The sequence below is a fragment of the Streptomyces sp. NBC_00016 genome, assembly GCF_045040885.1.
In the GTDB taxonomy this organism is placed as follows: domain Bacteria; phylum Actinomycetota; class Actinomycetes; order Streptomycetales; family Streptomycetaceae; genus Streptomyces; species Streptomyces coriariae.
Window position 1 is genome coordinate 7325442 of the sequence record NZ_CP108304.1, and the last position, 114140, is coordinate 7439581.

Annotated in this window: 103 protein-coding genes and 1 tRNA gene (2 of these 104 cut by a window edge); 65 read left to right on the forward strand and 39 right to left on the reverse strand. The window is 71.1% G+C overall.

Annotation, left to right across the window (positions count from 1 at the left end; all coding sequences use genetic code 11):
* A protein-coding gene (locus OG933_RS32340; RefSeq protein WP_405630367.1) for an ATP-binding protein crosses the window boundary here: on the reverse strand, positions 1 to 213 show its 5' end (the start). Its footprint begins 759 nt before the window's first position; the window shows 213 of its 972 coding nt (coding positions 1–213); the start codon lies at positions 211 to 213; its stop codon lies off the left edge, out of view.
* A 267-nt stretch (positions 214 to 480) separates the two neighbouring features.
* Between OG933_RS32340 and OG933_RS32345 the strand changes: the two genes are divergently transcribed.
* The 3 genes from OG933_RS32345 (at position 481) to OG933_RS32355 (ending at position 2566) form a co-directional block, all read left to right on the forward strand.
* On the forward strand, positions 481 to 1341 hold the full coding sequence (locus OG933_RS32345; RefSeq protein ID WP_362520426.1) for a helix-turn-helix transcriptional regulator: 861 nt from the start codon (positions 481 to 483) through the stop codon (positions 1339 to 1341).
* A complete protein-coding gene (locus tag OG933_RS32350; protein WP_020131864.1) occupies positions 1342 to 1617 on the forward strand; it encodes a DUF397 domain-containing protein in 276 nt (91 codons plus the stop codon).
* A gap of 136 nt (positions 1618 to 1753) precedes the next feature.
* Positions 1754 to 2566 carry an SAM-dependent methyltransferase gene (locus tag OG933_RS32355; RefSeq protein ID WP_405630369.1) on the forward strand — a complete coding sequence of 271 codons (813 nt, stop codon included), beginning with the start codon at positions 1754 to 1756 and terminating at the stop codon, positions 2564 to 2566.
* A gap of 75 nt (positions 2567 to 2641) precedes the next feature.
* Here the strand turns inward: OG933_RS32355 and OG933_RS32360 are convergent, their stop codons facing one another.
* Positions 2642 to 4087 carry a PLP-dependent aminotransferase family protein gene (locus tag OG933_RS32360; protein WP_405630371.1) on the reverse strand — a complete coding sequence of 482 codons (1446 nt, stop codon included), beginning with the start codon at positions 4085 to 4087 and terminating at the stop codon, positions 2642 to 2644.
* A 59-nt stretch (positions 4088 to 4146) separates the two neighbouring features.
* Between OG933_RS32360 and OG933_RS32365 the strand changes: the two genes are divergently transcribed.
* Positions 4147 to 4653 (forward strand): carboxymuconolactone decarboxylase family protein, encoded by a 507-nt coding sequence (locus OG933_RS32365; RefSeq protein ID WP_362520931.1) that lies wholly within the window; start codon positions 4147 to 4149, stop codon positions 4651 to 4653.
* 65 nt (positions 4654 to 4718) lie between these two features.
* Here the strand turns inward: OG933_RS32365 and OG933_RS32370 are convergent, their stop codons facing one another.
* From OG933_RS32370 to OG933_RS32380, 3 genes are all read right to left on the reverse strand, one after another.
* Positions 4719 to 6206 carry a glutamate synthase subunit beta gene (locus tag OG933_RS32370; protein ID WP_362520934.1) on the reverse strand — a complete coding sequence of 496 codons (1488 nt, stop codon included), beginning with the start codon at positions 6204 to 6206 and terminating at the stop codon, positions 4719 to 4721.
* Positions 6207 to 6357: 151 nt separating this feature from the next.
* On the reverse strand, positions 6358 to 6837 hold the full coding sequence (locus OG933_RS32375; RefSeq protein WP_362520435.1) for an anthrone oxygenase family protein: 480 nt from the start codon (positions 6835 to 6837) through the stop codon (positions 6358 to 6360).
* 142 nt (positions 6838 to 6979) lie between these two features.
* Complete coding sequence (locus OG933_RS32380; RefSeq protein ID WP_362520438.1) at positions 6980 to 7693, reverse strand: DUF2293 domain-containing protein; 714 nt, start codon at positions 7691 to 7693, stop codon at positions 6980 to 6982.
* Between the two features lie 124 nt (positions 7694 to 7817).
* Between OG933_RS32380 and OG933_RS32385 the strand changes: the two genes are divergently transcribed.
* Both OG933_RS32385 and OG933_RS32390 read left to right on the forward strand, forming a co-directional pair.
* Positions 7818 to 8459 (forward strand): uridine kinase, encoded by a 642-nt coding sequence (locus OG933_RS32385; protein ID WP_362520441.1) that lies wholly within the window; start codon positions 7818 to 7820, stop codon positions 8457 to 8459.
* A 203-nt stretch (positions 8460 to 8662) separates the two neighbouring features.
* Complete coding sequence (locus OG933_RS32390) at positions 8663 to 9082, forward strand: CBS domain-containing protein (protein ID WP_020131872.1); 420 nt, start codon at positions 8663 to 8665, stop codon at positions 9080 to 9082.
* Between the two features lie 40 nt (positions 9083 to 9122).
* Here the strand turns inward: OG933_RS32390 and OG933_RS32395 are convergent, their stop codons facing one another.
* Positions 9123 to 10250: a magnesium and cobalt transport protein CorA gene (locus OG933_RS32395; protein ID WP_362520445.1), complete on the reverse strand. Its 1128-nt coding sequence runs from the start codon at positions 10248 to 10250 to the stop codon at positions 9123 to 9125.
* Positions 10251 to 10533: 283 nt separating this feature from the next.
* Here OG933_RS32395 and OG933_RS32400 point away from each other — a divergent pair, with 283 nt between their 5' ends.
* Positions 10534 to 11328, forward strand: a complete 795-nt coding sequence (locus OG933_RS32400; protein ID WP_405630375.1) for a methyltransferase — start codon at positions 10534 to 10536, stop codon at positions 11326 to 11328.
* Between the two features lie 188 nt (positions 11329 to 11516).
* Here the strand turns inward: OG933_RS32400 and OG933_RS32405 are convergent, their stop codons facing one another.
* Together OG933_RS32405 and OG933_RS32410 are read right to left on the reverse strand one after the other, a co-directional pair.
* Positions 11517 to 12665, reverse strand: a complete 1149-nt coding sequence (locus tag OG933_RS32405) for a carbohydrate kinase family protein (protein ID WP_405630377.1) — start codon at positions 12663 to 12665, stop codon at positions 11517 to 11519.
* The gene (locus OG933_RS32410) at positions 12662 to 13570 is read right to left on the reverse strand and encodes a pseudouridine-5'-phosphate glycosidase (RefSeq protein ID WP_405630378.1); all 909 of its coding nucleotides are present in this window, start codon (positions 13568 to 13570) and stop codon (positions 12662 to 12664) included. The genes OG933_RS32405 and OG933_RS32410 overlap by 4 nt, the downstream gene beginning before the upstream one ends.
* 99 nt (positions 13571 to 13669) lie before the next feature.
* Between OG933_RS32410 and OG933_RS32415 the strand changes: the two genes are divergently transcribed.
* A complete protein-coding gene (locus tag OG933_RS32415; protein WP_362520451.1) occupies positions 13670 to 14098 on the forward strand; it encodes a VOC family protein in 429 nt (142 codons plus the stop codon).
* A gap of 44 nt (positions 14099 to 14142) precedes the next feature.
* On the opposite strand, the gene OG933_RS32420 is transcribed toward OG933_RS32415, so the two are convergent.
* From OG933_RS32420 to OG933_RS32430, 3 genes are all read right to left on the reverse strand, one after another.
* Positions 14143 to 15489 carry an MFS transporter gene (locus OG933_RS32420; RefSeq protein WP_405630381.1) on the reverse strand — a complete coding sequence of 449 codons (1347 nt, stop codon included), beginning with the start codon at positions 15487 to 15489 and terminating at the stop codon, positions 14143 to 14145.
* 68 nt (positions 15490 to 15557) lie between these two features.
* Positions 15558 to 16112, reverse strand: coding sequence for a methylated-DNA--[protein]-cysteine S-methyltransferase (locus OG933_RS32425; RefSeq protein ID WP_405630383.1), 555 nt, complete (start codon positions 16110 to 16112; stop codon positions 15558 to 15560).
* Between the two features lie 84 nt (positions 16113 to 16196).
* Positions 16197 to 17069 carry a glycerophosphodiester phosphodiesterase family protein gene (locus tag OG933_RS32430; RefSeq protein WP_362520460.1) on the reverse strand — a complete coding sequence of 291 codons (873 nt, stop codon included), beginning with the start codon at positions 17067 to 17069 and terminating at the stop codon, positions 16197 to 16199.
* A 272-nt stretch (positions 17070 to 17341) separates the two neighbouring features.
* Between OG933_RS32430 and OG933_RS32435 the strand changes: the two genes are divergently transcribed.
* The 7 genes from OG933_RS32435 (at position 17342) to OG933_RS32465 (ending at position 26117) form a co-directional block, all read left to right on the forward strand.
* Complete coding sequence (locus OG933_RS32435; RefSeq protein ID WP_020131881.1) at positions 17342 to 18205, forward strand: MHYT domain-containing protein; 864 nt, start codon at positions 17342 to 17344, stop codon at positions 18203 to 18205.
* An 89-nt stretch (positions 18206 to 18294) separates the two neighbouring features.
* The gene (gene uvrB / locus OG933_RS32440) at positions 18295 to 20439 is read left to right on the forward strand and encodes an excinuclease ABC subunit UvrB (protein WP_362520464.1); all 2145 of its coding nucleotides are present in this window, start codon (positions 18295 to 18297) and stop codon (positions 20437 to 20439) included.
* Positions 20440 to 20599: 160 nt separating this feature from the next.
* Positions 20600 to 21178 carry a TerD family protein gene (locus OG933_RS32445; protein WP_020131883.1) on the forward strand — a complete coding sequence of 193 codons (579 nt, stop codon included), beginning with the start codon at positions 20600 to 20602 and terminating at the stop codon, positions 21176 to 21178.
* Between the two features lie 54 nt (positions 21179 to 21232).
* On the forward strand, positions 21233 to 23245 hold the full coding sequence (locus tag OG933_RS32450) for a TerD family protein (RefSeq protein WP_405630388.1): 2013 nt from the start codon (positions 21233 to 21235) through the stop codon (positions 23243 to 23245).
* A gap of 225 nt (positions 23246 to 23470) precedes the next feature.
* Positions 23471 to 24472 (forward strand): TerC family protein, encoded by a 1002-nt coding sequence (locus OG933_RS32455; RefSeq protein WP_362520470.1) that lies wholly within the window; start codon positions 23471 to 23473, stop codon positions 24470 to 24472.
* Between the two features lie 126 nt (positions 24473 to 24598).
* The gene (locus OG933_RS32460) at positions 24599 to 24913 is read left to right on the forward strand and encodes a hypothetical protein (protein ID WP_362520473.1); all 315 of its coding nucleotides are present in this window, start codon (positions 24599 to 24601) and stop codon (positions 24911 to 24913) included.
* 103 nt (positions 24914 to 25016) lie between these two features.
* The gene (locus tag OG933_RS32465) at positions 25017 to 26117 is read left to right on the forward strand and encodes an ionic transporter y4hA (RefSeq protein WP_362520476.1); all 1101 of its coding nucleotides are present in this window, start codon (positions 25017 to 25019) and stop codon (positions 26115 to 26117) included.
* Here the strand turns inward: OG933_RS32465 and OG933_RS32470 are convergent.
* Both OG933_RS32470 and OG933_RS32475 read right to left on the reverse strand, forming a co-directional pair.
* On the reverse strand, positions 26107 to 27411 hold the full coding sequence (locus OG933_RS32470) for an MFS transporter (protein WP_362520479.1): 1305 nt from the start codon (positions 27409 to 27411) through the stop codon (positions 26107 to 26109). The genes OG933_RS32465 and OG933_RS32470 overlap by 11 nt on opposite strands.
* Positions 27412 to 27482: 71 nt before the next feature.
* The gene (locus OG933_RS32475; RefSeq protein WP_405630392.1) at positions 27483 to 28529 is read right to left on the reverse strand and encodes a S66 peptidase family protein; all 1047 of its coding nucleotides are present in this window, start codon (positions 28527 to 28529) and stop codon (positions 27483 to 27485) included.
* A gap of 98 nt (positions 28530 to 28627) precedes the next feature.
* Between OG933_RS32475 and aroQ the strand changes: the two genes are divergently transcribed.
* Complete coding sequence (gene aroQ / locus OG933_RS32480; protein WP_405630394.1) at positions 28628 to 29101, forward strand: type II 3-dehydroquinate dehydratase; 474 nt, start codon at positions 28628 to 28630, stop codon at positions 29099 to 29101.
* Between the two features lie 37 nt (positions 29102 to 29138).
* Here the strand turns inward: aroQ and OG933_RS32485 are convergent, their stop codons facing one another.
* From OG933_RS32485 to OG933_RS32505, 5 genes are all read right to left on the reverse strand, one after another.
* Positions 29139 to 29867, reverse strand: a complete 729-nt coding sequence (locus tag OG933_RS32485; protein ID WP_323178973.1) for an amino acid ABC transporter ATP-binding protein — start codon at positions 29865 to 29867, stop codon at positions 29139 to 29141.
* Between the two features lie 65 nt (positions 29868 to 29932).
* Positions 29933 to 30892, reverse strand: coding sequence for an amino acid ABC transporter permease (locus OG933_RS32490; RefSeq protein ID WP_362520488.1), 960 nt, complete (start codon positions 30890 to 30892; stop codon positions 29933 to 29935).
* Positions 30889 to 31773 (reverse strand): ABC transporter substrate-binding protein, encoded by an 885-nt coding sequence (locus OG933_RS32495; protein WP_362520491.1) that lies wholly within the window; start codon positions 31771 to 31773, stop codon positions 30889 to 30891. The genes OG933_RS32490 and OG933_RS32495 overlap by 4 nt, the downstream gene beginning before the upstream one ends.
* 297 nt (positions 31774 to 32070) lie before the next feature.
* Positions 32071 to 32727, reverse strand: a complete 657-nt coding sequence (locus OG933_RS32500; RefSeq protein ID WP_362520494.1) for an MBL fold metallo-hydrolase — start codon at positions 32725 to 32727, stop codon at positions 32071 to 32073.
* 9 nt (positions 32728 to 32736) lie between these two features.
* The gene (locus tag OG933_RS32505) at positions 32737 to 33423 is read right to left on the reverse strand and encodes a maleylpyruvate isomerase family mycothiol-dependent enzyme (protein WP_405630397.1); all 687 of its coding nucleotides are present in this window, start codon (positions 33421 to 33423) and stop codon (positions 32737 to 32739) included.
* 223 nt (positions 33424 to 33646) lie between these two features.
* Between OG933_RS32505 and uvrA the strand changes: the two genes are divergently transcribed.
* Positions 33647 to 36712: an excinuclease ABC subunit UvrA gene (uvrA, locus tag OG933_RS32510; RefSeq protein WP_405630400.1), complete on the forward strand. Its 3066-nt coding sequence runs from the start codon at positions 33647 to 33649 to the stop codon at positions 36710 to 36712.
* Between the two features lie 128 nt (positions 36713 to 36840).
* Here uvrA and OG933_RS32515 read toward each other — a convergent pair whose 3' ends face one another.
* Both OG933_RS32515 and OG933_RS32520 read right to left on the reverse strand, forming a co-directional pair.
* A complete protein-coding gene (locus OG933_RS32515) occupies positions 36841 to 37764 on the reverse strand; it encodes a carbohydrate kinase (protein WP_405630403.1) in 924 nt (307 codons plus the stop codon).
* A 148-nt stretch (positions 37765 to 37912) separates the two neighbouring features.
* The gene (locus OG933_RS32520; protein ID WP_362520506.1) at positions 37913 to 38881 is read right to left on the reverse strand and encodes a hypothetical protein; all 969 of its coding nucleotides are present in this window, start codon (positions 38879 to 38881) and stop codon (positions 37913 to 37915) included.
* A gap of 307 nt (positions 38882 to 39188) precedes the next feature.
* Between OG933_RS32520 and uvrC the strand changes: the two genes are divergently transcribed.
* The 12 genes from uvrC to OG933_RS32580 all read left to right on the forward strand — a co-directional run bounded on the left by uvrC (position 39189) and on the right by OG933_RS32580 (position 54907).
* Positions 39189 to 41300, forward strand: a complete 2112-nt coding sequence (uvrC, locus tag OG933_RS32525) for an excinuclease ABC subunit UvrC (protein ID WP_405630406.1) — start codon at positions 39189 to 39191, stop codon at positions 41298 to 41300.
* Positions 41297 to 42370 (forward strand): RNase adapter RapZ, encoded by a 1074-nt coding sequence (rapZ, locus tag OG933_RS32530; protein WP_362267260.1) that lies wholly within the window; start codon positions 41297 to 41299, stop codon positions 42368 to 42370. The genes uvrC and rapZ overlap by 4 nt, the downstream gene beginning before the upstream one ends.
* Positions 42367 to 43434: a uridine diphosphate-N-acetylglucosamine-binding protein YvcK gene (gene yvcK / locus OG933_RS32535; protein WP_028807185.1), complete on the forward strand. Its 1068-nt coding sequence runs from the start codon at positions 42367 to 42369 to the stop codon at positions 43432 to 43434. Before rapZ ends, yvcK begins: the two co-directional genes overlap by 4 nt.
* Positions 43425 to 44414 carry a DNA-binding protein WhiA gene (gene whiA / locus OG933_RS32540; RefSeq protein ID WP_020131902.1) on the forward strand — a complete coding sequence of 330 codons (990 nt, stop codon included), beginning with the start codon at positions 43425 to 43427 and terminating at the stop codon, positions 44412 to 44414. The genes yvcK and whiA overlap by 10 nt, the downstream gene beginning before the upstream one ends.
* Positions 44415 to 44572: 158 nt before the next feature.
* Positions 44573 to 47527, forward strand: a complete 2955-nt coding sequence (locus OG933_RS32545) for a M14 family zinc carboxypeptidase (protein WP_405630410.1) — start codon at positions 44573 to 44575, stop codon at positions 47525 to 47527.
* Between the two features lie 229 nt (positions 47528 to 47756).
* Entirely contained in the window at positions 47757 to 48767 is a 1011-nt protein-coding gene (gap, locus tag OG933_RS32550; RefSeq protein WP_020131904.1) for a type I glyceraldehyde-3-phosphate dehydrogenase, read from the forward strand.
* A gap of 155 nt (positions 48768 to 48922) precedes the next feature.
* Entirely contained in the window at positions 48923 to 50134 is a 1212-nt protein-coding gene (locus tag OG933_RS32555; protein ID WP_362520514.1) for a phosphoglycerate kinase, read from the forward strand.
* A 6-nt stretch (positions 50135 to 50140) separates the two neighbouring features.
* Positions 50141 to 50917, forward strand: coding sequence for a triose-phosphate isomerase (tpiA, locus tag OG933_RS32560; protein ID WP_405630412.1), 777 nt, complete (start codon positions 50141 to 50143; stop codon positions 50915 to 50917).
* Positions 50918 to 51044: 127 nt separating this feature from the next.
* Positions 51045 to 51275: a preprotein translocase subunit SecG gene (gene secG / locus OG933_RS32565; RefSeq protein WP_020131907.1), complete on the forward strand. Its 231-nt coding sequence runs from the start codon at positions 51045 to 51047 to the stop codon at positions 51273 to 51275.
* 211 nt (positions 51276 to 51486) lie between these two features.
* Positions 51487 to 51822 carry an RNA polymerase-binding protein RbpA gene (locus OG933_RS32570; RefSeq protein ID WP_082412914.1) on the forward strand — a complete coding sequence of 112 codons (336 nt, stop codon included), beginning with the start codon at positions 51487 to 51489 and terminating at the stop codon, positions 51820 to 51822.
* A gap of 409 nt (positions 51823 to 52231) precedes the next feature.
* Positions 52232 to 53881 carry a glucose-6-phosphate isomerase gene (gene pgi, locus OG933_RS32575; protein ID WP_405630415.1) on the forward strand — a complete coding sequence of 550 codons (1650 nt, stop codon included), beginning with the start codon at positions 52232 to 52234 and terminating at the stop codon, positions 53879 to 53881.
* A 102-nt stretch (positions 53882 to 53983) separates the two neighbouring features.
* Positions 53984 to 54907, forward strand: a complete 924-nt coding sequence (locus tag OG933_RS32580) for a hypothetical protein (RefSeq protein ID WP_405630417.1) — start codon at positions 53984 to 53986, stop codon at positions 54905 to 54907.
* A 30-nt stretch (positions 54908 to 54937) separates the two neighbouring features.
* On the opposite strand, the gene pgl is transcribed toward OG933_RS32580, so the two are convergent.
* From pgl to tkt, 5 genes are read right to left on the reverse strand one after another with little or no spacing between them, the layout of a single operon-like run.
* Positions 54938 to 55720: a 6-phosphogluconolactonase gene (pgl, locus tag OG933_RS32585; protein WP_362520527.1), complete on the reverse strand. Its 783-nt coding sequence runs from the start codon at positions 55718 to 55720 to the stop codon at positions 54938 to 54940.
* Positions 55717 to 56850 carry a glucose-6-phosphate dehydrogenase assembly protein OpcA gene (gene opcA, locus OG933_RS32590; protein ID WP_362520530.1) on the reverse strand — a complete coding sequence of 378 codons (1134 nt, stop codon included), beginning with the start codon at positions 56848 to 56850 and terminating at the stop codon, positions 55717 to 55719. Before opcA ends, pgl begins: the two co-directional genes overlap by 4 nt.
* Positions 56847 to 58370 (reverse strand): glucose-6-phosphate dehydrogenase, encoded by a 1524-nt coding sequence (gene zwf / locus OG933_RS32595; RefSeq protein WP_267021054.1) that lies wholly within the window; start codon positions 58368 to 58370, stop codon positions 56847 to 56849. The genes opcA and zwf overlap by 4 nt, the downstream gene beginning before the upstream one ends.
* A 3-nt stretch (positions 58371 to 58373) precedes the next feature.
* On the reverse strand, positions 58374 to 59492 hold the full coding sequence (tal, locus tag OG933_RS32600; RefSeq protein ID WP_327182410.1) for a transaldolase: 1119 nt from the start codon (positions 59490 to 59492) through the stop codon (positions 58374 to 58376).
* 33 nt (positions 59493 to 59525) lie between these two features.
* The gene (gene tkt / locus OG933_RS32605; RefSeq protein WP_362520534.1) at positions 59526 to 61613 is read right to left on the reverse strand and encodes a transketolase; all 2088 of its coding nucleotides are present in this window, start codon (positions 61611 to 61613) and stop codon (positions 59526 to 59528) included.
* 391 nt (positions 61614 to 62004) lie between these two features.
* Between tkt and OG933_RS32610 the strand changes: the two genes are divergently transcribed.
* The 4 genes from OG933_RS32610 to OG933_RS32625 all read left to right on the forward strand — a co-directional run bounded on the left by OG933_RS32610 (position 62005) and on the right by OG933_RS32625 (position 65336).
* Positions 62005 to 62922 carry a heme o synthase gene (locus OG933_RS32610; RefSeq protein WP_362267542.1) on the forward strand — a complete coding sequence of 306 codons (918 nt, stop codon included), beginning with the start codon at positions 62005 to 62007 and terminating at the stop codon, positions 62920 to 62922.
* A 98-nt stretch (positions 62923 to 63020) separates the two neighbouring features.
* The gene (locus OG933_RS32615; protein ID WP_405630418.1) at positions 63021 to 63377 is read left to right on the forward strand and encodes a hypothetical protein; all 357 of its coding nucleotides are present in this window, start codon (positions 63021 to 63023) and stop codon (positions 63375 to 63377) included.
* A 75-nt stretch (positions 63378 to 63452) separates the two neighbouring features.
* On the forward strand, positions 63453 to 64559 hold the full coding sequence (locus tag OG933_RS32620) for an amidohydrolase family protein (RefSeq protein WP_054239138.1): 1107 nt from the start codon (positions 63453 to 63455) through the stop codon (positions 64557 to 64559).
* 18 nt (positions 64560 to 64577) lie between these two features.
* Entirely contained in the window at positions 64578 to 65336 is a 759-nt protein-coding gene (locus tag OG933_RS32625) for a nucleotidyltransferase (protein ID WP_405630421.1), read from the forward strand.
* Positions 65337 to 65348: 12 nt separating this feature from the next.
* On the opposite strand, the gene OG933_RS32630 is transcribed toward OG933_RS32625, so the two are convergent.
* From OG933_RS32630 to OG933_RS32645, 4 genes are all read right to left on the reverse strand, one after another.
* Positions 65349 to 66359: a COX15/CtaA family protein gene (locus OG933_RS32630; protein WP_362520543.1), complete on the reverse strand. Its 1011-nt coding sequence runs from the start codon at positions 66357 to 66359 to the stop codon at positions 65349 to 65351.
* A gap of 57 nt (positions 66360 to 66416) precedes the next feature.
* Positions 66417 to 67187, reverse strand: coding sequence for an ABC transporter permease (locus OG933_RS32635; protein ID WP_267020526.1), 771 nt, complete (start codon positions 67185 to 67187; stop codon positions 66417 to 66419).
* 91 nt (positions 67188 to 67278) lie between these two features.
* Positions 67279 to 68199, reverse strand: coding sequence for an ABC transporter ATP-binding protein (locus OG933_RS32640; protein WP_362267229.1), 921 nt, complete (start codon positions 68197 to 68199; stop codon positions 67279 to 67281).
* A gap of 98 nt (positions 68200 to 68297) precedes the next feature.
* A complete protein-coding gene (locus OG933_RS32645; protein WP_405630424.1) occupies positions 68298 to 69098 on the reverse strand; it encodes an aminoglycoside N(3)-acetyltransferase in 801 nt (266 codons plus the stop codon).
* 184 nt (positions 69099 to 69282) lie between these two features.
* On the opposite strand from OG933_RS32645, the gene OG933_RS32650 reads away from it, so the two are divergent.
* Genes OG933_RS32650 through OG933_RS32685 form a run of 8 tightly spaced genes read left to right on the forward strand, consistent with a single transcriptional unit; the run spans position 69283 to position 75842 of the window.
* Positions 69283 to 70026: a metalloregulator ArsR/SmtB family transcription factor gene (locus OG933_RS32650; protein WP_362520551.1), complete on the forward strand. Its 744-nt coding sequence runs from the start codon at positions 69283 to 69285 to the stop codon at positions 70024 to 70026.
* Positions 70023 to 71444, forward strand: a complete 1422-nt coding sequence (sufB, locus tag OG933_RS32655; protein ID WP_351764464.1) for a Fe-S cluster assembly protein SufB — start codon at positions 70023 to 70025, stop codon at positions 71442 to 71444. Before OG933_RS32650 ends, sufB begins: the two co-directional genes overlap by 4 nt.
* Before the next feature lie 59 nt (positions 71445 to 71503).
* Positions 71504 to 72685 (forward strand): Fe-S cluster assembly protein SufD, encoded by a 1182-nt coding sequence (gene sufD, locus OG933_RS32660; protein ID WP_054239146.1) that lies wholly within the window; start codon positions 71504 to 71506, stop codon positions 72683 to 72685.
* Positions 72685 to 73002, forward strand: a complete 318-nt coding sequence (locus OG933_RS32665) for a non-heme iron oxygenase ferredoxin subunit (protein ID WP_020130534.1) — start codon at positions 72685 to 72687, stop codon at positions 73000 to 73002. Before sufD ends, OG933_RS32665 begins: the two co-directional genes overlap by 1 nt.
* Before the next feature lie 7 nt (positions 73003 to 73009).
* The gene (gene sufC / locus OG933_RS32670) at positions 73010 to 73774 is read left to right on the forward strand and encodes a Fe-S cluster assembly ATPase SufC (RefSeq protein ID WP_020130533.1); all 765 of its coding nucleotides are present in this window, start codon (positions 73010 to 73012) and stop codon (positions 73772 to 73774) included.
* Positions 73771 to 75027 (forward strand): cysteine desulfurase, encoded by a 1257-nt coding sequence (locus OG933_RS32675; protein WP_020130532.1) that lies wholly within the window; start codon positions 73771 to 73773, stop codon positions 75025 to 75027. Before sufC ends, OG933_RS32675 begins: the two co-directional genes overlap by 4 nt.
* A gap of 18 nt (positions 75028 to 75045) precedes the next feature.
* A complete protein-coding gene (sufU, locus tag OG933_RS32680; protein ID WP_054239147.1) occupies positions 75046 to 75513 on the forward strand; it encodes a Fe-S cluster assembly sulfur transfer protein SufU in 468 nt (155 codons plus the stop codon).
* The gene (locus tag OG933_RS32685) at positions 75510 to 75842 is read left to right on the forward strand and encodes a metal-sulfur cluster assembly factor (protein WP_020130530.1); all 333 of its coding nucleotides are present in this window, start codon (positions 75510 to 75512) and stop codon (positions 75840 to 75842) included. The genes sufU and OG933_RS32685 overlap by 4 nt, the downstream gene beginning before the upstream one ends.
* 77 nt (positions 75843 to 75919) lie before the next feature.
* Here OG933_RS32685 and OG933_RS32690 read toward each other — a convergent pair whose 3' ends face one another.
* A complete protein-coding gene (locus tag OG933_RS32690; RefSeq protein ID WP_362520558.1) occupies positions 75920 to 76753 on the reverse strand; it encodes an AbfB domain-containing protein in 834 nt (277 codons plus the stop codon).
* A gap of 237 nt (positions 76754 to 76990) precedes the next feature.
* Here OG933_RS32690 and OG933_RS32695 point away from each other — a divergent pair, with 237 nt between their 5' ends.
* Together OG933_RS32695 and OG933_RS32700 are read left to right on the forward strand one after the other, a co-directional pair.
* Entirely contained in the window at positions 76991 to 77311 is a 321-nt protein-coding gene (locus OG933_RS32695; RefSeq protein ID WP_362520561.1) for a multidrug efflux SMR transporter, read from the forward strand.
* On the forward strand, positions 77311 to 77853 hold the full coding sequence (locus OG933_RS32700) for a TetR/AcrR family transcriptional regulator (RefSeq protein WP_405630431.1): 543 nt from the start codon (positions 77311 to 77313) through the stop codon (positions 77851 to 77853). Before OG933_RS32695 ends, OG933_RS32700 begins: the two co-directional genes overlap by 1 nt.
* A 185-nt stretch (positions 77854 to 78038) precedes the next feature.
* Here OG933_RS32700 and OG933_RS32705 read toward each other — a convergent pair whose 3' ends face one another.
* Entirely contained in the window at positions 78039 to 78932 is an 894-nt protein-coding gene (locus OG933_RS32705; RefSeq protein ID WP_362520564.1) for a winged helix-turn-helix transcriptional regulator, read from the reverse strand.
* A 145-nt stretch (positions 78933 to 79077) separates the two neighbouring features.
* Here OG933_RS32705 and dapD point away from each other — a divergent pair, with 145 nt between their 5' ends.
* A complete protein-coding gene (dapD, locus tag OG933_RS32710; protein ID WP_405630432.1) occupies positions 79078 to 80067 on the forward strand; it encodes a 2,3,4,5-tetrahydropyridine-2,6-dicarboxylate N-succinyltransferase in 990 nt (329 codons plus the stop codon).
* 153 nt (positions 80068 to 80220) lie between these two features.
* On the opposite strand, the gene OG933_RS32715 is transcribed toward dapD, so the two are convergent.
* On the reverse strand, positions 80221 to 80571 hold the full coding sequence (locus OG933_RS32715; RefSeq protein WP_405630434.1) for a hypothetical protein: 351 nt from the start codon (positions 80569 to 80571) through the stop codon (positions 80221 to 80223).
* A 221-nt stretch (positions 80572 to 80792) separates the two neighbouring features.
* On the opposite strand from OG933_RS32715, the gene OG933_RS32720 reads away from it, so the two are divergent.
* Positions 80793 to 81416 carry a DJ-1/PfpI family protein gene (locus tag OG933_RS32720; protein WP_362520572.1) on the forward strand — a complete coding sequence of 208 codons (624 nt, stop codon included), beginning with the start codon at positions 80793 to 80795 and terminating at the stop codon, positions 81414 to 81416.
* Between the two features lie 39 nt (positions 81417 to 81455).
* Here OG933_RS32720 and OG933_RS32725 read toward each other — a convergent pair whose 3' ends face one another.
* The gene (locus tag OG933_RS32725) at positions 81456 to 81959 is read right to left on the reverse strand and encodes a hypothetical protein (protein ID WP_362520575.1); all 504 of its coding nucleotides are present in this window, start codon (positions 81957 to 81959) and stop codon (positions 81456 to 81458) included.
* 139 nt (positions 81960 to 82098) lie between these two features.
* Here OG933_RS32725 and OG933_RS32730 point away from each other — a divergent pair, with 139 nt between their 5' ends.
* Positions 82099 to 82656: a SigE family RNA polymerase sigma factor gene (locus OG933_RS32730; RefSeq protein ID WP_362520940.1), complete on the forward strand. Its 558-nt coding sequence runs from the start codon at positions 82099 to 82101 to the stop codon at positions 82654 to 82656.
* Positions 82653 to 83873 carry a WD40 repeat domain-containing protein gene (locus OG933_RS32735; protein ID WP_362520578.1) on the forward strand — a complete coding sequence of 407 codons (1221 nt, stop codon included), beginning with the start codon at positions 82653 to 82655 and terminating at the stop codon, positions 83871 to 83873. Before OG933_RS32730 ends, OG933_RS32735 begins: the two co-directional genes overlap by 4 nt.
* A gap of 18 nt (positions 83874 to 83891) precedes the next feature.
* Here the strand turns inward: OG933_RS32735 and dapA are convergent, their stop codons facing one another.
* A complete protein-coding gene (dapA, locus tag OG933_RS32740) occupies positions 83892 to 84881 on the reverse strand; it encodes a 4-hydroxy-tetrahydrodipicolinate synthase (protein WP_362520580.1) in 990 nt (329 codons plus the stop codon).
* A 164-nt stretch (positions 84882 to 85045) separates the two neighbouring features.
* Between dapA and OG933_RS32745 the strand changes: the two genes are divergently transcribed.
* The 4 genes from OG933_RS32745 to OG933_RS32760 all read left to right on the forward strand — a co-directional run bounded on the left by OG933_RS32745 (position 85046) and on the right by OG933_RS32760 (position 88031).
* Positions 85046 to 85525 (forward strand): phage holin family protein, encoded by a 480-nt coding sequence (locus OG933_RS32745; RefSeq protein ID WP_362520583.1) that lies wholly within the window; start codon positions 85046 to 85048, stop codon positions 85523 to 85525.
* Positions 85522 to 86079, forward strand: a complete 558-nt coding sequence (locus OG933_RS32750; RefSeq protein ID WP_405630438.1) for a DUF3618 domain-containing protein — start codon at positions 85522 to 85524, stop codon at positions 86077 to 86079. The genes OG933_RS32745 and OG933_RS32750 overlap by 4 nt, the downstream gene beginning before the upstream one ends.
* Before the next feature lie 418 nt (positions 86080 to 86497).
* Complete coding sequence (locus tag OG933_RS32755; protein WP_405630440.1) at positions 86498 to 87274, forward strand: ArsR/SmtB family transcription factor; 777 nt, start codon at positions 86498 to 86500, stop codon at positions 87272 to 87274.
* 13 nt (positions 87275 to 87287) lie between these two features.
* Positions 87288 to 88031: an SRPBCC domain-containing protein gene (locus OG933_RS32760; RefSeq protein WP_362520591.1), complete on the forward strand. Its 744-nt coding sequence runs from the start codon at positions 87288 to 87290 to the stop codon at positions 88029 to 88031.
* Positions 88032 to 88046: 15 nt separating this feature from the next.
* Here the strand turns inward: OG933_RS32760 and OG933_RS32765 are convergent, their stop codons facing one another.
* Positions 88047 to 89873 (reverse strand): endonuclease/exonuclease/phosphatase family protein, encoded by a 1827-nt coding sequence (locus OG933_RS32765; protein ID WP_405633580.1) that lies wholly within the window; start codon positions 89871 to 89873, stop codon positions 88047 to 88049.
* Positions 89874 to 90233: 360 nt separating this feature from the next.
* Here OG933_RS32765 and OG933_RS32770 point away from each other — a divergent pair, with 360 nt between their 5' ends.
* The 4 genes from OG933_RS32770 (at position 90234) to OG933_RS32785 (ending at position 95398) form a co-directional block, all read left to right on the forward strand.
* On the forward strand, positions 90234 to 91661 hold the full coding sequence (locus OG933_RS32770; protein ID WP_362520597.1) for a hypothetical protein: 1428 nt from the start codon (positions 90234 to 90236) through the stop codon (positions 91659 to 91661).
* Between the two features lie 176 nt (positions 91662 to 91837).
* On the forward strand, positions 91838 to 93301 hold the full coding sequence (locus OG933_RS32775; RefSeq protein WP_362520600.1) for an alkaline phosphatase PhoX: 1464 nt from the start codon (positions 91838 to 91840) through the stop codon (positions 93299 to 93301).
* Positions 93302 to 93360: 59 nt separating this feature from the next.
* Positions 93361 to 93430: transfer RNA gene (locus tag OG933_RS32780), tRNA-Ile, on the forward strand.
* A gap of 375 nt (positions 93431 to 93805) precedes the next feature.
* Entirely contained in the window at positions 93806 to 95398 is a 1593-nt protein-coding gene (locus tag OG933_RS32785) for a TROVE domain-containing protein (RefSeq protein ID WP_362520603.1), read from the forward strand.
* A 13-nt stretch (positions 95399 to 95411) separates the two neighbouring features.
* Here the strand turns inward: OG933_RS32785 and OG933_RS32790 are convergent, their stop codons facing one another.
* The 3 genes from OG933_RS32790 to OG933_RS32800 form a co-directional block, all read right to left on the reverse strand.
* The gene (locus OG933_RS32790) at positions 95412 to 95786 is read right to left on the reverse strand and encodes an SgcJ/EcaC family oxidoreductase (RefSeq protein WP_362520607.1); all 375 of its coding nucleotides are present in this window, start codon (positions 95784 to 95786) and stop codon (positions 95412 to 95414) included.
* A 21-nt stretch (positions 95787 to 95807) separates the two neighbouring features.
* The gene (locus OG933_RS32795; RefSeq protein ID WP_405630442.1) at positions 95808 to 96521 is read right to left on the reverse strand and encodes an SDR family NAD(P)-dependent oxidoreductase; all 714 of its coding nucleotides are present in this window, start codon (positions 96519 to 96521) and stop codon (positions 95808 to 95810) included.
* 185 nt (positions 96522 to 96706) lie between these two features.
* The gene (locus tag OG933_RS32800; protein ID WP_405630445.1) at positions 96707 to 97687 is read right to left on the reverse strand and encodes a LysR family transcriptional regulator; all 981 of its coding nucleotides are present in this window, start codon (positions 97685 to 97687) and stop codon (positions 96707 to 96709) included.
* Positions 97688 to 97851: 164 nt separating this feature from the next.
* Between OG933_RS32800 and OG933_RS32805 the strand changes: the two genes are divergently transcribed.
* On the forward strand, positions 97852 to 98160 hold the full coding sequence (locus tag OG933_RS32805; RefSeq protein ID WP_054239167.1) for a muconolactone Delta-isomerase family protein: 309 nt from the start codon (positions 97852 to 97854) through the stop codon (positions 98158 to 98160).
* 88 nt (positions 98161 to 98248) lie between these two features.
* On the opposite strand, the gene OG933_RS32810 is transcribed toward OG933_RS32805, so the two are convergent.
* Positions 98249 to 98881, reverse strand: a complete 633-nt coding sequence (locus OG933_RS32810) for a TetR/AcrR family transcriptional regulator (protein WP_405630446.1) — start codon at positions 98879 to 98881, stop codon at positions 98249 to 98251.
* 87 nt (positions 98882 to 98968) lie between these two features.
* Here OG933_RS32810 and OG933_RS32815 point away from each other — a divergent pair, with 87 nt between their 5' ends.
* The 9 genes from OG933_RS32815 to OG933_RS32855 all read left to right on the forward strand — a co-directional run.
* Positions 98969 to 99622: a GntR family transcriptional regulator gene (locus OG933_RS32815; RefSeq protein WP_362520616.1), complete on the forward strand. Its 654-nt coding sequence runs from the start codon at positions 98969 to 98971 to the stop codon at positions 99620 to 99622.
* 96 nt (positions 99623 to 99718) lie between these two features.
* Positions 99719 to 100735 (forward strand): 1-aminocyclopropane-1-carboxylate deaminase, encoded by a 1017-nt coding sequence (locus OG933_RS32820; RefSeq protein WP_142269724.1) that lies wholly within the window; start codon positions 99719 to 99721, stop codon positions 100733 to 100735.
* 350 nt (positions 100736 to 101085) lie between these two features.
* Positions 101086 to 101241: a hypothetical protein gene (locus OG933_RS32825; protein WP_159051418.1), complete on the forward strand. Its 156-nt coding sequence runs from the start codon at positions 101086 to 101088 to the stop codon at positions 101239 to 101241.
* Positions 101242 to 101317: 76 nt separating this feature from the next.
* Positions 101318 to 101635 carry a hypothetical protein gene (locus tag OG933_RS32830; RefSeq protein WP_405630449.1) on the forward strand — a complete coding sequence of 106 codons (318 nt, stop codon included), beginning with the start codon at positions 101318 to 101320 and terminating at the stop codon, positions 101633 to 101635.
* 136 nt (positions 101636 to 101771) lie between these two features.
* On the forward strand, positions 101772 to 103301 hold the full coding sequence (locus tag OG933_RS32835) for an amino acid adenylation domain-containing protein (protein ID WP_405630450.1): 1530 nt from the start codon (positions 101772 to 101774) through the stop codon (positions 103299 to 103301).
* Positions 103298 to 103555 carry an acyl carrier protein gene (locus tag OG933_RS32840; protein WP_362520626.1) on the forward strand — a complete coding sequence of 86 codons (258 nt, stop codon included), beginning with the start codon at positions 103298 to 103300 and terminating at the stop codon, positions 103553 to 103555. The genes OG933_RS32835 and OG933_RS32840 overlap by 4 nt, the downstream gene beginning before the upstream one ends.
* A 5-nt stretch (positions 103556 to 103560) precedes the next feature.
* Positions 103561 to 104928, forward strand: coding sequence for an MFS transporter (locus OG933_RS32845; protein WP_159051420.1), 1368 nt, complete (start codon positions 103561 to 103563; stop codon positions 104926 to 104928).
* Positions 104929 to 105078: 150 nt separating this feature from the next.
* Positions 105079 to 111435 carry an amino acid adenylation domain-containing protein gene (locus tag OG933_RS32850; protein WP_405630454.1) on the forward strand — a complete coding sequence of 2119 codons (6357 nt, stop codon included), beginning with the start codon at positions 105079 to 105081 and terminating at the stop codon, positions 111433 to 111435.
* Positions 111436 to 111453: 18 nt separating this feature from the next.
* Positions 111454 to 114140: the 5' portion of an amino acid adenylation domain-containing protein gene (locus tag OG933_RS32855; protein WP_405630455.1), read on the forward strand. The gene runs 1264 nt beyond the window's last position; 2687 of the gene's 3951 nt are visible here — the first part of the coding sequence; it begins with the start codon at positions 111454 to 111456; its stop codon lies off the right edge, out of view.

Genomic DNA, 114140 nt, shown 5'->3' on the forward strand with positions numbered 1-114140 from the left:
GCAGGTGTCCTCGCACACCGACCAGCCGGTCAGCCGGGCCCTCGTCAGGCGTCTGGCCTGGGCGGGGGAACCCGGATGGGCGGCCAGTTCGAATCGGAACCGGCGCTCGGCAGCGGCCTGGTCTGGGCCTGCTCCCGCGCTGGCACCGAGACCCTGGGGGCGGCCTGCGGCGGCGTCTGTTCCTAAGGGCGCGGACGGAATCACGCTTGCCACTATCTCCCCGCCGTGAACACTTGGCAAGTGTCACTCTGAAAAATGCAGAGTGCTGTGTGACGCGGTGGGGGGCCGTGGCACACTGCTCGCAACAGCACGTTGAACGGCGCCAATTGGGATCGGTTGAAGATCCGTACGTATACGTACAGACCTTCGAATCGATCTTCGAGCGGCGCCGTAAGGCTGTCGGGATTCTTTTCGTGACCGGCCGGGTCGGGGCTCGTGCGGCCCCCCGCGTGACCGGCCGGCTCTTCGTGGAGGTGGAGCGTGAGCGAACCGCGGTCCGCGCCGACGGTCGGACAGGTCGTCCTCGGTCGGCGCCTGCTGGACCTGCGGGAACGCGCCGGGCTCAAGCGCGAGGAAGCCGCCCGCGTCCTGCGCGTCGCGCCCGCCACGGTCCGTCGTATGGAGATGGCCGAGGTCAGCCTCAAGATCCCGTACCTCCAGCTGCTGCTGAAGGCCTACGGGGTCACCGAGGAGGAGGCCGAGGGCTTCGTCCAGCTCGCCGAGGACGCGAACAAGCCGGGCTGGTGGCAGCGGTTCCACGACGTCCTGCCCGGCTGGTTCTCCATGCACGTCAGCCTCGAGGGCGCCGCAGCCCTGATCCGTCAGTACGAGCCGCACTTCGTGCCCGGCCTGCTCCAGACCAAGGACTACGCGCGCGGTGTCCTGAAGTCCGGAGCCATCGGCCAGACCCGCCCGGAGGACATCGAGCGCCTCGTCGACCTGCGCATGCAACGCCAGGATCTGCTCACCCGTCAGGACGCCCCCCGACTGTGGGTCGTGATGGACGAGACGGTGCTGCGTCGCCCGGTCGGCGGCCCGGAGGTGATGCGCGCGCAGATCGACACCCTGCTCGAGGCCGCGAAGCTGCCCAATGTGACGTTGCAGGTCGCCCCGTTCGAGAACGGGCCGCATCCGGGCACGTACGGGCCCTTCGTGCTGTTCCGATTCGCCATGCCGGAGCTTCCGGACATGGTCTACAGCGAGTACCTGACCGGCGCCGTCTATCTCGACGCCCGCACCGAGGTGGCGACCCACCTCGAGGTCATGGACCGCATGGCGGCGCAGGCCGCTACAGCACATCGCACGAAGGAGATCCTCCGGGATCTCCGCAAGGAGTTGTGAATGAATCACATCAGGACCCAGTCCAGGCCGAGGGTCCGCGCTCAGCGGATCTACAACGGCATGCCCGCCCGGGAACTGGGCAGCGAGGGCTGGCACAAGCCGTGGAGCGGCGGCAACGGAGGCAACTGCCTGGAAGCGATGAAGCTCGCCGACGGCCGGATCGCCGTCCGGCAGTCCACCGACCCCGACGGACCGGCGCTGATCTACACCTCCGACGAGATGACGGCGTTCATCGAGGGAGCCAAGGCGGGGGAGGCCGACTTCCTGCTGTCCTGAACGGACCCGTCCGGCACTTTTTTGCTCAGCTCACCCCCCACCCGTTTTCGCCCATCTGCCCCTTGCCTTCGCCTCAACTTCCTTAATTTGGTACTGACTTGAACACTATCCGCGTCACATGCTTACGGAGTGCCTCATGACCGGGCAGGACCCCACCGGAGCCGTCGAGATCGACACCAGCAAGCCCCATCCCGCACGGATGTACGACTGGTACCTCGGCGGGAAGGACAACTACCCCGTCGACGAGGCGATGGGCCGGCAGATGCTCGCCCTCGACCCGCGCGTGCCGGTGATGGCACGAGTCAACCGCGCCTTCATGCACCGCTCCACCCGCTGGCTGGCCACGAACGGCGTACGGCAGTTCCTGGACGTCGGCACGGGCATCCCGACCGAACCCAACCTGCACCAGGTCGCCCAGCAGATCGCGCCGGACGCCCGGGTGGTCTACTGCGACAACGACCCGATCGTCCTGGCCCACGCGGCCGCCCTGCTGCGCAGCACGTCGGAGGGCGCCACGGAGTACCTCCAGGCGGACGTCCGTGACCCGGACGCCGTCATCGCGGGGGCCGGGAAGATCCTGGACCTCAGCCGGCCGGTGGCGCTGTCACTGGTAGCGCTGCTGCACTTCGTCTCCGACGAGGACGGCGCGCACGAGCTGGTGGACCGGCTGCTCGCCGCACTGCCCTCCGGCAGCTACCTGATGATGACCCACGCCACCGCGGACTTCTCCCCGGAGGAGTCGGCGGCGGCCACGGCGAAACTGAAGGCGGCGGGCGTCACCCTCGCCCTGCGGTCCCGCGAGGAGTTCACCCGCTTCTTCGACGGACTCGACCTGGTCGAACCCGGCGTCGCGGTGGTGCCCGAGTGGCACCCCGAGCTCGGCGAACCGGTGCCGGGACAGGACGACGGCGTGATCCCGGGGTACGGGGCGGTGGGCCGCAAGCTCTGAGGCCGCCGCCGCATCCGGAGGCATGCGCGCCGTGGGACGCCCGTGGGACGCCCGTGGGACGTCTCGCGGCGCGCTTCATCCGGCGGCGGGGCCGTGCCGCCCGTCCGGCGGCGGCAGGATCCGGCACAGTGCGTCCAGGGCCGCCGCGTAGGCGTGCTCCGGCGGTGTCGCGTAGCCGACGACGAGCCCGTCCTGCGGCGCCATGTCGGTCGCCGGATGCCGGAAGGCGGCCAGGCCGTCCAGGGCGACGCCCTGCCAGGCGGCCGCCTTGAGCGCGGACCGCTCGGTGCCGGGCGGCAGCCGCAGCACCGCGTGCAGACCGGCCGCGACCCCGGTGACCTCGACGTGCGGTGCCTGCGCGCAGAGCGCCTCGACCAGCCGGTCCCGGCGAGCACGGTAACGCTGCCGCATGCGCCGTACATGACGGTCGTACGCCCCGGACGCGATGAGGTCGGCCAGACTCAGCTGATCCAGGGCGCTCGCCCAGGCCTCCCGCTCGCCCTTGGCCGCGAGGACGCCGTCGACATACCGCTCGGGCAGCACCATCCAGCCCAGCCGCAGCGCGGGCGACAGACTCTTGCTGACCGAGCCGAGGTAGATCACCCGCTCGGGATCGAGCCCCTGAACGGCGCCGACGGGCTTGCGGTCGTAGCGGAACTCCCCGTCGTAGTCGTCCTCGAGCAGGACCCCGCCACGCGCGCGTGTCCAGTCGATCACGGCCGCCCGGCGGCTCGCGTGCAGGGGGCCGCCGGTCGGGAACTGGTGCGCGGGGGTGAGCAGCACCGCCCGCTCGCGATCCAGCCGCTCCACGCGCGCCCCGTCCGCGTCCAGGGGCAGCGGAGTCGTCCGCACACCCGCCGCCGCCAGCAGCCCCCGGTGGAAGTCCAGGCCGTACGCCTCCACGGCCAGCGGACCGCGCGGGAGCCCGCTGCCCGGGCCGAACAGAAGCCGCAGCGCATGGGCGAAGCCCGAACAGATCACGATGCGCTCGGGCTCGGTGCGCACGCCACGCGCGCGTGCCAGGTACTCGGTGAGTGCCTCCCGCAGCTCCCGGCGGCCGGCCGGGTCACCGGGACCGAACACCTCGTTGGGCGCCTGCTGGAGGGCCCGCCGGTAGGAGGCCAGCCAGGCCGCGCGCGGGAACGACGAGGCGTCCGGGGTGCCCTGCCGCAGGTCGTGCCGGGGGCCACGCGCGCGTGGCGGTGCCTTGACGGGCGTGCGCCGCGCCGGCCGCAGGGGTTCGGTCCGGTCGGCGACCCGCGTCCCCGATCCCTGCCGGGCGGTCAGCCAGCCCTCCGCGACGAGCTCCGCGTACGCGTCGGCCACCGTGTTGCGGGCGACGCCGAGGTCGGCGGCGAGCGAACGGTACGGCGGCAGCCGGGTGCCCGGCGGCAGGCGCCCGCCGCGCACGGCCTCGCGCAGCGCCCGGATCAGGGCGGCCCGCCGACCGCCCGGCCCGGACAGCTCCACGTGCAGGTCGGCGCCGATCCGCTCCGCGGAATTGACCCACGAATCCACCATGGAAATGCACCCTACAGGGGGTCTTTCCGGCCCGTAGGTTGAGGGACATGACAAACGGCATGACGACGAACGACGCGGGTACCGGTGTGGCGGCGGCGGAGGCCGGAACGCCCGGACGGTCCCGCCTCGACTTCGGGAAGACCGCGGGCAAGGCGTTCCGCGCCCTCATCGGCTTCGACGCCGCCGCCCGCGAGGGCCTCGACCCGGCGCTGGTCGAACTGATCCAGATCCGCGCCTCGCACCTCAACCACTGCGCCTACTGCCTCCACATGCACACGAGCGACGCCCGCAAGGCCGGCGAGAGCGAGGAGCGGCTGCACATGGTCGCCGTCTGGCGCGAGGCCCGCCACTTCTTCACCGAGAAGGAGCAGGCGGCCCTGGCCCTCACGGAGGCCGTCACGCTGGTGGCCGACGGCGGCGTCCCGGACGACGTCTACGCCGAGGCCGCCGCCCGCTTCGACGAGCGGGAGCTGGCCCAGGTGCTGGCCCTGATCTGCACGATCAACACCTGGAACCGGGTGGCCCTGGCGACGGGCAAGGTGGCCGGGACGGACGAGCGCCGCTGAAACGATCCGGCCCCGTGCCGTCCGGGACGCCACGTACGCGGGGGCCCTGTCCTGGACGTCCCGGGCTAGCTGCTCATCGGGCGGTCGTACGGGCCGATCGGCGCCGGCAGCCGTGAACTCCCCGTCAGATGGCGGTCGACGGCCGACGCCACCGCCCGCCCCTCGGCGATGGCCCACACGATCAGCGACTGCCCGCGCGCCGCGTCCCCCGCGGCGAACACGCCGGGGACGTTCGTCGCGAAGTCGCCGTCCCGCGCGATCGTGCCGCGCGGCTCCAGCATCAGCCCCAGCTGCTCGACGAGCCCGTCCTCCCGGTCGGGCCCGGAGAAGCCGAGGGCCAGCAGCACGAGGTCGGCGGGGAGTGCCCGCGCGGTGCCCTCCACCGGCCTGCGCCGCGCGTCGACCTCGACGAGGTGCAGCGACCGTACGTGCCCGGTTTCGTCGCCGGTGAAGCGGAGCGTGGACGCCGCGAACAGGCGTGCGTCCGCGTCCGCCGCCGGCGCGGACTCCAGATCGCGCGCCTCCTCGTGCGCCGCCGAGAGCCGGTAGATCTTCGGATACGTCGGCCAGGGGTCGGTGTCCTCGTCGCGCTCAGGGCCGGGCTGCGCGTAGATGTCCAGCTGGGTCACGGACGCGGCGCCCTCGCGCACCGCCGTGCCCAGACAGTCGGCGCCCGTGTCGCCGCCGCCGACGATGACGACGTGCTTTCCGGCGGCGGACATCGGGGACGACTCCAGATCCCCCTCGCCCACCCGGTTGGCCAGCGGCAGATACTCCATCGCTTGCTGTATGCCGGTCAACTCGCGCCCCGGCACGTGCAGTTCACGCCACTCGGTCGCCCCGGTGGCGATCACCACGGCGTCGTAGCGGACCCGCAGATCCGCGGCCATGACGTCCCGGCCGATGGTGGTCGAGGTGCGGAACTTCGTGCCCTCGGCCCGCATCTGCTCGATCCGCCGCTCCAGGTGGTGCTTCTCCATCTTGAAGGAGGGGATCCCGTACCGCATCAGTCCGCCGATCCGGTCGTCCTTCTCGTAGACGGCGACCGTGTGCCCGGCCCGGGTCAACTGCTGGGCCGCGGCCAGCCCGGTGGGCCCGGAACCGATCACCGCGACCGTCTTGCCGGACAGCCGGTCCGGGGGACGCGGCGGCGTGAGACCGTCAGCCCAGGCCCGGTCGGCGATGGCGGCCTCGACGTTCTTGATGGTGACGGCAGGCTGGTTGATGGCGAGGACACATCCCGCCTCGCACGGCGCCGGGCACAACCGGCCGGTGAACTCGGGGAAGTTGTTCGTCGCGTGCAGCCGGTCGCTCGCCGCCCGCCAGTCCTCCCGGGACACCAGGTCGTTCCACTCGGGGATCAGGTTGCCGAGCGGACAGGCCTCGTGGCAGAACGGGACGCCGCAGTCCATACAGCGGTCGGCCTGCTTGCTGACGATGGGCAGCAGCGCCCCGGGGACGTACACCTCGTCCCAGTCCCGCACCCGCTCCTCGACCGGCCGCCGGGGCCAGTCCTCGCGGGGCGTGGTCATGAATCCCTTGGGATCGGCCATGGGCGTCTTCCTCGCGTACGCGTACGACAGGCCGAGCGTCATCGGGCGGCACTCTTTCGGCCACGATACGTCGCGTCGGCCACCCACGCAGAGTGGCGGACAGCGCTTTCGGCAGGGGGCGTCCGGGGCCCTGCCGAACGTCCGTGTCCGGTCAGGCCAGAGCCAGGACGTACACGACCGCCGAGGCCGCGGACGCGACCGCGCGCACGTGGTTCCACCGCGTCCACTGACGCAGGTAGACCGGCCAGTAGGTGACGGCCTCCGGCGTGCCCGGTTCCAGCCTCGCGAGGGCCTCGTTGCGCGGCACGTTGGCCGCCACGGTCACCCCGAACGCACCGCACAGGTACAGCGCGCTGCCCAGCAGCAGGTGGACCGTCCCGTCGTCCGGCCACAGCACGAAGGTCACCACGGCGATCACCGCGCACACCGCCGCCGCACCGAGGAACAGGACCATGAACGCCGGTGTCAGCGCCGAGGAGTTGATCGCGTTCATCGCCGCGACGCCCTGCGCGGGCGGCAGTGCGGCGAGACCCCGCATCACCAGGACCGAGAAGGCACAGAAGACCCCGGCCATCAGCCCCGTGGTCACCGTGCCCACCATCGCGAGCACCTCATAGGGTCCATCGATCATGACAACGTCAACTCCCACCCGTAGTGCGGAGATCTTGCCCGGGTCCGTCCCTCACCTCAAGTGAAATCCTGTTCATGATCGGTGACCATGGCCGAAACGCGCGGGGACATGCGTGGACGTCCACACCAGGCTGCCGTCCGCGCTACCGAACCATCTCGTCCGTCCCGCCGTCTCCCTCCCGCCACATCCGTATCCGGGCCTCCACATCCGCCGCGATCCGCCGGCGCGCCTCGTGCCGGGGCACGCCGCTCATCAGCAGCCGGTCGTACGGCGTGTCCAGATGCCGTACGGACGCCACGACCGCCGAGACCACGGCCCCCTCGGACAACGCCCGTCCGGCGGCGCTGCGTCCCACCCGGCCGCTGCCCCGCAGGGAGGCGTGTGCGGCGATCCCGCGCGCCCGGTCTCCCGGGCAGCCGGGAAGCAGCCGCAGGATCTCCGCCGCGAACGTCTGCGCGAAGCGCTCGTCCTGTGCCGCCCGGCGCCGCGCGTCCCGGGTCCGGCGCCGCTGCCGTGCCTCCGCGTCCGCCAGGCACCGCTCCTCGGCCCGGGTGAGCGCCGCCTCCTCGACCAGGACGCCCTGGCGTTCGTAACGCCCCTTGCGCCGGTTGAAACGGACCACCACCGCCCACAGCCCGCTCTCCTCCCGCGACCTGCGGGTCAGTGCCGCGTCCCCGCGCGGCAGGAACACCAGGTGCCCGAGATCGGCGCAGTCGAGGCAGCGCGGCGCGGCGTCCTCCAGGACCAGCATCGGCAGCGGCCCGCGACGGCACCCGGCGCAGTGCTTCCGCCGGACCGGCTGGACGACGAGAAACCCGGTGCGGGGCGCGGAAGCGGAGGGGGCTGCGACTGCCATAGGGCCTTCATGCCCCCTGGTGGACGCCTCGGCACCTGGTCGCCGGCCCGTGGGCGGGCGGGACGTCGGACGACGGGCCCGGGCCGCACCGGGGCGAGGCGGCCGGTCCGGCGCCTGACGCATCATGGGCCGTGTGCGACTCGAAGCGATCACCTGGGAACGGCTCGGCGACCTCCTCGCCGAGCGGCTGCTCGACCTGAAGCCCGACGACGGCATCCGTTGGCCACGCATCGCCTTCGACGGCGCACCGGCGGCCCGTCCCGGAGAGCTCGCCCAGCGGGTCGCCGAGGCCCTGCGCACCCGCGGCCGCCCCTCCAGGGTCGTGGACACGCACGGCTTCCTGCGCCCCGCCTCCCTCCGCCTGGAGTACGGCCATCACGACGTGGACGCCTACTACGACGGCTGGTTCGACACCGGCGCCCTGTGGCGCGAGGTGTTCGATCCCCTCGAACCCGGCGGCGACGGACGGATCCTGCCCGATCTGCGGGACCCCGTCAGCGACCGCGCCACGCGCAGCCCCTACGTCCCGCTCCCGCCCGGCGGCTTCCTGCTGCTGCACGGCCCCTTTCTGCTGCGGCACTGGTTCCCCTTCGACCTGACCGTCCACGTCCTCCTGTCCCCGCCGGCCCTGCGCCGGCACACCCCCGAAGCCGACCACTGGACGCTGCCCGCCTTCGAGCGATACGTCCAGGAGACCGACCCGGCCGCCGCGGCCGACGTGCTCGTCCGCGCGGACGACCCCCGCCATCCGGCCTGGGGCGGCTGATCCCGAGCCGGGCGCCCCTGAGGTGCCGTGGGGCGGAGTGCCGTGGGGCGGAGTGCCGTGGGGCGGACTCGGCTCGGCGGGCCGGGCTCGGCGTGCCGCGCTCCGGGTGCGGGCGTCACGTCACGCGGCAAGAATGTAGGGCGCCGGGACTAGCGGTGCCCCTCCCCGCGCCGCGCCGGCCGTCCGGCACCGGGAGGTACCTGATGACCACCGCCGGAGACATCATGCACCGGGGCGCCCAGTGGATCCCCGCCCACGAGACCCTCGACCGCGCCGCCCAGTTGATGCGTGAACTGAACGTCGGCGCGCTGCCCATCAGCGACGAGAACGAGCGGCTCTGCGGGATCCTCACCGACCGGGACATCGTCGTCGGCTGCGTGGCCATGGGGCACGACCCCGCCAAGGTCACCGCCGGCGAGATGGCCCAGGGCACACCGCGCTGGATCGACGCGGGTGCCGACGTCGGCGAGGTGCTCCACGAGATGCAGGAACACCGGATCCGCCGGCTGCCCGTCATCGAGAACAAGCGCCTGGTGGGCATGATCAGCGAGGCTGACCTCGCCCGGCACCTGCCCGAGGAGCAGATCGCCACCTGGGCCGAGACCGTCTACGCCAGGTCCTGACCCCTGCGGCGGCAGCGGTTGCCGGGGCCGGAGCGGTCGTTCAGAGCCAGCCGTTGCGCCGGAAGCCGCGGTACAGGACCCAGCAGGCGACCGATATCACGCCGACGACCAGGGGGTAGCCGAACCTCCAGTGCAGCTCCGGCATGTGGTCGAAGTTCATGCCGTACACGCCGCAGACCATCGTCGGCACGGCGATCACCGCGGCCCAGGCCGTGATCTTCCGCATGTCCTCGTTCTGCGCGACCGTCACCTGCGCCAGGTGCGCCTGCAGGATCGAGTTGAGCAGCTCGTCGAAGGCGGCGATCTGCTCCGTCGCGCGCAGCAGGTGGTCGGAGACGTCCCGGAAGTAGGCCTGTATCTCCGGATCGATCACCCGGACCGGCCGGTCCGCGAGGTCCAGGAGCGGACGGCCGAGCGGTACCACCGCCCGCTTCAGCTCGAGGAGTTCCCGCTTGAGCTGGTAGATGCGACCCGGATCCGCCCGTGCGCCGTTCGCCGCGAAGACATCCGTCTCGACCTTGTCGATGTCCTCCTGCACGGAGTCGATGACATTGAGGTAGTCGTCCACCACATGGTCCGCGATCGCGTGCAGCACCGCGGACGGCCCCTTGGCCAGCTGAGTCGTGTCGGACTCCAGCTCCTCGCGCAGCGGGCCCAGCGACCCGTGCCGGCCGTGGCGCACCGTGATCACGAAGTCCTTGCCGACGAACATCATGATCTCGCCGGTGTTGACCACCTCGCTGGTCGCCGTGAGTTCCTCGTGCTCGACGTAGCAGACCGTCTTGAACACCGCGAACAAGGTCTCCCCGTAACGCTCGACCTTCGGCCGCTGATGGGCCTCGACGGCGTCCTCGACGGCCAGCGGATGCAGGTCGAAGAGCTCGGCGATGCCCGCGAACTCGTCGTTCGTCGGCTCGTGCAGGCCGAGCCACACGAAGCCGTGACCGTGCTTGCGCACCCGTTCCACCGTCTCGACCAGATCGCCGCCGCGCGGGGCGCGGACACCGTCCCGGTACGTCACGCAGTTCACCACCGAGGAACCCAACGGGGACCGCGCGGGGTGACTCAGGTCGACCCGCGGCCGTCGCCGGGCCAGCCGCGCCACCCTGCGCAGGCCGCCGACCCTTCCGAGGCCGGTGACCTTCCGCAGATTCCCCGCCATGGTCATCTGGGTCTCCTTGCGTGTATCTCCGCGGGCCGCGGTCCCGCGTCCTGGCGCGCCAGTCTGCCAGGCCCGCGTATGCCGAGGGTAAGCCTGTGGACAGGGCCGGTTCCGCTTTGTTCCCGCCTGTGGACGACGGATGCCCCGGCCCGTTCGCGCGACCGGTGCCCGCCCGTTCCCGGCACGGGTTCCCGGCGTCGCCGACCGCAGCCGGGCCGCGCTGTCCCGTTCCCCCGACCCGGCCGCGTCGACGACCTCCGGCGAACGGGACAACTGGGATGATCGGCGCATGACGCGATCCGACGGGTACCTCCTGGACAACCGGCAGCCCGAGGCGGGGGAACGCTTCGACGCCTTCGCCGCCCTCTTCGACGCCACGACGCTCCGCCACTTCGAGGCATTCGGGGTCGGACCCGGCTGGCGCTGCTGGGAGGCAGGCGCCGGCGGCACCTCCCTGGTGTCCTGGATGGCGAAGAAGGTCGGCCCGACAGGCAAGGTCCTCGCGACCGACATCGACACCTCCCGGCTGACGTCGGTCGCCCGCCCACCGGTCGAGGTGCGCGTCCACGACGTCGGCACCGAGGAACCGCCGATGGAGGGCTTCGACCTGGTGCACGCCCGGCTCGTGCTGGTCCATGTGCCGGACCGGGAGCGGGCGTTGCGATCGATGGTCAAGGCGCTGCGACCGGGCGGACGGCTCCTGATCGAGGACGCCGACCCCGCCCTCCAGCCACTGCTCTGCCCTGACGAACACGGCCCCGAACAGCAGCTGGCGAACCGCTTGCGGCACGGTTTCCGCAAGCTCCTGGCCGGCCGGGGCGCCGACCTCTCCTACGGTCGTAAGCTCCCGCGTCTGCTCCGCGAGGCCGGGCTGCGCCGGGTCGAGGCCGACGCCTATTTCCCCGTCACCTCACCCGCCTGCGCGGCCCTGGAGTCCGCGACGGTCCGCCAGATCCGCGGCGAACTCGTCGGAGCGGGCCTCGCGACCGACGAGGAAATCGACCGGCACCTGGCGAACGTCGCCTCCGGAAGCATGGATCTGGCCACGGCGCCGATGATCTCGGCGTGGGGACGCAAGGATTAGTGGCGTGAGCGGGTAGGCGGCGCCAGCGGCAGCAGGTGTCAGCAGGCAGCAGGCAGCAGGCAGCAGGCAGCAGGCAGCAGGTGTCAGCGGCAGCAGGTGTCAGCGGTCGGAGACGGCAGCGGTCGGCGGTGGCAGCGGTAGGAGGGGTGGAGCACGTCGGCGGTGGGGGCCCGCCAGGCGTGGTGCCCTCAGCCGGCGTGGGCGCGGTACGGCGTCGCCTCCGCGCCGTCGCCCCGCGCGGGGGGTCTGCCGCCCACCCGTTCCACCGCTCGGGCCCCCGCCCGGCACCCCTCGGCAGCCGCCGCCCCCGCATCGGCGCCCGCGAGCAGCGCGGCGAGGAAGGCTCCGGTGAAGGCGTCGCCGGCGCCCGTGGTGTCCAGGGGCGTCGCCGGAGCGGCGGGGACGCGGACGAGCACCCTGCCGTCACGGGCCACCAGCGCACCGTCGGCCCCCTCCTTGGACACCACCAGCGGGACCAGACGGCTCAGCGCGGCGGCGGCGCCCGCCCCGTCGAGCAGCCCGGTCAGCAGACAGGCCTCGGCACGGCTCGGCAGCAGCACGTCCACTCCCTCGACGAGGGACAGGAAGCGGTCGACGCCCAGGTCCACCAGGAAGCCCGCCGACGCCGGGTCGAGACTCACCGGCACTCCACGCGCGCGTGCCGCCGCCGACGCCGTGCCCACCAGCGCGCGCCCGGACTCCGAGAACAGCAGGTAGCCCGACAGGTGCAGCCGGCCGACCCCGTCCAGGAGAGCGTCCGACCAGTCGCCCGGGTCGAGCCGCAGGGACGCGCCGCTGTCGGTGAGGAACGTCCGCTCGGCCGCGGCACCGGTGTCGACCAGGCAGATCACCGTCCCGGTGGTCGCCTGCGGGTCGACGACGAGCCGCGGCCGCACCCCGCAAGCGGTCAGCTCCCGTTCGTGCCAGGCCGCCGACTCCGCGCCCACCCGGCCGAGGAGTCGTACGTCCGCGCACCCCCAATGCGCCGCCCAGCACGCCACGTTGGCGCCCGCCCCGCCCGGCAGGGTCCGGATCACGGAGGCCGTGTCCGTACCGGAGGCCAGCGGGCCCCGATGGCGGGCGACGACGTCCGTCACGACGTCCCCGACGACCAGCAGCGCCCCGCCTCCCGAGCCGCCGACCGTAAGAGCCCCGGGCGCCCTCCCGCCCGGCTCCGAGCGCGATCCCGGCCACGATCCCGATGCCGGCCCCGGCCCCGATGCCGGCTCGGAGCTGGCCCCCGTTCCCGGCTCCGGCCCGGATCCCGGTCCCGCATCCCGGATCGGCTCGCCGGGGTCGCCTGGACCGCCGTCCGTCCCGTCCGGCCGGGCGGTCATGCCTCGGCCCACGCCGTCGCGATCCGTGCCGCCAGCCGCACATTGCCGCGCACCGCCGCCAGATTGGCGCTCAGGGACGCGCCGTCGGTGTGCCGGACCAGGTAGTCGAGCAGGAACGGTGTGACGCCCTGACCGGTGACGCCGGCCTCCTCGCACGCGTGCAGCGCGTCGGCGAGCACACGCGCGTGCAGTTCGGGATCGAGCTGCTCCTCCTTGGGAACCGGGTTGGCGACGATCAGCGCGGACTCCGGGACGCCGAGCGCGTCCTGGGCCCGCATCACGTCGGCCACCTGCCCCGGGGTCCGCACCGTCCAGTCCACGGGATGCCCCGAGTCGGAGAGGTAGAACCCCGGGAAGCTCTCGGTGTCGTAGCCGGCGACGGCGACGCCCAGCGTCTCCAGCCGCTGAAGGGTCGCCGGCACGTCCAGGATCGACTTCACCCCCGCGCACACCACCGTGATCCGGGTGCTCGCCAGCAGCCCCAGGTCGGCCGACTCGTCCTGGGTGACCGTCCACTCCCGGTGCACCCCGCCGAGCCCGCCCGTCGCGAACACCCGCACCCCCGCGAGCGCCGCCAGCAGCGCCGTGGCCGAGACGGTGGTCGCCCCGCTCGCCCCCGAGGCCACGGCGAGCGGCAGGTCGCGATGGCCCAGCTTGCGGAAGCCGTCCTCGTTGGCGACCCGATCCAACTGCTCATTGTCCAGGCCCACATGGGGCCGCCCGTCCAGCACGGCGATCGTCGCCGGTACGGCGCCCTCCGCGCGTACGACCGCCTCCAGCTCCAGCGCCACCTGGAGGTTGCGCGGGCGGGGCAGCCCGTGCGAGATGATCGTGGACTCCAGGGCCACCACGGGTCGACGCGCGTCGACCGCGTCCCGCACCTCTTCCGACACCACCAGCACCACGCGCCCGCCTCCTGTCCGTCGGTCTCCCCTCATCTCTGGCGGGCGGCGCACCCGGCCAAACCCTTGCGGCCTGTGGAGCAGGACACCAGCCTGGGACGTATGACGGACAACACGACACGTCTCGACCATGTCGTCCTGTGGGTACGCGACCCGATCGCCGCCGCCGACTTCTACGAGAAGGCCGTCGGCCTGGAGCCCGTACGGCTCGCCGAGTTCGCCGCCGGAGAGGAACCGTTTCCCTCCGTACGGGTCAACGAGGAGGCACTCCTCGACCTCATGCCGTTGTCGATGGCCGAGCGGATGAGGATGCTCCCCGGATCCGCCGAGAGCGCGGGACACCCCGTGAACCACGTCTGCCTCGCCCTGCCGCGGGGCGACTTCGACACGCTGCTGGCCCGCCTGGAGGAGCGCGCCGTCCCCGTGTCCGACGTCTCGCAGGGCTCCTTCGGCGCCCGCGGCGAGGCCACGCGCAGCTTCTACTTCCGCGACCCGGACGGCAACGTCATCGAGGCACGACACTACGACTGACCCGGCCACCACTGACCCGGCTACCACTGACCCGACCGCCTTACCTACGACTGTCGTACGCCCGGCGGGCTGTCCTCCGCTGCCGTCCTGGACCTGTCTTCGTTCCCCTTCCCCTTCCCCTTCGCCTTCCTGTTCCCGGTCCGGGTGAACAGCACCAGGGCGGCCAGCGGGACGAGCAGACTCGCCGCGGCGGCGTTGAGCCAGGCATAGCTCGCCTGCGCGACGATCAGCCCGGCGATCGCTCCGCCGAACCCCGCCGAGGTGTTCATCGTGAGATCGGAGATCCCCTGGGCGGCGGCTCGCGCGGACTGCGGCACCGAGTCCGTCAGCAGCGCGGAACCCGACACGAGCCCGGCCGACCACCCCAGCCCGAGCACGAAGAGTCCGGCGGCGGTCTGCCCGTGACTGTCGCCCGCCGTCCCCGCCAGGAACATCGCGACGGCCAGCAGCCCGGCCGCGAGTCCCGCCACGGAGAGCCGTCCCACACGGTCCGCCAGGCGTCCCATCAGCGGCGCGAACGCGTACATGCCCGCGATGTGCCCGCTGATGACCAGCCCGATCAGGTCGATGCTCGCGCCGTGGTGCGTGAGGTCGAGCGGGGTCATCGACATGACCGAGACCATCGCCGTGTGCGACACGGCCACCGTCACGAGGGCGAGCCGCGCGCGGGGCGAGGCGGCGACGGCCGCCAGACCGGCACGCAGGGAACGGGCCTGCGGGGACCGCTCCTCCTGCGGCGCGAGCGCGCGGGCCGTCAGCAGCGGGTCGGGGCGCAGCAGGACGGCCACCAGGACCGCGGCCATGACGAAGATCCCGGCGGCCCACAGAAAGGGGCCCGCCGCCGGGGGTATGCCGAGTCCGGCGACGCTCCGGCCGGCGGGCGCGGCGATGTTCGGTCCCAGGACCGCGCCGATGGTGGTCGCCCACACCACGTTCGAGATGGCCCGGGCACGCCGCTGCGGCTCGGCCAGGTCGGCGGCGGCGAACCGCGCCTGGAGGTTCGCGGAGGACGCGGCGCCGAAGGCGGCCATGCCGCACAGCAGCAGCGGGTAGTTCCCGGCCCGCGCCGCCACCACGACGACACAGGCGCCCAGGGCACCCACCAGATAGGCCAGTACCAGCCCCGGCCGGCGCCCGCGCGCGGTCATCAGCGCGGCCATCGGCATGGACAGCACGGCCGTACCGGCGACGGTGGCGGTGGGCGCGAGTCCGGACAGCGCCTCGCTGCCGCTGACCTGCCGGGCCAGTACGGCGGACAGCGCGATGCCGGTGGCGACGCCGAGCCCGCCGAGGATCTGGCTCGCGACCAGCACCCCGGTCGTGCGGCGCCGCAGCGCGGGCAGGAGAGCGGCGTCGACGGGCGCGGCCGCGACGCGTTCGACGCCGGTCACGGCCCGCGCCGGACCGTCGCGCGGCCGTGGCGACGACCGGGGGATGTGGTCACCGGCGCAGTGTCCCCTCAGAACAGCGGCTCGGGTAGTACCCCTTCCAGCGCGAGCAGCTTCCGCTTGGTCTCCAGACCCCCTCCGAACCCGCCGATGCCGCCGTCGCTCTCCACCACCCGGTGGCAGGGCACGACGACCGGCAGCGGATTGGCGCCCATCGCCACTCCCACCGCCTGCGCCGCCAGCGGCTGTCCCACCCGCCTGGCGAGATCGCCGTAGCCCACGACCGCCCCGTAGGGGACGCCGGACTCGAGTTCGCGGAGCACCTGCCGGTTGAAGCCCGAGATCAGCGACCAGTCCAACGGCAGCTCGAAAGCCCGTCGCTCACCGGCGAAGTAGGCCTTCACCTGGCGTATCGCCTCGGCCAGCAGCGGGGAGTCGGGCGCCTCGACGGGCTCCGTGCCCAGTCGGGCCGCGAGCCGGCCGAGCGCCTGGCCGCGTACCGCGTCGGTGGCGTGGAACACGACGTTGAGCAGGCCCTCACCGGTCGCGGCCAGCAACAGCGGACCGATGTCGGTACCGACGACGGTCCACACGACCCGCTGCTCGTCCTGCCCATGGCTGTCCATGCGCCCACCGTACGGCCTGCCACCGACAACGCCCCGGGGCGTCGGCACCGCCCGCTCCCGCACCGGGCCCCGGGGCCGCCGGTGTCAGTACCCGTACAGGGCCCGCCGCACCACGTCGGGCCTGTTGGTGATCACGCCGTCGACGTCGTACGCGGCGACGGCCTCGGCGGTCGCGGGGTCGTCGACGGTCCAGGCGAAGACCTTCATCGGCTTGCCGTGCGGCCCGGTGAGCGCGTGCACGGCGGAGACGTACGCGGGGGAGAGGGCGGTGTACGACGGGTTGATCAGGTCGGCGAAGCCCGCGTACCGGGGCAGGTCCGAGACGGCCGGCATCCCGAGCAGACCGGTCCGCACCCCCGGCTTCAGGTCGTGGAGGGTTCGCAGGCTGTCGGCGCTGAAGCTCTGCACGATCAGCCGGTTCGTGAGGTGCCGCCGGTCCAGCCAGCCCTCGTTGCTCAGCACCTTGAGGGTCTGCTGCTCGATCCCCGGATAGAGCTCGGGGTTCTTGACCTCCAGGAGCAGCTTCTGGTGGTGATGCTCGACCCGCTCGACGTACTCCTTCAGCGTCGGCACCCGCGCGCCCGTGTACGCGGCGCCGAACCAGCCTCCCGCGTCGAGCAGGGCTATCTCGGCCGCCGTGAAGTCCCGCACCTTCCACGGGGCCCGGCCGGGAAAGACCTCCTCGGCGTCGGTCGTACGGCGGAGACTGTCGTCGTGGATCACCACGAGCTCGCCGTCCTTGGTGCGCTGGACGTCGTTCTCCACCCACAGGATGCCCAGCGAGGCCGCCTCGTCGACGGCGTCCAGGGTGTTCTCGGGGGCCTGGGCGGAGGCTCCCCGGTGGGCGATCACCGACGGCCGGAAGGCGCTGCCCGCCCGGGCGTCGTGAACGGGGAGCAGGAGGGCGACGGTGCCCAGGACCGCGGTGGTCGTGGCGGCAACTACGCGCGCGTGCATGCGTACTCCTCGCGTCGGGCCATCACATACAGCTCAACAGTGACAGCAGAGGGTCGACGCCGGGGGAGTACAGGATGACCACAGAATGAAAGGGGAACCCGGAGGCCGCTCACTGGTGCCGCACATGTGCGACAAGGGCGTGTTTCTTTGCCGGAAAATCGTTCGACCATTCCGGTGGGGGTCATACTCTCTCTCAGCCTTGACCGCGCTCAGCGGTCCCGGGGAGGGGCGAGTTTCAGAACATCGAGCAACAGGGCGAAGGGCTACCGCGCATGCAAGGCACGGTCGACGGTTTCAGCTACGGACTCGTCACACCGCTGGTGGCCTACCTCATGGCCTGCCTCGGCGGTGCTCTCGGTCTGCGCTGCACCACCAGAGCCCTGCTCGTCGCCCAGTCCTGGCGCCCTGGATGGCTGGCCCTCGGCTCGGCGGCGATCGGTTCCGGCATCTGGACCATGCACTTCATCGCGATGATCGGCTTCACGGTCGACGGCGCCCCGATCCACTACGACAAACCGATGACCTACGCGAGCCTGGGCGTCGCCATCGTCATGGTGGGCGTGGGGATCTTCATAGTCGGCTACCGGGGCGCGACCGGGACGGCGCTGTTCACCGGGGGCACCATCACCGGCCTGGGCATCGCGTCGATGCACTACCTGGGCATGGCCGGAATGCGCTTCAACGGGACCTTCGAGTACAACACGCTCACCGTCGCCACCTCCGTCGCCATCGCCATGGCGGCCGCCACCGCCGCCCTGTGGGCCGCGGGACAGGTCAGGGGCTTCCTGTGGAGCGTGGGCGCCAGCCTGGTCATGGGGCTGGCCGTGACCGGCATGCACTACACCGGGATGGCCGCCCTGAGCGTCCATCTGCACACGGGTGCCCCGACCGCGGGTGACTCTCCCGCCGCGCTCCTCGCGCCGATGCTGATCGGCCCCCTCGCCTTCCTGTGTCTCGCGGGCGTCGTCGTGATGTTCGACCCGCTGATGGTCATGGGCAAGCCCGACTGGACCCCCGCCGAGCACAAACCCGGCGTCCCGGCGCACCCGCCGGCCCCGCACCCGTCGCGCCGCTCCCAGCTCCGCAGCCGCCGGAAGGTGCCGCACCGCGAGTCCCGGACCCCGCAGAACCGCTGACTCCCGTACCCGCGCGACCCCGGGGGCCTGTCCCCCGCGAAACCGCTGATCGGGCCCCGTTGTCAGTGGGGGGTCGTACGGTGGATGACATGCGGCCCGTTTCCCACATCGAACGCACGGTGGCGCCTTTCGAGGTCGTCAGCCCCTACCAGCCCAGCGGCGACCAGCCGGCGGCCATCGCCGAGCTGGCCAAGCGCGTCCAGGCAGGTGAGAAGGACGTCGTTCTGCTCGGCGCGACCGGCACCGGAAAGTCCGCGACCACCGCGTGGATGATCGAGAAGCTCCAGCGCCCCACCCTGGTGATGGCGCCGAACAAGACCCTGGCCGCCCAGCTGGCGAACGAGTTCCGCGAACTGCTGCCGAACAACGCGGTCGAGTACTTTGTCTCGTACTACGACTACTACCAGCCCGAGGCGTACGTCCCGCAGTCGGACACCTACATCGAGAAGGACTCCTCGATCAACGAGGAGGTCGAGCGCCTGCGCCACTCCGCGACCAACTCGCTGCTCACCCGCCGTGACGTCGTCGTGGTCGCCTCGGTCTCCTGCATCTACGGCCTCGGCACCCCGCAGGAGTACGTGGACCGCATGGTCCCGCTCCGCGTCGGCGACGAGGTCGACCGGGACCAGCTGCTGCGCCGCTTCGTCGACATCCAGTACACGCGCAACGACCTGGCGTTCAGTCGCGGCACCTTCCGGGTGCGCGGCGACACCATCGAGATCTTCCCGGTCTACGAGGAGCTCGCCGTCCGCATCGAGATGTTCGGCGACGAGATCGAGGCCCTGTCCACACTGCACCCGCTCACCGGCGAGATCATCAGCGACGACCAGCAGCTGTACATCTTCCCGGCCACGCACTACGTGGCCGGCCCCGAACGCCTGGAGCGGGCCGCCAACGACATCGAGAAGGAGCTGGGCGAGCGCCTGGCCGACCTGGAGAAGCAGGGCAAGCTCCTGGAGGCCCAGCGGCTGCGCATGCGCACCACGTACGACCTGGAGATGCTCCGGCAGATCGGCTCCTGCTCCGGCGTCGAGAACTACTCGATGCACTTCGACGGCCGCTCGCCGGGCTCCCCGCCGAACACCCTGCTCGACTACTTCCCGGACGACTTCCTGCTCGTCATCGACGAGTCGCATGTCACCGTTCCGCAGATCGGCGCCATGTACGAGGGGGACGCCTCCCGTAAGCGCACCCTCGTCGACCACGGCTTCCGGCTGCCCTCCGCCCTGGACAACCGCCCGCTGAAGTGGGAGGAGTTCCAGGAGCGCATCGGGCAGACCGTCTACCTGTCGGCGACCCCCGGCAAGTACGAGCTCTCCCGCGGGGACGGCACCGTCGAGCAGATCATCCGTCCCACCGGCCTGATCGACCCGGAGGTCGTCGTCAAGCCGACCGAGGGCCAGATCGACGACCTGGTGCACGAGATCCGCACGCGCGTGGAGAAGGACGAGCGCGTCCTGGTCACCACGCTCACCAAGAAGATGGCCGAGGACCTCACGGCCTACTTCCTGGAGCTCGGCATCCAGGTGCGCTACCTGCACAGTGACGTCGACACGCTGCGCCGGATCGAGCTGCTGCGCGAGCTGCGCGCCGGCGAGTTCGACGTCCTGGTCGGCATCAACCTCCTGCGCGAGGGCCTCGACCTGCCCGAGGTGTCCCTGGTGGCGATCCTCGACGCCGACAAGGAGGGCTTCCTGCGCTCCGGCACCTCGCTGATCCAGACCATCGGCCGCGCGGCGCGCAACGTCTCCGGTCAGGTCCACATGTACGCCGACAAGATCACCCCGGGCATGGAACGGGCCATCGAGGAGACCAACCGCCGTCGGGAGAAGCAGGTCGCCTACAACACGGCGAACGGCATCGACCCGCAGCCGCTCCGCAAGAAGATCAACGACATCGTCGCCCAGATCTCCCGCGAGGAGGTCGACACGGAGCAGCTGCTCGGCTCGGGCTACCGCGCGAAGAAGGACGGGCGGGGAACCAAGGCCCCGGTGCCCTCCCTCGGCGGCAAGGCGGCCAAGGGCGCCAAGTCCGGGTCGGCCAAGGGCAGGTCCGAGGAGACGGTGCCGACGGACCGTCCCGCAGCTCAACTCGCCGAGCAGATCGAGGAGATGACGGAGCGCATGCGGGCCGCCGCCGCCGACCTCCAGTTCGAGGTCGCCGCCCGGATCCGCGACGAGGTCTCCGAAATGAAGAAGGAACTGCGCCAGATGAGGGAGGCGGGTCTGGCCTGACGGGCCCCTGCGGTTGCTGTGCCCCCGCCCCGCACGCCCTGTGTTGCAAGACCGACACAAAGTGCGGGCCTGGGTACGGCACTGTCAGTGCCTTTGCGTAGGGTTTCCGTCAACCGCGGGCTCGCGGCAACAGGGGACAGCTCGAGAGGGGAATCAGCGCGTGACCGTCAACATGACCAAGGGTCAGGCCATCAGTCTTCAGAAGCACGACGGGGGCAGCCTGACCGCGGTGCGCATGGGTCTCGGCTGGCAGGCGGCCCCGCGGCGCGGCCTGTTCGGCTCCCGGACGCGGGAGATCGACCTCGACGCCTCCGCCGTCCTGTTCGCCGACAAGCAGCCGGTCGACGTCGTCTTCTTCCGCCACCTGGTGAGTGACGACGGCTCGGTCCGTCACACCGGTGACAACCTCGTCGGCGGTGTCGGTCAGGGCGGCGACGACGAGGCGATCCTCGTCGACCTCGCGCGCGTGCCGGTCCACATCGACCAGATCATCTTCACGGTGAACTCCTTCACCGGCCAGACGTTCCAGGAAGTGCAGAACGCCTTCTGCCGTCTGGTCGACGAGACCAACGGCCAGGAGCTCGCGCGCTACACGCTGGCGGGCGGCGGCGCCTACACCGCGCAGATCATGGCGAAGGTGCACCGGGTGGGCGGGGGCTGGAACATGACGGCCCTCGGCGCTCCGGCCAACGGCCGCACCTTCCAGGACCTGATGCCCGCGATCCTGCCCGCGCTGTAGGGCGGAGAGCGGCACCGAGACAACATCACACGCGACGCAGGGGGACGACAGGCGATGACGGCCGAGCTGGTGCGGGGGCAGAACCACCCGCTCTCCCAGGTCCGCCTCGAGATCCGGGTCTCGGCCGGCAGGCCGGTCATGGCGGTTGCCACACTCGGTGACGAGAGCGGCAAGGTCCCCGGCGTCGAGTGGGTGGCCCACCCCGGCGTACCCACCCTGCCCGGCCTGGAGGTCTCCCGGCAGGCGGCCGCCGACCACCGTCTCGCGGTGGATCTGGACGCCGTGTCGGCGGCCGTGCACCGGGTCAGCGTGCTGCTCGCGCTGCCCACGGGCGTCGGCGGGCCGGTCAGCTTCGGCTCGGTCGCGGCCCCCTTCGTCGCGGTCACCGGCCTCGACGGCGCCGAGGTCGCCACCTACACCATCACCGGCCTGGACGCGGAGTCGGCGGTCGTCGCGCTGGAGCTGTACCGGCGGCAGGGCGCCTGGAAGGTGCGTGCCGTCGGCCAGGGCTATGCGGGCGGCCTCGCCGAACTCCTCACCGACCAGGGGCTGACGCAGGCGCAGCGACTCGCGGCCGGCATCAACGACGCCGTGGTCCAGGGCCTGGCCCGCTCGGTGCAGGCGCCGCCGCGTACCGCCGAAGGCGACCGCTCCCGGCAGGCGGCCGCGTCCGCCCTCGGCCCGGACCAGAGCGGCTCGCCGTACGGCACGCAGGGCACCCAGGGCGCCGCCGGCCCGTACGGGGCGACCCAGAACCCGCAGGGCCCCTCGGCCACGGGCTACCCGGCGGGCGCCGCTCCGGCGGATCCCGACGCCACCCAGCCGACGCCGACGACACCCACCGCCGGTGGCCCGATCGACTACAGCCATCCGCGTCGGCAGAACGCCGCTCCGCCCCCGCCTCCGCCCACCGCGCCCCCGGCCCGGCCCGGAGAGCCCGCCCGGCCCGTCGCGGGTGACGCGACCGGCTGGTCCATGGAGGAGCGGCTCTACAACCAGGTCTGGGGCATGTTCGAGGACCTGGCCCGCAGCACGGCCGCGTACCGCAGCGCCGTCGACTTCGCCGATACGCGGATGGAGAAGGAGCTGGACCAGGTCCTGTCCGACCCGCGCAGCAGGATGGGCGGCCAGGGCGACGCCGCCCGCGAGGCGGCCCAGGCCAAGCACATCCAGCTCGTCGACCAGGCCCGGGAGGCTCTGGACCGGGATCTCGTCCAGCTCGGCGCCGAGGCCGACGTGGTCGAACCGGCGCTGCCCGCGGCGTACGCGCGCTGGGACAACCCGGTCTGGCACGCCTACCGCGTCCCCATGGAGATGCCCATGGCCGTGCGCCTGGGCGACCTGCACCTTCCCGAGAGCGACCCGCTGCGCATCCCGATGCTGGTCAGGCTCCCGCTCGAGCGCGGCCTGTGGATCGACAGCGGGCGGTCGGGCCTGTCCGACGGGTCGTTCGCCGACTCCCACGAACTGCGCCGCCTCGCCATGGAGTCGGCCGTGGCGCACACGGCCCGGCTGCTGGCGGTGCATCCGGCGGACGAGTTCACCGTGCATGTCGTCGATCCGGCCGGTTCGGGCGCCCGGGAACTCGCGCCGCTGGTGCAGAGCGGCGTGCTCGCGGCCCCGCCCGCGGTCGGCGCGGCCGGAGTCGCGGCGGTCCTGGGCCGGCTCACCGAGCGGGTCGACCTGGTGCAGATGGCGGTGCGTGGCGGCATGGCCGACTCGCTGCCGCCCGGCTTCGACACGGCCCAGCAGCTCCTGGTCGTCAACGACTTCCCGCACGGCTTCGACGACCGTGCCGTGACCCAGCTGCGCTACCTCGCGGACGAGGGGCCCGGCGTCGGTGTCCACCTGATGATGGTGGCCGACCGGGAGGACGCCGACAGTTACGGTCCGTTGCTGGATCCGCTGTGGCGTGCGCTGCTGCGGCTGACGCCGGTGGCCGAGGATCACCTCGCCGACCCCTGGGTGGGGCACGCCTGGACGTACGAGCCGAGCCTGGTGCCGGCCGGCAGTCAGGTGCTCCAGCAGGTCCTCGCGCAGGTCGCGGCAGCTCGCGCCAAGTACTAGTAAAGTCCCCTGACCAGGGAACTTGGTCTTTCTTTTACCAATCGCTTTACCTTTTCTTGGTGCTTGGGGTACTGTTTTCCTCACGGAGGGGAGTACTCCCTGCTGCGGCGTACCCGTCAATACGGATCAGGCCTGATCCCGGGGCGTCGGCCCATCTCGGGTGGAAGAGACCTCCGGCAGCGCGACGACGCTGATCACCTGCCGTTACGTACTGTCGGAGGCGCAGTGAATGTTTCCCTGGCCCTATGGGTCCTGACCATCGTGGGCCTTGCCGCCCTCATCGCGGTCGACTTCTTCATCGGCCGTAAGCCGCACGACGTGTCGATCAAGGAAGCGGGGATCTGGACCGTCGTCTGGATCGCCCTGGCCGGGCTCTTCGGAGTCGGGCTGCTCGTCTTCAGCGGCGGTGAGCCGGCCGGCGAGTTCTTCGCGGGCTTCATCACCGAGAAGTCGCTCAGCGTCGACAACCTCTTCGTCTTCGTCCTGATCATGGCGAAGTTCGCGGTCCCGTCGCAGTACCAGCAGCGGGTCCTGCTCGTCGGTGTCCTCATAGCCCTGGTCCTGCGGGCGATCTTCATCGCCGCGGGCGCCGCGATCCTCGCCAGCTTCGCGTGGGTGTTCTACCTCTTCGGCGCCTTCCTGATCTGGACCGCCTGGAAGCTCATCCAGGAGGCCCGCGCCGACGAGGACGACGAGGAGTTCGAGGAGAACAAGCTGCTCAAGGCCGTGGAGAAGCGGTTCGGCGTGGCCGACCGCTATCACGGCACGAAGCTGTGGATCGAGCAGAACGGCAAGCGGGTCATGACCCCGATGCTGGTCGTGATGCTCGCGATCGGCACCACCGACGTGCTCTTCGCCCTCGACTCGATCCCCGCGATCTTCGGCCTGACGCAGGACCCGTACATCGTGTTCACCGCCAACGCGTTCGCGCTGATGGGCCTCCGGCAGCTGTACTTCCTCATCGGCGGCCTGCTGAGGAAGCTGGTCCACCTCAGCTACGGCCTGTCGGTCATCCTCGGATTCATCGGCGTCAAGCTGGTGCTGCACGCACTGCACGAGTCCGGGGTCCACGTCCCCGAGATCAGCATCCCGGTCTCGCTCGGCGTCATCTGCTCCGTTCTGATCGTCACCACGATCACCAGTCTGCTGGCTTCGAAGAAGCAGGCGGCGGCCGAGGCGGCGCGTGCGGAGAGCGAAGGCGCTCCGAAGGACAGCATCGAGGCCTGACCACGCAGGACGTAGGAACAACCACCCCCGGGAGCGGTGCGCGGCGCATTGCCGAGCACCGCTCCCGGTGCTTCTTTGGGAGCTGGGCGTTTCCATCCGGGGACGCCCGTTCCGGGTGGAGGCACCGTGGGCACATCGCAGAGGTTCGTCCAGATCCTCGAGTTCGAGACCGACCGCATCGACGAGATGCGGGCGCTGGCCGAGGAGGGGGACCAGCGCATCACGGGCCGGCCCGACGGCCCGACGCGCCGCCTAGTCCTCAAGGACCGCGATCAGCCGAACCGCTACCTCGTGGTGATCGAGTTCGACTCCCACGAGGAGGCCATGCGCAACAGCGAAGACCCGGAGACGGGCAAGTTCGCGGAGCGGATGGCCGCCCTGTGTACCCGGCCCCCGTCCTTCACCGACTGCGACGTCCAGGACACGACCGAGTTCAGGTGACGGCAGCCGCACCACCACCCGTCCTGCCCGCACGGGCGGGACGGGCCGCACGGGCGGGACGGGCCGGAATGCGGAGCCCCTACGGCTCTGCGACGATCGCTGCATGATCGCTCGGCTCAGGTCGGTCACGACCCGGTGGACAGCGCTCGTGCCGGCGCTGGCGGTCGTCCTGCTGGCCCTGACCTGGGGACACGACCTGCCCGGCGCGGTCGTCGTCGTGGTGACGCTGGTCCTCGCCGGATCGGTTCTGGCCGCCGTGCACCACGCGGAGGTCGTCGCCCACCGGGTCGGTGAACCCTTCGGATCCCTGGTCCTCGCGGTCGCCGTGACGATCATCGAGGTCGCCCTGATCGTCACCCTGATGGCGGACGGCGGGGACAAGAGCTCGACCCTGGCCCGGGACACGGTCTTCGCGGCCGTGATGATCACCTGCAACGGCATCGTCGGCCTCTCCCTCCTGGTCGCCTCGCTGCGCCACGGCACGGCGATCTTCAACCCGGAGGGCACCGGAGCGGCGCTCGCGACCGTCGCCACCCTGGCCACGCTCAGCCTCGTCCTGCCGACCTTCACCACCAGCAAACCGGGCCCGGAGTTCTCCGCCGTCCAGCTCACCTTCGCCGCCCTGTCCTCACTGGTCCTGTACGGCCTGTTCGTGACGACACAGACCATCCGGCACCGTGACTACTTCCTACCGGTCACCCGGCAGGGAGACGTGATCACCGCCGACGACCACGCCGGAGCCCCCACGGCCCGGACCGCCCGGATCAGCCTCGGGCTGCTCGGCCTGGCCCTGATCGGTGTGGTGGGCCTCGCCAAGGGCGTCTCGCCCACGATCGAGTCCGGAGTGGAGGCCGCCGGACTGCCCCAAGCGGTGGTCGGTGTGATCATCGCGCTGCTCGTACTGCTCCCCGAGACGATCGCCGCGCTGCGCTCCGCCCGCCGCGACCGGGTGCAGACCAGCCTCAACCTCGCGCTCGGCTCCGCGATGGCCAGCATCGGGCTCACCATCCCCGCGGTGGCCCTGGCCTCCCTCTGGCTCTCCGGGCCGCTCGTCCTCGGGCTCGGCCCCACCCATATGGTGCTGCTCGCGCTGACCGTCGTGGTCAGCTCGCTGACGGTGGTCCCGGGACGGGCCACGCCGTTGCAGGGCGGCGTCCACCTCGTGCTGTTCGCGGCCTACCTGGAGCTGGCGATCAATCCGTAGCCGGCCGCACGGCGGCCACCCGCACCGGCCGGGTCTCCGGCAGCAGCGCGAAGCAGCCCAGACTGAGCAGCGCGATCCCCGTCAGATAGGCGCCCACACCCCACGGGACCCGCCCCGAGCGCTCGGCGAGGGCGGTCGCCACGATCGGCGTGAGCGCACCCCCGAGGACCCCGCCCAGGTTGTAGCCGACCGCCGCACCGGTGCAGCGCACGCGCGGCGCGTAGAGCTCCGGCAGATACGCCGAGATCACCGCGAACATGGTGACGAAGGCGAGCAGCGCCCCCAGGAAGCCGAGGAACATCGGCAGCGGCTCGCCGGTCGAGAGCAGCGCGACCAGCGGGAACATCCACAGCGCGGCCGCCGCGCAGCCCACGAGGCACATCGGCCGGCGGCCGAAGCGGTCGCCGAGCATCGCCATCACGGGAGTCAGCGAACCCTTCACCACCACCGCGGCCATGATGCAGACCAGCATGACGGTACGGCTGACCCCGAGCCGTTCCGTCGCGTACGCCAGGGACCAGGTCGTCACGGCGTAGAAGATCGCGTAGCCGGCGGCGAGCGCGCCGGCGGTCAGCAGGACGAGCCGCCAGTGGTCGCGCACGACCTCCACGAGCGGCACCCGCGCGTGGTCGTCGATCTCCAGGAACCGGGGGCTCTCGGGCAGCGACGAGCGCAGCCACAGCCCGAGCACGGCCAGCACCCCGGCCGCCCAGAAGGGCACCCGCCACCCCCACTGCGCGAACTGCGCCTCCGTCAGCGTCACGGACAGGACCAGCACCACTCCGTTGGCGAGCACGAAGCCCACCGCGGGCCCCACTTGCGGGAAGCTCGACCACAGCCCGCGCCGCTCGGCGGGCGCGTGTTCCGCGGTCAGCAGCACCGCCCCACCCCACTCCCCGCCGAGCCCGAGCCCCTGGAGGAAGCGCAGGACGAGCAGCAACAGGGGAGCGGCCACCCCGATCGTGTCGTACGTCGGCACGCAGCCGACCGCGACCGTCGAGGCACCGGTCAGCAGCAGGGAGACGACCAGGACCGGCCGGCGTCCACGCCGGTCCCCGATGTGCCCGAACAGCACCGAGCCCAGCGGCCGCGCCACGAACCCCACGCCGAACGTCGCGAACGCGGCCAGTGTCCCCGCCAGCGGCGAGAACGTCGGGAAGAACAGCGGCCCCAGGACCAGCGCGGCAGCCGTCCCGTAGACGAAGAAGTCGTAGAACTCGATGGCCGTCCCGGCGAGCGAGGCGGCCGCGAGCCGCGGCATGGAGGGCGCCTTCACGGTGTGTACGTCGTGCATGCCGCGTCAACTACCCACAGTGATCGCGGGTTACGGGGGCGTGTGGGGGCGCGGACCGCCGCGAGGGGGGCTCAGTAGGTCACGGTGATGCGCCGCGCGGGACCGTCGACGCGGATCGTGCCGCCGTAGGGGATGACGAGTTGCGGGTCGGTGTGGCCGAAGTCCACGTCGAAGACGGCCAGGGTGTCGGGCGCGTACGCCCGCAGCGCGCGCTCCACCGCCGCGCGCTGCTCGGCCGCGTAACGGGCGCCTTCCTCCGGGCTGTTGGGGCGCTCGAAGGACCGGCTCTTGGCCCGGGCCATCAGCAGCGCGGGGAAGCGCCGCAGCAGACCGCGCTCGCCCATGTTGCGCAGGATCCGGAAGACCTCCGTGGCGCTCGGCAGTTCCTCCGACGTCTCCAGGATCAGCACCCCGCCGTCGTACACCGCCAGGTCGCGGGCGATCTCGCGGTCGGCCATCAGCAGCCAGGAGAGGATCTCCAGGTTGCCGCCCCAACTGCGCCCCTCCACCACGCGGTCGGCGTTGACCCAGCTCCAGCCGGCGCCGGGCCGGCTGTCGGGCTCCGACGCGAAGGTCGCCGGGTCGCCCCAGTCGCCGCCGAAGTCGTTCCACCGCTCGGCGGACCGCAGCTCGTAGGGGCCCGAGGTGAACAGCGCGGCGCGCAACGAGTCGGCGGTCAGCGGGTGCATGGCCCCGGGGCGTCCCAGCTCGCACATCACGCTCGCGCCGTGGTAGGCGACGACGCCGGAGTTGTACAGGAACGCCAGCAGGTTGGTGTTGTCGCTCCACCCGAAGAACGGCTTCGGGTCGGCGCGCAGCAACTCCCGGTCCAGCAGCGGCAGTACGGTGATCTGGTCCTCGCCGCCGATCGACGCGACGACCGCCCGAACGCCCGGGTCGGCGAACGCGGCGTGGATGTCGTCGGCGCGCTCCTGCGGCGTCGCCCCCATCCTGCGCGTCGTCGGGTATTCGACGGGCTCCAGAGCGAACTCCTCGCGCAGCCGCTGCACGCCCAGCTCGTAGGGGCGCGGGAAGAGCCCGGGCAGGCCCGCGGAGGGCGAGATGACGGCTATGCGGTCGCCGGGCGACGGCTTCGGGGGATACGAGGGCGCGGTCATGGCGCGAGGGTACGGCCTGCTGCCCTGCGGTTTCACCGTGATAAACCGGTGTGAGCGGTGGCCTTGGACGGGCCGCCCACGAACGGACCGGAGGAACCGTGCCCCGCAGCCTGGCCAACGCCCCGATCATGATCCTGAACGGCCCCAACCTGAACCTCCTGGGCCAGCGGCAGCCGGAGATCTACGGTTCCGACACGCTCGCCGACGTCGAGGCGCTGTGCGTCAGGGCGGCAGCCGCGCACGGCGGCACCGTGGACTTCCGGCAGTCCAACCACGAGGGGCAGCTCGTCGACTGGATCCACGAGGCGCGGCTGAACCACTGCGGCATCGTGATCAACCCGGGCGCCTACTCGCACACGTCGGTCGCGATCCTGGACGCCCTCAACACCTGTGACGGCCTGCCGGTGCTGGAGGTCCACATCTCCAACATCCACCAGCGCGAGTCCTTCCGGCACCACAGTTACGTCTCGCTGCGCGCCGACGGCGTCATCGCGGGCTGCGGGGTGCAGGGATACGTGTTCGGCGTGGAGCGTGTGGCCGCGCTGGCGGGGGCGGGCAAGGCGGACGCGTAAGCATCGCCCTCCAGGCCGTAGCCCCTTACCGCGCCCCTCAGAGGCGGCCCGCCTCCACGATCCGCCGCAGGAAGCGCCGTGTGCGCTCCTGCTGCGGGTCCCCGAAGAGCTGCTCGGCGGTGCCCCGTTCCAGCACGACGCCTCCGTCCAGGAAACAGACCTGGTCGGCGACCTCGCGCGCGAAGCCCATCTCGTGGGTGGCGAGCACCATGGTCATGCCGTCGGCCTTCAGGTCGCGGACGACGTTCAGGACCTCGCCCACCAGCTCGGGGTCGAGGGCCGCCGTGATCTCGTCGAGCAGCAGCAGCCGGGGACGCACGGCCAGCGCGCGCACGATCGCGACCCGCTGCTGCTGGCCACCGCTGAGCCGGTCGGGATACTCGCCGGCCTTACCGGCCAGCCCGAGCCGCTCCAGGAGCTCCCCGGCGTGCTTCTCGGCCTGCGCGCGGGCGACGCCGTGCACCCGGCGCGGGGCGAGCGTGATGTTCTCCAGCACCGTCATGTGCGGGAACAGGTTGTACGCCTGGAAGACCACGCCGATCCGGCGCCGCACCGCGTCCTGGTCGACGCGCGGGTCGGTGATCTCCTCGTCGTCCAGCCAGATCGCGCCGTCGTCGATGTCCTCCAGCAGGTTGGCGCAGCGCAGCAGTGTGGACTTGCCGGAGCCGGAGGCGCCGATCAGCGCGGTCACCGTGTGCGGGGCGACCTCCAGGTCCACGTCCCGCAGGACGACGGACCCGCCGAAGGTCTTGCGGACGGACTCCATCCGGAGCACCGGAGCCGGTGGTACCGGAGTCCGTGGCGCCGGAGTCTGCGGTGCCGGAGCGTCGCTCATGTCGTTCCTCCCTGGGCCCGCTGACGGTCCATCCGGGCCGTCACCCAGTCCGTGAAGCGGGTCATCGGGATGGTCAGGGCCACGAAGACCAGTCCCGCGACGATGTACGGCGTGTAGTTCAGGCTGCGGCCCACGATGATGTCCGCCGCGCGGACGGCGTCGATCGCGCCGCCGATCGAGACGAGACCGGTGTCCTTCTGGAGCGACACCAGGTCGTTCAGCAGCGGCGGCACCTGGCGGCGCACGGCCTGGGGGAGGACGACGTGGCGCAGCGCCTGCCGGTTGTTCAGGCCCAGCGAGCGGGCCGCGGCGCGTTGGGAGGGGTGCACGGACTCGATGCCCGCGCGGAACACCTCGGCGACGTACGCCGAGTACGTCAGTGTCAGTGCCGTGCCGCCCAGCAGCACGGGGTCGACGGTCACGCCCTGCAGCCGCAGTGCCGGGACGCCCAGCACCACGATCATCAGGTTGATGATCAGCGGCAGACCGCGGAAGAAGTCCGTGTACGCCGCCGCCAGCGCCCGCAGCGGGAAGAACACCGGCCCGCGCAGGGTGCGGGCCACGGCGATGAGCATGCCGAGGACGAGCACGGCGGCGCCGCAGACCAGCAGCAGTCTGACGTTCAGCCAGAGTCCTTCGAGGACCTTGGGGAACGCCTCGCGCGCGTACTGCCCGTCGAAGAAGGTCTCCCTGGCGCGCGGCCAGCCGGGCGCGCCGACGACGACCAGGTAGAGGACGGCACCCGTGACCAGGGTCGACAGCGCGGCGATCGCGGTGGCGCGGCGGGCACGCGTGCGCCGGTAGCGCTCGCGCTCCAGCCGCCGCTGTGAAGGGACGTAGCCGTCGTCGGGGGCGCCCTTGGCGCCCCCGGACCTGCCGTCCTCGCCGTCCGCCTCGTCCACGTTGTCCGCGTCGTCCGCGCCTTCCCGGCCGGACTCGTCCTCGGTGACCGTCACTTGAGCACCGGCGCGTCGACGGCGTCGGAGAGCCACTGCTGCTCGATCTTCGCCAGGGTGCCGTTCTCGCGGAGCGCGTCGACGGCGCCGGTCACGCAGGAGGTGAGCGCGCTGCCCTTGTCGAGCACCAGCCCGAACTGCTCCGGTGTGCCGCCCTGGTTCTCGAACTGGCCGACGATCTCGGCGTCCGTGACCTCGGCGGCCGTGATGTAGAAGGCGGTCGGCAGGTCGGTGACGATGGCGTCGACCTGGCCGTTCTTCAGCGCGGACTTGGCCTGGTCGTTCTTGGCGTAGACGGCCGCGTCCCGGGTCGGCTTCACCACGTCGTCGATGTAGTCGAGGCTGGTCGTGCCGACCTGGGCACCCAGCTTGAGGCCCTTGAGGTCCGCGACGCTCGTCGCCTCGGCGGCCTTCGTGCCCTTCAGGGCGATGACGGCCTGGCGCACGTCGTAGTAGCCGGACGAGAAGTCCACGGCCTTCTTGCGCTCGTCGCTGATCGACACCTGGTTGATGTCGAAGTCGAAGGTCTTCTCGCCCGGCGCGTAGGCCTTGTTGAACGGCACGCTCTGCCAGACCACGGCGCTCTTGTCGTAGCCGAGCTGCTCCGCGACGGCGTACGCCACCGCCGACTCGAAGCCCTTGCCGTTGGCCGGCTTGTCGTCCTTGAACCACGGCTCGTACGCGGGCTCGTCGGTCGCGATCGTCAGCTTGCCGGAGGTCTCGGTGGCCAGTTCACCCTTGGCGCAGGTGTCCGCGCTCGAACCGGAGGGCGACGACGCCGCCTTGTCCTCCGGCTGCGGGGCACAGCCGACAGCGGTCGCGAGGAGGGCCACGGTGGCGCCGGCGACGGCGCGGCGCAGTACACGAGGGGCGAGGTGCATGGCGGGAGAGTGGCAGCGAAAACCCCGGTTTGTCGAGGTCACACCATGACCTGTCCGCATACTGGGAACGGGTGTTGCGTTCTCGTGAACAGGCTCGGCGGACCCGCCTGGGCCGCCGGCCGAGGGCGGGGATCGTAGACCGGCGGCCCGATCCGCGCCGGAGCCGTCATCCCGCGCGGAACTGACACCAGTTGACCGCGCAACCACGAGTGCGGGGAGCGCGCGTGGGGGACCGGCGCGTGCGCGCGATTCACACGGGGCGCGCGTTCGGCAACGCGCGCCCTCTGTCGTGCGGACTCACCACCCGCGCGCGTGCCACTCCGGAAGGTGCGGCCGCTCCGCGCCCAGCGTCGTGTCGTTGCCGTGCCCCGGATAGACCCAGGTCTCGTCCGGCAGCGCATCGAAGATCTTCGTCTCGACGTCGCGGATGAGACGGGCGAACGCCTCGGGGTCCTTACGGGTGTTGCCCACGCCGCCGGGGAAGAGGCAGTCGCCGGTGAACACATGGGGGTGGCCGTGCGGGTCGTCGTAGACCAGGGCGATCGAGCCGGGCGTGTGCCCCACCAGATGGCGCGCGGTGAGCTCGACGTTCCCCACCCGGATGACGTCACCGTCGTCGACCGGGACGTCGGTCGCCACGGGGATGCCCTCGGCGTCCTCCCGGCCGGCGTAGGTACGCGCGTGCGTGGCCGCCACGACCTCGGCGAGTGCCTGCCAGTGGTCGCCGTGCTGGTGCGTGGTGACGACGGACGCGATGCCGTCGTCGCCGATCGTGCCGAGCAGGGCGTGCGCGTCGTTGGCCGCGTCGATCAGCAACTGCTCGTCCGTGGCCCGGCAGCGCAGCAGATAGGCGTTGTTGTTCATCGGGCCGACCGCGATCTTGGTGATCATCAGGTCCTTGAGCTCGTGCACGTCCGCCGGTCCGCCGACCGTCACCTCACCGCTGTACGTCATGACGGCAGCCTATAGCGGCGGAAGGGCCGGCAGCGGCCCGCCGTCCGCCGTCAGTCCGGAACCGTCGCGACGCCCGGCGAGCCAGCCCAGGAGGTCCGCGGGGGTGCCGGTGACGGTCACCTCGGGCCGCTCGGCCGCGCGGCCCGTGAGCCACGCGCGCGTGCCGTCCGTCAGGCGCGTCGGCGGCACGTCGGGACGCCCGGTGAACCGCTCCGCGAGGAACTCGATCTCCCGCGGGGTGAACTCCTCCGGCAGGTCCTCCAGCTCGTAGCCGATGCCGAGGTCCACGGAGTGCAGCTCCACCTCCACCCACCGCCGGAACGGCACGCGGGCCGCCGCGTCGACGACCCCGTTGCGCAGCTCCACCGTGCGTGACCAGTCCGCCGGCACGGCCCCCGTCGCCTGGAAGCGGGCCGCGCTCTCCTGGACGTCCGTGATCTGGACGTCCAGGGAGCGCGGGGAGTCCCGCTCGATGTCGGCGTCGCGGACGAATGCGTCGGCGTACATGGGACGGCCCTCGAGGACGTTCGTGAGGGCGTCCGCGTTGCGGGCGATGTGAGCCAGGACATGTCCGCGGCTCCAGCCGGGCAGGCGTGACGGCTCGGCCGCCGACGCGTTGTCCAGTTCGGCGACTGCGGTGAGGAGCCGCTCGGTCGCTTCGCGTACAGACTCCAGGTCATGAGCGTGATCAATCATGGTGCTGACCCTAGCCTCGCCACCTCTTCGGGTGAAGGTGGTCGACCGAGCCCGCAAATCGAATGCACGTGCTATATGGTCGGTGGCGGCGTCGGGCATGCTGGAAGGCCGGGGATTGTTGTGAACCGGTGAATCCCGACCGGCGTTGTCAGTGGCTCGCCCTAGTCTGAGAAAGACGGGGGCCCCGCCCCTGTCACTTCTCTCAAGAAAGGTGCGGACCGGCGTGGCCGACCGTCTCATCGTCCGTGGCGCGCGCGAGCACAACCTCAAGAATGTCTCGCTCGATCTGCCACGCGACTCGCTCATCGTCTTCACGGGCCTGTCGGGGTCGGGCAAGTCCTCGCTGGCCTTCGACACCATCTTCGCCGAGGGCCAGCGGCGCTACGTCGAGTCCCTCTCCTCGTACGCCCGGCAGTTCCTCGGCCAGATGGACAAGCCGGACGTCGACTTCATCGAGGGCCTCTCCCCGGCTGTCTCCATCGACCAGAAGTCGACCTCGCGCAACCCGCGCTCCACGGTCGGCACCATCACCGAGGTCTACGACTACCTGCGCCTGCTCTTCGCGCGCATCGGCAAGCCGCACTGCCCCGAGTGCTCCCGGCCGATCACGCGCCAGTCGCCGCAGGCCATCGTCGACCGGGTCCTGGAGCTGCCCGAGGGAAGCCGCTTCCAGGTGCTGTCGCCGCTGGTGCGCGAGCGCAAGGGAGAGTTCGTCGACCTCTTCGCCGACCTCCAGACCAAGGGCTACTCCCGCGCGCGGGTCGACGGCGAGACGATCCAGCTGTCCAGCCCGCCCACGCTGAAGAAGCAGGAGAAGCACACCATCGAGGTGGTCATCGACCGCCTCACGGTGAAGGAGTCCGCCAAGCGCCGGCTCACCGACTCGGTGGAGACCGCGCTCGGCCTCGCCGGCGGCATGGTCGTGCTCGACTTCGTCGACCTCCCCGAGGACGACCCCGAGCGCGAGCGCATGTACTCGGAGCACCTGTACTGCCCGTACGACGACCTGTCCTTCGAGGAGCTGGAGCCCCGCTCCTTCTCCTTCAACTCGCCCTTCGGCGCCTGCCCCGAGTGCTCCGGCATCGGCACGCGCATGGAGGTCGACCCCGAGCTGATCGTCCCGGACGAGGACAAGTCCCTCGACGAGGGTGCCATCCACCCCTGGTCGCACGGCCACACCAAGGACTACTTCGGCCGGCTGATCGGCGCCCTCGCGGACGCCCTCGGCTTCCGCACCGACATCCCCTTCGCTGGCCTGCCGCTGCGCGCCAGGAAGGCCCTGCTGCACGGCCACAAGACGCAGATCGAGGTCCGCTACCGCAACAGGTACGGGCGAGAGCGCGTCTACACGACCCCCTTCGAGGGCGCCCTCCCGTTCGTGAAGCGGCGGCACGGCGAGGCCGAGAGCGACGCCAGCCGGGAGCGCTTCGAGGGCTATATGCGCGAGGTGCCCTGTCCCACCTGTGAGGGCACGCGCCTCAAGCCGCTCGTCCTGGCGGTCACGGTCATGGAGAAGTCCATCGCCGAGGTCTCCGGGATGTCCATCAGCGACTGCGCGGACTTCCTGGGCGAGCTGAAGCTCGACGCCCGCGACAAGAAGATCGCCGAGCGGGTCCTGAAGGAGGTCAACGAGCGGCTGCGGTTCCTCGTCGACGTCGGTCTGGACTACCTCTCGCTCAACCGCGCGGCCGGCACGCTCTCCGGCGGCGAGGCCCAGCGCATCCGCCTGGCCACCCAGATCGGCTCCGGCCTCGTCGGCGTCCTGTACGTCCTCGACGAGCCGTCCATCGGCCTGCACCAGCGTGACAACCACCGGCTGATCGAGACCCTGGTCCGGCTGCGGGACATGGGCAACACGCTGATCGTCGTCGAGCACGACGAGGACACCATCAAGGTCGCCGACTGGATCGTCGACATCGGTCCCGGCGCAGGCGAGCACGGCGGCAAGGTCGTGCACAGCGGCGGCCTGAAGGAACTGCTCGCCAACACCGAGTCGATGACCGGGCAGTACCTGTCCGGCAAGAAGGCGATCCCGGTGCCCGACATCCGGCGCCCGCAGGACCCGTCCCGCCGGCTCACCGTCCACGGCGCCCGCGAGAACAACCTCCAGGACATCGACGTGTCCTTCCCGCTGGGCTTGTTCACCGCGGTCACCGGCGTCTCCGGCTCCGGCAAGTCGACGCTGGTCAACGACATCCTGTACACGCACCTGGCCCGTGAACTGAACGGCGCGAGGAGCGTGCCGGGGCGGCACACGCGCGTGGACGGCGACGACCTCGTCGACAAGGTCGTGCACGTCGACCAGTCGCCCATCGGCCGCACCCCGCGGTCCAACCCGGCCACGTACACCGGTGTCTTCGACCACGTCCGCAAGCTGTTCGCGGAGACCACCGAGGCGAAGGTCCGCGGCTATCTGCCGGGCCGCTTCTCCTTCAACGTCAAGGGCGGCCGCTGCGAGAACTGCGCGGGCGACGGCACGATCAAGATCGAGATGAACTTCCTCCCGGACGTCTACGTCCCGTGCGAGGTCTGCCACGGCGCCCGCTACAACCGGGAGACGCTGGAGGTCCACTACAAGGGCAAGTCCATCGCCGACGTCCTGAACATGCCCATCGAGGAGGCGACGGAGTTCTTCGAGGCCGTCCCCGCGATCGCCCGCCACCTCAACACCCTGAAGGACGTCGGCCTCGGCTACGTCCGGCTCGGGCAGGCCGCGACCACCCTGTCCGGCGGCGAGGCCCAGCGGGTGAAGCTCGCCAGCGAGCTTCAGAAGCGCTCCACCGGCCGCACGGTCTACGTCCTGGACGAGCCGACCACGGGTCTGCACTTCGAGGACATCAGCAAGCTGCTGAAGGTGCTCGCCGGCCTGGTCGACAAGGGCAACACGGTCATCGTCATCGAGCACAACCTCGACGTGATCAAGACCGCCGACTGGGTCGTCGACATGGGTCCCGAGGGCGGCGCCGGCGGTGGCCTCGTCATCGCCGAGGGCACCCCGGAGGAGATCGCCGCGGTGTCGACCAGCCACACCGGCAAGTTCCTGCGGGAGGTACTCGGCGCCGACCGGATCAGCGACGCGGCTCCGGTGAAGGCCCCGCGCAAGACGGCGGCGAAGAAGACGGTCGCGGCGAAGACGACCGCGCGCAAGACCGCGACCGCCAGGACGACGACCGCCAAGGCGGCCACGGCCAGGACGACCGCCGTGAACAACACGGCGGCCAAGAAGGCCGCCGGGGCGACCACGAAGGCGACCCCCGCGAAGAAGACCGCACGGGCCCGCAAGGCCTGACCCGACACGGGCCGCGCGGCCCGCTCCAGACCCGGGCCGACAGGCCCGGCGAGCCGGTGAAAGGGACGGCGCCCCGCGGGAACTCCCCGCGAGGCGCCGTCCGTCGTTCCACCGGCTGTTCGGCAGGCCTACGACGAGTCCGGGAAGCCGCCCAGTTCGGAGGCGTACGGCGGTTCCGCGCCGGCCCGGGAGCAGGTGATCGCCGCCGCGCGGGCGGCGAACCGCAGCAACTGCTCCCACCCGTCGGCGCCCAGGTCCGCGAGGCCGGCCGGGGACAGGGCGTCCCGCGCCGAAAGGCCGTGCAGCAGAGCCGCGTTCACGGTGTCCCCGGCGCCGATGGTGTCCACGACGTCCACCCGCTCGCCCGGCACCGCGTACACGGCCCCGCCCTGCGTGAAGGCGGTCAGCCCGTCGCCGCCCTGGGTGATCACGACGGCCGAGGGACCGGCGGACAGCCACTCGCGCGGGGTGCCGCCCAGCCACGCGGCGTCCTCCTCGGAGAGCTTGAGCAGGGACACCGAGGGCAGCCAGCTCTTGAAGCGGGCCCGGTAGGCGTCGGCGTCGGGGATCAGCCCGGCCCGGATGTTCGGGTCGAGCGCCGTGAAGAGTCCCTGCGCCGCGGCGGTCCGCATCAGCTCCTCGTACGCGCTCGCACCCGGTTCGAGGATCAGCGAGCAGGTGCCGAAGGACACCGCGCGCGTGCCCGCGGGCAGGGCGGCCGGGGCCGTGAACAGGCGGTCGGCGGTGCCGTCGACGTAGAAGGAGTAGGCGGCCGAACCGTTCCCGTCGAGGGTGGCGACCGCGAGCGTGGTCGGCTCCGTGCCGCGCTGCACCGCGGACACGTCCACGCCCGAGTCCCGCAGCTCGGCGAGCAGCGCCTCGCCGAAGGCGTCCTGCGAGGTGCGGGAACAGAAGGCCGTGGGGGAGCCCAGGCGGCCGAGGGCGACGGCCGTGTTGTAGGGGCCGCCGCCGAGCGCCGGCTGGAGACCGGCGAGGGCACCCGCGCCCTGCGGTACCAGGTCGATCAGTGCCTCACCGGCGACGACGATCACGGGGCGGTTCCTCTCTCTGGCTGTCTGCGGCCGCTCGGACCGTGCCCGCGGGGCGGGGCAGCCGCGCGGGTGCGACGGACGCAGGAGCAGGTGAGCCGCAGGCCGGGAAGCTACCCCATTGCGGCGCCGCGCGGAAAGCCTGCGCCCTTCACTCCCAGTCCCAGCCGATGCCGACCATGCCCGACCGCACCCGAGGCTCGACCAGGTGCACCGAACGGTGCCGGCCGCTGAGCGGCAGCTCCTGGCGGCCGCCGCGCGGGGCCGCCGCCGAGTGCTGGGTGAACCGGTGGCAGCGCACGGGCACGGCGTTCTCGGCGAAGCGGATCTGGAGGGCGTACTGGCCGCCCGCCGCGCCGAAGCCGCGGACGTACTCACGGGAGACGTCGGCGGTGCCGTCCTCGACGGCGTAGCGGAAGAGGAAGGTGTCGCCGGTCCTCAGCCGGGTGTCGAAGTGGAGTTCCGCCACGAGCACGCCGGTGTCGTGGTGGCTGCGGACCCGGCCGGCCCGGCAGTTCTCCAGGGCGTGCACCGTCATCCGTTCCGGTGAGCAGCCGGGGTCGCCGTGATGGACGGCCACGAAGCGGTCGACGCCGTCGCGGTGCGCGCGCACGATGTGCTGCGACTCGCGTCCCTGCAGCTCACGGCGCGACCCGATGCGGACCCGTTCATGGTGGCCCAGGATGTGCAGCCCCCCGTCGACGGGGCACTCCAGTTCGCCGAGCAGCTGTTCGAGAATGCCGGAGGCCTCCAGCAGCGAGCGGTAGGAGCGGCCCGCGGACTGCCCGGTCGCCGCGCCGGCGTCCCCGCCGTCGGGCTCCGCGAGCAGCCGGATCAGCGACTCGTCCGGCAGGTGCAGGATCTCCTCCAGCGCACGCACGGCGCGCAGCGACTCGGGGCGCTGCGGCCGCCGGGCGCCCTGCTGCCAGTAGCTCAGACTGGTCACGCCCACCTTCACCCCGTACCGCGACAGATGGTGCTGGACGCGTTGCAGGGGCAGGCCACGGGCGGCGATCGCGGCACGCAGCGCCACATGGAAAGGACCGCCTCGCAGGGCCGTGTCCAGTTCCGCGGAGGCGGCGTCGACGGCGGCGTCCGCGTGCTGTGTGGCGTGCGGCATGCAGGGGCCTCTCTGTGAATGCTCACGACGGCTGGTCGGACCGTTCGTGCGGGTGGTCGGGGCCTTTTCCGGCGTCGCCGGAACTCCTTCACATCCGTAGGGCGGCCCTCAGGGCCCGAGTCCCCCCGCATTGAAGCGTGTTGACCAAGTCCCGACAACACCTGATGCCCGAGTGGCACATGCGTGTGGCCGAGTCGATGCCTCCGGGTCCCGCCCTCGGCACCCCGCTTGTCCACAGGCCCTTCGGACACCCGGCCGTCGTCCACAGCCCGCCGGAGTGTCACCCCGCGCCAGTAGGGTGTGAGACATGGCCGACCCCTCCAGTTACCGCCCCAAGCCGGGACAGATCCCGGACTCCCCCGGGGTGTACCGATTCCGCGACGAGCACCGCCGGGTGATCTACGTCGGAAAGGCGAAGAGCCTGCGTCAGCGCCTGGCGAACTACTTCCAGGACCTGTCCGGCCTTCACCCGCGCACCCGCACGATGGTCACCACGGCCGCGTCGGTGGAGTGGACGGTGGTGTCCACGGAGGTCGAGGCGCTCCAGCTGGAGTACTCCTGGATCAAGGAGTACGACCCCCGGTTCAACGTCAAGTACCGCGACGACAAGAGCTATCCCTACCTCGCGGTGACGATGAACGAGGAGTTCCCGCGCGTCCAGGTGATGCGCGGCCACAAGAAGAAGGGCGTCAGGTATTTCGGACCGTACGCGCACGCGTGGGCGATCCGGGACACCGTCGACCTGCTCCTGCGGGTCTTCCCCGTGCGCACCTGCTCCGCCGGCGTCTTCAAGAACGCCGCCCGCACCGGCCGGCCCTGTCTGCTCGGCTACATCGGCAAGTGCTCCGCGCCGTGCGTCGGCCGGGTCTCCGCCGAGGAGCACGGCGAACTCTCCGAGGAGTTCTGCGACTTCATGGCCGGCCGCACCGGAACCTACCTGCGCCGGCTGGAGAAGCAGATGATGGAGGCGGCCGAGGAGATGGAGTACGAGCGGGCCGCCCGCCTGCGCGACGACATCGAGGCCCTGAAGAAGGCCATGGAGAAGAACGCGGTCGTGCTCGCGGACGCGACCGACGCCGACCTGATCGCGGTCGCCGAGGACGAGCTGGAGGCGGCCGTCCAGATCTTCCACGTACGCGGCGGACGCGTCCGAGGCCAGCGCGGCTGGGTGACCGACAAGGTCGAGGACGTCACGACCGGCGCCCTCGTCGAGCACGCCCTGCAGCAGCTGTACGGCGAGGAGCGGGGCGACTCCGTGCCCAAGGAGGTCCTGGTCCCGGCCCTGCCCGAGCCCGTCGAACCCGTCCAGGAGTGGCTCACCGAGCGCCGCGGGTCCAACGTCTCGCTGCGCATCCCGCAGCGGGGCGACAAGAAGGCCCTGATGGAGACCGTCGAGCGCAACGCGCAGCAGGCGCTCGTCCTGCACAAGACCAGGCGCGCCTCCGACCTGACCACACGCTCGCGCGCCCTGGAGGAGATCGCCGAGGCCCTCGACCTGGACAGCGCGCCGCTCCGGATCGAGTGCTACGACATCTCGCACCTCCAGGGTGACGACGTGGTGGCCTCCATGGTCGTCTTCGAGGACGGCCTGCAGCGCAAGAGCGAGTACCGCCGCTTCCAGATCAAGGGCTTCGAGGGCCAGGACGACGTCCGCTCCATGCACGAGGTGATCACCCGCCGCTTCAGGCGCTACATCGCCGAGAAGGAGCGGACGGGGGAGTGGACCGACGGCGAGAACGCGCTCGCCGACACCCCCGGGACGTCCCTCGCCGACGCGCCCCTGACCGACGCCGGCGAAGCGCCCCTCACCAGCAGCCTCAAGGACGATGACGGCCGCCCCAAGCGCTTCGCCTACCCGCCTCAGCTCGTCGTCGTCGACGGCGGACAGCCGCAGGTCGCGGCGGCCAAGCGGGCGCTGGACGAGCTCGGCATCGACGACATCGCCGTCTGCGGTCTGGCCAAGCGCCTGGAAGAGGTCTGGGTGCCGGACGACGACGACCCGGTCGTCCTGCCCCGCAGCAGCGAGGGTCTCTATCTGCTCCAGCGCGTGCGCGACGAGGCCCACCGCTTCGCCATCACCTATCAGCGCACCAAGCGGGCCAAGCGCTTCCGCGCCGGTCCCCTGGACGAGGTGCCCGGCCTCGGCGAGACGCGCAAGCAGGCACTGATCAAGCACTTCGGCTCGGTGAAGAGGCTCCGGGCCGCGACGATCGAACAGATCTGCGAGGTTCCGGGCATAGGCCGCAAGACGGCCGAGACCATCGCCGTGGCCCTCGCCCGGGCGGCATCGCCCGCCCCCGCCGTGAACACGGCGACCGGAGAGATCATTGATGATGAGGAACCCGATACGACGGCGGGTTCCCCCGGAGACCCCGTGACGACGGGCGCCCCGGAAGAACGACGGGGGCAGGAGACATGACCGAGCACGAGCACGACGCACACCCCACAGCGGAACAGGAACAGGCGCCCACTACTGTGCCCACAGCCGCGTCCCAGCAGGGACCCAGGGAACCAGGCGAGGATTCCACCACGCACCCCGCGGTCCCCGACAGCCCTCAGCAAGAAGTACGCCAGGAAGACGGAGCACAGGTGAGTACGGACGTCACGCCGCCCGGGATCCCCGACGCGGCCATCCCCGAGCTGGTGATCATCTCCGGCATGTCCGGGGCCGGTCGCTCGACGGCAGCCAAGTGTCTGGAGGACCTCGGCTGGTTCGTCGTCGACAACCTCCCGCCCGCCCTGATCCCCACCATGGTGGAGCTGGGTGCCCGCTCCCAGGGCAACGTGGCGCGGATCGCGGTCGTCGTCGACGTCCGCGGCCGGCGCTTCTTCGACAACCTCCGCGAGTCCCTCGCCGACCTCGAGTCGAAGAGCGTCACCCGGCGGATCGTCTTCCTGGAGTCCTCCGACGACGCCCTGGTGCGCCGCTTCGAGTCCGTGCGCCGCCCGCACCCCCTGCAGGGCGACGGCCGCATCGTCGACGGCATCGACGCCGAGCGCGAGCTGCTGCGCGAGCTGCGCGGCGACGCCGACCTGGTGATCGACACCTCCAGCCTCAACGTGCACGAACTGCGCGCCAAGATGGACGCCCAGTTCGCCGGCGACGAGGAGCCCGAGCTGCGGGCCACCGTGATGTCCTTCGGCTTCAAGTACGGCCTGCCGGTCGACGCCGACCTGGTCGTGGACATGCGCTTCCTGCCCAACCCGCACTGGGTCCCGGAGCTGCGCCCCTACACCGGCCTCAACGAGGAGGTCTCGGCGTACGTCCTCAACCAGCCCGGCGCCAAGGAGTTCCTCGACCGGTACGCCGAGCTCCTCCAGCTGGTCGCCGCGGGCTACCGCCGGGAGGGCAAGCGCTATGTGACCATCGCGGTCGGCTGTACGGGCGGCAAGCACCGCTCGGTGGCCATGTCGGAGAAGCTCGCCGCGCGTCTCGCGGCCGAGGGCGTGGAGACGGTGGTCGTGCACCGGGACATGGGACGGGAATGACAGGACGTTCTCCACGGCTCGGCCGACTGCGCAGGAGCGCTTCCGACGGGCGCGTGGTCCGGCCGGTCGAGGCACGCGGCGGCAAACCGCGCCGCCGCGGCACCCAGCCCAAGGTCGTCGCCCTCGGCGGCGGCATGGGACTGTCCGCCTCGCTCACCGCGCTGCGCCGGATCACGGGCGACCTCACCGGTGTCGTCACGGTGGCCGACGACGGTGGTTCCAGCGGACGGCTGCGCGAGGAGCTGGGTGTACTCCCGCCCGGTGACCTGCGCAAGGCGCTGGCCGCGCTGTGCGGTGACGACGACTGGGGCCAGACCTGGGCCCGGGTCATCCAGCACCGCTTCCAGTCACAGGGCGAGATCAACGGCCACGCGGTGGGCAATCTGCTGATCGTCGCCCTGTGGGAGCAGCTCGGCGACCACGTCCAGGCTCTGGACCTGGTCGGCAAGCTGCTGGGCGCGCAGGGGCGCGTGCTGCCCATGTCCGCCGTACCGCTGGAGCTCCAGGCGCTGGTCAAGGGCCACGATCCGGAGCGGCCGGACGACGTCGACACGGTCCGGGGACAGGCGACCGTGGCGCTGACGCCCGGCGAGGTGCAGTCCGTGCACCTGGTGCCGCACGACCCGCCGGCCGTCCCGGAGGCGGTCGAAGCCGTCCTGGACGCCGACTGGGTCGTGCTCGGCCCCGGCTCCTGGTTCTCCTCGGTCATGCCGCACCTGCTGGTGCCCGATCTGCTGGACGCGCTCATGGAGACGAAGGCGCGCCGGGTGCTCTCCCTGAACCTCGCCCCGCAGCCCGGAGAAACCGACGGCTTCTCCCCGCAGCGTCATTTGGAGGTTTTGGGACGACACGCCCCTAAACTCGCCCTGGACGTGGTGCTGGCCGACGTGGCCGCCGTGCTCGACCGCGACTCGCTGACCGACGCCGCCAAAAGGTTCGGGGCCGCGGTCGAGCTGGCGCCGGTGGCCCGGCCCGACGGAACCCCGAGGCATGACCCGGAGCTGTTGGCTGCCGCGTACGACCGTATTTTTCGGATGCATGGAAGGATCGGCCCATGGCGATGACGGCAGCGGTGAAGGACGAGATCTCCCGGCTCCCCGTCACCCGGACCTGCTGTAGAAAGGCGGAGGTCTCCGCCGTTCTGCGGTTCGCCGGCGGCCTCCACCTGGTGAGCGGGCGGATCGTGATCGAGGCGGAGCTGGACACCGCGATGGCGGCCCGCCGGCTCAAGCGGGACATCCTGGAGATCTTCGGCCACAGCTCGGAGCTGATCGTGATGGCCCCGGGCGGTCTGCGCCGCGGCTCGCGCTATGTGGTGCGGGTGGTCGCGGGCGGTGACCAGCTGGCCCGGCAGACGGGGCTCGTCGACGGCCGGGGCCGCCCGATCCGGGGGCTGCCCCCGCAGGTGGTCTCCGGTGCGACCTGCGACGCGGAGGCGGCCTGGCGCGGAGCCTTCCTGGCGCACGGCTCGCTCACCGAGCCCGGCCGCTCGTCCTCCCTGGAGGTGACCTGCCCGGGCCCGGAGGCCGCGCTCGCGCTGGTCGGCGCCGCCCGTCGGCTGTCCATCGCCGCGAAGGCCCGTGAGGTGCGCGGAGTCGACCGCGTCGTGGTCCGGGACGGCGACGCGATCGGCGCGCTGCTCACCCGGCTGGGCGCGCACGAGTCGGTGCTGGCCTGGGAGGAGCGCCGGATGCGCCGCGAGGTGCGGGCCACGGCGAACCGTCTCGCGAACTTCGACGACGCCAACCTGCGCCGCTCGGCGCGTGCGGCGGTCGCCGCCGGGGCCCGGGTCCAGCGCGCCCTGGAGATCCTCGGTGACGAGGTGCCCGAGCACCTCGCGGCGGCCGGCCGGCTCCGGATGGACCACAAGCAGGCCTCCCTGGAGGAGCTGGGCGCGCTCGCCGACCCGCCGCTGACGAAGGACGCGGTCGCCGGACGGATCCGCCGGCTGCTGGCGATGGCCGACAAGCGGGCCTCCGACCTCGGCATCGCGGGTACGGACGCCAACCTCAGCGACGAGCTGGCCGACAATCTGGTCGGCTGACCCCGCTCTCCTGACGCCTCTTCAAAACGCCGGTGGTATCGCCCCTTCGGGTGACACCACCGGCGTTTGCGTGGCTTTGAGGCGCTCTTGACTGGATCATCGACTGTCATGAGCCTGGCAGAGTTCGCTGCTGGGGCGAACTCAGGCTAGGGGGGTTCATGAGACGAAGAGCGAGATCGATCCTCGCTGTCGGCGCGCTGTTGCTCGGCGGAGCGGCACTCGCACCCATCGCCCAGGCACAGCCCGGCACCACACCGAAACCCGACGCGGACGAGGTCAAGGTCTTCCGCGCCGAGGTCACCAAGCAGCAGGTACCCCTGCTGCTGGCGGCCGGCCAGGACGGTCACGAACTCAGCGAGCAGGCGCCCGAGAAGGGCACCGCGACGGTCGAGGTCTACCTCACCGACAAGCAGGCGAAGAAGCTCGAGAAGCAGGGCGTCGCCCTCGCCGAGCACACACTTTCGGCCAAGGCGGAGAACCGCGTGGAGGCCGCCGCCGACGGCGTGTTCCGACCGTACAGCGGCAGCGGTGGGCTCCAGGAGGAGATCCTGCGCACCGCGCGGGAGAACCCGGCCCTCACCAAGGTCGTCTCCATCGGCAAGACGGTCGAAGGCCAGGACATCCTCGCGCTCAAACTGACGAAGAACGCGAAGAAGTCCAAGGACGGCTCCAAGCCCTCGGTCCTCTACATGTCCAACCAGCACGCGCGGGAGTGGATCACGCCGGAGATGACCCGGCGGCTGATGCACTACTACCTGGACACCTACAAGACCGACCGGCGCGTCAAGAAGATCGTCGACTCCAGCGAGCTGTGGTTCGTCCTGTCGGCCAACCCCGACGGCTACGACTACACCTTCGCGAACACCGACAACCGCCTCTGGCGCAAGAACCTGCGGGACGTCAACGGCGACGGCGCGATCTCCACCGGCGACGGCGTCGACCTCAACCGCAACTTCCCCTACAAGTGGGGCTACGACGACGAGGGTTCGTCCCCGAACCCCACCAGCCAGACCTACCGCGGCGCGAGCCCCGGCTCCGAACCCGAGACCAAGGCGCTCGACGCCTTCGAGAAGCGGATCGGGTTCACGTACGGCATCAACTACCACTCCGCCGCCGAACTGCTGCTCTACGGCGTCGGCTGGCAGGTCGCGACCGACACCCCGGACGACGTCGTCTACAAGGCGCTCGCCGGCACCCCCGACAACTCCGCGGTCCCGGGCTACCACCCGCAGGTCTCCTCGGAGTTGTACACGACCAACGGCGAGGCCGACGGACACGCGGCGAACGTCAACGGCACGGCGATGTTCACCCCCGAGATGTCGACCTGCCAGACCGCGTCCGGCATCGACCCGAACGACCAGTGGAACGCCGCCGACTGCCAGTCGGTCTTCAACTTCCCGGACGACGAGAAGCTGATCCAGGACGAGTTCGCCAAGAACGTGCCCTTCGCGCTCTCCGTCGCCGAGTCCGCGGCGCAACCCGACCAGCCGAAGTCCTCGGTCGGTCTGTCCGCCGCCGACTTCACCCCGGCGCCGTTCACCACCTCGTACTCGCGCGGCGCCGACCAGGAGATCTCCGTCGTCGTACGCAAGGCGATCCGCGACAAGGAGCTCAAGTACCGCGTCAACGGCGGCCGTACCCGGGACCAGGCGCTCAAGGCATGGAAGGGCGGCGAGACCTTCGGCGGTGACGACAACCTCCACTTCGACGAGTACCGGGCCAAGGTGCGGGACGGCGAACCCGGCGACAAGGTCGAGGTCTGGTTCGCGGGTGAGACCAAGAACGGCAAGAAGGTCTCGGGCGCGCACTTCACCTACACGGTCGCCGCGCGGCCCAAGGCCGACACCCTCGTCGTGGCCGAGGAAGGCACGGCCGCCACACAGGCGCGGACCTACGTCGACGCGCTGAAGGCCAACGGCCGCAGGGCGATCGTCTGGGACGTCGCCACCCAGGGCGCGCCCGACGCGCTCGGCGTGCTGAGCCACTTCGACACGGTCGTCCACTACACGGGCGCGAGCGTCCCCGGCAATCCGACCCAGCTCGAACTGCGTGCCTTCCTCAACGAGGGCGGCAAGCTGATCGAGGCGGGCGAGCTGGCCGGCGGCAACGTCGACCTCGGTGACGGCACCCCGTCGAACGACTTCAGCCAGTACTACCTGGGCGCCTACTCCCGTACCTCGACCCCCGGCGCCACCGGCTTCACCGGCTCCGGCAAGCTCGCCGGTGCCGGCGGGGCCCTCGGCCCGGCGACCGGCAACCCGCTCGACAGGGCGGGCACCTACGGCGTCACCTCGGACGAGCTGCCCGCCTCCGCGTACCCGCAGTTCGCCAGTGCGGGCGCCGGTCAGTTCGCCGGGACGGTCAACCCGTACGGGCCGTTCACGGGCTCGTACATGGCAGCCGCCGTGCACACCGACGACGGCTACAAGCGCCTCACCCGCACCATCGACCTCACCGGTGTCGGCGCGGCGAGCAAGCCGGCCCTGCGCACCCAGCTGCTGTGGGACACCGAGCCCGGCTACGACAACGCGATCGTCGAGATCCACACGGTCGGCGCCGACGACTGGACGACGCTTCCCGAGGCGGGCGGCGCCACCAGCACCGCCGTCCCCGCGGAGTGCGGCGGCGGCTTCTACATCGGCGAGCACCCGTGGCTGCGGCACTACCTCACCCTCGGCGCGGGCGACTGCACCGCGACCGGCAGCACCGGCTCCTGGAACGCCCTCACCGGTGCCTCCAGCGGCTGGCAGCAGGTGAACTTCGACCTGAGCGCCTACGCGGGCAAGCAGGTCGAGGTCTCGATCGCCTATGTCACCGACCCCGGCAGCGGCGGCCACGGCGTCCTCGCGGACGACACCTCGCTGGTCGTCGGCGGCACCGCCACCGGGACGGAGGGCTTCGAGACCTCGCTCGGCGTCTGGCGGGTCGCGGGTCCGCCCGCGGGCAGCCCGGCCGTCCTGAAGGACTGGACGCGCACCGGCGCCCTGTTCCAGACCTACGGAGCGGTCACCACCGACGACACCGTGCTGCTGGGCTTCGGCCTGGAGCATGTCACCGCGGCGGCCGACCGGGTCGCGCTCATCGGGAAGGCGCTCGCCTCACTTGAGAGCTGAAGAACGGCTGTCAACTCCGTGTGACAGTTCGTAATCACATCGAGCGATCGGGTCTTCCGGTCCGGGCGGTCCGTACCCCTACTGGCGGGTACGGACCGCCCTGCCGTGTATGGGCGAAGTCGATGTCACTCCGGCGGCCTCGGAGAGGTAGGGTCGTGGGTGGTCGGGGACATCCCAAATACAGCTCGCCGGCACCGCATAGCCGGCGTACCAACGAGGAGATCGGTTCGTGACGATCCGCGTAGGCATCAACGGCTTTGGCCGCATCGGTCGTAACTACTTCCGCGCGCTGCTGGAGCAGGGTGCTGACATCGAGATCGTGGCTGTCAACGACCTGGGTGACACCGCGACCACCGCACATCTGCTCAAGTACGACACCATCCTGGGCCGCCTCAAGGCCGAGGTGTCGCACACCGCCGACACGATCACCGTCGACGGTCACACCATCAAGGTGCTGTCCGAGCGCAACCCGGCGGACATCCCGTGGGGCGACCTGGGCGTCGACATCGTGATCGAGTCGACCGGCATCTTCACCAAGAAGGCCGACGCCGAGAAGCACATCGCAGGCGGCGCCAAGAAGGTCCTCATCTCGGCTCCGGCCAAGGACGAGGACATCACCATCGTGATGGGCGTCAACCAGGACAAGTACGACGCGGCCAACCACCACGTCATCTCCAACGCCTCCTGCACCACCAACTGTGTGGCGCCGATGGCCAAGGTCCTCGACGAGAACTTCGGCATCGTCAAGGGTCTGATGACGACGGTCCACGCGTACACCAACGACCAGCGCATCCTGGACTTCCCGCACTCGGACCTGCGTCGCGCCCGCGCCGCCGCCGAGAACATCATCCCGACCACGACGGGTGCCGCCAAGGCCACCGCCCTGGTCCTGCCGCAGCTCAAGGGCAAGCTGGACGGCATCGCCATGCGCGTCCCGGTCCCGACCGGCTCGGCCACCGACCTGGTCGTGACCCTCCAGCGCGAGGTCACCAAGGACGAGGTCAACGCCGCGTTCAAGAAGGCCTCCGACGACGGCGACCTCAAGGGCTACCTGGCGTACACCGAGGACCAGATCGTCTCCTCGGACATCGTCGGCGACCCGGCCTCCTGCACCTTCGACTCCTCCCTGACCATGGTCCAGGAGGGCAACTCGGTGAAGATCCTCGGCTGGTACGACAACGAGTGGGGCTACTCCAACCGCCTCGTCGACCTGACGGTCTTCGTCGGCAACCAGCTCTGATCGTCGGATCAGGCACCTCGATGTGAGTGCAGGGCTCGGGCGGCGCAGGGACGCGCCGCCCGAGCCCTGACGCACGTACGGATCAGCCTTCCTCACGGTCCCCGGCGACCACGAGTGATCACGAGCACCACGAGCCCTCCCCAGGAGCCCCCGTAATGAAGACGATCGACGAACTTCTCGCCGAAGGCGTCGCAGGCAAGCGGGTCTTCGTCCGCGCCGACCTCAACGTGCCGCTCGACGGCGGCACCATCACCGACGACGGCCGCATCCGTGCCGTCCTGCCCACCGTCAAGGCCCTCGCGGACGCGGGCGCCAAGGTGGTCGTCGCCTCGCACCTGGGCCGTCCCAAGGGCGCGCCGGACCCGGCCTTCTCCCTGGCCCCCGCCGCCGCCCGGCTGGGCGAACTCCTCGGCACGGCCGTGGCCTTCGCGACCGACACGGTCGGCGAGTCCGCGCGGTCCACCGTCGCGGACCTCACCGACGGCCAGGTCGCCGTCATCGAGAACCTGCGCTTCAACGCGGGCGAGACCAGCAAGGACGACGCCGAGCGCGGCGCCTTCGCCGACCGGCTCGCCGAACTCGCCGACCTCTACGTCGGTGACGGGTTCGGGGCGGTGCACCGCAAGCACGCCTCCGTCTACGACCTCCCGGCCCGGCTGCCGCACGCGGCCGGCTTCCTGATCGCCACCGAGGTCGGCGTCCTGAAGCAGCTCACCGAGGACGTCAAGCGGCCCTACGTCGTCGCCCTCGGCGGCTCCAAGGTCTCCGACAAGCTCGCCGTCATCGACCAGCTGCTCGGCAGGGCCGACCGCATCCTCATCGGCGGCGGCATGGCCTTCACCTTCCTCAAGGCGAAGGGGTACGAGATCGGTGCCTCCCTCGTCCAGGACGATCAGCTGCCCGTCGTCAACGAGTACGTCGAGCGCGCCGAGAAGAACGGCGTCGAGCTGGTCGTGCCCGTCGACGTGGTGGCCGCGGCCCGGTTCCCGGACCTGAGGACCAAGGCCCCGTCCGACCCCGTCACCGTCGCCGCGGACGCGATCCCCGCCGACCTGATGGGCCTCGACATCGGTCCCGAGACCGGTGTCCTGTACGCCTCGAAGCTCGCCGACGCCGGCACCGTCTTCTGGAACGGCCCCATGGGCGTCTTCGAGCACCCCGACTACGCCGAGGGCACCAAGGCGGTCGCCCAGGCCCTCATCGACTCCCCGGCCTTCACGGTCGTCGGCGGCGGCGACTCCGCCGCGGCCGTCCGCCTCCTGGGGTTCGACGAGAACGCATTCGGCCACATCTCGACCGGCGGTGGCGCCTCCCTCGAATACCTCGAGGGCAAGACGCTCCCCGGCCTCGCCGCACTGGAGGGCTGACCCCGCATGACCACTCGCACGCCGCTGATGGCGGGCAACTGGAAGATGAACCTCAACCACCTCGAGGCCATCGCCCACGTCCAGAAGCTCGCCTTCGCCCTGGCCGACAAGGACCACGAGGCCGTCGAGGTCGCCGTCCTGCCGCCCTTCACCGACCTGCGCTCCGTGCAGACCCTGGTCGACGGCGACAAGCTGAAGATCAAGTACGGCGCCCAGGACATCTCGGCGCAGGACTCCGGTGCCTACACCGGCGAGATCTCCGGCTCCATGCTCGCCAAGCTGAAGTGCACGTTCGTGGCGATCGGCCACTCCGAGCGCCGCCAGTACCACAACGAGACCGACGAGCTCGTGAACGCCAAGGTCAAGGCCGCCTACAAGCACGGCCTGACCCCGATCCTGTGTGTCGGCGAGGAGCTGGACGTCCGCGAGGCGGGCAACCACGTCTCCCACACCCTCACCCAGGTCGAGGGCGGTCTGAAGGACCTCCCGGCCGAGCAGGCCGAGACCATCGTGATCGCCTACGAGCCCGTCTGGGCCATCGGCACCGGCAAGGTCTGCGGTGCCGAGGACGCGCAGGAGGTCTGCGCCGCCATCCGCGGCAAGATCGCCGAGCTCTACACCCAGGAGCTGGCCGACAAGGTCCGCATCCAGTACGGCGGCTCCGTGAAGTCCGGCAACGTCGCCGAGATCATGGCGCAGGCCGACATCGACGGCGCGCTGGTCGGCGGTGCCTCGCTGGACACCGACGAGTTCGTCAAGATCGTGCGCTTCCGCGACCAGTGATCCGAGCTGTGTGTATGCGGTAGCGGCGATCCGTCGTACCCTTGCGGGGGCATAGCGGTTGTCGCTATGCCCCCGTCGTTCGTCCGAGTCGTTATCCGAATCCGAGGAAGTTGGTCCAGCCGTGGTTTTGGGGTTCTCGATCGCCCTGATCGTCTTCAGCCTGCTGCTGATGCTGCTGGTGCTGATGCACAAGGGGAAGGGCGGCGGCCTCTCCGACATGTTCGGCGGCGGCATGCAGTCCTCCGTCGGCGGCTCCTCGGTCGCCGAGCGCAACCTCGACCGCATCACCGTCGTGATCGGTCTGCTGTGGTTCGCCTGCATCATCGTTCTCGGCATCGTCATGAAGACGAACAGCTGATCAGCTTCGCACAGTCACGCACATTCCGGTACGTAAGGCCCCATGTTCGGTACGCGCAGCTGAGCGCGGCCTATCATGGGGCTTGCGTCTAGGTGTGGAAGCTGTAACTCCAATCACTGGACGCGCGTTGGGCCTTACGTAGACTGAGGCGCTCGCAGCGAAGCGAAACGCCGACTCGCTTTGCGGCACCATCACGCAGGGAGTTACGACCGTGGCAAGTGGCAACGCGATCCGAGGAAGCCGGGTCGGGGCGGGGCCGATGGGCGAGGCCGAGCGGGGCGAGTCCGCGCCGCGTCTGCGCATCTCCTTCTGGTGCTCCAACGGACACGAAACGGTGCCCAGCTTCGCCAGCGACGCGCAGGTTCCCGAGACCTGGGACTGCCCGCGCTGCGGCTTTCCCGCCGGGCAGGACCGGGACAACCCCCCGGCCCCGCCGCGAACCGAGCCCTACAAGACGCACCTCGCCTATGTGCGGGAGCGGCGCAGCGACGCGGACGGCGAGGCGATCCTCGCCGAAGCGCTCGCCAAACTGCGGGGCGAGATCTGACGAACCGAGACCGGCCGGGTGCCCGAGGGTGCCTGGCCGGACATGTTTCGCGTGCGCATGTCCGCCCGCGGGCCGTCTGACAGCGGTGCCCTCCACGCGCCCGTGCGGCGCGCCCTGGTGGACCTCGAGGCCCTCGGCGGGGCCCACGCCTGCCTGATGACCGGTTACCCAGCCGGCCGGCGCAACTCCGGCCGGCCCTTCGCGCGCGCCGAAACGGCGACGCGGCCCCGCTCGTGCCGCGCACTCGCCGTCGCCGCGTTGATACCCGCGGGCCGGGCGGACGTACCTGTTGTTGTCCCGTACGACCGTGGCCCGTCCGCTCGCCCGACGCGCTGATCAACTAGGTTGGAACCGGCGGGGCAAGGCGTGCGCAGCACGGACAGATGAGGAAAGAGGGCTGAAGTCCGACATGAACGCAGACGGCCGTACGAGGCTCAACCAGACGCCCGAGTGGACCGCTCTGGCCAAACACCGCGAGGAACTCGGCGAGGTGCGGCTGCGGGAGCTGTTCGCCGCCGACCCCGAGCGCGGCGCGGGATACACGCTACGGGTCGGTGACCTGCACATCGACTACTCCAAGCACCTCGTCACCGACGAGACACTGCGGCACCTGCGTGAACTGGCCGTCGCCACCGACGTCTTCGGCCTGAGGGACGCCATGTTCCGCGGCGAGAAGATCAACACCACCGAGGACCGTGCCGTCCTGCACCCCGCCCTGCGCGCCCCGCGCGACGCGGTGATCGAGGTCGACGGGGAGAACGTCGTCCCGGCGGTGCACGCCGTGCTCGACAAGATGGCCGGCTTCGCCGACCGCGTCCGCTCCGGCGCCTGGACCGGCCACACCGGCCGGCGTATCCGCAACGTGGTGAACATCGGCATCGGCGGCTCCGACCTGGGCCCGGCGATGGCCTACGAGATGCTGCGCGGCTACACCGACCGCGATCTCACGGTCCGTTTCGTGTCCAACGTGGACGGCGCCGACCTGCACGAGGCCACCCGCGACCTGGACCCGGCCGAGACGCTGTTCATCATCGCGTCGAAGACCTTCACCACCATCGAGACGATCACCAACGCGACCTCGGCCCGCAGTTGGCTGCTGGCCGCGCTCGGTGACGACACAGCCGTCGCCAAGCACTTCGTCGCGCTGTCGACGAACGCCGAGAAGGTCGCGGACTTCGGCATCGACACGGCCAACATGTTCGAGTTCTGGGACTGGGTCGGCGGTCGCTACTCCTTCGACTCGGCGATCGGCCTGTCCCTGATGATCGCCATCGGCCCGGACCGGTTCCGCGAGATGCTCGACGGCTTCCACCTCGTCGACGAGCACTTCAGGACCGCGCCCGCCGAGTCCAACGTGCCACTGCTGCTGGGCCTGTTGGGCATCTGGTACGGCAACTTCCACGACGCGCAGTCGCACGCCGTGCTGCCCTACAGCCACTATCTGTCCAAGTTCGCCGCCTACCTCCAGCAGCTGGACATGGAGTCCAACGGCAAGTCCACAGGCCGGGACGGCCGGCCGGTCGACTGGCAGACCGGCCCCATCGTCTGGGGCACGCCGGGCACCAACGGGCAGCACGCCTACTACCAGCTCATCCACCAGGGCACCAAGCTCATCCCCGCGGACTTCATCGGCTTCGCCGAGCCGGCCGCCGAGCTGAGCGACGAACTCAAGGCGCAGCACGACCTGCTGATGGCCAACTTCTTCGCCCAGACCCAGGCGCTGGCCTTCGGCAAGACGCCCGAGGAGGTGCGCGCCGAGGGCGTCCCGGAGGAGCTGGTGGCCCACAAGACGTTCAAGGGCGACCACCCCACGACCACGATCCTCGCCCGTGAGCTGACCCCGTCGGTGCTCGGCCAGCTCGTCGCGCTCTACGAGCACAAGGTGTTCGTGCAGGGCGCGGTGTGGAACATCGACTCCTTCGACCAGTGGGGCGTGGAGCTCGGCAAGGTGCTCGCCAAGCGTGTCGAGCCCGCCCTGACCGAGGGCGCCGAGGTCCCCGGCCTGGACACGTCCACCAAGGCCCTGGTCGCCAAGTACCGGGAGCTGCGCGGTCGGTAGCGGTCACCGGGCGGGGGAAACGGGAAGCGGGCGGCGGTCGGTCGTCCGCTTCCCGTAGACTCCCCGGCGATCATGAGTGGCGATCTCTCGGGGGAGAGCAACGTGACCGGTGCACGCAGGAGTTGGACCGACGGCTCGCTGTCCGGCCGCTCGTTCCTGAAGCCCCACAAGGCGGCGTGGGCGGTGTTCCATCCGGCGTGGATACCCCAGGCGCTCGATCCGACGGTGGAACGGCTCAAGCGCGGCAGGGTCGTCGCCGGGGCGGTGGCGGCCGTCGGCGTCTACACCTTCGTCGAGGGCGGCTTCGCCTTCGAGGAGATGCTGGAGAACACGGCGATCGCCTCCGCCGTGCTGTTCTTCCTCACCCCGGTGACGGTCGGCGTGATGCTCTTCGTCTGGCGGCGCACCGGCACCGTCGGACAGCTGAAGAGGCCGCTCCTCGACTCGCTCAAGCTGCTGCTGCTCTTCATCGGCTGTGTCATGACGACCGTGGGGATCTTCCGGTCGAGCGAGATGTTCGGGCTCGTGCCGAGGATGCTGCTCACCCTCGTGGGCCTCTGGATGGCCTTCTTCGTGATGGCAGGCGCCGTCCGGCTCTCCGGGAACTTCTTCGGTTCCGCCGCCGTGCACCGCTGTCTGCCGCCGCTGCTCGCCACGGTGACGTCCTGGCTGATGGCCGTCCCCGATCTGATCACCGGTGACCTGCACGGCCTCAGCCTCACCATGGGCATCGTCTTCATCCTGGGCGCACCCGTGACGGTCACCGGGCTCGCGCTGCTGGAGATGCGCCGCCTCAAGCGGCGGTACGGCATCCGGCTGGCGGCCCACCCGGCCACCCTGCCGCCGACACCCGCCGGGGTGCCGCCCCAGGCCCCGCCGCAGGGAAACCCGTACGGACACCCGCAGGGAAACCCGTACGGGCAGCCGTACGCACCGCACCCGGGGCAGCCGTACCAGCCGTATCCCCAGGGCAACCCGTACGGGTCCTATCGGGCCCACAACGGGCAGAACCCGTACGGCGGTTGACCGTACGGGTTCTGTGCGGCGGTGACCGTGTCAGGCGGACGCCGGAGGGTACAGCGACCTCGGGAGCCGGGACGCCGCCGCCGTGTCCAGCAGCCACAGGGTGCGGGAGCGGCCCCGGGCGCCCGCCGCCGGGGCCTGGATCTCGCCCGCGCCGGACAGGGCGATCGCCGCGGCCTGCGCCTTGTCCTCGCCGGCCGCGAGCAGCCACACCTCACGGGCCGCCCGGATCGCCGGGAGGGTGAGGGTGACCCGGGTCGGCGGGGGCTTGGGCGCGCCGCGCACGCCCACCACCGTGCGCTCGGTCTCCCGCACGGCCGGCAGCTCCGGGAAGAGCGAGGCCACATGGGTGTCCGGGCCGACGCCCAGCATCAGGACGTCGAAGGCGGGCACGTTGCCATGGTTCTCGGGGCCGGCCGCGCGGGCCAGCTCCTCCGCGTAGGCGGCCGCGGCCGCCTCCACGTCGGCGCCGTACGGACCGTCGGACGCGGGCATGGCGTGCACGCGCTTCGGGTCCACCGGGACGGAGTCCAGCAGGGCCTCACGGGCCTGCGTGACATTGCGCTCCGGGTCGCCCTCGGGCACGAAGCGCTCGTCGCCCCACCACAGGTCCAGCCGGGCCCAGTCGATGGCGTCGCGGGCGGGCGCGGCGGCCAGCGCGGCCAGCAGGCCGTTGCCGTTGCGGCCGCCCGTGAGGACCACGGACGCCTGGCCCCGGGAGGCCTGGGCGTCCACGATCTTCGTGATGAGACGGGCCGCCGCGGCCTGCGCCATCAGTTCCTTGTCGTGGTGCACGACCAGCTGGGGAGTGCTCACTGCGGATCCGCTTTCCTGACCGGGGGCATCTGCGCCGGAGTCGGCCGGTCGGCGTCGCCGTGGCCCGCCGGGGCGGCGGACGGCGGAGCCGACGCGGAGTCACGGCCCGCGGCCGCCGGGTCCGGCACCGCGCGGACCGGGAGGGACGGTGCGGGCTGGCCGGCGGCCTCGGCCCGCTCCGCCTCCCGCTCGGCGGCCGACTGGATCCCGCCCAGCCGGTCCACGCCGAACCGCAGGGCGGACGCGTACGTGTCGTCGGGGTCGAGCCTGCGCAGCTCCTCCGCGAGCAGCTCGGACGTCTCGCGGCGCTTGAGCGCCACCGCGCGGTCCGGCTGGCCCGGCAGTGCCAGCGTGGCCATCGCGCCGTCCGACCGGTGCAGTGTGATCGGACCGCCGGTCGTCTCCATCCGGACCTGGGTCAGACCCGGACCGGCCGAGATCGCGCGGCGGACGTGCACATGGAGCCGGTCGGCGAGCCACATGGCGAGCAGCTCGACGCTCGGGTTGGCCTCCTCGCCCGCCACTTCGGCGGAGACGATCTCGCAGCTGACCTGGTCGAGGGCGGCGGCCAGCATCGAGCGCCACGGGGTGATCCGGGCCCACGCCAGATCGGTGTCGCCCGGCTCGTAGCTCTCGGCACGGGCCCGCAGCTCGTTGATGGGCTTCTCGGCCGCGTAGCTGTCGGTGACCCGGCGCTGGCCCAGGGCGCCCAGCGGGTCGCCCGCCGGGTCGCGCGGGGCGTCCACCGACCACCAGACCACCACCGGCGCGTCCGGCAGCAGCAGCGGCAGGACGACGGACTGGGCGTGGTCGGAGACCTCGCCGTACAGGCGGAGGATCACCGTCTCGCCGCTGCCCGCGTCCGCCCCCAGCCGCACCTCGGCGTCGAGGCGGGACTGGGTGCGGCCCCGGGGGGACCGCGAGACGCGCTTGATGACCACGAGCGTGCGGGAGGGGTGCTCGTGCGACGCGTCGTTGGCGGCCTTCAGGGCGTCGTAGGCGTTCTCCTCGTCCGTGACGACGACGAGGGTGAGCACCATGCCGACTGCGGGGGTGCCTATCGCGCGCCTGCCCTGCACCAACGCCTTGTTGATCTTGCTGGCAGTGGTGTCCGTGAGGTCTGTCTTCATGGCCGGCGCCAGCTCCGTCCGTCTCGCTCGAGCATCTCGTCGGCCTCGACGGGCCCCCACGTGCCCGACGGGTACTGCGCGGGCTTGCCGTTCTTGTCCCAGAACCGCTCGATCGGGTCGAGGATCTTCCAGGACAGCTCCACCTCTTCCGTGCGGGGGAAGAGGTTCGAGTCGCCCAGCAGCACGTCGAGGATCAGGCGCTCGTACGCCTCGGGCGAGGACTCCGTGAAGGACTCGCCGTAGGCGAAGTCCATCGACACGTCCCGGATCTCCATCGAGGTGCCGGGCACCTTCGAGCCGAAGCGGACCGTGATGCCCTCGTCGGGCTGGACGCGGATGACGATCGCGTTCGCGCCGAGCTCCTCGGTGGCCGTGGAGTCGAAGGGGGAGTGCGGGGCCCGCTGGAAGACGACCGCGATCTCGGTGACCCGGCGGCCGAGGCGCTTGCCGGTGCGCAGATAGAAGGGGACGCCCGCCCAGCGGCGGTTGTCGACCTCCAGCTTGACGGCCGCGTAGGTGTCGGTCTTCGACTTGGGGTCGATGCCGTCCTCTTCGAGGTAGCCGACGGCCTTCTCGCCGCCCTGCCACCCGGCCGCGTACTGGGCGCGCACGGTGGCGCGGCCCAGGTCCTTCGGCAGCCGCACGGCGCCGAGCACCTTGGTCTTCTCGGCGGCCAGCGCGTCCGCGTCGAAGGAGGCCGGCTCCTCCATGGCCGTGAGGGCCATCAGCTGGAGCAGGTGGTTCTGGATGACGTCACGGGCGGCGCCGATGCCGTCGTAGTAGCCGGCCCGGCCGCCGATGCCGATGTCCTCGGCCATCGTGATCTGGACGTGGTCCACGAAGGACCGGTTCCAGATCGGCTCGAACATCGTGTTGGCGAAGCGCAGCGCCATGATGTTCTGGACGGTCTCCTTGCCCAGGTAGTGGTCGATGCGGAAGACCTGGTCCGAGCCGAAGACCTCGTGGACGACCTTGTTGAGCTCCTCGGCCGAGGCGAGGTCGTGACCGAAGGGCTTCTCGATGACCGCGCGTCGCCAGGAGCCGTTCTTCTGGTCGGCCAGCCCGTGCTTCTTCAGCTGCTGGATGACCACCGGGAAGGACCGCGGCGGCACGGACAGGTAGAAGGCGAAGTTGCCGCCCGTGCCCTGCGCCTTGTCGAGTTCCTCGATCGTGCCGCGCAGCCGCTCGAAGGCGTCGTCGTCGTCGAAGGTGCCCTGCACGAAGCGCATGCCCTGGACGAGCTGCTGCCAGACCTCCTCGCGGAAGGGCGTACGGGCGTGCTCCTTGACGGCGTCGTGGACCTCCTGTGCGAAGTCCTCGTGCTCCCACTCGCGGCGGGCGAAGCCGACCAGCGAGAAGCCCGGCGGCAGCAGACCCCGGTTGGCGAGGTCGTACACGGCGGGCATGAGCTTCTTCCGGGACAAATCGCCCGTGACGCCGAAGATGACCAGGCCCGACGGCCCCGCGATACGCGGGAGCCGTCGGTCGGCGGGGTCACGCAGCGGATTGCTGCTCGACAGAGTTCAGCCCTCCGAGGGGGCGAGGCGCTGGAGCTCCGCCTCGGTCGACTTGAGCAGGTCGTTCCAGGACGCCTCGAACTTGTCCACGCCCTCGTCCTCGAGGAGCTGGACCACCTCGTCGTAGGAGATGCCGAGCTTCTCGACGGCGTCGATCTCGGCGCGGGCCTGCTCGTAGGTGCCGGCGACGGTGTTGCCGGTGATCGCGCCGTGGTCCTCGGCGGCGAACAGGGTCGCCTCCGGCATGGTGTTCACCGTGTTCGGCGCCACCAGGTCGTCCACGTACAGGGTGTCCTTGTAGGCGGGGTCCTTCACACCGGTGGAGGCCCACAGCGGACGCTGCTTGTTGGCGCCCGCCTTCTCCAGCGCGGCCCAGCGCTCGCCGGCGAAGACCTCCTCGTACGCCTGGTAGGCGAGCCGGGCGTTGGCGAGGCCCGCCTTGCCGCGGGCGGCCTTGGCCTCGTCGGTGCCGAGCGCGTCGAGCCGCTTGTCGATCTCGGTGTCCACGCGGGACACGAAGAAGGACGCCACGGAGTGGATCTTCGACAGGTCCAGGCCGCGCTCCTTGGCCTGCTCCAGGCCGGCCAGGTAGGCGTCCATGACCTGGCGGTAGCGCTCCAGCGAGAAGATCAGCGTGACGTTGACGCTGATGCCGAGGCCGATGACCTCGGTGATCGCCGGCAGGCCGCCCATCGTGGCCGGGATCTTGATGAGCGTGTTGGGGCGGTCGACCAGCCAGGCGAGCTGCTTGGCCTCGGCGACCGTCGGCTTGGTGTGGTGCGCCAGGCGCGGGTCGACCTCGATGGACACCCGGCCGTCCTGGCCGCCGGTGGCGTCGAAGACCGGGCGCAGGATGTCGGCGGCGTCGCGGACGTCCGCCGTCGTGATCATGCGGATGGCCTCTTCGACGGTGACCTTGCGGGCGGCGAGGTCGGAGAGCTGCTGCTCGTAACCGTCGCCGCTGCTGATGGCCTTCTGGAAGATCGACGGGTTGGTGGTGACGCCCACGACGTGCTGCTGGTCGATCAGTTCGGCCAGGTTGCCGGACGTGATCCGCTTGCGCGACAGGTCGTCCAGCCAGATCGCGACGCCTTCTTCGGAGAGGCGCTTGAGTGCGTCTGTCATGGAATTACATCTCCTACGTGTCGTATGTGAGCGTCAGCGCTGGGCGGCGGCGAGGGATTCCCGGGCCTTGGCGGCCACGTTCTCGGCAGTGAAGCCGTACTCCTGGAAGAGGACCTTGCCATCGGCGGAAGCACCGAAGTGCTCCAGGGAAACGATGCGGCCGGCGTCCCCGACGTACTTGTGCCAGGTGAGACCGATACCCGCCTCGACCGAGACGCGGGCCTTGACGGACGGGGGCAGAACGCTGTCCCGGTACCCCTGGTCCTGCTCCTCGAACCACTCCACGGACGGCATGGAGACCACCCGCGTGGGCACACCCTCGGCTTCCAGCCGCTCGCGTGCCTCGACGGCGACGTGCACCTCGGAGCCGGTCGCGATGAGGAGCACCTCCGGCGTTCCGGTGGAGGCCTCGAACAGGACGTACCCGCCCTTGGCCGCGTTCTCGTCGGGCTCGTAGGTCGGCACGCCCTGGCGGGTGAGGACCAGACCGTGCGGGGCGCCCTTGCCGAACACCTTCGTCCAGCGCTTGAGGATCTCGCGCCAGGCGATCGCCGTCTCGTTGGCGTCGGCCGGGCGGACGACGTTCAGGCCCGGGATGGCGCGCAGCGCGGCCAGGTGCTCGACCGGCTGGTGCGTCGGGCCGTCCTCGCCGAGGCCGATGGAGTCGTGCGTCCACACGTACGTCACCGGCACGTGCATCAGGGCGGACAGTCGCACGGCGTTGCGCATGTAGTCGGAGAACACGAGGAACGTGCCGCCGTAGATGCGGGTGTTGCCGTGCAGCGCGATGCCGTTCATCTCCGCGGCCATCGAGTGCTCGCGGATGCCGAAGTGGACGGTGCGGCCGTACGGGTCCGCCTCCGGCAGCGGGTTGTCCGCCGGGAGGAACGACGACGTCTTGTCGATCGTCGTGTTGTTGGAACCCGCGAGGTCGGCGGAGCCGCCCCACAGCTCGGGGATGACCGCGCCGAGCGCCTGGAGCACCTTGCCGGACGCGGCACGGGTGGCGACGCCCTTGCCGGACTCGAAGACCGGGAGCTTCTCCTCCCAGCCGGTGGGCAGCTCGCCCGCGGCGACGCGCTCGAACTCGGCGGCGCGGTCGGGGTTGTTGTCCCGCCACTGCTGGAAGGACTTCTCCCACACGGCGCGGGCCGCCTGGCCGCGCTCGAGGGCGCCCCGGGTGTGGGCGATGACCTCGTCCGAGACCTCGAAGGACTTCTCCGGGTCGAAGCCGAGGACGCGCTTGGTGGCCGCGACCTCGTCGTCGCCGAGCGCCGAGCCGTGGGCGGCCTCGGTGTTCTGCGCGTTCGGCGCGGGCCAGGCGATGATCGAGCGCATCGCGATGAAGGACGGCTTGTCCGTCACCTGCTTCGCGGCCTCGATCGCGTCGTAGAGGGCGTGCGGGTCCAGGTCGCCGTCCGGCTTGGGGGCGACGCGCTGCACGTGCCAGCCGTACGCCTCGTAGCGCAGAACGGTGTCCTCGGAGACGGCGGTCTCGGTGTCGCCCTCGATCGAGATGTGGTTGTCGTCCCACAGCAGGACCAGGTTGCCGAGCTTCTGGTGCCCGGCCATGGAGGACGCCTCGGCGGAGATGCCCTCCTGGAGGCAGCCGTCACCGGCGATCGCGTAGACGAAGTGGTCGAACGGCGACTCGCCGACCGGGGTCTCCGGGTCGAACAGACCGCGCTCGTAGCGGGCGGCCATCGCCATGCCCACGGCGTTCGCGACGCCTTGGCCCAGCGGGCCGGTCGTCGTCTCGACGCCCGTGGTGTGGCCGTACTCCGGGTGACCCGGGGTCTTCGAACCCCAGGTACGGAACGCCTTCAGGTCGTCCAGCTCCAGGCCGAAGCCGGCCAGGTACAGCTGGGTGTAGAGCGTCAGGGACGAGTGGCCCGCGGACAGCACGAAGCGGTCGCGGCCGACCCAGTCGGCGTCCGCCGGGTCGTGCCGCATCACCTTCTGGAAGAGGGTGTACGCGGCAGGCGCCAGGCTCATCGCCGTACCGGGATGGCCGTTGCCGACCTTCTGTACGGCGTCGGCGGCCAGGACGCGGGCGGTGTCCACGGCCCGCTGGTCCAACTCGGTCCACTCGAGGTCTGTGGTGGTCGGCTTGGTGCTCACCCTGGGTCAGGGCTCCTCTCCACATGTCACGCATGTCGAATGCCGGTGCACGCGGCGCCCACCGGCCGTTGTCGAGCCTACCCCCGTGAGAACGTGCATTTTTTCGAGTCATTCCAGACTGCCGGGAGACTTGGTGATCCGCCTGCCGACCGGTGTGTTCCCTGTTCGGCAAGTGAATACGGAGCCGCTCGTACGAGTGCTCAACAGAGTGCCCTCCGGCTCTTCCGCAGGTGCCGTCCAACACGACCCCACCCCCGCGAATGTCGGGGTCTGGGCAACGTCTACAGTGGCGTGGTACGCGCGAGCCTTTACCCCGCATTCACACGGGGAGGCTTGCTGGGAGTCTCTGTCAGGGGTGTGCGTGACGGCCGTTGAATCCCGTCCAGTGGGGATGATCGGGACGAGCCAGAGCCCGAGCCGGCGGCCGTTCGGGGCCCGGGTCAAGGCGTTCGTGGCGCTGACCAAGCCGCGGATCATCGAGCTGCTGCTGATCACCACCGTCCCGGTGATGTTCCTGGCGCAGCAGGGCGTTCCGGACCTCGGTCTGGTGGTGCTGACCTGCCTCGGTGGTTACCTGTCCGCGGGCGGCGCCAATGCGCTGAACATGTACATCGACCGCGACATCGACGCGCTGATGGACCGCACCTCGCAGCGCCCGCTGGTCACCGGAATGGTCAGCCCGCGTGAATGCCTCGCCTTCGGCATCACCCTCGCGGTGGTCTCCACACTCCTGTTCGGTCTGACCGTCAACTGGCTGTCGGCCTGGCTCGCCCTCGGCGCGCTCCTCTTCTACGTCGTCGTCTACACGATGATCCTCAAGCGCCGTACCTCGCAGAACATCGTGTGGGGCGGCATCGCCGGCTGCATGCCGGTGCTGATCGGCTGGTCGGCCGTGACGAACTCGGTGTCCTGGGCGCCGGTCGTGCTCTTCCTCGTCATGTTCTTCTGGACGCCGCCGCACTACTGGCCGCTGTCCATGAAGGTCAGGGACGACTACGCACGCGTGGGCGTGCCGATGCTGCCGGTCGTCGCCTCCAACAAGACCGTCGCCAAGCAGATCGTCCTCTACAGCTGGGTGATGGTCGCCGTCTCGCTGCTGCTGACCCCGCTGGGCTACACCGGGTGGTTCTACACCTCGGTCGCGCTGGTGGCCGGTGGCTGGTGGCTGTGGGAGGCGCACGCGCTCCAGAACCGCGCGAAGGCTGAGGCGACGGGCGGGAAGCTGAAGGAGATGCGGCTGTTCCACTGGTCCATCACCTATGTGTCGCTGCTGTTCGTGGCGGTCGCGGTGGACCCCTTCCTGCGCTGACACCTCCGAGTCCGCATCGCCGAACGGCCGGGGTGCGTGGTCAACACCACGCACCCCGGCCGTCGCCGTTCGATCTACCCGTCGGTAGCATCCTGGCCATGGCAGACACCAAGCAGGTTGACGAGACCGCCGACGCCAAGCAGGCCGCGAAGGCCGAGCGCAAGGCGGCCCGGCTCGCCAAGCAGATCAGCTCCTTCGCCAAGCAGCACGGCGGGGCCGAGGGCCAGATCGCGTACATCGGCGAGCGCGGCGCCCGTATCGTCCTGGTCGGCGACGACGGCGGCTGGGGCGACCTGGTGGCCCCCTCGGTCGCCATCGCCGAGCTGGCCGTCGGAAAGGCCGGCATCACCGTGCACGAGACCTTCGACGGCGAGTTCGCGGCGAAGGTGAAGACGGGGCCGTACGAGTGGACGCGGATGGCCGGTATCCAGGTCGGCGGACCGAAGAACGGCTGAGCAGCAACAACCTGACACCCCGGTCACCCGTTAGGACCCGTAGGAACTACGTGGGCCGTCCCCCGGGGAGTCCGGATGATCGAAACGCCGTCCTTGGTGGACCAGTACTGCCACGGCGTCCTGAGAACGGAGCTGGGTCTCGGTACCTTCGAGGCCCAGTTGGCCCGCACCGAGGGCCCGCCGGCCCCGGGCACGACGCTGTTCGACACCCAGACGGGGTTCGCGGTACGCCGGTGGTGCCCCCCGCTCCTCGGTCTGGAACCGCACGCGCCACCCGCCCGTTATCTCGCCCGGCGTCGTGAACTCGGCGTACTGGAAGCGGGCCGCCGGCTGCTGCGCGGCAGCGGCATCACGACGTACCTGGTCGACACGGGCCTGCCCGGAGACCTCACGGGACCGGGCGAGCTCGCCTCGGCCGGCGCCGCCGAGGCACGGGAGATCGTGCGCCTGGAACCTCTCGCCGAACAGGTCGCCGACACCTCCGGCACCGTCGAGTCCTTCCTCGCCAACCTCGCCGAGTCGGTCCACGGGGCCGCCGCGAACGCCGTGGCCTTCACCTCCGTCGCGGGGGTCCGGCACGGCCTCGCCCTCGCGCCCGAGCCACCCGGGCCGGGCGAGGTGCGGGGCGCGGCGGGCCGCTGGCTGGCGGGCCGCAGGGTCGGCGGTGAGCTGAGCGACCCGGTGCTGCTGCGCCATCTGCTGTGGATCGCCGTCGCCTCGGGGCTGCCCCTGCAGCTGCACGCGGGACTCGGCGAGCCGGGGGCACGCGTCGACCGCACGGATCCGGTCCTGCTGACCGACTTCGTACGGGCCACGGCCGGCCTCGGCACCGACCTCGTCCTGCTGCACGGCTACCCCTACCACCGGCACGCCGCCCACCTCGCCGGCGTCTTCCCGCACGTGTACGCCGACTCCGGCGCCGCGCTCGTACGCACCGGCGCGCGCGCCGCGACGATCCTCGCGGAGATCCTGGAGCTGGCCCCCTTCGGCAAGATCCTCTTCTCCAGCGGGGCCGGGGGGCTGCCCGAGCTGCACGTGGTCGGGGCGCGGCTGTTCCGCGAGGCACTGGCGCGGGTGCTCGGCAGCTGGGTCGTGGAGGGCGCGTGGTCGCAGGCGGACGCGCAACGGGTGGCGGGACTGATCGCGGCGGGCAACGCGCGCCGGGTGTACGGGCTCGGCTGAGGTGGACAGACTGGGCGCATGACCAGCCGCACGCCCAGCCGCACGGACGCATTACTGGACCGTTTTCTCGCCGGCCTCCAGGCCCTGGACCCCGTCGCCGTGTGGGCCCACGGTTCGCTCGCCGGGGGCGACTACCAGGAGGGCCGCAGCGACCTGGACCTCATCGCGGTCCTGGCGGGGCCCGTCGCACCGCGCGCGGTGTGGCACCTTGCCCGGCTGCACGCCCGCCTGCGGAACGAGCCGCTCGCCCCGCTGCTGCACTGCACCTATCTCACCCCCGGCCGGACCACCGACCCCGAGCGGCGGCACCTCACCTGGGCGCACAGCCAACTGTTCCGGCGGACGGTCACCCCGGTGACCCGGCGCGAACTGCACGACTTCGGCCGGGTGCTGCACGGCAAGCCGCCCGGCGCGCTTCTGCCGCCCGTGCCGGACCACGCACTCGGCGCGTTCGTCGTCCGCGACCAGCGGGACTTCTGGCGGCCCGCCGTCGACAAGGCCCACCTGTGGCGTGAGAACGTCTGGGTCGACCTGGGGCTGCTGACCTTCGCGCGGGCGACGGTGACCGTGCGGGACGGCCGGCTGATCTCCAAGCGCGAGGCCCTCGACGAACTGCTCGCGCTGGGGGCGCCCTCGGAGGTCGTGGCGGACATCGCGCGCCGCCGCTACGACGAGGGGGACGGGCCGGCCGACGAGGGGTGGCCCGCCCGGCGCGCCGGGCTGACCCGGGACTACCTGGCGCCGGCGATCGACGGGCTGGTCACCTCGTACGCGTGAGCCTCGGGTGGCTCACGCGCGCGTGCCGACCGTCGCCTCGGCCGCCGGGGCCGGCAGGTCGATCGTCGTCCAGGGGCGCTCGCGCAGCGCCAGCAGCACGCGCAGCACCGCGATCCACACCAGGCAGGAGCCGAACATGTGCAGTCCGACCAGGGCCTCGGGAAGGTCCGTGAAGTACTGGACGTAGCCGATGAGACCCTGCCCGAGCAGCACCAGGAACAGGTCCCGGGTGCGGTCCAGCGGGTTCTTCGGCGCGTCCACCGCCTTGAGGATGAACCACAGGGCGAAGGTCAGCGTCACCACGATCCAGGCGAGCACGGCGTGCAGCTTGGCGACCGTCTCCCAGTCCAGCGGCATCCGCTCGACCTCGCTGGAGTCACCGGCGTGCGGGCCCGCGCCGGTCACCACCGTGCCGACGCCGATCAGCAGCGTCGAGGCGGCGACCAGGAACCACACCAGCTGCTGCACGGGCTTGCCGACCAGCGGCCGGGGCTCCCCGTCGCCCTCCCGGGCGCGCTGCCACATCACCGTGGCGACCGCGAGCAGCGCCGTGGCGGCCAGGAAGTGCGCCGCGACCGTGTACGGGTTGAGGCCGACGAGCACCACGATCCCGCCGAGCACGGCGTTGCTCATCACCAGCCAGAACTGCGCCCAGCCCAGCCGGGTCAGGCTCCGCCGGTACGGCTTCTCGGACCGCGCGGCGATGATCGCCCAGCCGACGGCCGCGCACAGCACGTACGTCAGCATGCGGTTGCCGAACTCGATGGCGCCGTGGAAGCCCATGGCGCCGGTCGCGGTGAGCGAGTCGTCGGTGCACTTGGGCCAGGTCGGGCAGCCCAGGCCGGAGCCCGTGAGCCGGACGGCACCGCCGGTGACCACGATGACCACCGACATCACGAGCGGGTACAACGCCGCCCGCTGAACGGTCCGGCGGGTGGGGGTCCAGCGTTCGGCGATGAAGGCGAGCGGGTTGCGCACGGCTGCTACGGCGTCGGCACGGGTCAGGTTTGGCACGCGCACCATCGTAGGCGCCCGCTTGTGCACGCGTTCACGAGGGTCCCCCGGGCCGGCGTCATGCCGCTACTCCCAGCGGAAGAACCGGCCGGCCGCCGCGAGTCCCACGACCGCCCACACCGCCAGGATCCCCAGGTCGCCCCAGGGCATGCCCGCGCCGTGCTGGAGCACGTCCCGCAGCCCGTCCGAGAGGGCCGAGACGGGCAGCAGACCGAGTACGTCCTGGGCGCCGGGCGGGAACTTGTCGAGCGGGACGATCACCCCGCCGCCCACCAGCAGCAGCAGGAAGACCAGGTTGGCCGCGGCCAGCGTCGCCTCCGCCTTCAGGGTGCCCGCCATCAGCAGGCCGAGGCCCGAGAAGGCGGCCGTGCCCAGGATCAGGAGCAGCAGGACGGCCGCCGGGTTGCCGTGCGGGTCCCAGCCGAGGGCGAAGGCGATCGCCGTCAGGAGGATCACCTGGAGGATCTCCGTGACCAGCACCGACAGCGTCTTCGCCGCCATCAGGCCCCAGCGGGGCAGGGGAGAGGCGGCGAGCCGCTTCAGCACCCCGTAGCGCCGTTCGAAGCCGGTCGCGATGGCCTGGCCGGTGAAGGCCGTCGACACCACGGCGAGCGCGAGGATGCCGGGCGTGAGGAAGTCCACCGCCTCGCCGGCGCCGGTGTCGATGATGTCCACGCTGCTGAACAGCACCAGCAGCAGGGTGGGGATCACGACGGTGAGCAGCAGCTGCTCGCCGTTGCGCAGGAGCATCTTGGTCTCCAGCACCGCCTGGGCCGCGATCATGCGGGGCAGCGGAGCCGCGCCGGGCCGGGGGGTGTAGGTACCCGTGGCGGTCATCAGCGCAGCTCCTTGCCGGTCAGTTCCAGACTGTGTCCTCCCGGGGGGCGACCCCCGGACCCCCAGCAGGTCCGTGTGTGAGCCGGGATCATCAGCGCAGCTCCTTGCCGGTCAGTTCCAGGAAGACGTCCTCCAGGGTGTGCCGTTCGACCGAGATCCGGTCCGGCATCACCCCGTGCTGCGCGCACCAGGAGGTGACCGTCGCCAGCAGTTGCGGGTCGACCTTGCCCGTCACCCGGTAGGAGCCGGGGGTCAGCTCGGCGGCCGAGCTGTCGGCGGGCAGGGCCTTGAGCAGGGAGGTCACGTCGAGGCCGGGGCGGCCGGTGAAGCGCAGGGTGTTCTCGGCGCCGCCGCGGCACAGCTCCTCGGGGGAGCCCTGGGCGATGACCCGGCCCGCGTCGATGATCGCGACGTCGTCGGCGAGCTGCTCGGCCTCGTCCATGTGGTGGGTGGTCAGGATGACGGAGACGCCGTCCGCTCGCAGGTCCCGTACGAGTTCCCAGGTGGCGCGGCGGGCCTGCGGGTCGAGGCCGGCCGTCGGCTCGTCCAGGAACACCAGCTCCGGGCGGCCGACGACGGCCATCGCCAGCGCGAGCCGCTGCTGCTGGCCGCCGGAGAGACGGCGGTACGTCGTCCGGCCGCAGGAGCCGAGGCCGAGGCGCTCGACGAGGGCGTCGACGTCCAGGGGGTGGGCGTGCAGCCCGGCCACGTGCCGGAGCATCTCGTCGGCCCGGGCGCCGGAGTACACGCCTCCCGACTGGAGCATCACGCCGATCCGGGGGCGCAGGTCGGCGGCCTGTCTCTGCGGATCGAGGCCGAGGACGCGCACCGTACCGGCGTCCGGCCTGCGGTACCCCTCGCAGGTCTCGACGGTGGTCGTCTTGCCGGCGCCGTTGGGTCCGAGGACGGCGGTGACGCCGGCCCGGGCCGTCAGGTCGAGGCCGTTCACCGCGGTCTTCGTCCCGTACCGCTTCACCAGGGCCTCGACCCGGACGACAGGCTCACTTCGCATGGCTCAAGAGTCTAGGTTCGCGGGTGGAGGCTCGGACCGGGGGGTGCGGGAACCGGCCGGACGCGACGGCCGCGGGGGCCGGCGGCGGGCGGGCCGCATCAGAGTTCCTCCTCGCGGGAGCGGTGCAGCGGCAGCCACCGCTGCGCGTAGGCCACCGCGTCCGCGACCGGAAACAGCCGCACGTCGGCCGCCCCGACGGTGCCCCGTACGACGTCACGGTCGCGTTCGAAGTCATGGCCCAGCTCGTCGAAGCGGTCGGAGTCGATCGACACCTCGGTCACGACCTCCCACGTCCCGCCGGGGCCCGGCCGGCCCACCGCGACGAGCGGGGCCGGGATCCGGTACTCGGCCAGGTGGAAGCTGGTGCAGGTGGCGTAGCCGGCGCCGAGCAGCAGGACCCGTGCCCCCGCCTTCTCCAGCCGGGCCAGCGGGCTGTGCTCGCCGAGCCGGCAGTCGGGGGCGTGCCCCTCGACCAGCTCCGCGGCCCGCGCCCCGAGCGCCGCGAACGAGGTCTGCGGGTGGGCGCTGCGCAGGGCGCCGGGCCAGGTGCGGACCGTCTCCGGGATCACGCCCACGCCCAGTGCGGGAGTGATGAGGGGGTCGTAGGCGGGCATGGTCGTCCGGATCCGCTCCCACCACTGCGCCGGGACCGGCGGATTGCTCCACAGGGCCGGGTCGGAGAGGTCGCCGGACTGGGTGGGGACCACGAGAGTGCCGTCCGGGCCGATTGCGTCGAGGAGTCCTCGTACCACCGCGACGGCGCCTCCGCAGACCCAGCCGAGCGAACTGAGCGAGGAGTGCACGAGCAGGATTTCTCCGGGTTCGACACCCAGCGAGCGAAGCTCCGCGGCGAGGCTGTCGCGGGTGACAAGTGGGCCGGTGGGAGGGGGTGTGGGCATGGTCCGGCAGTGTCCTGGAAGGGGGCTCCGGAGACCAGTGGTTTTATCGCACCACCGCCCCCCGTCCGATCGATCAAAGATCGTTTCCGCAGGTCAGATTAGGTTTACCTAAGTGACGCAGGGCACCGCCCGCCGATCCGGACACGGCTTGCCTGTCTCTGAGGAATTACGCAACAATGGCGTTGTGAAAAACGTCGGCGAGGCTCGGGAGACCCCCACGGGGACCCCGCAGGAGGAGATCGCGACCGGTGAGCGCTCGACGCGCAACCGGGTCGTGCGGTCCATCCTGGACCACGGGCCGTCGACCGTGGCCGAGCTGGCCGGCCGGCTGGGCCTCACCCAGGCCGCCGTACGCCGCCACCTCGACGCGCTGGTCGCCGACGACATCGTGGCAGCCCGCGAGCAGCGGGTGTACGGAGCGCGGACGCGCGGGCGGCCCGCCAAGGCCTTCGCCCTCACCGACTGCGGCCGGGACGCCTTCGACCAGTCCTACGACAAGCTCGCCGCCGACGCCCTGAGCTGGATCCAGGAGCGCTTCGGCGGGGACGAGGCCGTCGTCGCCTTCGCCCGCGCGCGGATCGCCGAACAGGCCGCCGGGTACCGCACGGCGATCGAGGCGGCCGCTCCGGAGGAGCGGACCGAAGCCCTGGCCAAGGCCCTGAGCGCGGACGGGTACGCTGCTACGGCGCGCAGCGCACCGGTCGGCGAGCAGCTGTGCCAGCACCACTGCCCCGTCGCCCATGTCGCCGAGAAGTTCCCGCAGCTCTGCGAGGCGGAGACCGAGATCTTCTCCCAGCTGCTCGGGACGCACGTCCAGCGACTGGCGACCATCGCTCACGGCGACGGCGTCTGCACGACGTTCATCCCCAAAGTTTCCACAGCCACCCACAACGCATCTGCAAGCACGGCCGGGAGGAACCCCGCATGACTCTCCCCACGGAGACTGCCCACCCCGAACTCGAGGGCCTGGGTAAGTACGAATACGGCTGGGCCGACTCCGACACGGCCGGCGCCTCTGCGAAGCGCGGCATCAACGAGGACGTCGTCCGGGACATCTCGGCCAAGAAGTCCGAGCCGGAGTGGATGACGAAGCTGCGCCTCAAGGGCCTGCGGCTCTTCGGCAAGAAGCCCATGCCCAACTGGGGCTCGGACCTCTCGGGCATCGACTTCGACAACATCAAGTACTTCGTGCGCTCCACGGAGAAGCAGGCGGAGTCCTGGGAGGACCTGCCCGAGGACATCAAGAACACGTACGACAGGCTCGGCATCCCCGAGGCGGAGAAGCAGCGCCTCGTCGCGGGCGTCGCGGCCCAGTACGAGTCCGAGGTCGTCTACCACCAGATCCGTGAGGACCTGGAGGAGCAGGGCGTCATCTTCCTCGACACCGACACCGCGCTGAAGGAGCACCCGGAGCTCTTCAAGGAGTACTTCGGCACCGTCATCCCGGTCGGCGACAACAAGTTCGCGTCGCTGAACACCGCGGTGTGGTCCGGTGGATCCTTCATCTACGTGCCGAAGGGCGTGCACGTGGAGATCCCGCTCCAGGCCTACTTCCGTATCAACACGGAGAACATGGGCCAGTTCGAGCGGACCCTGATCATCGTCGACGAGGGTGCCTACGTGCACTACGTCGAGGGTTGTACGGCCCCGATCTACAAGTCGGACTCGCTGCACAGCGCCGTGGTCGAGATCATCGTCAAGAAGAACGCCCGCTGCCGTTACACGACCATCCAGAACTGGTCGAACAACGTCTACAACCTGGTCACCAAGCGCGCCGTGGCGTACGAGGGCGCGACCATGGAGTGGATCGACGGCAACATCGGCTCCAAGGTGACGATGAAGTACCCGGCCGTCTACCTGATGGGCGAGCACGCCAAGGGCGAGACCCTCTCCATCGCCTTCGCGGGCGAGGGCCAGCACCAGGACGCCGGCTCCAAGATGGTCCACATGGCGCCGAACACCTCGTCCAACATCGTGTCGAAGTCCGTGGCGCGCGGTGGCGGCCGGACGTCCTACCGCGGTCTCGTCGAGATCGGCGAGGGCGCCCACGGCTCCAAGTCCAACGTGCTGTGCGACGCGCTGCTCGTCGACACCATCTCCCGCTCCGACACGTACCCCTATGTGGACGTCCGCGAGGACGACGTGTCCATGGGCCACGAGGCCACCGTCTCCAAGGTCAGCGACGACCAGCTCTTCTACCTGATGAGCCGGGGCATGACCGAGTTCGAGGCGATGGCGATGATCGTGCGCGGCTTCGTCGAGCCCATCGCGAAGGAGCTGCCCATGGAGTACGCCCTCGAGCTCAACCGGCTGATCGAGCTGCAGATGGAGGGCGCGGTCGGTTAGGACCCGCCCCCGACAGCAGCAGCAATTTTCTGACGTAGGAAGAGAGCAGACCGACAGCCATGGCTGAGGCTCAGAACATCCCGGTGGGCAGCACGACCGCCGGCCAGATCGCGGTGGCCGCCGAGTCGACCGTCGCCACGCGCATGAGCGCGCCCGCCTCCTTCGACGTGAAGGACTTCCCGGTCCCGCACGGTCGCGAGGAGGAGTGGCGGTTCACGCCGCTGGAGCGGCTGCGCGGGCTGCACGACGGCACCGCCGTCGCGACCGGCGAGGGCGTGAAGGTCGCCGTCGAGGCGCCCGAGGGCGTCACCGTCGAGCTCGTGGACCGCGACGACCCGCGCCTGGGGAAGGCGGGCACCCCGGTGGACAGGGTCGCCGCCCAGGCGTACTCCGCGTTCGAGAAGGCCGGCGTGGTCACCGTCCCCAAGGAGACGGTGCTCACCGAGCCGATCCGCATCGCGGTGCACGGCGAGGGCGGGGTCTCCTACGGCCACCAGGTCATCGAGCTGGGTGCCTTCGCCGAGGCCGTCGTCGTCATCGACCACACCGGTGACGCCGTGCTCGCCGCCAACGTCGACTACGTCCTCGGGGACGGCGCGAAGCTGACCGTCGTCTCCGTCCAGGACTGGGACGACAAGGCCGTGCACGTGGCCCAGCACAACGCCCTCGTCGGCCGCGACGCGACCTTCAAGTCGGTCGTGGTGACCTTCGGCGGCGACCTGGTCCGCCTCCATCCGCGCGTGGCGTACGCCGGCCCCGGCGCCGAGGCCGAGCTGTTCGGTCTGTACTTCACGGACGCCGGTCAGCACCAGGAGCACCGTCTCCTGGTCGACCACAACGTCCCGCACTGCAAGTCCAACGTCGTCTACAAGGGCGCCCTCCAGGGCGAGGGCGCGCACGCCGTGTGGATCGGTGACGTGCTCATCGAGGCCAAGGCCGAGGGCACGGACACGTACGAGATGAACCGCAACCTGGTCCTCACGGACGGCGCGCGGGTCGACTCGGTGCCGAACCTGGAGATCGAGACCGGCGAGATCGTCGGTGCCGGACACGCCTCCGCCACCGGCCGTTTCGACGACGAGCAGCTCTTCTACCTGATGGCCCGCGGCATCCCGGCCGACGAGGCCCGTCGCCTGGTGGTCCGCGGCTTCTTCGCCGAGCTGGTCCAGCAGATCGGTGTCGACGACATCGAGGAGCGCCTGCTCGCCAGGATCGAGACCGAGCTGGAGGCCACCGTCTGATGGCCTACGTACGCGCCTGCGGGCTGAGCGAGCTGGAAGAGGACACCCCGACACGGGTGGAACTCGACGGCACGCCGGTCTCGGTCGTCCGTACCGAGGGGGAGGTGTTCGCCATCCACGACATCTGCTCCCACGCGAACGTCTCGCTCTCCGAGGGCGAGGTGGAGGACTGTCAGATCGAGTGCTGGCTGCACGGCTCCAGCTTCGACCTCCGCACCGGCAAGCCGTCCGGCCTTCCCGCGACGCGCCCCGTCCCCGTATACCCCGTAAAGATCGAAGGGGACGACGTGCTCGTCTCCCTCACCCAGGAGTCCTGAGGCACCCATGGCAACGCTTGAAATCCGAGACCTGCACGTCACCGTCGAGGCCGACAACGCCACGAAGGAGATCCTCAAGGGCGTCGACCTCACCGTGAAGCAGGGCGAGACGCACGCCATCATGGGCCCGAACGGCTCCGGCAAGTCGACCCTCGCCTACTCGCTCGCGGGCCACCCGAAGTACACGATCACCGGCGGCACCGTGCTGCTCGACGGCGAGGACGTCCTGGAGATGTCCGTCGACGAGCGCGCCCGCGCGGGCCTGTTCCTCGCCATGCAGTACCCGGTCGAGGTCCCCGGTGTCTCCGTGTCGAACTTCCTGCGCACCTCCGCCACCGCCATCCGCGGCGAGGCCCCCAAGCTGCGCACCTGGGTGAAGGAGGTCAAGGAGGCCATGGAGCGTCTCCACATGGACACCTCCTTCGCCGAGCGCAACGTCAACGAGGGCTTCTCCGGCGGCGAGAAGAAGCGCCACGAGATCCTCCAGCTGGAGCTGCTCCGGCCGAAGGTCGCGATCCTCGACGAGACGGACTCCGGTCTGGACGTCGACGCCCTTCGCATCGTCTCCGAGGGCGTCAACCGGGTTCGCGAGACCGGTGAGGTCGGCACCCTGCTGATCACGCACTACACGCGCATCCTGCGCTACATCAAGCCCGACTTCGTCCACGTCTTCTCGGCCGGCCGCATCGTCGAGTCCGGCGGTGCCGAACTCGCCGACAAGCTGGAGAACGAGGGCTACGAGGCATACACGAAGGGTGGCGTATCCGCGTGACACAGCTGCCGGGCCTCCTCGACACCGAGGCGATCCGCAAGGACTTCCCCATCCTGGACCGGCAGGTCCACGACGGCAGGAAGCTCGTGTACCTGGACAACGCGGCGACCTCGCAGAAGCCGCGCCAGGTGCTGGACGCCCTGAACGAGTACTACGAGCGCTACAACGCCAACGTCCACCGCGGTGTGCATGTGCTCGCCGAGGAGGCCACGGCGCTGTACGAGGGCGCGCGCGACAAGGTCGCCGCGTTCATCAACGCGCCGAGCCGCGACGAGGTGATCTTCACCAAGAACGCCTCCGAGTCGCTCAACCTCGTGGCGAACATGCTGGGCTGGGCCGACGAGCCCTACCGCGTGGACCACGAGACCGAGATCGTCATCACCGAGATGGAGCACCACTCCAACATCGTCCCGTGGCAGCTGCTGTCGCAGCGCACCGGCGCGAAGCTGAAGTGGTTCGGCCTGACCGACGACGGCCGGCTCGACCTCTCCAACATCGACGAGATCATCACCGAGAAGACGAAGATCGTCTCCTTCGTGCTGGTGTCGAACATCCTCGGCACCGTGAACCCGGTCGAGGCGATAGTGCGCCGTGCGCAGGAGGTCGGGGCCCTGGTCCTGATCGACGCCTCGCAGGCCGCGCCGCACATGCCGATGGACGTGCAGGCCCTCCAGGCCGACTTCGTGGCCTTCACCGGCCACAAGATGTGCGGCCCGACCGGCATCGGCGTCCTCTGGGGCCGCCAGGAACTGCTCGAGGACCTCCCCCCGTTCCTCGGCGGCGGCGAGATGATCGAGACGGTGTCGATGCACTCGTCGACCTACGCCCCGGCGCCCCACAAGTTCGAGGCGGGCACCCCGCCGATCGCGCAGGCGGTCGGTCTGGGCGCGGCCATCGACTACCTGTCCGCGATCGGCATGGACAAGATCCTCGCCCATGAGCACGCGATCACCGAGTACGCGGTGCGTCGCCTGACCGAGGTGCCCGACCTGCGGATCATCGGCCCGGCGACGGCCGAGGACCGGGGCGCGGCCATCTCCTTCACGCTCGGCGACATCCACCCGCACGACGTGGGCCAGGTGCTGGACGAGCAGGGCATCGCGGTCCGGGTGGGTCACCACTGCGCCCGGCCCGTCTGCCTGCGCTACGGAATTCCCGCGACCACGCGAGCGTCGTTCTATCTGTACTCCACGCCGGCCGAGATCGATGCTCTGGTCGACGGTCTGGAGCATGTACGGAACTTCTTCGGCTGAGGGGCGTGAGCTGAGACCGTGAAGCTGGACTCGATGTACCAGGAAGTCATCCTGGATCACTACAAGCACCCGCACGGGCGTGGTCTGCGCGACGGCGACGCCGAGGTGCACCATGTGAACCCGACCTGCGGCGACGAGATCACCCTCCGTGTGAAGTACGACGGCACGAAGATCGAGGACGTCAGCTACGAGGGCCAGGGCTGCTCCATCAGCCAGGCGAGCGCGTCCGTCCTGAACGACCTGCTGGTCGGCAAGGATCTGGCGGAGGCGCAGAAGATCCAGGAGACCTTCCTGGAGCTGATGCAGTCCAAGGGCAGGATCGAGCCCGACGACGCGATGGAGGAGGTGCTGGAGGACGCGGTCGCGTTCGCCGGTGTCTCCAAGTACCCGGCCCGGGTCAAGTGCGCCCTCCTGAGCTGGATGGCGTGGAAGGACGCGACGGCCCAAGCCCTGGGCGGAGCCGACGCCGAAAGGAAGACGGCATGAGCGAGACCCTTGAGATGAAGCCGGCCTCCGAAGAGGAAGTCCGCGAGGCGCTGTACGACGTCGTCGACCCCGAACTGGGCATCGACGTCGTCAACCTCGGGCTGATCTACGGCATTCACATCGACGACGCGAACATCGCGACGATCGACATGACCCTGACCTCGGCGGCCTGCCCGCTGACGGACGTGATCGAGGACCAGGCGAAGTCCGCCACGGACGGCCTGGTCAACGAGCTGCGCATCAACTGGGTCTGGATGCCGCCGTGGGGCCCGGACAAGATCACGGACGACGGCCGCGAGCAGCTTCGCGCGCTCGGGTTCAACGTCTGAGATTTCGCCCGGGATCCTTCCCGGCACAGCACACGAGAGCGGCGGCACCCACCGGGTGCCGCCGCTCTCGTGTGTGCTCAGGCCAGCCCGTCCACCAGGTTGAACGAGAAGTCCTCGCGGTGGTTGGAGCCGTAGCCGTAGGTGTCCAGGCGCAGCGCGAAGTTCTTGTGGCGCAGGAAACGGCCGGGGTAGTTCACCGACTCCAGCATGACCGCGCCGGAGGAGTAGGAGGAGGGGACGGCACAGAAGGTGGCGTCCTGCTTGAAGAGGGCCGATCCGTCGTTGCGCTCGGCGCGCAGGACGAAGTCGCGGTGTCGCAGGTACGTGCCGTCCGCCGTGACGAAGGTGGAGCAGGAGCTGTCGGCCAGGCCCTTCACCACGGTGAACGTGGAGTCCGCACGGGACTCCGAGCCGCCGGCCTGATCGAGCTTCACCAGGCCGCCGCTCACATGCCAGTAGCGGTCGGGGTAGTTGACCGAGCGGACCGAGCGCCGGGTGGCGGCCGGTTCGGGGGCGGACGGCTTCGTCGTCGACGACGCGGACGGTGCGGCCGGGGCGTGTGGCGTCGAACTGCCCTGCGCCTCGGGGGAGGAGGAGGTCTTCGGCGACGCGGAGGCGGCCGTGCTCTTCTTCCCCGTCGGTGTCGGCGACCCGCTCGCGGAGGGGGTGGCGAAGGAGATCAGGCCGCCCTCCGTCTCCTCGTCCGACAGCGTCTGTCCCTGACGGGCCTCCGACTTGTCGTCAACAGGCTTGTCGTTCAAGGCGATTGCGGTCACGCACGCCACGATGGTGGCAACGGCGAGACCGCCGGCCAGCCAGAGGCGCCGTGTTCCGGGTGCCCGGGAGGTGTCCGGGGCCCAGCCGTTCTCCCAGGGCTGTTCCTGAGAGGGCCGGGACTTGTTGTCTGGCATGCGCTGTTCCTCCAGCGGCGTTCCCTGACGGCGGCCGCGGCTGCGATGACCCGGTGTGTGAACGGTGAAACAGTAGTGGAACCTGTGGCTCAGGTTCAGCCGTTTGGGTGAGCGCTTTCCATAACGCTTTCGACTCCCCGTCGGCAACACTTCCGACTTCGCGCCGACTTGGGAGGGAACGACCGGTGCGCACCTCGTTGTGTACAACCGTACGCATCGTTGTGTACGCTTGTACGCATGGGTTACCTGACGCTCGCCGGCGCCATCGCCGCCGAGGTGGCCGCGACGACGGCCATGAAGTACAGCGACGGCTTCAGCAGGCTCTGGCCGTCGCTGCTGACGGCCTCCGGCTATGTCGTCTCCTTCCTGCTCCTCGCCCAGACCCTCAAGACCGTCGGCATCGGTACGGCGTACGCGATCTGGGCCGGGGTCGGCACCGCGGCCATCGCCGGCATAGGGCTCGCCCTGTTCGGGGAGTCGCTGACGCCCGCCAAGGCCGTCGGCATCCTGCTGATCGTCGGGGGAGTGGTCGTGCTGAACCTGGGAGGTGCGCACTGATGCCCCGGCGTCACGACCCCGAGCGACGGCAGCGGATCATCGACGCGGCGATCCGGGTCGTCGGGGCGAAGGGACTGGCCGGACTGAGTCACCGCTCGGTCGCCGCCGAGGCGGACGTGCCCCTCGGTTCCACCACCTACCACTTCGCCACCCTCGACGAACTGATGATCGCCGCCCTGCGGCAGGCCAACGAGGGCTTCGCCAAGGCGGTCGCGGCGCACGGCGGGCTGACGGACACCCGCCTCGACCTGCCCGCCGAACTGGCCGGACTGCTCGGCGAATGGCTGGCCGGCGAGCGTACCGGCGTCGAGCTGGAGTACGAGCTGTACCTGGCCGCCCTGCGACGGCCCGCGCTGCGTCCCGTCGCCGCCGAGTGGGCCGAGGACCTCGCCACCCTCCTCGCCGGGCACGTCGACCCCCTCACCGCACGCGCGTTGGTCGCGCTGATGGACGGGATCTGTCTCCAGGTGCTCCTGACGGACGCGCCCTACGACGAGGAGTACGTCCGGGAAGCGCTGACCCGGCTCATCCCCCCGCGCTGACCCGGCTCATCCCCCCCGCGCGCTGACCCGGCTCATCCCCCCCGCGCGCTGACCCGGCTCATCCCCCCCGCGCGCTGACCCGGCTCATCCCCCCCGCGCGCTGACCCGGCTCATCCCCGCCGCGCCCGGTTTCCGCGCAACTCCCGGTCCCTCCGCCGTCCGCGGTCCCCCTGTCCCTGGTCCCGCTACGGGTGGGCGTCCTCGCCCAGGCGCCGGACGACGCCGAGCGCCTCCTCGACACTCCCCGCCACGTCCGTCACCGGATACTGCACATGCCGGACGACCCGCTCCCGGTCCACGACCAGGGTCAGCCGTTTCAGCCGGCTCGCCCCCGCCGCCCGGAACGTCGGCAGCCGCAGCGCGGTGATCAACGCCAACTCGGCGTCGGACAGCAGCGGAAAGTCCAGCCGCTCCTCCTGCGCGAACGCACGCTGCTCGTCCGGGCGTTGGGTGGACACCCCGTGCACCGCAGCGCCCGCCGCGCGGAACCCGGCGAGCCGGTCGCGGTAGGTGCGGGACTCCAGCGTGCAGCCCGGGGTGCCCGGGATCTCCGCCCAGCCCGGTGGGTAGGCGTCGGGGCGGGCGTAGGCGCCGGGGAAGCAGTAGAGAACGGTGTGGAGCGCGTCGTCGGCGACCGGATCGCGCGGTGAGCCCCGGTCGTCGACCAGCCGGAGCCCGGGCAGCCGGGTACCCGTCAGGGCGTGCACGCGCCGGGCCTCCGCGGACGCCTGCTCGGCCGTGGCCGTGGTGCCGCCGTCACCCAGGACCCAGGCGTCGCCCCAGTCCTGGAGGGCGACCAGAACGGGCAACAGGGCCCGGCCGCGCGGGGTGAGGCGGTACTCGTGGCGCACCGGTCGCTCCTGGTACGGCACCCGCGCGAGTACCTCGGCCTCGACGAGAAGCCGTAGCCGCTCGGTCAACACCTTCCGGGACAGGCCGAGTTCGCGCTGGAGCTCGTCGAAACGGTGCACTCCGCGCGCGGTGTCGCGGACGATCAGCAGGGTCCACCAGTCCCCGACGACGTCCAGTGCCTGCGCGATGGCGCAGCCGGAATCCTCCAGGCTCGTCCTGCGGGCCATGGGCCTCCTCCCGTCGCTGACGGCCATGCTGACACAGTTGGTTCCCAAGAGAAACTCACCAGGCCGGCGGGGGCGCGCGGCCCGCGTCCTGAGACACCGCTGTGCGGGTTGGCCTCTGCGGCCCCCCGCCGGTTAGGTTGCCCTCATGACCGACACGACTGTTCCCCGCACCACCGGCGCCGCGGCCGCCGGCCTCGCCACGATCGCCGCCGACGGCACTGTTCTCGACACCTGGTTCCCCGCGCCCGCGCTCGTCGCCGAGCCCGGCCCGTCCGGCACCGAGCGCCTGTCCGCCGAGAAGGCTGTGGAGCTGCTCGGCGAGGGTGCGGCGAAGGCCGTCGGTTCGGACGCCCGCCGGGGCGTCGAGGTGGTCGCGGTCCGCACGGTCATCGCCTCGCTCGACGACAAGCCGCTCGACGCGCACGACGTCTACCTGCGCCTGCACCTGCTCTCCCACCGGCTCGTGAAGCCGCACGGGCAGAGCCTGGACGGCATGTTCGGTCACCTCGCCAACGTCGCCTGGACCTCGCTCGGCCCGGTCGCCGTGGACGACGTCGAGAAGGTCCGCCTGAACGCCCGCGCGGAGGGCCTGCACCTCCAGGTCACGTCCATCGACAAGTTCCCGCGCATGACGGACTACGTCGCGCCGAAGGGCGTCCGGATCGCCGACGCCGACCGGGTCCGCCTCGGGGCCCACCTCGCCGAGGGCACCACGGTCATGCACGAGGGCTTCGTCAACTTCAACGCGGGCACCCTCGGCACCTCGATGGTCGAGGGTCGCATCTCCGCGGGCGTCATCGTCGGCAACGGCTCGGACATCGGTGGCGGCGCCTCCACGATGGGCACGCTGTCCGGCGGCGGCAACGTGATCATCTCGATCGGCGAGCGCTGCCTCATCGGCGCCGAGGCGGGCGTCGGCATCGCCCTCGGCGACGAGTGCGTGGTCGAGGCCGGCCTGTACGTCACCGCGGGCACCCGGGTCACCATGCCCGACGGCCAGATCGTCAAGGCCCGCGAGCTCTCCGGCGCCTCGAACATCCTCTTCCGCCGCAACTCGGTCACCGGCGCGGTCGAGGCCCGTCCGAACAACGCGGTGTGGGGCGGCCTGAACGAAATCCTGCACAGCCACAACTGATCCGTGACCGGCGGCCGTGACCTGCGGCTGCCGGTACAGATCAACGCCCTGGCCTGCTGCCGAGCTGTCGGCGGTCGCCGGCGTCGGTCACCAGTGAGCGCCCTTCCACGGCCCGAGGACGGCCCGGGAGGGCGCTCGTGTGTGAGCACCGCGTCATCGAGGGGCGGTCAAGCGTGGGCGTCCTCGACAGCGACTCGTCGCACTGTACGCAGCGTCGACCGGAGACGGTCCGCATCGGTTGAGCCCGGGGCGAGACGGAGCGCCTGCGGTGTGTGCGTCGCCGGAGGCGGCCACTTCTCGCAGGGCCTGTCGGAGGAGATCGGCGTGTCCGGGCAGTGCCGGATAGTTGAAGCTGAGGTCGACCGCGTCGGTGGCGACGGCCTGCTGGTCGATGCCGTGGCCGGCGGGAACCGCGACATCACGCACGAACGTGCCGCGGCCCTGTTCCCGGCTCACCAGACCCATCATTTCCAGCTCGGCGTACACCCGGGTCGCGGTCACCACGGGGATGCCCTCACGGGCGGCGAGCCCGCGGTGCGTCGGCAGCCGCGCCCCCGCGGCGAGAGCGAGCCGCCCCGGTCCGGATCTCGGACGCGAACACGTCGACCAGTGTCTTGTAGCGCGAGGCTGCCATGCACCGGATTGTATGCATGACAATTCTTTGACTGTCCTGTTCGCGGGTCCTTACCGTCAAGACCACCCATCCCTGCGGAAGGACAGCCGCCGTGCACATCGCCATCCTCACCTTCGAGGGCTACAACGAGCTCGACTCCCTGATCGCGCTCGGGGTGCTCAACCGCATCAAGACCGACGACTGGCGCGTCACCATCGCCACCCCCGGTCCCAAGGTGACGTCGATGAACGGAGTGGTCATCGAGCAGATGTCCAGCCTGGAGGAGGCGTGCACCGCCGATGCCGTCATCGTCGGCAGTGGCATCGCCACCCGCGAGGTCGTCGAAGACCCGGCGATCATGAATGTGCTGCGCCGCCTGGACCCCTCGCGCCAGCTCATCGCGGCGCAGTGCTCCGGCGCGCTCGTCCTGGCCAGGCTCGGCCTGCTCGACGACATCCCCGCCTGCACCGACCTGACGACCAAGCCCTGGGTCGTCGCCGCCGGCGTCGAGGTACTCAACCAGCCCTTCTACGCCAAGGACAACATCGCCACCGCCGGCGGCTGCCTGGCCTCGCACTACCTCGCCGCCTGGATCATCGCCCGTCTGCAGGGCAAGGAGGCCGCCGACGGCGCGCTGCACTATGTCGCCCCGGTCGGCGAGAAGGAGGAGTACATGGAGCGCGCCTGGCGCAACATCACCCCGTACCTGCCCGCTCCCGCACCGGCGCTCGTCTGAACGACCAGTGATCTCCTTGCGCGGACTGTCACCACTTCCTCATGCCTGCAGTGCTGCCGCGAACTCCGCCAGGGTGGTGAAGTCCTCCTCGCGCAGGCCGAGTCGGGGGTTCACGTGGTGCAGGAGAGCCGGTGCCGGGTGGTGGGTGGTGACGTAGGTCGTGTCGGCGGGGGACTGTTCGTCGTCCACCCAGGCGAAGGGGCGGCCCGCCGCGTGGGCGACGATCGCCTCCGTCTTCCAGTGGACCCCGTCGGGCCGGTGGGCGAAGAGCGCCTCGCCGAAGTCGACGTACGGAAGCTCGGGCAGTCCCACCACCGGCGCGATCCAGCGGTTGGCCTGGGCCATCCAGGTCGTCGCCCAGCACAGGTCGTAGGGGAGGCGGAGCAGCGCGGCGCCGTGTCCGGGGTGCAGCCAGACCCGCAGCGGTCGCTCACGGCCCACGGACGCCCTGATGGTCGTATAGCCCGCCGGTCGCTTCGAAGGCTTGGCGGCGTACGGGTTGAGGGGACCGTCGACGTCGAGATACAGCAGCGGCCGACTCATGCACTCACCGTACGTGAGCATGTCCGGGGGGCCGGCGGAATTTTGTGGGGGGCGCCGGCATAGCGGGGGCGGGGCGTCCGCGTCCCAAGAGGTACAGGGGCGGGCATCGGGTCCGGTTCCGGGGGAAGAGAAGGTGACGATGGATGCCGAGGCGCTGGAGAGCTTCCGACATTTCGTGGACAGCAGATCGTCGGCGCTGCTGAGGACGGCCGTCCTGCTCAGTGGCGGCGACCGGCACGCCGGTGAGGATCTGCTCCAGAACGCCCTGGCGAAGGCGGCCGGCCGCTGGCACCGCATCGAGGAACCCGAGGCGTACGTACGTCAGGTTCTCTACCGGCAGCAGATCAGCCGCTGGCGTCTGAAGTGGCCCCGGCGCGAGGTCAGTGTCGCCGAACCGCCGGACAGCGGAGCCGGTCTCGACGCCTCCTCGGCCGCCGAGCTGCGGGTCGTGATGCGCGCGGCCCTGTCCCGGCTGACCGCGCGCCAGCGCACCGTGCTCGTGCTGCGATATTTCGAGGATCTGCCGGAGGCCGAGGTGGCCGGACTCCTCGGCTGCTCCGTGGGCACCGTACGGTCCACCACTCACCGCTCTCTCGCCCGGCTGCGCGCCCTCGCGCCGGAGCTGGCCGCCCTCGGCCCCGCGGACGCCGAACAGGCGCCGTCTCGTGACTTCTCGCCTGTGGAGGTGCGTCCGTGAACGTCGACGAACTCGTACGCGACTCCCTGCGCGAGCAGGCCGACGAGCAGCCGCCGGCCGGGACCGGACTCGCCGACCGGGTGCTCGCCCTGCGCAGGCGCCGCCGCGCCCGGCGGTTGGTCTCCGTGGCCGCCGCGACCGTCGCCGTGGTGGCCGTGGCCGTGGCGGTGCCGAGGCTGGACTCCGGCGGCACGACCGATGTGCGCCCCGCCGACGTCACGGAGCCCACCCGGATCACCGCGCACCCGGACCAGTCGCCGCCGAGTGACCTGATCGCCGCCGGGCGGACGGCGCTGGCCGCGTACTACGCGTCGACCGTCGTCCCGCAGAGCGCCGACCGGGCGGTGTCGACGCGCACCTACTGGCTGCTGAACCCGACGACGCAGAAGTATGTGAAGACCACCAAGTGGTCGTGGGTCGCCGTCGCGCCGGGGCTGCGGACCGCCGCTGTCCTGGAGCAGAACCTGCCCGTCCGCCGGATCGGCCTGCTCGACCTGGCCGGCGGCGAGGTCAAGCGCTGGATCCCGGTCGAGCAGGCCGTCGGCGGCCTCGCGTTCTCGAGGGACGGCCGTGAGCTGGTCGCGACGGCGTACGGCGCGAACCCGGACCTGAGGGTGAGGGCCGAGGGCGGCACCGGGGGCTGGGACGCGAACATGGAGCAGTCGCACCGCACCGGGTTCTACGTCTTCGACGTGGCCTCCGGGAACGGCTCCTGGAGCGAGGTGAAGGCCGGCACGGACATGAACGACCCCACCGCCTTCCTCAACAGCCGCCAGGACTTCGCCTTCAGTCACGACGGCAGCCGCATCTGGTCCGGGATGCCCTCGGAGCCCGGCTACCGGTTCTACGACCGGCAGGGCAGGAAGGTCGACCCGCCCGCGGGCGAGAAGTACCTGTCGTGGTTCGTCGACGCGGGTCTCTCGCCCGACGGCAAGAAGCTCGCCGGTGACTTCGCGGGCAAGAAGTACAAGACGTCCTCCTGGATCGTCGACCCCCGCACCGGGAAGAACCTCGTCGAGACGCACGGTCAGCAACTGCTCGCCTGGGCCGGCGACTCCACCCTCGTCGCCTGGGACATCGGCCCGGACGGCGACGAGTACCACCAGCGGTTGGTGCTGGTCACCCTCGACAGCGACAAGGTCGTCCCGCTCAGCGACTTCCGGGCGACCAAGGACGACACCCTCGGACGCTGGACGCCGATCTTTGCGGACCGCTGACTGGCCCTCGCCCGGCGCTCAGGAAGCCGGGTGGGCCATGAGCCGGTCGTAGGCCGCGCGCAGTCCGTCGACCGTCTCGCGGTCGGCGGGCCGCAGCGGTGCGCGGACCGGGCCGGCCGGCAGGCCCAGGTCGCCCAGGAGCCCCTTGGCGGTGACGGTTCCGGGCAGGCCCGAGGCCATCATCGACTCGACCAGTTCCATGGCCTGTTGCTGGAGTCTCGCGGCCCGGGAGGTGTCGCCCGCGTCGAACGCGTCCAGGACGGAACGCAGTCGGTCCGGCACCACGTTCGCGACCGTGCTGACGTAGCCGGCCCCGCCCACCGCGTACAGCGCGAGGTGGTGCTCCTCGCAGCCCGCGTAGTACGCCAACTCGGTGCGGGAGAGCACCTTCTGGGCACCGAGGAAGTCGTAGGAACAGTCCTTGACCGCCACGATCCGGGGGTGCTCGGCGAGCCGGAGCATGGTGTCCGGCTCGATCCGCGTGCCCGTGCGGCCGGGGATGTCGTACAGCATCACCGGCAGCCCGGAGGCATCCGCGACCTCCCAGAAGTGTGCCTCCAGGGCGTCCTGCGGAGGCCTGCTGTAGTACGGGCTGACGACGAGCACCCCGTCCGCTCCCGCCTTCTCGGCGGCCCGGGCGAGTTCGACGGTGTGGCGGGTGTCGGAGGTGCCCACCCCGGCCACGATCGACGCCCGGTCGCCCACCGCCTCCCGCACCGCGGCCACCAGTTCCGCCTTCTCGGCGTCCGACGTGGTCGGCGACTCGCCCGTCGTACCGGAGAGCACCAGTCCGTCGCAGCCGGCAGACACCAACCGCTCGGCGAGCAGCCGCGCACCGTCGAGATCCAGTGCGCCGCCGCCGGTGAACGGCGTGACCATCGCGCACAGCGCACGGCCGAAGACCGGAGCGGGGCGCGGGGCCGGGGGCGGGACGAGGGACGGGGTGAGAGACGGGGTGGTGGACGGGGTGGGAGTCGGACTCGGGGGCGTGGGGCGAGCTGTCGTCATAGGGGTAGTCTCGGGCTCACCAAGGTGAAGCTCTACTTAATTCTTCTACGGGATACGGGTAAGTATTCCTGTACGGATGTTCCGCCGTCGAGGGTCGCCGTGAGGGGTGGCGGGGGTCGGCCGGGGTACCCGAATGGTCCGGAACCGAGAGGAGGCGGAACGCCGTGACCGGGACCACGGACATCCGGCCCGTCAGCGACGGACACCGCAGCGACGGACGCCGCAGCAACGGGCAGCGGAGCGACGGACACCACAGCGACGGACACCACACCGTCGGCGAACTCGTCGGCCAGGCCACCGAACAGCTCTCCCGGCTCGTACGGCAGGAACTGGCCCTCGCCAAGCACGAGTTCACCGAGAAGGGACGGCGTGCCGGGCGCGGCGGAGGGCTGCTCGGCGCCGCGGGCGCGTTCGCGTACGCCGGGCTGCTGGCGCTCGCGGGCACGGGCGTCGCCGCCCTCTCACTGACGCTGCCCGTCTGGGCGGCCGCGCTCATCGTGACGGCGGTGCTCTTCGTGATCGCCGGCGTGCTGGCCGCGGTCGGCCGTGGCCAACTGCGCCGGGCCGCGCCGCCCACCCCCGAGGAGACCCTCGGCAGCGTCCGGGCCGACGTCGAGGAGATCAAGGAGAGGGCACACCGATGACGGACAGGACAGCGGCCGACCTGCGTCGGCAGATCGAGCGGACCCGGCACCGGCTCGGGGCCACGGTCGAGGAGTTGGCGGCCAGGGCGGACGTCCGCGGCCGCACCCGGGCCCGCGCCGCCGATCTCATGGACCGCGCCGGCGCGATGACCGTACAACTGCGCAGCACGGCGTCCCAGGCGAGCTATCACATGCAGGAACGGGCCGGGCGTGCGGGACATGCCGTTCAGGAACAGGCGAGCCGCGCGGGGCACGCGGCTCAGGCAAGGGCGGGCCATACGACCCAGGGGCGAGGGGGTCGTGCGCGGCATGCCGTGCAGGAAGCCGCCGTCCGTGTCGGCCGCACCGCCCAGGATCACGCGCTCCACGCCCGTCACGACCTCAGGGACAACGCGGCCCGCGCGGGTCGCACCGCGGAGCGCTCGGCGCCCGCTCCGGTCCGCGTACCCGTGCGGTTCGCCCTCCGGCACCCGCGGCCGGTGGTGATCGTGGGCGCGGCGGCCGTGGCGCTGGTGGCGGCCGGGGTGATCGGCCGACGCAGGGCGAAGCAGTAGCCGTCGATGCGGTAGTCGTCGATGCGGTGGTCGTCGAAGCGGTAGTCGGCAAAGCGGTAGTCGTCGAAGAGGCAGGGGGTCGAAGAGGCAGGGGGTCGAAGAGGCAGGGGGTCGAAGAGGTAGGGGTCGGAGCGGTAGCGGTCGCAGCAATCGGTGTGCCGGTCATGAGCGTTGGATCACGCTCGTGACCGGCACGTTCGTCGTCGGAGCCGGTCGGCGGTGGAAGGGCGCGAAGACGTTGTCGTCCCGGCGCGCGGTCGATCACCGGGAGCCCGTGGGGGAGGAGCGGCCGCCCGCCGCCCCAGGGGTCCCGGATCGGACCGCCCAGGTCGTTCGGATCGTCGAACCAGCCTGCCACCGGCTCACCGAACACTCAGTTCGCCTGGACAAAAAAAGTGTTCGGTGAGACGGTGGACGCATGCTGGACGTGACCGTGATCGAGGACCCCGAGGCCGCCGCCGTCTCCCTGGACCCCATACGGGCCAGGCTGCTCGCCGAGCTGGCGGCCGGACCCGCGTCGGCGGCGATGCTGGCCGGCAAGGTCGGACTGCCGAGGCAGAAGGTGAACTACCACCTCAAGGCGCTGGAGCGGCACGGCCTGGTCGAGCTGGCCGGAGAGCGCCGCAAGGGCAACGTCACCGAGCGGCTGATGCGGGCGACCGCGGCGTCGTACGTGATCTCGCCGCTCGCGCTCGCCCCGGTGCAGCCGGACCCGGACCGCTTCCGGGACCAGCTGTCCGCGCGCTGGCTGCTCGCGCTCGGCGCCCGGCTGGTGCGCGATGTCGGCTCGCTGCTCACCGGTGCCGCGAAGGCCCGCAAGGGCCTGGCGACCTACGCGCTGGACGGCGAGGTGCGCTTCGCCTCGGCCGCGGACCGGGCCGCGTTCGTCCAGGAGCTGACGGCGGGCGTCAGCGCGCTCATCCGCAAGTACGACGCCCCCGACGCCGAGAGCGGCCGCGACCACCGGATCGTCGTGGCCGTCCATCCCACGGTCAAGCCCCAGCCCCAGCCCCAGCCCCAGGCCCAGGCCCCGACCGAGCTGGAGTCCGCGACGCAGACCCAGCCCGAGCCCGAGCCCGAGCCCGAGCCCGAGCCCCAGCCCGAGACGCAGGCTCAGCCCGCGAGGCAGGCCCAGGCCGGGACGCAGGCCCAGGCCCAGATCCGGCCCGAGACCCCGGAACCAGACAGTGAGTAATCAGGAGCCAACCATGTCCAAGGAATTCGAGATCGCCCGCGAGTTCGAGGTCGACGCGACGCCCCAGCAGGTGTGGGACGCCGTCACCGCGGGGACCGGCGGCTGGCTGTGGCCGATGGAGGAGCCGGAGCCGCGCGAGGGCGGCAAGGGCCCCTTCGGGTCCACGGTCACCGTCTGGGACCCGCCCCACCGCTACACCAACCGGGTCGAGAACGTCGACGGCATCTCCGAGCAGACCCTCAACCAGCTCGACTACACCGTCGAGCCGCGCGACGAGGGCCGGCGCGCGTGGGTGCGCTATGTGCACAGCGGCATCTTCGTCGACGACTGGGACAACCAGTACGACGCGGCGGGCCGGCACACCGACTTCTACCTGCACACCCTGCGCCAGTACCTGACGCACTTCGACGGCCGCCCGGTCGCCTTCGTCACCTTCGACGGGCCCGACGCGTCCAAGGCACCCGACGCCCTCACCGCCGTGGCACGGGCGCTGGGCCTCGCGGACGACACGGCCGAAGGCGCGCGCGTCCGGGCCGGCGGCCCCGAGGGGCGGCCCCTCGAGGCCGTGGTCGACTTCAGCAACCCGTACTTCATCGGGCTGCGCGGCGACAGCTCCCTCGTCCGCTTCTTCGGCCGCAACCACTGGGGCTACCCGGTCGGCGTCAGCGTCCACGACTTCGCGCCGGACGCCGACGCCGAGGCGAACGAGACCGCCTGGCGGGGCTGGCTGGACGCGGTGTTCAGCCGGCCCCGGTGATCGCGGCCGCAGGCGTTACGGCTGGAAGCGCAGCACCTGCGGGTCGTGGTCGCTGATCTGGTCGTGGAACTCCGAGTTGATGTGCACGCTGTCGTACTCGAAGTCGCAGCCGCGCCGGATCGACGGGCTGACCAGGATCTGGTCCAGGACCTGCTGGTTGCCCTGGTAGTCGTAGGTGTAACGCTCGCTCTTCGGCAGCGACTTGATCGCCGACCACAGCTCGCCGTCGCCCTCGAGAAGCTGCGCGGTGCCGGAGAACTCGAAGTCGTTGATGTCGCCCAGCGCGATGACGTCCGCGTTCTTCTGCGTGTCGAGGATGTCCTTGACGAACGCGTTGACCAGCGTCGCCTGCTGGTGACGCTGGGTCTCCGAGCTGCGCACCACCGGCTGGTACTGCGCGGTCAGGCCCTGGTCGCCGCCCTTGGAGTTGAAGTGGTTGGCGATCACGAAGACCGTGCGGCCGCGGAAGACGAACTCGCCGACCAGCGGCTTGCGGCTGTTCGCCCAGGCCGCGTCGGCCGGGTCGATGCGGCCGGGAGAGGCGGTCAGCTGCGCCTTGCCGTGCACCTTGGTGACGCCGACGGCCGTGCTCGCGTCGCCGCCCGCGCGGTCGGTGAAGGAGACCCGCTCCGGGTTGAACAGGAACACCTGACGGATGTTCCCGCCCGGCTCGCCGCCGTCGGTGTTGTTCGTCGGGTCGATCGAGCGCCAGTCGTACTTCGGGCCGCCCGCGGCCACGATCGCGTCGATCAGCTTGCCGACCGTCACATCGGCGGCGACGGTACCGTCGTTGGTCGCGCCGTTGTTGTCCTGGATCTCCTCCAGGGACACGATGTCGGGCGACTTCAGGTTGTTCACGATCGCGGAGGCGTGCTCCTCGAACGTGGCGTCGGACGGGTCGAGGTTCTCGACGTTGTACGTCGCGACCGCCAGCTCGCCCTTCTTCTGCTTCTGCGTCGTCTCCCGCTCCAGGCCGCCGCTCTTCAGCGCACCGAGCCGGTTCGCGACGAGGGTGTAGCCGCCGAACTGGTTGTAGTCGAGCGGGCCCGCGGTGACGCCGGTGAGGGAGTCGCCGACGTTCGCGACGGGGAAGTCCGCCGTCGCGCCGAGCGACTGGATCTGGAGCCGGCCGGTGTTCTGCGAGGTGTAGGAGCCGTACAGCGCGCCCCCGCGGCGGCTGGTGTTCTCGCGCGGCTTCACCGTGACCCACAGCTCGGTGTACGGGTCGGTGGCGGTGACCACGCGGGCGTCGGCGACCTGGACGTTCATGCCCTCGAGGGACTCGTAGTAGTCCAGGGCGTACCGGGCGGGCCGCAGGGTGAGAGCGTTGATCGAGTTGCTCGCGGCGGTGTCACCGGCCGGGGTGTACGCGGCCGGGACCGAATTCGCGTTCACGACCGTCGCGGCCGGGACCGCGTTGCCGCTGGAGACGACCGTCACCGTCGGCTTGGTGATCTCCGTGACGGTCTGGTTGCCGGTCGAGGCGCCGCCCGGGACGAACTCCGAGACCGTGCCGGTGACCGTGACCGAGTCACCGACGGCGACCTTCGGGGTGGAGCTGGTGAAGACGAAGACGCCCTCACTGGTGGCCGGGTCGGCGTCCGGGTTCGGATCCTGGATCCAGAAGCCTCTGGACGATCCGTAGGTGCGCACACCGGTGACGATTCCGGCCACACCCGTGACCGCCTGGCCGGCGTACGGCGACAGCCGGGTCGTGCCCTGGATGTCGTGAATGGCCACCGTGTCCGCGTGCGCGGGCGCGGACAGGGCGACGGTGGAGGCCGCGGAACAGACGGCGGCGACGGTGAGCGCGGCGAGACGCGCGGACTTCTTGCTCGGCAACGGAATCCCTCCGGGGACGTACATGAGCGCCGGGACGAGGGTGGAGCGTGGAACGAAGGTGCAGCGTGGAGCGAGGGTGCAGCGTGAAGCGTGAAGCGTGGAACGAGGGTGGAGCGTGGAACGGGGGGCCGCGGTCCGCGGGGCGGACGCGACGCGCGTAGAAAATACAGTGAACAGATGTCCATCGGATTTCTACGCGCGTCAATCTCCTGCCTGGTCACGCCACTTGTCAAGGTTTCGGCCATGTACGCCGCCCCGCGGGGAGATGAACCGGGCGGCATGGGTCCATACCCGTCTAGGCTGAGTGGCCCAGTGCCCCCAGCGGGCCGGTGGCACCACGCGCCCTAGGAGAACCAGCCGATGTCAGACAGCTCCCCCCTCCCGCCGGTGCGGCTGCACCCCGAAGCGGAGCTGGCGCGCGACGCGCTGTCCACGCCGTTGCTCTCCCGGGCCGCCCTGCTCGCCCGCTGGGCCGGTCCCGACACCCGGGTCGACGCCGGGGGCGGGCTCGTCGAGGACCAGTTGGCGCCCGCCGCCGAGGCGCTGGGGCTGACCGGGGACGACGCCGCCGCCTACGCGAGCGAGGCCTGGCGGGTCGCCGTGGACGCCGGGCTCGTGGAGGTCGTCGACGAGGAGGCCGGCACCGTCACGGCCGGCGAGGACCTGGCCCTGCTGACCGGCGGTTCCCCGCACGACATCCTCGCCGTCTGGCTCGGCGCCCTGGAGACCGTGCTCGCCGACGCGTCCGTCCCCGACCTGGACGAGCTGATGGAGGTCATGGACGAGGGCGGCGAGGTCGACTTCTCCCGGCTCGACTGGAACCCCGAGGCCGAGGCCGAGTTCCTCGACGGTGTCCTCGGCAACCTCTACCTGCTCACCGCCAGCGAGGACGGCCCCGGCGACGCCCCGGTCCCGCTGCCCGCCCTCGCCGCGTCGATGATCATCCCCGGTGACATGGACGAGCCCACCAACGATGTCCTGGAACAGGTCTCCGACGCGATGATGCGGCTCGACGACCAGTTCCGGCTGCTGGAGCCGATCGGGATCGTCGCCTACCGGCCCGTCGACGAGGACCTGATGGCGGACCCGGACGAGGAGCCCGCCGCCCCCGTCGACGAGACCGACGTCTCCCGCTACGGCATGGTCCGGCTCACCCCCCTCGGCGTGTACGGGCTGCGGGCCCGGCTGCTGGAGGCCGGTTTCCAGGCCCCGGCCGTCGGCGACCTCGCCGACAAGGGCGCCGACGTCCTCCTCGACGGCAGCTCCGGCTACGGCCCCGGCGCCGCCCTCGCCGAGACCGAGCACTGGCTGGTCCGCCGCGAACCCCTCGACGCGGCACGGGAGTTGCTGGCCGCCGCCCGCGGCTCGGACGCCGGCGCCCCGCTGCGCCGGCTGCGCTGCCAGCAGGCTCTCTCCCTCGTCGGCGGCCAGGCCGAACCCGCCGTCCGCGAGGTCCTCGACGACGCCGAACTCGGCGGCCTCGCCCGCGTCTGGCTCAGCGAGCTCGGTGCGACGGACGTACCGGCGCCCTCCGAGGACCTGGTCTTCTGGCTCACCATCGACACGGTGGCGGCGCAGCTCGCCGCCGAGGGCAACTCCGAGGAGCTCCAGGCCCTCGTCGAGGGGCTGGCCCAGCAGCACAGCGGATTCTTCTCGGCCGCCTGGCGGGTCGACCACCCGGCGACCCCGGACGTCCTGGAGGCGATGGGGCGTCTGCATCCGGACAAGCGCATCGCGAAGGAAGCACGCAAGGCCGCGTTCAAGGCGAGGTCGCAGCAGGGCGGATGAGTCTCCCGCGGCGCGGATGCCTTGGGGCTCCCGTGGCCGGATCCGTACGGATTCATGGAACGGGGTCCCCTGAAGTCGCCCCCCGTTCAACTCCCGTTCAGGCATGGGCGGGACGGTGACGCCGAACCGAGGTCCGCCACCCTCCACGGCACTCTCACCGCGTCTCAGGAGACATCATGTCGCTCACCCGCAGGGACTTCGCCAGACAATCCGCGATCACCGGTGCCGGGGTCGCGCTGGCGGGCAGCGTAGGCGCCCTCGCCACCGCGCCGAACGCCCTCGCGTCCACGGAGACCGAGTCCGCGGCGGACACCGCGGACGCGAAACAGACGTCGGCGGCCGGGCATCACGGGGTCGGCTACGGACCGCTGCTGCCCGACCCCGACGGCATCCTCGCGCTGCCCGCCGGGTTCAAGTACCGCGTCATCACCTACAGCGGCAGGACCAAGCTGGAGTCCGGCGAGATCACGCCGTCCAACCACGACGGCACCGCCACCTTCTGCGGCCCGCGCGGTGCGACCCTGCTCGTCAACAACCACGAGCTGAAGGGCCCGCGCGCGAGCTGGCCGTACCCGGTCCCGCTCACCGAGGGCCTGGTCTACGACCCGGCGGCGGCCGGCGGCTGCACCGTCGTCGAGGTGCGCCCCGGCGGCCATGTCGCCGAGTGGGTCGGCATCGCCGGCACCTCCACCAACTGCGCGGGCGGCACCACCCCTTGGGACACCTGGCTCACCGGCGAGGAGACCGAGGACAAGGCCGGCCAGAACGGCATGACCAAGGACCACGGCTACATCTTCGAGGTCGACCCCGAGGACCGCCGCGCCAACCGCGACCCCAAGCCGATCAAGGCGTTCGGCCGGTACGCCCACGAGGCCGTCGTCATCGACCCCAAGCGCGGCCACGCCTACCTCACCGAGGACGCCTCGGGACCGAACGGCCTGCTCTTCCGCTGGACCCCGCCGGCGGGCTTCCGCCACGGCCGCGGCAAGCTGCGCACCCTCGCCGACGACGCCGGCGTCCTCCAGGCCTTCAAGTGCTTCGACTCCGGCGGCAAGTTCGTCGACGACCTCTCCCGCGCCACGAAGATCGGCACGGTCTACGGCGTCGACTGGATCGACGTCCCCGACCGCGACGCCCGATCGGTGCCCGTCCGCAAGCAGTTCACCGACGGCCAGGTCACCCGCGCCCGCAAGCTGGAGGGCATGTGGTGGGGCGACGGCGGCACCTACATCGTCTCCTCCTACGCCCGTGACGAGAGCCCCGTCCAGCACGACGGCGCCGTCTGGTTCTACGACCCCAAGCGCCGCACGCTGACCCTGAAGGTGCTGCTCGGCGTGAACCCCGACCCGTCCGTCGACGGCGCCCTCGACGGCCCCGACAACATCACCGTCTCCCCGTACGGCGGTCTCGTCATCGCCGAGGACGGCGAGGGCGTCCAGCACCTGTTCGGCGCCACCGACAGCGGCCGCACCTACCCCATCGCCCGCAACGAGCTGAACATCGGCACCGCGGACGAGCCGGAATACAGCGAGTTCACCGGCGTCACCTTCTCGCCCGACGGACACACCCTGTTCGCCAACATCCAGACCCCGGGCATCATGCTCGCGATCACGGGGCCGTGGAAGCGCCAGAAGCGGTGAACAGCGAACGGTAATTAATTCACTCGCTCGATCCGCGGCCGCCCTCCTAAAGTGGTGCACGTCCAGGTGCGAAGGCAGGACCTACTTCCACTGATAATGGGGCGGCCGCGGGTTCGAGTCCCGCCACCGGCACAACGCGCCGGTGTAGCTCAGGGGTTAGAGCACCTTGTCGGTTCCGCCGGCTTCGATCTCTGGACACCACAATTTCACAGCACCTCCCGGTGCGCGGGCTGCGGCTACTTCTTTGCAACAGAAATTCTGGCCGCCGCCGACTTTATCTCGGGAGGCGCAGCATGTGGTGGGTGCCCGGTGCGCAGGCAACGGTTACTTCATTGGATCGGAGGGTCGCGGGTTCGAGTCCCGTCATCGGCTTCAGGTCGGTGTAGCTCAGTCGGTAGAGCATCTGGCTAAGTCCGTCGCCGACCTCTGATCTCGGGCACCTTCCTTTTGCTGCGCCTCTCCCGATGGACGACTGAATGAACAATGAATTCGGGGGAATTCACCATGGCGCGCTTCAATTTCCGTGCCCGTAATCCGCAGCCCGTATCGCCCGTATCGCCCGTGACGACCACGGGCCGGGTGCTCCGTACCCACCAGGGCGGCCGAGGCCGTGAGCGGGACGCCCGCTCCGAGCTGTTCCTGCTGGCGATCGCCAACTTCGTCTCCCAGCAGACCTTCTACGAGACCGGCGCCGCCCGCGACGACCGCTTCGCCGAGCTGGTGCGCGAACTCGCCGTCAGCGACCCGTCCTGGACGGCCGGCCTGCTGGGCTGGCTGCGCGGCGAGGGCAACATCCGCACCGCCGCGATCGTGGGCGCCGCCGAGTACGTGCACGCGCGTCTGACGGCGGGCGCCACCGACGGCCCCTCGAACCGGCAGGTCGTGGACCGCGTGCTCCAGCGGCCGGACGAGCCCGGCGAGCTGCTCGCGTACTGGACGGCGACGTACGGCCGCAACATCCCCAAGCCCGTCAAGCGCGGGATCGCCGACGCCGTACGGCGGCTCTACAACGGCAAGTCGCTGCTGAAGTACGACACGGCCTCGAAGGGCTACCGCTTCGGCGACATCCTCAACCTGGTGCACGCCGCGCCGGACCCGGCCAAGCCCTGGCAGGGCGAGCTGTTCCGGTACGCCCTCGACCGCCGGCACAACCCCGACACGGCCGTGGTGCCCAAGTCGCTGCCCGTGCTCACGGCGCACCGCGACCTGATGGCGCTGCGGCCCGCCAAGCGGCGCAGGGTCGTGACCGGAGCGGGCGGCGCGCGGCGCCTTGCCGAGGCGGGCATGACCTGGGAGGCGCTGGCGGGCTGGCTCCAGGGGCCGATGGACAAGGCGGCCTGGGAGGCGGTCATTCCGACGATGGGGTCGATGGCTCTGACGCGCAACCTGCGCAACTTCGACGAGGCGGGAGTCTGCGACGAGGTCGCCGCGCGGGTGGCGGCGAAGATCAGCGACCCGGCGGAGGTCGCGCGCTCGCGGCAGTTCCCCTTCCGGTACCTCGCCGCGTACCAGCACGCGCCGTCGCTGCGCTGGGCCTACCCGCTGGAGCGGGCGCTCGGCCACTCGCTGGCCAACGTGCCCGCGCTGCCCGGCCGGACGCTGGTGCTCGTCGACCGGTCCGGTTCGATGTTCTACGCACGGCTGTCGGACCGTTCCGAGCTCAACCGGGCCGACGCGGCGGCGATCTTCGGCACGGCGCTCGCGCTGCGGGCGGCCGACGCCGACCTCGTCGAGTTCGGCACCAGCAGCAACACGATCAAGTTCCGTGAGGAGGAGTCGATGCTGAAGATTCTGGAGCGCTTCGGAGACCTCGGTGGTACGGACACCACCGAGGCCGTGCGCCGGCACTACCGCGGCCACGACCGGGTGCTGATCGTCACCGACGAGCAGTACACGGCGAGCCACCACGGCGACCCGACCGACCAGGTCCCGGCGAACGTGCCGGTCTACACCTGGAACCTGGCCGGCCACCGCGCGGGCCACGGCCCGTCCGGCAAGGGGAACCGGCACACCTTCGGCGGGCTGTCGGACGCGGCCTTCCGGATGGTGCCGCTGCTCGAGGCCGCCGACGACACCCGGTGGCCGTGGGCGGCCTGAGCGCCGGCGCGGGCTAGCCCAGCCGTGAGACCTGGTAGTGGCCGATGCGCCAGTCCTCGTCCTCGCGCCTGAGCAGAACACCGAGGTACACGGCGATCGTGGGCCGGTCGGTGAACGAGAACTCCACGTCCAGGTAGCCGAGGACGAGGTCGTCGGCGAGGCGCCTGGTCTCGAGAAACCGGTAGTCGGCCGTCATGCCGAGGGGCTGGGAGTCGTAGTAGTCCGCGACTCCCGGCCTTCCCGTGCTGTAGGGGTGCAGCCCCTGGAAGATCGCGTCCTCGGTGAAGAGGGCGGCGACCCGCTCGGGTTCGTGCGCGTCGACCGCGGCCTTCCACCGGTCCAGGACGCCGCGCAGGATCGCTTCGTCGTCCGTCGTGGCGCTGCTCATCGCTGTGCTCCTGTCCGCCGGTCAGTGGCCGGCACTCATGCCGCCGTCGACGTGGAGGATCTCGCCGGTGACGAACGGGGCGTTCTCCAAGTAGACGACCGCGTCGACGATGTCGCTCTGCTCGCCCATCCGGCCGACGGGGTGCAGGGCGGCGAGGAAGTCGTGTGTCTCCTCGGCGTGCATCGGCGTCTTGATGGTGCCCGGCGAGACGGCGTTGGCCCGGATGCCCCGGGTGGCGTACTCGATGGCGAGGGACTTGGTGGCGGACTGCAGACCGCCCTTGGTCAGCGAGGCCAGCACGGAGGGCACGTTGGCGTCGGCGTTGTCGACCAGGCTGGTGGTGATGTTGACGATGTGGCCGCCGCCGTGGGCCAGCATCCGCTCGACGGCGAGCTGGGTGAGGTGGAAGAACCCGGCCAGGTTCACGCCGGTCACGGTGGCGTAGTCGTCCGGGGTGTAGTCGGTGAAGGGCTTCGCGACGAACACGCCCGCGTTGTTGACCAGCGTGTCGATCCGGCCGAACCGTTCCACGGCCGCCGCGACGACGCGTTCGGCGGTGGCGGGGTCGGCGATGTCGCCCTGGACGGTGACGAGGTCGAGGTCGTCGGCGGGGGCGATGGTGCGTGAGGTGGCGACGACGGCGTAGCCGAGCTTGCGGTAGGCGTCGACCAGCCCGGCGCCGATGCCCTGCGACGCGCCGGTGACGACGGCGACCTTCTGCTGCTGAACGCTCATGGTGATCTTCTCCGAGGGGGACGCGATGACCGGTTACTAGCCGACCGGTCGACTATTTAGAACGTAGGCCGGTCGTCGGTCGGCGTCAAAGGGCGGGAGGGTCCTGCCCGGGACCTGTTTCCTCCGGCCTGGGAGGCACAGGCTCCCAGCGCAGGTCGGCGCAGGTCAGTACACGTCAGTGCAGGTCAGCGGGGGAGTGCGTGCGGGTCGTCGGCGGGCAGCCAGGCGTCCGGGGCGTGGATCCCGAGGCCGTCGGCACCGACGCCGTCGCAGAGCGCGTCGACGACGCCCAGGACCCCCGCACGCTCCTCGGACTCGCGCCGCACCAGGGACCAGGTCCAGTACACCTTCGGCGCGACGACCTCGCGGCGGACCAGGTCGGACGGCAGCGGAGTCGTCTGCCCCTTGGGCGAGTTGAGGACGGGACGGCGGCAGCGGCGGACGTGGTCGAAGAAGGCGGGACCGGTCACGGCACCGTCGGAGATGCGCACGGCTCGGGCCCCGGTGGCCCGTGTCAGCTCTTCGGCGTACGCGTTCCAGGACGCCCAGGAGGTGACGTCGTCGTCGATCAGGACGTCGGTGTCCCCGACGGGCAAGGCGGGTGCGGTGGATGCGGCGGGCACGGCGGGTGCGGCGGACGGTTCGCCGGCGTCGGTGCTCCTGGCGACGGCGTACAGCCGGTCGGCGCCGAGGAGCCGGGCCCGCAGTCCGTGCCGCTTCAGGTCCTCGTTCCGCACCCAGCACACGGCGAGGTCGAGGCTGCCGTCGGCCACCCGGGCGGCCTGGGTGTGCGAGGGCGCGACCCACGCGTCGACATGGACCTGGGCCACCGCGGCGGTGCGCCGGGTCAGGTCCGCCGGGAGCCAGTTGACGTACCCGAGGCGTACCGGCTGCGAACCGGACAGCCGGCGGGCTCGGCCGCGGAGGTCGTCGGCCCGCTCCAGCAGGGCGCGCGAGTGCGGGAGCAGGTCGGCGCCGGCCGAGGTGAGCGAGACCGACCGGCGGTCGCGGTCGAACAGACGGACCCCGAGGTCGCGCTCGAGCGCCTTGATCTGCTGGGACAGGGACGGCCCGGCGATCAGAAGCCGCGCGGCGGCCCGTCCGAAGTTCAGTTCCTCGGCGACCGCGACGAAATACCGCAGCTGGCGCAGCTCCACGCCCGCCATGCTACGTCCGGGGGCGGGCCGGTAGGAGGCTGTTCCTCTCAGCAGCGAGAAAGGCGGACGTGGTCGACCGCACGGCGGCGGGCGGAGGATGGAGGTGGGCGAGCGCGACGGCGTCCGGCCGCCGCGATCCGCCACGATCGATCCTCACCGAGTGGAGCGGCACCATGCGAGAGTTCCTGGTCGAGATCACCACGACCGTGCCCGAGGGCACCGGGCAGGACGAGATCGACGAACGGCGCGCCGCCGAAGCCGTCCGAGCCCGCGAACTGGCCGCCTCCGGTCGGCTGGCCCGGCTGTGGCGGCCGGTCGGCGAACTGCGCAGCATCGGTGTCTGGCGCGCCGCCGACGAGGCGGAACTCCACGAGAAGGTGCTCGGGACGCTGCCGCTGCGCCCGTGGATGACCCTCACCGTCACCGCGCTCCAGCCCCACCCCAACGACCCGGGCCCGGACCGCGCCGACGGCACGCCGTGACGGCCCCCTGGAGCCACAGGTCACGGATCCGTCGAGGGGCCGAAGTGGCCCTCTTCGGGGCACGGGTCGCCCCGCACCCGGAATTCCGTCAGGCGCCGGCCGCGTCGGCCGCGCCGACCCGTGGCGCGGGGGCGGCGCCCAGCAGTGCCAGGCAGTTCGCCCACAGGGGGCCGAGCCGGTCCGTGTCGTTGTAGAGCTTGGCGAACATGACCTGCCCTTCGAGCTGCGCGACCACGGCCCGCGCGGCCGCCCGGGTGTCGGTCACGGAGACCTCGCCGCGCCCGAGGGCCTCGGCGACGACCGACTCGACCATCTCGACCTGCGCCTCGAAGATCCCCTGGAGTCGGTCGCGGACGGCCTCGGTCTGATTGCTCAGCTCCAGGGTGAGGTTCCCGAACAGGCACCCCGCCACGGTGCCGCAGCTCTGCTGTCCCGCGCGCTGCGCGGCCTCGGTCTCCTCGAACAGCAGGCGCAGCCGGGACAGCGGTGCCGTCTCACCGCGCAGCACCCGCTCCCACGCGCGCCGCTGTCCGGCCCACTGCTCGTCGACGACCGTCAGGGCGAGAGCTTCCTTGGACGCGAAGAAGTAGTAGAAGCTGCCCTTGGGCACCCCGGCCGTCTTGCAGATCTCGGCCACACCCAGCGCGGAGTAACCGCGCAGCTCGATCAGTGACCGCGCGGCGCTGAGGATCTTCTCGCGGGCATCGCTGGTCCGTCCCATGAGGCCGAGTGTACGACCGGTCGTCTACTTTCCCGGCCGCGGCGGAGCCTTGCGTCCCCGGCAGGCTGATATCTAACATTTCAGTTCATGGAGGCTGTGCCACGCACTCTGCTCAGGGACCGCGCCTACGCGGCGATCCGGGACGCCATCGTGGCCGGGGACATCGCCCCCGGCGCGGTCGTGCGCGACGCCGATCTCGCCGAGCGGCTCGGGCTGTCACGGGCGCCGGTGCGGGAGGCGTTCGCCCGGCTGGTCGACGAGGGGCTGCTGGAGAGCAAGCCGCAGAGCTACACGCGGGTGACCCCGGTGGTGGCCGCCGACGTACGGGACGCGGCGGCCGTGGTCGGCGCGATGCACGAGCTGGCCACCCGGGTGGCGGTGCCCCGGCTGTTCGCCGCGGACGTCGAGGGAATGCGCGCGGCCAACGAGCGGTTCGCGGCCGCCGTACGGGCCGGGGACGTGGACGCCGCCCTGCGCGCCGACGACGCGCTGCACGACGTCCTGGTGCGGGCCGCCGGCAACCGGGCGGCCGCCGCCACCATCGCCCGCTACACCCCGCTCATCCGGCGGCTGGAGCGACGGCGCTTCGGTGAGGGCGGCACCTGCCGTTCGGCCGGACTGCACGGTCGGCTGATCGAGGCCTGCGCCGGCGGTGACGTGGCCGAGGCGGTCCGCGTCACGGCGGAGATCTGGCGCACCCTCGCGGACCTCGCCGACTCCGACGACCTGGCGGCCGAGTAGCAGGGCGGCCGAGCAACCCGAGAACCGGGTGACCGACCGACCCACTGCTCCGGGCGACCCGCTCGATCCGCTCGACCCACTGCTCCAGGAGGCCCCATGTCCCTCTCCTCGTACGCGCGTTACCCCCTCCTCTTCGGACCCTCCCCGGTGCACCCGATGGAACGGCTCACCGCCCACCTCGGCGGAGCCGCCCTCTGGGCGAAGCGGGAGGACTGCAACTCCGGGATCGCGTACGGCGGGAACAAGACCCGCAAACTGGAGTACCTGGTCGCCGACGCCCTCGCGCAGGGCTGCGACACACTCGTGTCGATCGGCGGGGTGCAGTCCAACCACACCCGTCAGGTCGCGGCCGTCGCCGCCCGCGCCGGACTGAAGTGCGTGCTGGTGCAGGAGAGCTGGGTGGAGTGGCCCGACTCCGTGTACGACAAGGTCGGCAACATCCTCATCAGCCGACTGGCCGGGGCCGATGTGCGCCTGGTCCGGGCCGGGTTCGGGATCGGCTTCAAGGAGAGCTGGGAGCTGGCGCTCAGGGAGGTCGAGGAGTCGGGCGGGAAGCCGTACGCCATCCCCGCCGGGGCCTCCGACCATCCGCTCGGCGGCCTGGGCTTCGCCGGGTGGGCCTACGAAGTCGCCGAGCAGGAGCGGGAGTCGGGCGTCTTCTTCGACACCGTGATCGTCTGTTCGGTGACCGGGTCGACCCAGGCCGGCATGGTCGCCGGGTTCGCCGCGCTGGAGGAGGCGGGCGCGCGGTCCCGGCGCGTCATCGGGATCGACGCCTCGGCCAAGCCCACCGAGACCCGCGGGCAGATCGCCCGCATCGCGCACCGCACCGGACAACTCATCGGACTCGAGCGCGAGTTGACCGTCGAGGACATCGAGCTGGACGAGCGGTACCACGCCGGCGTCTACGGTGTCCCGGACGAGACGACCCTGGAGGCGATGCGGCTCGCCGCGCGCACCGAGGGCATGGTCACCGACCCCGTCTACGAGGGGAAGTCGATGGCCGGACTCGTCGACCTGGTCGCACGCGGCGAGATCGGCCGCGACTCCACCGTGCTGTACGCGCACCTGGGCGGGCAGCCGGCACTGAACGCGTACAGCGCGCTGTTCTGAGGACCCGGCGCGGTTCGGGACCTGACCTGACCTGACCTGAGCTGACCGGGCCGGACCGGGCCGTGCCGGGCCGGGAACAGCGCCAGGCACTGTCCCGGACCGTGTCCCGCGTCGTCCCGGACCCGTTCGACCCCACGTACTCCGCCCCGTACCGAGGCCGACGCCCGCCTCACCACGCAGGACATGGTCGCCACACGCATCCGGGTCGCGGGCTGTCTCGGCTCCGCATTAGGACGCGGCCCGTTTGGGCTACCTCGAATGTCTTCTCCCCGGCCGCCGGCATCAGCAGACTCATCTCCAGAGCCCGGCGGCCGCGCCGGGGAAGCCGACCGACCGGGGAGTCGATCAACGTGAATCTCATCGCCCGTTCCGCCGCCGTCGTTCTCGTCGTCATGGCCGCCTCGATGGGCGTCGCCGTCTCTGCGGCGGCGACGCCGGCGGTCACCGTACAGGCGGACGCCGCGCAGGTCACCGAGTCCACGGGCGGCGACAACATCTGGGGGTAGGTACCTCGCGGCAGACCTGCCAGGCGCTCGGCTCGATGATGGACGGACTCCGTTGTATGTGATCACAGCACGACTGGTGAGTTCTCAGCCGAAGGCCCGGCCTTCGGACCTGGACCGGATCGCCGGCCGACTTCGTGAAGCGACCGAGTGCGGCGATTCAGGCCTTCAGCACCACTGGATGCGGCCGGACCCGCTCGGCGCCGCGCTCGTCCTCTACGTGACGGCTCCGACCCTGGAAGCCGCAGAGTGCGAAGCTCGCGTGACCCTCTGCCGGGCTCTTGCCTCCGATCCGAGCCTCCGTCGGTGGCGACTGGACCGCGCCAGTGCCGATCTGATCGTGAGTGCGATGGACGCATTGCTGTGGCGTCGGCCGTTCGACGACGGCCTGAACTGACTTCCCGGGGGCCGCTCGTCCCCCGGTCCTGCGGAAGAGATTCCCGCTTTCCTCGCCTTTCCCCACCGCTGTCGCATTGCTGCTGCCCGCTGCGCCGACCACCGGCCCACCGATTCCCAAGGCGGACTTACGTGTCATGAATTTCGCAGATTTCACCCTGGTCGAGGCATTCGACGAGATGGCCGCCGGCCGGCCCGACGGAACGGCCGTCGAGTTCGGCGGCGACCGAGCCTCCTATGCCGAACTCGCCACCGCATCCCGACGGGTGGCGGCCCTGCTGAAGAAACGCGCCGGTGTGCGGCCCGGTGACCTCGTGGCGTTCTGTATGGAGCCCTCCGTCGAAATGGTCGTCACGGTACTGGCGATTCTGCGCTGCGGTGCCGCGTATGTGCCGCTCGATGTGCAGAACCCGCCGGTGCGCAACCGGCTCATTCTCGACGACAGCGGTCCGCGGGCCGTGGTCGGCGACGTGGTCGACGGGTCGGCCGGCGTGTGTTCGATCACGAGCGACGAGGTCCGGCAGGCTGCCTGGGACACCGGCGCGGAGGAGTGGTCGGGGGCTCGACCGGATCCAGGCGCGTACTGCTACGTCATCTACACCTCGGGGACCACGGGCAGGCCCAAGGGCGTGCCGATAACGCACCGCAACGTCCTGGCTCTCTTCGCGGCCGCGGCCGAACTGTTCGACTTCGGTGCCGAAGACGTGTGGCTGCTCTACCACTCCATCGCCTTCGACTTCTCCGTCTGGGAACTGTGGGGGCCGCTCCTGCACGGCGGCTGCCTGGTGATCGTCGACCGGTGGACCAAGCTCTCGCCCGAGGCCTGTGCCGAACTGCTGCTGGACCGCGGCGTGACGGTGCTCAACCAGACTCCCACCGCGTTCTCGGTGATGGCCCGCGTCCTCATGGAGAAGGTGCCCGCCGGCGGCGGCGTCCCGTTGCGGTACGTGGTGTTCGGCGGTGAGCGGCTCTCCATGCCCGCACTGCGTACCTGGGCGGACCGGTTCGGCCTCGACCGGCCGCAACTGATCAACATGTACGGGCTCACCGAAGCCACCGTCCACACCACGTACCACCGGCTCACCGGGCAGGACCTGCTCCTCGACGACTCGGTCATCGGCCGGCCGCTGCCGGGGTTCACCGCACGCATCGTGGACGAAGCGGGGGAGAGCGGTGAGCGAGGCCAACTCGTGGTGTCCGGCCCCCAGGTGGCGGCCGGGTATCTGGACCGGCCGGAGACCACGGCCGAGCGGTTCGGGCCCGACCCGCTCGGCCTCGTCGACGGGACGCTCTTCTACCGGACCGGGGATCTCGTGGAGACGCGCAACGGGCAACTCGTCTACCTCGGGCGTGCCGACCGGCAGGCGAAGATCCGGGGCCACCGGATCGAGCTCGGCGAGGTGGAGGCGGCCGTCGCCGCCGTACCGGACATCACCGAAGCGTCCGCCGTGGTCGTCGGCGGCGCCGAGAACCCGATCCTCGCCTGCGGATACACCACCCGCTCGGGACAGCAGGTCGAGCTTCGCGCCCTCCGGGCCGAACTTCGCAAGCGTGTTCCGCAGTACATGCTCCCGACCCGTTTCCGGTGGTTCGAGCAACTGCCGCTGACGGTGAACGGAAAGACGGACAGCCAAAGCGTGGCCAAGGAAATGGAGTTCGAGAAGTGAGTGAAAGAGTGCCGACATCGACCCGGGACGAAGTGAGGCAGCGGATCCTCGACTGGCTCGGTGAGGAGCTGGGAGACCCGCACATCACCGGTGCCGACAATTTCCTCGAACTCGGCGGCCACTCCATGATGGCGATCGAACTCAAGACGAGGATCGCCCGTGAGTACGGTCTGTCGATCGGCCTCGCCGATCTGTTCCAGCGTTCGATCTCGGTCGCCGTGGCCCGCGCCGAAGACGGAAAGGCAACGGTGTGAACGGCATGCGCGTCTATGCTTCCGTCCTCCGCATTCCCGACTACCGCAAGCTCTGGTTCGGCGCGGTCATCAGCCTGCTCGGTGACGGCGCCACCTGGACGGCCCTCGCGTGGATCGCCGTGTCGACCGGCGGCGCCGGGACCCTGGGCGTACTCGGCGTCTGTTACTCCGCCCCCGTACTGCTCGGCGGCCTCCTGGCCGGCAAGGTCGTGGACCGTTTCTCCCGGCGCAAACTGCTGGTGTTCGACTCCCTGGTGCGCGGTGCGGCCATGCTCGCCGTCCCGCTGCTGTACGTCACCGATGTCCTCGACCCGTGGCACCTCTATGTCGTCGCGGCGGTCTTCGGTCTGTTCAAGATCATCCCGATCGGCATCATCCCCGCTGTCCTGCCCGATCTGGTGCCCAAGAAGCAGCTCCCCACCGCGATCGCCCTCGAGGCGGTCGCCTACGGCGCGGCCGGCATGCTCGGCCCCGCGCTCGGCGGTCTGCTGATCCCGCTCATCGGCGGGTACTGGGTGCTCGCCCTGGACTGCGTGAGCTACTTGGTGTTCGCCGGGCTCGTGCTCAGCCTGAAGGCCCGGCTGGACCGTCCCGGAGCCGGTGCGGAGACCACCGGCGACCGGAACGGGGTCTCCACCGAGCGGAGCTCCTGGCGTCCGGTCGTCGCGTTCGTGGTCCGGGACCGGGTGATGCTGGTGATCACCATCACCTTCACCATCTTCAACGTGGCGATGGGCATGCTGATCGTCGCTCAGCCGTGGCTGGCCCATGAGCGTCTCCCGGGCGGTGCCACCATGCTCGGCGTGCTCGTCGGCGGCCTCGCCGGTGCCGAGATGATCGGCTCGCTGATCGCCGGAGCGATCAAGCCCGCCGTCCGCCCGATGCTCCGGATCGGTCTGCTCCAGGTGATCTCCGGCAGCGGCCTGCTGCTGCTTCTCGGAGCGAACCCGGTGCTCATCCTCGTCGGCCAGGTCGTCTGCGGCCTGCCCGCGATGCTCATGACGGTCTCCTCGCAGAGCGTCCGGTACCAGCGCACTCCGGAGGTACTCCGCGGCCGGACCATGACCCTGATGCGCACGCTGATGCACAGCGCTTACCCGCTCGGGGCGATCGTGGCGGGCCCGCTGCTGGCCGGCGACCACTACACCGTCGTCGTGCTGGCCATGGCCGTGGCCGCGGGCGCACCCGGCCTGCTCACGCTCGGTCTGGTGCGCAACGCGGTCGTCAACAAGCGAGAGCCCGAGACGCCGGCCGGGCCCGAGTCCGGCACACCGGCCGAGTCCGAGACACCGGCCGGGTCCGCTGCCCAGGCCGCGGCCGAGCCCGTCGGTCAGACCCCTGTGCTCGCGGCCAGGTCGGCGCAGGACGGCTGATCGCCGGCCGGCACCCGCACCTCCCCCGCGGCCGACACCGGCGAGTACCCGGCGGCCCGGTGCTCCCACCGCCCACGTCCTGAGCGGTCCAGTACTGGTCAACCTCACCAGCGTCGAACGCTGACTCACCTCGTATCGGAGTACACACTCATGCCCGCAACAAGCGTCACCACGAAGGTGGTCGCCGCCTCGTACGCCCAGGAAGGGCTGTGGCTGCTGGAGCAGTTCGGCGCGGGGCCGACGGCCAACAACATCCCCATGGCCTGGCGGATCGCCGGCCGCCCCGACCTCGACGCACTGGGCGCCGCCCTGCGCCTGGTCGCCGAGCGCAACCCGGTGCTGCTGTCTCGCTGCGCCTGGGACGAGGACGCCGGAATCCTGCTGATGTCCGAGGACTTCCGGCCGGCTGACATCCCGTTGCACATCACTCGCGGCCTCGAGGAGCAGCAGGCGCTGATCGAGGTGTCGCAGGAGTCGCTGCGTGCCTTCCCCGGTGACTCCCCGCTGATCCGTGCGCATGTCTGGGCCCCGGCGGGGGAGGGCGACACCCTGTTGTCCCTCGTCGTCAGCCACCTGGTGTTCGACGGAGGCTCCGAGGAATCCCTCTTCGCCGAACTCGACGCGTGCTACCGCCATGTGACGGAGGGCGAGGCGCTGCCGCCGGTCCCGCAGACGTATCGGCGCTTCGCCCGGGAGCAGCGGGAACGCTTCGCCCGCGCCGACCAGTCCGCCCGGGTGTCCGAGCTCGCCGCCCGGCTGCCCGTACCGCGGAGCGTGGCACTGGCCGGCTCGGCCGACGGCGGCCGGGCCGGCCAGGACCCCTCGGAAGCGGCCCGCCACCATGAGCGGCTCGACGCCGGGGAACTCTCCCGGCTGAAGCGGTTCGCTCATGACCACGGCGCATCCGAGGTGATGGTGCTGCTGGCCGCACTGGTCGCCACGGCGGCCCGCTGGGGCGACCAGCAGAGCTGCAGCGTGCTGCTGCCGAACGCGAACCGGGCGGAGGCCTGGAGCCGCCGGCTGATCGGCCCCTGCCTCAACAGCCTGTACGTCACGGCTTCGGCCGATCCCCGGCAGAGCTTCGCCGAGCTGCTCGGCCAGGTCCGTGACCTGGCCCTGGACGCCTACGGGGACCACGACGTGCCCGCCGAAGTGCTGCGCGCACGCTGGGCGGAGCGCGGCGGCGAGGCGCACACCAATGTGATGCTGAACATCTTTTCCCAAGAGCGTGCCGAGTTGAGCCTGCCCGGCTGCACGACGAGCCGGCTGAGCTGGGAGGAGACTCCGGTACGGGCTCGTACGGACCTGTGCGTCTACGGCTGGCCGCAGGACGGCGGGCTGCGCCTGGAGTTCCTCCATCGCACGGCAGCCCTCACCCCGGCGGACGCGGCCTCGTTCGCCGCCTCGATGACCGGACTGCTGCGGCAAGCCGTCGTCACCCCGGACCTGCCGCTGGCCGAACTCACCCTGGACGGAGCCGACCGCGCCACCCGCACCCTCAGCGAACCACTGTCCGCCACCCCTCGGACGTCGGTCGTCGAACAGGTGTGGGAGGCGGCTGCCCGGCACCCGGAGGCCACCGCGATCCGGGCGCAGGAAGGCGACCTGAGCTACGCCGAGCTGACCGCCGTGGCCGAGGCGGGCGCGGCCCGGCTCCTCGGCCTGGGGCTGCGTCCCGGCCAGGTCGTCGGGCTGGAGGGCGGCCACAGCACCCGGACCGTCCTCGCGGCCCTGGCCGTCCTGCGCGCCGGCGGAGTCCTGCTGTTCGTCCAGCCGGGCCTGCCGCGGGCGCGTCAGGACGCGATCCTCGAGACCGCCCGCCCCGCGTTCGTGATCGGCGAGACCGAGGGCGCCGCGATCAGCCCGGACGCGCTGCTCGCCGCCGGGGGCGGCCCCTGCGACGTCCCCATGCCCGGCACCGACGATCCGGCGTACGTCTTCTTCACCTCCGGTTCCACCGGCACTCCCAAGGGTGTGCTCGGCCGGCACGGCGGACTCGCCCACTTCCTCGCCTGGGAGCGCGACCTGCTCGGAACCGGCCCCGGCGACCGGGTCGGCTGGCGTACCAACACCGGCTTCGACGTGGTCCTGCGCGACCTGTTCCTGCCCCTGGTCTCCGGTGCCACGCTGGTCGTACCCGAACCCGGCGATCTGGAGGACCCCGCCGCCACCCTGCGCTGGCTGGAGCGCGCCGGTGTGACCACGCTGCACATCACTCCGAGCCTCGCCGACCTGCTCGTCGCCGAGCACGTCGAGGACCCGGACGGAGCCCCCCGGCCCCGCGCCCTGCGCGCCGTGCTCTTCGCCGGAGAGCCGCTCAGCGGTCAGGCTGTCCGCCGCTGGCGCGAACACCTGGGCGGACAGGCCCGCGTCGTCAACCTCTACGGGCCGACCGAGACCACGCTCGCGAAATGCTGGTACGAGATCCCCGCCGAGCCGTCGGACGGGGTGCAGCCGATCGGCCGGCCGCTGCCGGAAACCCAGGTGGTCGTCCTCGGCCCCACCGGCAGGCCCGCGGGGATCGGCGAGACCGGCGAGATCACCATCCGCACGCCGCACCGCTCGCTCGGCTATCTCGGGGCGTCCGGCCGGGACGCGGCGGACCGCTTCACGCCCAATCCGTTCCGTGCCGACGAGGCCGATCTCCTCTACCGGACGGGTGACCTCGGCCGCCTCCGGGCCGACGGGCTGCTGGACATCCTCGGCCGCGCCGACGACGAGCTGAAGGTCCACGGGGTGCGTGTGCAGCCTGCGGAGGTCACCGCCGTCCTGCGGGCCCACCCGGACATCGAGCAGGCCGCCGTGCTCAAGCGCGACGACGGCCATGGACTGATCGGCTATGCGGTGACGCGCGCCGGCACACCGTTGGACGAGGCCGCGGTGCTGCGACACGTCGCCTCCCTGCTGCCTGCGGCCTTCGTCCCCGCCCGGCTGGTGGCGCTGGACCGGCTGCCGCTGCTGCCCAACGGCAAGGTGGACAAGAGGTCCCTGCCGCAGCCCTCCGCGGGCCGGGCGCACTCCGAGATCGTCGCGCCGCGCACCGCCGAGGAGGCGGCCGTGGTGGACATCTTCGAGCAGGTCCTCGGGGTGCGGCGGATCAGCGTGCACGACGAGTTCCTGGCGCTCGGCGGCCATTCGCTGCTCGCCATGCGCATGGCCGCACGGCTCGGGAAGCACTTCGGTGTCCGGGTTCCCGCCGCCGTCGTCCTGGACCGGGCGACGCCCGCGGTGATCGCGGCCCGTGTCATGGTGCGCAACCCCGAAACGCTGCCGCCGGTCGGCACCACGGTGCAGGACGCCCCCTATCCGGCCGGCCTCACCCAGGAGCGGATGTTCTTCCTGGAGGAGATGACCGGCAGCGAGCCGGGCGTCTACACCATCCCGTGGTGCTTCCGCCTTCGCGGCGGCCTCGACCGGGAGTCGCTGCGCAGGTCACTCCTTCGCCTGGTCGAGCGGCACGCCCCGCTGCGCACCGGCTTCGAGGTCACGGCCGACCGGTTGCGGGCCCTCCCCAAGCCGGCCCAGGACGTCTTCGACTACCGGACGGTCGAGCTCTCCGGAGCCGGCGAACTCCCTGCCTTCGTCCAGGAGGAGCTCACCAGGCCGCTCGACCTGCGGGCCGGCCGGGTCCTGCGCGCCACCCTCGCCGAACTCGGGCCCGACGACTGCGCGCTGGTGCTGATGGTCCATCACATCGCCGCCGACGGCTGGTCGCTCGCCGTGCTGCAGGACGAACTGTCCTCGCTCTACGCCGCTTTCAGCGGACAGCCGGGCGCGGTCGAACCGCCCCTGCCCGAGTCGGACTACGCCGGGTTCGCACGGTGGCAGCGAGCCCGCACCGCGGCCCTGGAGGCGGACGGCGGCCTGGCGAGGGCGGCCGAGCACCTGCGCGGAGCCCCGGAGCGCTACGGCCTGCCCACCGACCGCCCGCGCGGTCACCGCCAGACCTATCGCGGCGACCGCGAGGTGCTCGCCCTCCCGGCGGGACTGCCGCAGCGTCTGCGTCGCGAGGCGGGCCGCCGCGCAGTCACCCCGTTCACCCTGGTCGCCGCGGCGTACGCGGCGGCGGTCGCGGCCCGCGGAGGCGACCGCGAGCTGGTGCTCGGAACGGCGGTGGCCAACCGCCCCGAGTCCGGCCAGCAGGAGCTGATCGGCTGCTTCATCAACACCGTCCCGCTGCGGCTGCGACTGCCCGCGAGCGGACTGCTCGACGACCTCGTCGCGGTGACGGCGGCCGAGATCGGGCGCGGACTCTCCGCAGCGGACGTACCGTTCGAACGGCTGCTGTCCGAACTCGACGTGCCGCGCACAGCGAGCCACCCGCCCGTGTTCCAGGCGGCCCTGGTGATGCAGCAGGCGGCACCGGCCTCACTCGAACTGCCCGGTGTCCGGGTCGAGGAGGTGCCGGACGCGCGGACGACCGCGAAGGCCGAGCTGAGCCTGATCACCCGTCTCGACGGCGAGCACTGCGAGCTGACCCTGGAGTACAACGCCGATCTGTTCGAGCGGGCCACCGCCCGCCGACTCCTGGCCCACATCTGCCACCTGCTGGAGAACACCACCGACCCGGCCGCCCGGTACGACGCACTGCCCCCGTCCGAACGCGCCGCGGAACTCGACGCGGCGGCCGGGCCCACACCCGCGGCCGGCCCGGACGAGGCCCAGGATCTGCTCACCGGGATCCGCCGGTCCGCCGCCCTCACCCCGGACGCACCCGCTGTCAGCTACGCGGGGCGCACCCTGAGCTACGCCGAGCTGCTCGGGCTGGCCGACGCGCACGCCCATCGGCTGCGCGCGAGCGGAGTCCGTGTCGGCGACGTGGTCGCCGTGCACATGGAGCGCTCGGCGGAACTGGTCGTCGCCCTCCTGGCCGCGATGGCGGCGGGCGCCGCATACCTGCCGCTCGACACCGCGGCTCCTGCCGAGCGGTTGCGGCTGATGATGGACACCGCCGGGGTCCGGACGCTGCTGACCGGCCCCGGAGGGGTGCCCGACGAGCACGGCCGGGAGCACACCCTCGTCGTCGGCCTGGAGGCCGATCCCGAGCCGCCGCTGGAACTGCCCCTGCGCGGCGAGCTGCCCGCGTACTGCCTCTTCACCTCGGGTTCCACCGGGACTCCCAAGGGCGTTCTGGTCCCGCACCGGGCGATCGTCAACCGGCTGCGCTGGATGCAGAACACCTACCGGCTCGACGCCTGCGACACCGTCCTGCAGAAGACCCCCTACACGTTCGACGTCTCGGTGTGGGAGTTCTTCTGGCCGCTGCTGGCCGGCGCCCGGATCGTGATGGCCCGTCCCGGCGGCCACCGCGACCCGGGATACCTGATCGAGGAGATCCGCCGCGAACGGGTCACCACCCTGCACTTCGTGCCGCCCATGCTGGCCGCCCTGCTGGAGCAGCCGGGCGCGCAGACCATCGCCGAGACCGTACGTCTGGTGGTGTGCAGCGGGGAGGCGCTCGAAGGCAGCCTGCGTGACCGCTTCTACGAGGTCACGGCCACCGCCGGGGTGACACCACCCCGACTGGAGAACCTCTACGGCCCCACCGAGGCCGCCGTGGACGTCTCGTGGCACAGCTGCGCACCGGCGGAGGCGGGCGCCGCCGTCCCCATCGGCCGTCCGATCGACAACATCCGGCTGTACGTGCTCGACCGCGACACCATGCGGGCGATCCCGCGCGGCGGCGTCGGCGAGCTGTACATCGGCGGCATCGGACTGGCCACCGGCTATGTCGGCCGGCCCGGTCTGACGGCCGACCGGTTCGTCCCGGACCCGTTCGCCGGACCGGAACACCCGGGCTCGCGCCTCTACCGCACCGGCGACCTGGTGCGGCGGCTTCCCGACGGCGACCTGGAGTACCTCGGACGGACCGACTTCCAGGTGAAGATCCGCGGCGTGCGCATCGAACTCGGCGAGATCGAGGAGCGGTTGGCCGCCCAGCCCGAGGTCACCGACGCCGTCGTCGTGGTCCACGAACATCCGGGCGGTGGCAAGGAGCTGATCGGCTACGCCACCGTCCGCCCGGGCGCCGCGGCGGACGGCACCGTGCTCGCCGAGCGGCTGCGCGGCATCCTGCCCGACTACATGTGCCCCTCGCTGATCGTGGTCATGGACGCGTTCCCGCTCGGCGCCACCGGCAAGGTCGACCGGCGGGCCCTGCCCGACCCGCAGCCGTGGCGCGGCGACACCGTGGCGTACGAGGTTCCGGACACCGACGAGGAACGGACGCTCGCGGCCATCTGGGCCGAGGTGCTCAAGCCGGACCGGCCGGTCGGCGCCCTGGACCACTTCTTCGCCATCGGCGGGGACTCGCTCAGCGCCGTACGCGTGGTGGGTTCCGCTGCCGACCAGGGCTGGTCCCTGGGCCTGGACGACGTGTTCACCGCCCGCAGCCTGCGCGAACTCGCCGCCGTCATGACCGCGGTCGATCCGCGGCGGGAGCAGGCGGCACCCCTTGGCGAATTCACCCTTCTCAGCACCGCCGACCTCGCTCGGCTCGGACTCTAGAGACCGGAGAACAGTCGCATGACCACCGCAACACCTCACCGCGGAACAGCCACCAGCTCCGTCACCGACGCCTATCCGCTGTCCCGGCTGCAGGCCGGCATGATCTACCACGCCGAGCTGGAGGGCGACGCCTCCTACTACCACGACATCTACTCGCTGCGGGTGCGCGGTCCCTGGCACGAGGAGAGCTTCCGCGCCGCCGTCGCCGGGCTGATCGGGGCCCACGACGTCCTGCGCACCTCCTTCGAACTCGCCAAGTTCAGCGAACCGTTGCAGCTCGTGCACTCCACCGTCGACGTCCCCTTCGAGACCGTCGACCTGCGTGGCCTGGAGCGGGACGCCGCCGAGCGGGTCCTCGAGGACTGGCGGCGCGAGGAGACCGGCCGTCCCTTCGACTTCGCGGCGGCGCCGCTCTTCCGCATGGTCGTCCACCGCCTGGGGGACGAGGAGTTCCACTTCTGGTGGTCCTTCCACCACGCGATGATGGACGGCTGGAGCCTGCACTCCGCCGTGGCGGAGCTCTTCGCCGGCTACACGGCGATCCGTACGGGCCGTACGCCCGACTTCACCGCCCCGCGGACCCGCTACCGCGACTACATCGCACTCGAGCTCGACGCTCTCGACGACGCACGGCAGCGCGACTTCTGGCGCGACCAACTGGCCGGTGCCGAGCCCGCCGTGCTGCCCGTACCGCCCCGGCGCACCAGTGACGAACTGGACTCGACCGTGGAGGTCGAGTGGTACGACATCCCGCGGCCCGTGCTCGACCGGCTCGGCGAACTCGCGGCACGGCTGCGCGTCCCCGTCCGTACCGTGCTGCTCACCGCGCACCTGCGTGTGGTCTCGGGGCTGCTCGGGCGCTCCGACGTGATCACCGGGGTCGTCGGCAACGGCCGGCCGGAGACGCGGGACGCCGAGCAGGTCAAGGGCCTCTTCCTGAGCACCTACCCGCTGCGTACCACGCTCCCGCGGGCCAGTTGGGCCGACTTCGCCAGCGCGGTGTTCGCCCAGGAGGCCGCGATCCTCCCCAACCGCCGCTATCCGCTCGCGGCGATGGTCGAGGAGACCGGCTGGAGCCCCTTCGACATCGTCTTCGACTTCCGGCGGTTCCGAAGCTATGAGGGGCTCACCGCACAGGACGACCTGACCCTCGACATCGGCGACTACTACGAGCACACCAACTTCCCGCTGACCTCCGGATTCGTGATGAACCCGGAAGGCACCTCGCTGCGGCTCCAACTGCGCTACGACGCACGGCGCTTCGACCGTGCGGACACCGCCCGCCTCAGCCGGGCCTACCTCTCGGTGCTGGAACGGATCGCCGCCGATCCCGATGCCTGCGTGCTGGCCGCGCCCGCGCTCGCGGACGAGGACGTCGCCGCCCTTGCCGTGCACGGCTCCGGCCCGTGGCGCGACACCGAGCCGCACGGTGTCTACCAGCGCATCGAGCGGGCCGCCCGGCCCGGTCGGACCGCCGTGCGCGCCGTCGACGGCGAACTGGCGTACGACGAGCTGCTGGAGACGGCCGGCCGGATAGCGGGCAGCCTCGCCGACGCGGGAGTCCGCCGGGGCGACCCGGTCGGCGTGTGCATGAACCGCGGCACCCTGCTCGTACCCGCCCTGCTCGCCATCTGGCGGATCGGTGCCAACTACGTCTCGCTCGACCCCGACTACCCGCTCGACCGGCTGCGCTACATCGCCCGCCACAGCGGTGCGGACTTCCTCCTGCACGACGCCGTCTCCGCCGGTGTCGCCGCCGAACTCGCCCCGGCCGCCCTCGCGGTCGAGACGGCCGCCGCGCACCCGCGCAGCGCCGAGGCGGTCGAGGTCTCCGGCGACGAGCTCGCCTACACGATCTACACCTCCGGCTCCACCGGCCTGCCCAAGGGGGTCGAGGTACCGCACGGCTCCGTCGTCAACTTCCTGGACGCACTCGTGGAGCGCCTGGACCTGGACGACTCACACCCCTACCTCGCCACGACCTCGATCAGCTTCGACATCCATGTCAACGAGATGTTCGTCCCGCTGATTCTCGGCGGCACCGTACTCCTGGCCGCCCGCAGCCAGGTCGCGGACGGCACCGCGCTGCGCGAACTGATCGAGTCGGAGCCCGGGCTGATCGCCCAGGGACCACCCGCCATGTGGCGGATGCTGCTCGACACCGGCTGGCGCCCGAAGGACATGGCCGGAGTGCTCTGCGGTGGCGAGGCGTTCCCGCGTGACCTCGCCGAGAGGCTGTCACGGGACGGCGCGGCGGTCTGGAACATGTACGGACCGACCGAGACCACCGTGTGGTCCGCCGTCCAGCGGGTGACGGCCGGGGAGGGCACGGTGCCCATCGGCCGTCCGATCCGCAACACCACCATGTGGGTGCTGGACGCCCAGATGGACCCGGTCTTCCCCGGCGTTCCCGGCGAGCTGTACATCGGCGGCGAAGGTGTGGTCCGCGCCTACCACGATCGGCCCGACCTGACCGCGGACCGCTTCGTGCCGGATCCCTTCGCCGGTCCCGGCCGGCCCGGAGCGCGGCTCTACCGCACCGGCGACCTCGTACGCATCGGCGAGAACGGCACCTTCGAGTACCTGGAGCGGGTCGACCTCCAGGTGAAGGTGCGTGGCTACCGCATCGAGCTGGAGGAGGTGGAGGCCAGGCTCGGCCGGCACCCGGAGGTCTCCGCGGCCGTGGTCGCGGCACCGCTCGGCGC

What these genes read in the sequence shown, in the direction of transcription:
- OG933_RS32620 (WP_054239138.1), top strand. Translation starts at nt 63,453, where the DNA reads ATGATCGAAACGCCGTCCTTGGTGGACCAGTACTGCCACGGCGTCCTG.
- OG933_RS32610 (WP_362267542.1), top strand. Translation starts at nt 62,005, where the DNA reads ATGATCGGGACGAGCCAGAGCCCGAGCCGGCGGCCGTTCGGGGCCCGG.
- OG933_RS32750 (WP_405630438.1), top strand. Translation starts at nt 85,522, where the DNA reads ATGACGGACAGGACAGCGGCCGACCTGCGTCGGCAGATCGAGCGGACC.
- OG933_RS32485 (WP_323178973.1), bottom strand. Translation starts at nt 29,867, where the DNA reads ATGGAGTCCGTCCGCAAGACCTTCGGCGGGTCCGTCGTCCTGCGGGAC.
- OG933_RS32820 (WP_142269724.1), top strand. Translation starts at nt 99,719, where the DNA reads ATGTCCCTCTCCTCGTACGCGCGTTACCCCCTCCTCTTCGGACCCTCC.
- OG933_RS32685 (WP_020130530.1), top strand. Translation starts at nt 75,510, where the DNA reads ATGAGCGAGACCCTTGAGATGAAGCCGGCCTCCGAAGAGGAAGTCCGC.
- rapZ (WP_362267260.1), top strand. Translation starts at nt 41,297, where the DNA reads ATGACCGAGCACGAGCACGACGCACACCCCACAGCGGAACAGGAACAG.
- OG933_RS32505 (WP_405630397.1), bottom strand. Translation starts at nt 33,423, where the DNA reads ATGATTGATCACGCTCATGACCTGGAGTCTGTACGCGAAGCGACCGAG.
- OG933_RS32625 (WP_405630421.1), top strand. Translation starts at nt 64,578, where the DNA reads ATGACCAGCCGCACGCCCAGCCGCACGGACGCATTACTGGACCGTTTT.
- OG933_RS32645 (WP_405630424.1), bottom strand. Translation starts at nt 69,098, where the DNA reads ATGCCCACACCCCCTCCCACCGGCCCACTTGTCACCCGCGACAGCCTC.
- OG933_RS32700 (WP_405630431.1), top strand. Translation starts at nt 77,311, where the DNA reads ATGCCCCGGCGTCACGACCCCGAGCGACGGCAGCGGATCATCGACGCG.
- OG933_RS32355 (WP_405630369.1), top strand. Translation starts at nt 1,754, where the DNA reads ATGACCGGGCAGGACCCCACCGGAGCCGTCGAGATCGACACCAGCAAG.
- OG933_RS32475 (WP_405630392.1), bottom strand. Translation starts at nt 28,529, where the DNA reads ATGACCGCGCCCTCGTATCCCCCGAAGCCGTCGCCCGGCGACCGCATA.
- dapD (WP_405630432.1), top strand. Translation starts at nt 79,078, where the DNA reads ATGACCGACACGACTGTTCCCCGCACCACCGGCGCCGCGGCCGCCGGC.
- OG933_RS32465 (WP_362520476.1), top strand. Translation starts at nt 25,017, where the DNA reads ATGATCGCTCGGCTCAGGTCGGTCACGACCCGGTGGACAGCGCTCGTG.
- OG933_RS32665 (WP_020130534.1), top strand. Translation starts at nt 72,685, where the DNA reads ATGGCCTACGTACGCGCCTGCGGGCTGAGCGAGCTGGAAGAGGACACC.
- OG933_RS32635 (WP_267020526.1), bottom strand. Translation starts at nt 67,187, where the DNA reads ATGACCGCCACGGGTACCTACACCCCCCGGCCCGGCGCGGCTCCGCTG.
- OG933_RS32640 (WP_362267229.1), bottom strand. Translation starts at nt 68,199, where the DNA reads ATGCGAAGTGAGCCTGTCGTCCGGGTCGAGGCCCTGGTGAAGCGGTAC.
- OG933_RS32800 (WP_405630445.1), bottom strand. Translation starts at nt 97,687, where the DNA reads ATGGCGGGCGTGGAGCTGCGCCAGCTGCGGTATTTCGTCGCGGTCGCC.
- OG933_RS32380 (WP_362520438.1), bottom strand. Translation starts at nt 7,693, where the DNA reads ATGGCAGTCGCAGCCCCCTCCGCTTCCGCGCCCCGCACCGGGTTTCTC.
- OG933_RS32520 (WP_362520506.1), bottom strand. Translation starts at nt 38,881, where the DNA reads ATGCCGCACGCCACACAGCACGCGGACGCCGCCGTCGACGCCGCCTCC.
- OG933_RS32385 (WP_362520441.1), top strand. Translation starts at nt 7,818, where the DNA reads ATGGGCCGTGTGCGACTCGAAGCGATCACCTGGGAACGGCTCGGCGAC.
- OG933_RS32790 (WP_362520607.1), bottom strand. Translation starts at nt 95,786, where the DNA reads ATGAGCAGCGCCACGACGGACGACGAAGCGATCCTGCGCGGCGTCCTG.
- uvrC (WP_405630406.1), top strand. Translation starts at nt 39,189, where the DNA reads ATGGCCGACCCCTCCAGTTACCGCCCCAAGCCGGGACAGATCCCGGAC.
- OG933_RS32805 (WP_054239167.1), top strand. Translation starts at nt 97,852, where the DNA reads ATGCGAGAGTTCCTGGTCGAGATCACCACGACCGTGCCCGAGGGCACC.
- pgi (WP_405630415.1), top strand. Translation starts at nt 52,232, where the DNA reads ATGAACGCAGACGGCCGTACGAGGCTCAACCAGACGCCCGAGTGGACC.
- OG933_RS32390 (WP_020131872.1), top strand. Translation starts at nt 8,663, where the DNA reads ATGACCACCGCCGGAGACATCATGCACCGGGGCGCCCAGTGGATCCCC.
- OG933_RS32375 (WP_362520435.1), bottom strand. Translation starts at nt 6,837, where the DNA reads ATGATCGATGGACCCTATGAGGTGCTCGCGATGGTGGGCACGGTGACC.
- OG933_RS32760 (WP_362520591.1), top strand. Translation starts at nt 87,288, where the DNA reads ATGTCCAAGGAATTCGAGATCGCCCGCGAGTTCGAGGTCGACGCGACG.
- OG933_RS32845 (WP_159051420.1), top strand. Translation starts at nt 103,561, where the DNA reads ATGCGCGTCTATGCTTCCGTCCTCCGCATTCCCGACTACCGCAAGCTC.
- yvcK (WP_028807185.1), top strand. Translation starts at nt 42,367, where the DNA reads ATGACAGGACGTTCTCCACGGCTCGGCCGACTGCGCAGGAGCGCTTCC.
- sufC (WP_020130533.1), top strand. Translation starts at nt 73,010, where the DNA reads ATGGCAACGCTTGAAATCCGAGACCTGCACGTCACCGTCGAGGCCGAC.
- OG933_RS32495 (WP_362520491.1), bottom strand. Translation starts at nt 31,773, where the DNA reads ATGCACCTCGCCCCTCGTGTACTGCGCCGCGCCGTCGCCGGCGCCACC.
- opcA (WP_362520530.1), bottom strand. Translation starts at nt 56,850, where the DNA reads ATGAAGACAGACCTCACGGACACCACTGCCAGCAAGATCAACAAGGCG.
- OG933_RS32435 (WP_020131881.1), top strand. Translation starts at nt 17,342, where the DNA reads ATGCAAGGCACGGTCGACGGTTTCAGCTACGGACTCGTCACACCGCTG.
- whiA (WP_020131902.1), top strand. Translation starts at nt 43,425, where the DNA reads ATGGCGATGACGGCAGCGGTGAAGGACGAGATCTCCCGGCTCCCCGTC.
- OG933_RS32785 (WP_362520603.1), top strand. Translation starts at nt 93,806, where the DNA reads ATGGCGCGCTTCAATTTCCGTGCCCGTAATCCGCAGCCCGTATCGCCC.
- uvrB (WP_362520464.1), top strand. Translation starts at nt 18,295, where the DNA reads ATGCGGCCCGTTTCCCACATCGAACGCACGGTGGCGCCTTTCGAGGTC.
- OG933_RS32470 (WP_362520479.1), bottom strand. Translation starts at nt 27,411, where the DNA reads ATGCACGACGTACACACCGTGAAGGCGCCCTCCATGCCGCGGCTCGCG.
- OG933_RS32835 (WP_405630450.1), top strand. Translation starts at nt 101,772, where the DNA reads ATGAATTTCGCAGATTTCACCCTGGTCGAGGCATTCGACGAGATGGCC.
- OG933_RS32795 (WP_405630442.1), bottom strand. Translation starts at nt 96,521, where the DNA reads ATGAGCGTTCAGCAGCAGAAGGTCGCCGTCGTCACCGGCGCGTCGCAG.
- OG933_RS32405 (WP_405630377.1), bottom strand. Translation starts at nt 12,665, where the DNA reads ATGACCGCCCGGCCGGACGGGACGGACGGCGGTCCAGGCGACCCCGGC.
- OG933_RS32365 (WP_362520931.1), top strand. Translation starts at nt 4,147, where the DNA reads ATGACGACGAACGACGCGGGTACCGGTGTGGCGGCGGCGGAGGCCGGA.
- OG933_RS32360 (WP_405630371.1), bottom strand. Translation starts at nt 4,087, where the DNA reads ATGGTGGATTCGTGGGTCAATTCCGCGGAGCGGATCGGCGCCGACCTG.
- sufD (WP_054239146.1), top strand. Translation starts at nt 71,504, where the DNA reads ATGGCTGAGGCTCAGAACATCCCGGTGGGCAGCACGACCGCCGGCCAG.
- OG933_RS32370 (WP_362520934.1), bottom strand. Translation starts at nt 6,206, where the DNA reads ATGGCCGATCCCAAGGGATTCATGACCACGCCCCGCGAGGACTGGCCC.
- OG933_RS32395 (WP_362520445.1), bottom strand. Translation starts at nt 10,250, where the DNA reads ATGACCATGGCGGGGAATCTGCGGAAGGTCACCGGCCTCGGAAGGGTC.
- OG933_RS32755 (WP_405630440.1), top strand. Translation starts at nt 86,498, where the DNA reads ATGCTGGACGTGACCGTGATCGAGGACCCCGAGGCCGCCGCCGTCTCC.
- OG933_RS32425 (WP_405630383.1), bottom strand. Translation starts at nt 16,112, where the DNA reads ATGGACAGCCATGGGCAGGACGAGCAGCGGGTCGTGTGGACCGTCGTC.
- OG933_RS32705 (WP_362520564.1), bottom strand. Translation starts at nt 78,932, where the DNA reads ATGGCCCGCAGGACGAGCCTGGAGGATTCCGGCTGCGCCATCGCGCAG.
- OG933_RS32810 (WP_405630446.1), bottom strand. Translation starts at nt 98,881, where the DNA reads ATGGGACGGACCAGCGATGCCCGCGAGAAGATCCTCAGCGCCGCGCGG.
- dapA (WP_362520580.1), bottom strand. Translation starts at nt 84,881, where the DNA reads ATGACGACAGCTCGCCCCACGCCCCCGAGTCCGACTCCCACCCCGTCC.
- OG933_RS32730 (WP_362520940.1), top strand. Translation starts at nt 82,099, where the DNA reads ATGGATGCCGAGGCGCTGGAGAGCTTCCGACATTTCGTGGACAGCAGA.
- OG933_RS32690 (WP_362520558.1), bottom strand. Translation starts at nt 76,753, where the DNA reads ATGCCAGACAACAAGTCCCGGCCCTCTCAGGAACAGCCCTGGGAGAAC.
- sufB (WP_351764464.1), top strand. Translation starts at nt 70,023, where the DNA reads ATGACTCTCCCCACGGAGACTGCCCACCCCGAACTCGAGGGCCTGGGT.
- OG933_RS32725 (WP_362520575.1), bottom strand. Translation starts at nt 81,959, where the DNA reads ATGAGTCGGCCGCTGCTGTATCTCGACGTCGACGGTCCCCTCAACCCG.
- tpiA (WP_405630412.1), top strand. Translation starts at nt 50,141, where the DNA reads ATGACCACTCGCACGCCGCTGATGGCGGGCAACTGGAAGATGAACCTC.
- OG933_RS32450 (WP_405630388.1), top strand. Translation starts at nt 21,233, where the DNA reads ATGACGGCCGAGCTGGTGCGGGGGCAGAACCACCCGCTCTCCCAGGTC.
- OG933_RS32545 (WP_405630410.1), top strand. Translation starts at nt 44,573, where the DNA reads ATGAGACGAAGAGCGAGATCGATCCTCGCTGTCGGCGCGCTGTTGCTC.
- OG933_RS32500 (WP_362520494.1), bottom strand. Translation starts at nt 32,727, where the DNA reads ATGACGTACAGCGGTGAGGTGACGGTCGGCGGACCGGCGGACGTGCAC.
- tal (WP_327182410.1), bottom strand. Translation starts at nt 59,492, where the DNA reads ATGACAGACGCACTCAAGCGCCTCTCCGAAGAAGGCGTCGCGATCTGG.
- OG933_RS32400 (WP_405630375.1), top strand. Translation starts at nt 10,534, where the DNA reads ATGACGCGATCCGACGGGTACCTCCTGGACAACCGGCAGCCCGAGGCG.
- OG933_RS32695 (WP_362520561.1), top strand. Translation starts at nt 76,991, where the DNA reads ATGGGTTACCTGACGCTCGCCGGCGCCATCGCCGCCGAGGTGGCCGCG.
- OG933_RS32775 (WP_362520600.1), top strand. Translation starts at nt 91,838, where the DNA reads ATGTCGCTCACCCGCAGGGACTTCGCCAGACAATCCGCGATCACCGGT.
- OG933_RS32815 (WP_362520616.1), top strand. Translation starts at nt 98,969, where the DNA reads ATGGAGGCTGTGCCACGCACTCTGCTCAGGGACCGCGCCTACGCGGCG.
- OG933_RS32430 (WP_362520460.1), bottom strand. Translation starts at nt 17,069, where the DNA reads ATGCACGCGCGCGTAGTTGCCGCCACGACCACCGCGGTCCTGGGCACC.
- OG933_RS32850 (WP_405630454.1), top strand. Translation starts at nt 105,079, where the DNA reads ATGCCCGCAACAAGCGTCACCACGAAGGTGGTCGCCGCCTCGTACGCC.
- OG933_RS32770 (WP_362520597.1), top strand. Translation starts at nt 90,234, where the DNA reads ATGTCAGACAGCTCCCCCCTCCCGCCGGTGCGGCTGCACCCCGAAGCG.
- OG933_RS32555 (WP_362520514.1), top strand. Translation starts at nt 48,923, where the DNA reads ATGAAGACGATCGACGAACTTCTCGCCGAAGGCGTCGCAGGCAAGCGG.
- OG933_RS32630 (WP_362520543.1), bottom strand. Translation starts at nt 66,359, where the DNA reads ATGGTGCGCGTGCCAAACCTGACCCGTGCCGACGCCGTAGCAGCCGTG.
- OG933_RS32415 (WP_362520451.1), top strand. Translation starts at nt 13,670, where the DNA reads ATGACGGACAACACGACACGTCTCGACCATGTCGTCCTGTGGGTACGC.
- OG933_RS32615 (WP_405630418.1), top strand. Translation starts at nt 63,021, where the DNA reads ATGGCAGACACCAAGCAGGTTGACGAGACCGCCGACGCCAAGCAGGCC.
- OG933_RS32350 (WP_020131864.1), top strand. Translation starts at nt 1,342, where the DNA reads ATGAATCACATCAGGACCCAGTCCAGGCCGAGGGTCCGCGCTCAGCGG.